Below are 114913 nucleotides of genomic sequence, written 5' to 3'. Positions count from 1 at the left end.
GTCGTCCAGTCGGCTGAGGCCATCGCAGCGTACAACTCGATCTGCGCAAGATGATTGCTGGTCATGCCAGGGATGGCGCGCCGCCACTCGGAAGCATTCCAGAGGCTCTTCTGCAGCTCGGCATCGAGATGGCCCAAGGTCGAGCCGGCAAGCACGCCGAGTTGCTCTCTCAGCGCAACGGGATCCAGAGGCAACACACCACGCCGGAAGGCCAGCAGCATGGTGACGGTTTCCGCCAGGCTTGAGTTGCGGCGGTAGAGCTCAGCTGTGCTTTGCCTGCCAAGCACGCCGTTTGCTGCGTCGATGGCATCGACATGCAGGCGCGCCAGCTGGCCAAAGGGATCGGCAGTCACCGTGGCTGTTGCCGGCAGCGGCTTGCGGCATTCCAGCACGTTGAGCACCGGCATGCCTTGCGCGACAAGTTGAGGCAGCAGGCCTGCTCTCTGGCGCTCGAACCGCTTTGCCGGTGCTGCAAGAGCGACTGTCGGATGGAAGTCCGTATAAGGCTTGGCACCGTGCTGTTGCACGAAGTTCTTCAGTGCACCCGGGCCGCCGATGCGCCGCACCTTCAGATCATCAGCACCGCTCAGGCCCACTCGGCGCAGCTCATTGGCAAGTTGGGCATGACGCCAAGGTTCAGCACTGATGTCACCCAGCTTGCCTTTCGCGCCGACCACGATCAGATCGGCGAAGTTCGTCAAGTAGACATCGCTGTTCGGGAACTCAACCAGCAAAGCGCCCACCATTTCGGCGAGAAGTGCATCGGACATCTCGTAGAGATGGATCCACTGGATCAGCAGGCCGTCTTCCTTGAGATGGCGCTTTGCGATGGCATAGAACTCCTTTGTGAACAGACTGGCAACGCCGCTGACCCAGGGATTGGAGGGTTCCGAGATCAACACGTCATACGGTTCCACACCGCCGCCCAGGAATCGCCGAGCGTCCTCGAAATGAACTTTCGAGCGTGGGTCTTCATAGGCTCGCCAGTTCCGCTCGTTGAACAGTTTGGCACCCTCCCACATCGCATGTTCGATCTCAATTGTGTCCACCTGCTTGGGCACCGGCGAGCCAAGAACCGTGTGGGTGCTCAGGCCAGATCCCCATCCGACCAGGGCGATGCGCTCCGGGTTCGGGTGTAGTGCCAGTGGCAAGGCACCGAGCATCAGCATCGTGACTTCATCGGTTGTCGGCTCATCACCCATGCGGGTCAGTCCAGCATCCGGCTTTCCATTGGTGGTGATGGAAAGTTGGCGCCCAGTTTGAGCCACAGAGATCGAAGCAGTAGCCCCATCCTTGTAATAGATCAGTTCCTTGGCGCTTGTATGCAGTTGTCCGTGCCTGAATACACCGGAAGCCTGGTCGGTGCGATCTGGCAAGCCGATGCGCACAACAACAGCCAGCAGCAGCGCCGCCAGCAGTGAAGCCGCCAAGACCGGGAGAGTCCAGCGCCTTGGACTGACACCGCGCAGCAGTACAACGCCGATCAACACATCGACGGTTGCTGCGGTCACAACGGTGAGGCTGACGCCCAGAACCGGCATGAGCACGTGGACGGACAGCAAGACTCCGACGATTGCGCCCAGCGTGTTGGCGGCGTAGATCTGGCCGATTGCTCGCTCGCCTGCACCCTTGCGGAGCAAAGCTGTCGTGAAGAGAGGCAGCGTCATTCCGGCGAAGAATGCCGCAGGCACCATCACCAGGATGGCGATGATGGCAGTGGCGATGCTGTACAGCAGATAACCCTGGGCGCTGGGTGCCAGCGCCCCCATGATCCAGGCGACCCAGCTGAAGCTGCTGGCCAGCACCGGCACCGAGATCAAGGCGGAGGCGCCCATCGCAATCTGCACATAGCCGGCGTAGCGCGCCACATCCGAAACAGCCGCTGCGCGTCGTCGAACCCAGAGCCCGCCCAGCGCTAGGCCAGTGATGAACGCGGCAAGCATCAACTCGAATCCATGCAGCGTGGTACCCAGGGCCTGGTTCAGCAGTCGCACCCAGCCGATCTCATAGGCAAAAGAGGCTGCGCTAGACATGAAGGTGGCGCTCAGCAGCAGCACGGCCAGACGACGAAGCTCGGCAGGGCTTGTGCTCACTCCGACTGCTTCTGCGGCAGCAGCCGGAGACGATGAATGAGATGCAGACGCCGACGAAGAGCGCCAGCCAGCCTCGCCGCTGATTGCGCTCAGCCAGGCGGTACTCAATGCAAGCACTGCATTGATTGCCGCGGCCACCCATAGGGCACCGGCCATTCCCCATAGCGGCAGCAAGACGAAGGTGGCCACCAGCACGCCGATCGCGGCGCCTATGCTGTTGGTGAAGTACAGCGTACCCAGTACCTCGCCGTCGCGTTCGGCGCCTGAGCGCAGGATGCCGGAGGCAATCAGCGGAAAGGTGGCACCGAGCAGAATGGTCTGAGGTGCGATCAAGGTCGCCGCACTGCCCCATTGCCAGGCTGTTGCCCAGCCTGTGTCCTTCAGTACGGGCAATACCAGCGACTGGCTGAACTCGGTGTAGGCCAGGAACAGTGGGTGAAAGCCAGCGCCAGCGATGGCGACCAACGCCTCGACCAGCGCATAGATGCCGATCAGCCGCGAGAAACGCAGACTGAATCGGCTCACAAGCCACGACCCCAGCGCCATGCCACCCATGAACATCATCAGCACTAGCGTCTGCGCATAGGCGGCGTGCCCTAGCACCAGGCCCAGGTACTGCGACCAGATCGATTGGTAGATCAGCGCAGAGAAGCCAGATAGCACAAACAGTGCGTTAAGCAGAGGCACAACTCTGTGCCTCTGCGGAGGCGAGGTGACCATGTGCGTTGCTGGAGAGGCCAGGGTATTCATACTTCGACCCGAAGTGGAACTAGCAGGTTAAGGAAGCAAAAAGGGCGGCCTTTCGGCCGCCCTTGCACTTGCCTGTGCTACCCAATGGCATTTAGGTCTTCGGGCGGAACTTTTCCGGCACAGTTCCACCAATCGTCGTGACGCAGGAAGCGCCCGTCGCACACTTAACCGTGTAAACGATGTTGCCTGCGTCGACATCCGCGTTACCGGTGTTGCCCATTTCAATCGTGATAGTGGCTTCTGTAGCGTCCTTCGTTGCCACAGTCACAGACTCAACGTACTTGCCCTTGATATCGGCGGCAGCTGCCATGCCGAACGTAGCATTGTCCTTGGCAACGGTGTGCAGTTCACCAGCGTTAAAGGCCAGTTGCACATTACGGATTGCGGTTGCCGACAGCGCAGCAGCCTCAGAAACCTTGGACTTCGTTGTGTAGTCCTGATAGGCCGGCAGAGCCACAGCGGCCAGGATGCCGATGATCGCAACGACAATCATCAGCTCGATCAGGGTGAAACCTTGTTGGATGCGCTTCATGGTGAAACTCCTTGCTGGTATCCAGCGGTATGAAGAAACAGGGGTTGAGGAACAGAGACAGTCCCCCTGAATGCAGGGGTCGTGCCAGGCCTGTTGGTACTGCTGGCGTGACGGAAATCACGGGCTCAGATGGGTGCGACTGGCCGAGGCGACACTTTTGGTCAGTTCTAGCGGCGCGATTTGTGCGCCGGTGCCTGGAATGACGTTTTTTGTCAGTCTGGATTGGCTGCCTGCTGGATGCGGCCGCCGGCATTCAGTCAGCCAGCAGCGACAGGGCCTTGTTGTTGCAACCGCTTACAGCGCCAGCGTCTGGCCGCTGTGCAGCGCCGAGATGCGGTGCGGCAGGCCCAGGGCGGCGATCTGGCTCATCACCGCGTCGCGTTCGCCGGGCTTGATGTGCGTGATGTGGATCTGCAGGCCCTGCTGGCCCGGCTGCAGCATGGCCAGCTCGTGGCCCAGTGCGGTGGGGCAGAGATGGCGGCTGATGCGTGCCAGCTGGCGTTCTTCATCGCTGAAGGCGGTCTCGATGATCAGATGGGCCAGCTTCAGCTCGGCCAAGCGATGCCAAAGCGCCGGGTTGGGCCCGGTGTCGCCCGTGTAGACCCAGTGGCCGGCGCTGCCGCCGTCGACGGCAAAGCCGACAGCGGGCACGGTGTGCTCGGCCTTCAATACCTCGATCTCGCGACCGGCCAACTGCAGGCGTTGGCCGATGGCAAAGGGCACCAGGACCAGCACCGGGTGTTCGGCATTGGGCAGACGAGTGAAATCGGGCCAGATCACGCCGTTGAAGAGATGGTCGCGCAGCGAGGCCAGGGTATCGGGCAGCGCATGCACCTGGATGGGCGCACGCTTCGCGCGCTCGCGCAGGCGCAGCACCGCGTCGGCCAGCAGCGGCAGCGACAGCACATGGTCCAGGTGCGAGTGGCTCAACAGCACATGGTCGATGCGCGCCAGCTCGTCCAGCGTGAGGTCACCCACGCCGGTACCGGCGTCGATGAGGATGTCGTCGTCGAGGAGAAAGGCTGTGGTCTTGTCGCCGGCGGCGATGGCACCCGAACAGCCCAGTACGCGTATTTGCATGTCGGTCGAGATGGCGGAGCCGGGGTGTCCGGTTCCGGGCGCGCCGCAGTGTGGCGGCGTTGAGCCGGCCATGAATTTACGTGCGCCAGCCGCGGACGCAAGCCGCTAAGTTCTCGATTCCGGGCAGATTGCCACGCGCGGCAGCAGATGGATGGCGCCCGCGTGAATTAGTTGCCGCGCGCCATGGGCCGCGCGGCCTTTCAGGTGCCCGCCTGGATGAACTGCATCTGCGTGCCGGCCAGTTCGATCACATCGCCGTTGCGCAGGGCCACCGATTCGCCGGTCAGCGGCACGCCGTTGACGGTGGGGCGCACCGTGCCTTCGACATGGGCGAAGACGTAGCCGCTGGGCCGTTTGGTGATCGAAGCCACCTGCACGCCCGGCTTGCCCACGGTGGTGACCACCTTGGTGAGGCTGACCTCGCGGCCGGCGGCCGAGCCGGTGAGTACCTTGATGGTGGCCGGCAGCGCAGCGCTGGCCGCACCCGGCAGCGAGCCGAAGGACGAGGGCATGCCGAAGCCCGAGGGCGTGGCGCCGCCGTGCTTGAGGATCATCGTCTTTTCGTAGTCGCCGCCTTCGTCGAGCAGGTACTTGATCTTGTACTTGCCGATCTCGACGATGTCGCCATTGGCGAGCAACTGCTTCTTGATCGCCTTGCCGTTGATGTAGGTGCCGTTTGTCGAGTTGAGGTCCTCGATGAACACATCGGCGCCCACCATCTGCAGCACGGCGTGCTCGCCGCTGACAGCGAGGTTGTCGATGACGATGTCGTTGTACGGGCGCCGACCGAGCGTGGTCTTGTCTTTGGTGATCTGCACGTCCTTGATCACCACCCCGTCGAGCGAAACCACCAGCTTGCCCATGCTTGACCTCGAGTCCCGTAGTCGGCTGTTCTTGTGCGCGGATCGGCCGGCGGATGCCCTGCTTGGCGCCGTCGGCGCCAGCCCTGCCCGTCCGTCGGGTGTTTGTTACTGCTACTGCTGCTGCATCTTGCGGCCGAATGGCCACCAGGCCCGGCCGGGGCTGCGCGTGCGGCCTTCGGCCCTGGCCAGAACGATCGCAATATTATCCTTGCCGCCCATGTCATTGGCGGCATCGATCAATGCCTGTGTCGCTTCCGCCAAGGACGGGTGGCCGCGCAGCAGTTGCGCCAGCGCATCATCGTCGAGCATGTCGGACAGGCCGTCGGAGCAGAGCAGATAGGTGTCGCCCGGCTGGATATCGTGCTGGTGCAGCTCCAGCATCACCGTGTCCTCCACACCCACCGCGCGGGTGACGAGGTTGCGGTTGCTGGAGTAGACCGCTTCTTCAGGCGTCAGCAGCCCGGCATCGAGCTGTTCCTGTAGCAAAGAGTGATCGCGTGTTACCTGCGTGAGCTGTCCGTTACGCAGCCGATACGCACGCGAGTCGCCGACATGGCCGAGCAGCAGCGTGTCCTCGCGGAACACGGCCAGCACCAGCGTCGTGCCCATGCCGGCATAGCGCGGGTTGGTGTTGGCGGCGTTGAAGATGGCGCGGTTGGCGTTGTCCACGCAGATGTCCATGGCGCGGCGCACGTCCTGGCCGGTGGCGCGGCCGCCAGCTTCGCGCAGCCAGCGGCCCAGCTCGGACTTGATGAAGCTGGTCAGCATCTGGCTGGCCACCTCGCCGGCGTTGTAGCCGCCCATGCCGTCAGCCAGCACGGCCAAGCCGACCGACTCGTCCACGGCCACCGAGTCTTCGTTGTTGTCGCGGGACCGACCGACGTCGGTGGCGCAGAAGATCTCCACGGTCATGTTCAGGCGCTGCGTGCTTGTGGTTCAGCTGGCGGAGCCGGGATTTTGCCCCCGATCTTCTGGCGACATGCGCAGTGTTTGCGCGAAGGGATCCACACTTGGTGCATCTGCGTGAGGGGGGACAAGCTCGTTCGGCGCATCCGGGCCGATCTGTGCAGCCACAGCCTCCAGGTCCTGGGCCATCTGCTCTCCGCCCGCATAGCGCAACTCCGGCCGCTTCTCCAGCGCCAGCGCGAGCACCATCGCCAGCGCCTCGGGCAAGGCCGGTCGGTAGTGACGCACGTCGGGCGCGGGCTGCTGGGCAATCATCTGCATCAGCTTGGCCATCGATTCGGACTGGTGCGGCAAGTGACCGGTGAGCAGCTGGAACAGCATCACGCCCAGCGAATAGAGGTCGCTGCGGCCGTCAACCTTGAGCCCGGCCAGCTGCTCGGGCGACATGAAGGAGGGCGTGCCCAGCACCAGGCCCGTGCGCGTGCGGCTGCCGTCGGCGATGCGCGCGATGCCGAAGTCCATGATCTTCAGCGTGCCGCTGGCGCGCTCATACATGACGTTGGAAGGCTTGATGTCACGGTGCACCACGCCCTGGGCATGCGCATAGGCCAGCGCGCGCGCCAGTCTGGCGGCGAGCGCCAGCACCTCGGGCACGGGCAGCAACTGGCCGGGACGGGTGAAGTGGCTGAGGTCCTGGCCGCGCACGTACTCCATCGCGATCCAGGCGTCCTGGCCGGCCTCGCCGGCATCCAGCACCTCGAGGATGTCCGGGTGGCGCAGGTGGCGTGCGGCGCGGGCCTCGCGCATGAAGCGCTGGCGCACGTCGGCCAGATCCTCTGCCGCGAACTCGCGCTGCAGCGCGAGCCGCTTGATCGCCACCTCGCGGCCGGAGGCGATCTCCCTGGCCAGATGCACCACCGCCATGGCACCGCGGCCGATTTCGGCGCCGATCTCGTAATGGTCCAGCGCCGCGCCGCGCGTAGGCTGGAAGACCTCGGGCTGGGTGCTGGGCGGCGAGCTGTCGGGCTCGACGGACTCGGCAGTCTTGCGGCCGAGCAGGCGATGCCAGAAAGACGCGCCGCCGGCCATCGCTGTTCAGGCCTGCTGAGCGCCGCCGCCGCCGCGGGCGGCGAACAGCTTGCCAAGGGCCAGCACCAACAGCGCACCGGCCACGCCGCTGCCGTAGTGGAGCGCCGGCAGCACCGTGGTGCTGCCCGGCTTGTCGCCCGGCACCATCGGTACCCAGCCGCTGATCGCCGGGTCGCCGACCATCATGGTGCCGGCGATCCAGCCCAGCAGCATCGCACCCAGCACGATGACAACGGGGAAGCGGTCCATCAGCTTGATGACCAGTTGGCTACCCCAGACGATGATGGGAATGGACACCAGCAGGCCGAAGATCACCAGCGGCATTTGGTGGTGGCTGCCCGCACCTTCGGCAGCGCCGGCGATGGCGATGACGTTGTCCAGGCTCATCACGAAGTCGGCGACGATCACCGTCTTCACCGCGGCCCAGAGCTTGTCGCTGGCCTGGATGTTGCCGTGCTCGTCCTCGTCTTCAGGCATCAGCAGCTTCATGCCGATCCACAGCAGCAGCAGACCGCCGACCAGCTTCAGGAAGGGCAGCTTGAGCAGCGTCAGCGCGAAGAAGATCAGGATCACGCGCAGGATGATGGCGCCGGCAGTGCCCCAGATGATGCCCTGGGTGCGCTGCTTGTCCGGCAGCTTGCGGCAGGCCAGCGCGATGACCACCGCGTTGTCGCCACCCAGCAGGATGTCGATCATGATGATCTGGCCGACGGCGAGCCAGAACTCGGGGCTGGTGAGCATGTCCATATGCGGTGATGTGTGCCAGGCGGCTGCGGCGAGGCAGTGCCCAGTCTAAAGCGTTGAAAGACGTGGCGGGGTGTGCCCGATGCTGCCGTGCCCCCGTCAGGAGGGACGGCAGACAGGGAACGGCCCCGCCTTCAGTAATACAAAAGGGCCCGAAGGCCCCTTTGTATGTTCGACCTGTGGTCAGGTCGATTTTCGTTTGCCGGCTGGGTGGCCGCCGATGCGTGAAATTACGCATCTAGCCTGCCCAACTGCGACTTACAGCAGCGATTTCAGCAGCTTGCCCATCTCCGACGGGTTGCGCGTGACCTTGAAGCCGCACTCTTCCATGATGGCCAGCTTTGCGTCGGCCGTATCGGCACCACCGGCGATCAGCGCACCAGCGTGGCCCATGCGCTTTCCGGGGGGCGCGGTCACGCCGGCGATGAAGCCGACCACCGGCTTCTTCATATTGGCCTTGCACCAGCGCGCGGCTTCCGCCTCGTCCGGGCCGCCGATCTCGCCGATCATGATCACCGCGTCGGTGTCCGGATCGTCGTTGAAGGCCTTCATCACGTCGATGTGCTTCAGACCGTTGATCGGGTCGCCGCCGATGCCGACAGCGCTGGACTGGCCCAGGCCGATCTCGGTCAGCTGCGCCACGGCTTCATAGGTCAGCGTGCCCGAACGGGACACGACGCCAATGCGGCCCTTGCGATGGATGTGGCCGGGCATGATGCCGATCTTGATCTCTTCGGGCGTGATCAGGCCGGGGCAGTTCGGGCCCAGCAGCAGCGTCTTCTTGCCGCCGGCGGCTTCCTTGGCCTTCATCTTGTTGCGCACCATCAGCATGTCGCGCACAGGGATGCCTTCGGTGATGCAGATCGCCAGGTCCAGGTCGGCCTCGACGGCTTCCCAGATCGCGTCGGCAGCGCCCGCGGGCGGCACGTAGATCACCGAGACGGTGGCGCCGGTCTGCGCCTTGGCTTCCTTCACCGAGGCGTAGATGGGGATCTCGGAGAACTTCTCGCCCGCCTTCTTGGGGTTCACGCCGGCGACGAAGGCGTTCTTGCCGTTCGCGTAGGCTTGGCAGCCCAGGGTGTGGAATTGACCGGTCTTGCCCGTGATGCCCTGGGTGATGACCTTGGTGTCCTTGTTGATGTAGATGCTCATGTTCGTATTCCTTGGCTGGGGCTCGTGGCTTACTTGACCGCGGCGACGATCTTGGTCGCGGCTTCGGCCATGGTGTCGGCAGAGATGATGGGCAGGCCGGACTCGGCCAGCATCTTCTTGCCCAGCTCTTCGTTGGTGCCCTTCATGCGCACCACCAGCGGCACTTGCAGGTTCACCGCCTTGCAGGCCGTGATCACGCCTTCGGCGATGGTGTCGCACTTCATGATGCCGCCGAAGATGTTCACCAGGATGCCCTTCACATCCGGGTTCTTCAGCATGATCTTGAAGGCCTCGGTCACCTTCTCGGCGGTGGCGCCGCCGCCGACGTCCAGGAAGTTGGCCGGCTCGCCGCCGAACAGCTTGATGGTGTCCATCGTCGACATCGCCAGACCGGCGCCGTTGACCAGGCAGCCGATGTTGCCGTCCAGGCTGATGTAGGCCAGATCGAACTTGGAGGCCTCGACTTCGGCCGGATCCTCTTCGTCCAGGTCACGCAGCGCGACGATTTCCGGGTGGCGGAACAGCGCGTTGGAATCGAAGTTGAACTTGGCGTCCAGCGCGATCAGGTTGCCCTTGCTGTCGCAGTTCAGCGGGTTGATCTCGACCAGCGACGCGTCGGTGTCCATGTAGCACTTGTAGAGCTTCTGGAACAGGTCGACGGCCTGGTCCACCGAGACACCGGTGAGGCCGATGGCCGTGGCGATCTTCTTGGCCTGCTCGGCACCCAGGCCGGTCAGCGGGTCGATCATCTCGGTGATGATCTTCTCAGGCGTGCTGTGCGCCACTTCCTCGATGTCCATGCCGCCTTCGCTGGAGGCGATGAAGGCCACCTTCTGCGTGCCGCGGTCGGTGACCAGCGAGACGTAGTACTCCTTCTTGATGTCGGCGCCGTCCTCGATGTAGAGGCGGCGGACCTTCTGGCCCTCGGGGCCGGTCTGGTGCGTCTTGAGCTGCATGCCCAGGATCTCGCCAGCCAGACGCTTGACGTCTTCGATCGTCTTGGCCACCTTCACGCCGCCGCCCTTGCCGCGGCCACCAGCGTGGATCTGCGCCTTCACCACCCACACCGGGCCACCCAGCTTCTGGGCCGCCTCGACGGCTTCCTGGACCGTGAACGCTGGGATGCCGCGCGGCACCGGCACGCCGAACTGGCGCAGGATTTCCTTGCCCTGGTACTCGTGAATCTTCATGGGGGGTCTCGCTTTGTGGGGGAAGTCAGGAAGGAATGCTTGGCACCTCGGCAGCCTGCGCAGCGGGGGCTGCGCCGGTCGCTCGGTACCAGCGAGGGAAATGGGTCTTCACCGACTCGCCGTCACGCCGAAGAGCGTGGCAGCGGTCGAGTTGAAAGGGGGGCGTCGTGTCCTCATGGCTGCCGCGCGGGTCGATCACGACGCCGACAAAGGCCTGAACCACTGCAGTGGGCAGCACCTGGCAGAGTTCGGTGATGTGGGTGCAGCCGCGAGTGCCGCCCAGGCGCTCCTTGACGCCCTGACGGAAGCCCTTGAAGAGGTTCAACCCGACCAAGCGGCCATAGGCCTCGCCGTGCTGGTCGCAGGCGCCTGGGTAGGGAATCCAGTGTGTTTCAGAGCGGGCCTCGATGATGTTCGCCTTGGCATCGATGCACAGCAGCAGGCGCATGGCGTGCAGCGGATCGCTGGCAGAGCGCATGCCGCCGGCCACCGGGAAGTCGCGTGGCTTGGTGTCCTGCAGCGAGGCTTCGACGTCGAAGCAGCCGTCCTGACGCGCAAACACCTGCACGTCGATGGCACGACGGTGCAGCAAACGGCGTTCGGCGGGCTGCTGGGACAAGGACATGGTCGGTATTCGCAGGCGAAACGCACCGCCGTCGACGCAGGGGCAAGCCGCGTGCGGGCGCTTTTGCACAGTCCGCCAATGTAGCATGCTGCGCTGCGGCAAAGGCTTACAGCAGGCTTCCAGTGGGCGGTCGGCGCGCTGTGCGGTCACCGTACAAAGGCGGCACCAGTCAGTCTTCGTCAGCCCGCAGCACGCGTCGGATGGTGTCTGAGGAAAAGCCGCGCGTGGCAAGAAAACGCATCTGCCGTGCGCGGTCGGCGGCTTCGACAGGCAGCTGCGCGCCGAACTTGCGCCGGCGCACCTCGGCGGCGCGCTGCACTTCGCTGTCGCGCAGCGCCGCCATGCTTGAATCGTCAGGACTCAGACCGTGCTGGGCCAGCTCCTGCCGTATCCGCGCGTTGCCCCATCGCTGGGCGCGGGCCTGGATGCGAGATTCGACAAAGCGCTGCTCGTCCAGAAAGCCCTCGGCCTGCAACCAGCCGAGCAGCTGCTCCACCTGCTCGGAGGCTGCCTGTCCATGGGCCTCATCGTCTTCAGCCGCTTCATCGCCCGCTGGGCCTTCGGCGCGATCACCCGCCTGCTGACGCGCGATGCGCAGCAGCTTGCGACGCATCTCGACGATGCTCTGATCGCGCTGCGCCAGCAGCGCGATGGCACGCATCTTCAGCGACAGGCCCGATCCGCCGGAGCGCGAGGCCATGCCGCAGGTATCACTCGCCGCTGTCGGCCGCTTGCGGCAGCGGCGCCACGCCCAGCGATTCGCGGATCTTGTTCTCGATCTCGTGGGCGAGATCGGGGTTCTCGCGCAGGAATTCGCGCGCGTTGTCCTTGCCCTGGCCGATCTTCTCGCCGTTGTAGGCATACCAGGCGCCGGACTTGTCCACCACCTTGGCCGTGACCCCCAGGTCGATGATCTCGCCCTCGCGGCTGATGCCTTCGCCATAGAGGATGTCGAATTCGGCGGTCTTGAACGGTGGCGAGACCTTGTTCTTCACCACCTTGACCTTGGTCTCGGAGCCGATGACGTCCTCACCCTTCTTGATCGAGCCGATGCGGCGGATGTCCAGGCGGACCGAGGCATAGAACTTCAGCGCATTGCCGCCAGTGGTGGTCTCCGGGCTGCCGAACATCACGCCGATCTTCATGCGGATCTGGTTGATGAAGATGACCGTGCAGTTGGTCTTCTTGATCGTGGCGGTCAGCTTGCGCAGTGCCTGGCTCATCAGGCGGGCTTGCAGGCCGGGCAGCGCATCGCCCATTTCGCCTTCCAGCTCGGCCTTGGGCGTCAGCGCAGCGACCGAGTCGACGACGATCAGGTCCACCGAGCCGGAGCGCACCAGCGCATCGACGATCTCGAGCGCCTGCTCACCGGTGTCGGGCTGGCTGATCAGCAGGTCCTGCAGATTGACGCCGAGCTTCTGCGCGTACTGGATGTCCAGCGCATGTTCGGCATCGATGAAGGCCGCAGTGCCGCCGAGCTTCTGCATTTCGGCGATGACCTGCAGCGTCAGCGTGGTCTTGCCCGAGGACTCGGGGCCGTAGATCTCTATCACCCGACCGCGAGGCAGGCCGCCGACGCCCAGCGCGATGTCCAGACCCAGTGAGCCGGTGGAAACCACTTGGATGTCTTCGATGACTTCGCCCTCGCCCAGGCGCATGATCGAGCCCTTGCCGAACTGCTTTTCGATCTGGGCCAGCGCGGCTTGCAGAGCCTTGGCTTTTTCGGCGGCGGCAGCGGTATTGGGTTTCACGGGGGCGTCCATATGTTCTCCTCGGTAGGCTGGGCGCATTATGGCGCAATCTGTATGTTTGTACAGTAGTTGCAGCAAGTGCTGCTGCCAAGTCCTGTCAGCAGGGCGAGGTCCATAAAATCGAGGACTGAACGCCAGAGGCGCCGCAACGACAGCGCGCCCGATAACCACGGAGACAGCTCATGCGAATTCTCATTGCCGAAGACGACCAGGTGCTGGCCGATGGTTTGTTGCGCTCGCTGCGCGCGTCCGGTTATGCGGTGGATCAGGTCAGCAGTGGCAGCGAGGCGGATGCGGCGCTGGCTTCGCATGAATTCGACCTGGTGATCCTCGATCTCGGTCTGCCGCGGCTGCATGGTCTGGAAGTGCTGCGCAAGCTGCGCACGCGTGGCTCGGCCACGCCGGTGCTGATCCTCACCGCGGCCGACAGCGTCGAGCAGCGCGTCAAGGGCCTGGACCTGGGGGCGGACGACTTCATGGCCAAGCCCTTCTCGCTGCAGGAACTCGAGGCGCGCGTGCGCGCGCTGACGCGCCGCGGTCTGGGCACGGCCTCCAGCGTGATCAAGCATGGCCCGCTGTCCTTCGACGCCACCGGCCGCGTGGCCTATATCAACGACCAGATGATCGAGCTGTCGGCGCGCGAGCTCTCGCTGCTCGAGGTGCTGCTGCAGCGCGCCGGTCGCCTGGTCAGCAAGGATCAGCTGGTCGAGCGCCTGTGCGAATGGGGCGAAGAGGTCAGCAACAATGCGATCGAGGTCTACATCCATCGCCTGCGCAAGAAGATCGAGCAGGGGCCCATCCGCATCGCCACCGTGCGCGGCCTGGGCTACTGCCTGGAGAAAGTGCCGGGCTGAGCGCCGGCCGGACAGTCCGATGGAGCGCGGCCCGGCTGTCCGATACGCCTCTCGCTAAATGGCCCAGAACCGCGAACAACGCTCCCTCTTCGGCGAGATTCTCGACTGGCTGCTGGCGCCCTTGCTGGTGATCTGGCCGGTCAGCGTGGCGCTGACCTGGCTGGTGGCGCAGGGCATCGCCGGGCGCCCGTACGACCGCGAGCTCGGCGAGATGGCGCGCAATCTCGGCCTGCAGGTCGCGGCCGTGCCGCTGGAGGGCGCCAAGCGCTCGCGCTACGCGCTGGCGCCGGAGGCTGCGGCGCTGCTGCGCGCCGATGGCAACGACACGGTCTATTACCAGGTGCTGGGGCTGCGCGGCGAACTGCTCAGTGGCGACGCGCAGCTGCCGGTGCCCGAGGCCGAGCCGGGCCAGACCATCGTTCCCTGGCGGCTGCTCTATCGCGACGACGAGGTCGCTGGCGAGCCGGTGCGCGTGGCCTATCTGTGGGTGGCGCCCGAGGGCATGGCTGGCAGCACGCAGATGATGTTCGTGCAGGTGGCCGAGACCCTGGGCAAGCGCGCGCGGCTGACCAACGACATCATCAAGGGCGTGATCCTGCCGCAGTTCGTCATCCTGCCGCTGGCGGTGCTGCTGGTGTGGATGGCGCTGGTGCGCGGCATCGCGCCGCTCAACGAGCTGCAGCGGCGCATCCGCTCGCGCGAGAGCTCGGACCTGAGCCCCATCGACGAGCGCCATGTGCCCGACGAGGTGGCGCCGCTGGTGCGCGCGATCAACGACCTGCTCGAGCGCCTGGACCAGTCGCTGAGCGCGCAGAAGCACTTCCTGGCCGACGCCGCGCATCAGCTGAAGACCCCGCTGGCCGGGCTGCGCACGCAGGCCGAATTCGCACAGCGCGAGATCGACGAGGGCCGCAGCTCGCCAGCTGAGCTCAAGCGCTCGCTGCAGCAGATCGCGCTGTCCAGCCAGCGCGCCGCGCACATGGTGAACCAGCTGCTCGCGATGGCGCGCGCCGAGGATCAGGAGCATGCGCTGCGCCGCAGCGAGGTCAATCTGGCCGAACTGGCCATCGAGACGGTGCGCGACTTCGTGCCGCGGGCGATGGACAAGCGCATCGACCTTGGCTACGAGGGACCGGACGAGGAGCACAGCATGCTGCGTATCCACGGCCAGCCCCTGCTGATCCGCGAGCTGATCCGCAACCTCGTCGACAACGCGCTGCTCTACACGCCGTCGGGCGGCACGGTCACGGTCCGGGTCGTCGAGGACCCCTTCGGCCAGGTGACGGTGCTCCAGGTGGAGGACTCTGGACCAGGCATTCCGGAGAGCGAGCGCGAGAAGGTCTTCCAGCCCTTCTACCGCGCGCTGGGCACCAATGTCGACGGCTCAGGCCTGGGCCTGGCCATCGTGCGCGAGATTGCCCAGCAGCACGGCGCCGAACTGACGCTGGACGACACGCGCAGCCGCCGCGCCGACGTGCCCGAGGGTCAGGGCCCCGGCGCCCGCTTCACGGTGCGCTTCACGACCGCCAGCGTCAGACCCGCCAGGGACGTCGCAGCCTGAGCCGTTGGCCGCTGCGCTGCTCACTTGCCGGCAAAGCTGCGCCGGCTCTTCGCGATGGCCATCAGGATGCCCAGCGCCAGGCCCTGCGTGACCATGGCCGTCCCGCCGTAGCTGATGAAGGGCAGCGGTATGCCCACCACCGGCAGGATGCCGCTGACCATGCCCATGTTGACGAACACATAGGTGAAGAAGGACAGCGTCACCGCACCAGCCATCAGCCGGCCGAACAGGCTGGGTGCCTGCGTCGCGATCCACAGCCCGCGCATGATCAGCGCGGTGAAGCCGGCCAGCAGCGCCAGCGCGCCGAACAGGCCGAATTCCTCGCCATAGGCGGCGAAGATGAAGTCGGTGGTGCGCTCCGGGATGAACTCCAGATGCGTCTGCGTGCCCTTCATGAAGCCCTTGCCGGTGAGACCGCCGGAGCCGATGGCGATCTCGCCCTGGATGATGTGGAAGCCCTTGCCCAGCGGGTCCTTGTGCGGGTCCAGCAGCGTGCAGACGCGGTTCTTCTGGTACTCGCGCAGCACCGGCCAGTCCAGTTCGGGCTGGCAGATCCGTTCCTCGCTCATCACCAGCGCGCCGATGCCGATCAGCACCACTGCGACTGCCGGCACGACCAGCCGCCAGCTCAGGCCGGCGAAGAAGATCACATACAGACCCGCGGCGAGGATCAGGATGGCGGTGCCCAGGTCGGGCTGCTTGGCCACCAGGCCGACGGGAATGGCCAGGATGAGCGCAGCGACGCCGAAGTCCAGACTGCGCAGCTGTCCCTCGCGGCGCTGGAACCACCAGGCCAGCATCAGCGGCACGGCGATCTTCAGGATCTCCGAAGGCTGGATCACGATGCCGACATTGAGCCAGCGCGTGGCGCCCTTCTTGGTGATGCCGAACAGCGCTGTGGCGATCAGCAGCGCCACGCCCACCGTGTACAGCGGCACGGCCAGGCTGGCCAGGCGCTGTGGCGGCAGCTGTGCGACGACGAACATGATGCCGGCCGCCAGCAGCATGTTGCGGCTGTGATCCACGAAGCGGGTGCCGTGGTCGAAGCCGGCCGAATACATGCTCAGCAGGCCCAGCGCGGCCAGCCAGAGCAGGATGGCCAGCATCGGGCCGTCGAAGCCGGACAGCCAGGGCTGCAGCCGCTTCCACAGCGGTGGCTTGCTCAACACGGTGCTCATGGGCGGGCTCCCGAAGCAGGTTTTGCCGCAGCCACGGTGACGCCGGCCGGCGCGCTGGCTGCCAGTGCGGCCGAGGCAGCGGTCCCGGGCGCACCGGGCTGGCCGGGCAGCGGCACGGCGCTGGCGCGCCGCGGCGCACCGACAGGCGCCGTGGTCTTGCCCTGCTGCGTCAGCGCGATGTCCTCCTCGCTGGGATACAGGCCCAGCAGCATGTAGTCGAACACGCGCCGCGCGATCGGCGCTGCCGAGGTCGAACCCCAGCCGGCGTTCTCGACGATGATGGCCAGCGCGATGCTGGGCTCCTCGACCGGCGCAAAGGCGATGTACAGCGAGTGGTCGCGCTTGCGCTCCTCGGTCTTGGCGGCGCTGTACTTCTCGCCGGCGCGCAGGCCGACCGCCTGCGCGGTGCCGGTCTTGCCGCCGCTCTTGTAGGGCGCGCCGGCGAAGGAGGCGCGCGATGTGCCTTCCACGGTCACGCCGTGCATCGCATTGCGGATCACTTCGGCATGCTCGGGCTTGAAGGGCAGCGGCGGCAAGGCGTCGCTGGAGATGCGGCGCTGCTCATGCTTGACCACGTCCTCGATCGCGCGCACCAGCCGCGGCCGGTAGCGCTGGCCGCCGGTGGCCAGCGTCGCCGTCGCGGTGGCCAGCTGCAGCATGGTGAAGTTGTTGTAGCCCTGGCCGATGCCCAGCGAGATGGTCTCGCCGGCGTACCAGCGCTGCTGTTCCGGGCGCTTGAACTTCTGGCGCTTCCAGCTCGTCGAGGGCAGATCGCCGGTGACCTCGCCCATCAGGTCGATCTGGGTCTTGCGACCCAGGCCGAAGGGCTCCATCTCGTCGTGGATCAGGTCCACGCCCATCTCGTTGGCCAGGCTGTAGAAGTAGACGTTGGACGAGCCGACGATGGCCAGGCGCATGTCCTTGGGGCCGGGGCGGTCGGTCTCGGGGCTGCCGAAGACGCGGCCGCCGAAGCTGTAGTTCAGGTTGTCCATGATGACCGTCTTGGCGTCGCGCTTGCCGCTGTTCAGCGCGGCCATGGCCATGAAGGGCTTGTAGGTCGAGCCGGGCGGGTAGGTGCCGCGCAGCGCGCGGTTGAGCAGCGGCTTGTCGATGTTCTCGTTGAGCTCACGCCAGCTCTCGGCATCGATGCCGTCGACGAACAGATTCGGGTCGAAGGTCGGCTTGGAGACGAAGGCCAGCACCTCGCCGCTGCGCGGATCGATCGCCACCAGCGCGCCGCGGCGGTCCTTGTAGAGCTCCTCGACCAGCGCCTGCAGGCGGATGTCTATCGACAGCACCAGCGTGTTGCCCGGCGTCGGCGGCTTGTGGGCGAGGCGGCGCACCGCGCGGCCGCCGGCGCTGGTCTCCACCTGCTCGAAGCCGGTGATGCCGTGCAGCTCGCGCTCGTAGGCCTGCTCCAGGCCTAGCTTGCCGATGTACTCGGTGCCGCGGTAGTTGGCGAAGTCCTCATCGCTCCACTCCTCCATGGCCTTCTTCTCGGCCTGGTTGATGCGGCCGATGTAGCCGATCAGGTGCGAGCCCACCTCGCCCAGCGGATAGCTGCGGAACAGCCGCGCCTTGATCTCCACGCCGGGGAAGCGGAAGCGCTGCGCGATGAAGCGTGCCACCTCGGCGTCGCTGAGCTTGGTGCGGATCGGCAGCGACTCGAAATGCTTGCTCTCCTCCATCAGACGCTTGAAGCGGCGACGGTCGCGCGGCTGGATCTCGACGACCTCGGCCAGCGCATTGATCGTGCGCTCCAGGTCCGGCACGCGGCTGGGCTGGATCTCCAGCGTGTAGGCCGAGTAGTTGCTCGCCAGCACGACGCCGTTGCGATCCTTGATCAGGCCGCGGTTGGGCACGATCGGCACCACGGCGACGCGGTTGTTCTCGGCCTGCTCGAGCAGATCGTCGTGCTTGATCACCTGCAGCCAGATCAGCCGCGCCAGCAACAGCCCGAAGCAGAACAGCACGAAGCCGCCGGCCACGATCGCGCGCTCGCGGAATTGCGAGGCCTCGCGTTCGACATTGCGGAACACCGTCATGGCCGTGCGCTCCCGAGACCGCTCAAAGCGGCCGGTGGGCGTCGGGGTCCGGCGCGCGGCGCTGCGGCGCCAGCAGCAGCCAGCTGGCCACCGGCCACAGCAGGGCCTCCAGCAACGGCGCCAGCACCAGCCACCAGCCGGGCCACATGCCCCCCACGCTCAGCCGCACCACCAGCTGCACCACGTGCGCGAGCACGAACAGCGGCAGCACCTGCAGGGCCTGCTCGAGCGGGCGGAACCATAGCAGGCGGCGGTGCAGACTGACCGCACCGAAGCTGAGGATGCTGTAGGACAGCGCATGCTGGCCCAGCAGCGCGCCGTGGTGCACGTCCACCAGCAGGCCGAACACGAAGGCATAGCCCACGCCGACGCGGCGCGGCTGGTGCACATTCCAGAACACCAGGATCAGCGCCAGCAGGTCGGGCATGCCTGCGGTGCGGCCGATCGGCACCATATCGGCCACCAGGCCCAGCAGCAGCGTGAAGGCGATGAACAGCGGGTTGGCCGGCAGCAGCAGCTGGTCGCCACGCGGCATGATCATTTCTTGCGTCCTCCCGGCTTCTCGCCCGCGGCCGGCACCGCGCTGGCAGCCACCTCGGCGCGCACCGGAGCCAGCTCGCTGCTGGGCAGCAGCACCAGCACATGGCGTGCGTCGTCGGAGCGCGCGATCGGCTCGAGCAGCACGCGCGCGAAACTGCTGTCGCCGCGGCGCTCCACCGCGCTGACCTTGGCCACGGGCAGACCCGGCGGATAGACGCCGTCCAGTCCGGATGTGGTGAGCAGGTCGCCCTTCTGCACATCGGCATTGGCGGCCATGTAGCGCAGTTCCATGCCGCTGCCATCGCCGGTGCCGAAGGCCACGCCGCGCTGCTGGCTGCGCATGTTCAGCACCGGAATGGCGGCGTCCTTGTCGGCCAGCAGCGTGACCTCGGCCGACAGCGTGTACACCCGCGTCACCTGGCCGAGCACGCCGGCATCGTTGATCACCGGCGCGCCAGGCGGCACGCCCTTGGCGCTGCCGCGGTCGATGACGACGCGGCGCGAGTAGGGGTCGGCCGCCTCGTAGAGCACCTCGGCCGTCTGCGACTGCACGCTCAGGGCCGGGCGCATGCCCAGCAGCGCGCGCAGGCGCTCGTTCTCCTTTTGCAGCTGCTCGACGCGGGCCAGCTTTTCGGCCTGCTTGACGAGCTGGCGGCGCGCCATGTCCTCGGCCGCCATCGCGCGCTCGGTGCCGCGCAGATAGCCCTGGAACTGCTCCCAGCCGTCAACCGGCGCGAGCAGCAGCCGCTGCACCGGGTGCAGCACCAGCGCCAGCCCGGAGCGCACCGGGTCGGCCAGCCGGAAGCGCGCATCGGCCACCATCAGAAAGATGGCCAATGCCGACAGCAGCGCCAGCTTTGTCAGCGCCGAGGGGCCCTGGCGGAAGAACGGGGGTGGGGAGCGATCCAGCGTGCCCAGTGGCATGGCTCAGGCGAGTCGCGACGGGGTCAAGAAGAGGAAAAGCCGGCCCCGCGTGCTGCGTGCCGGCTCGTTCCAGGACATGGCTTCGATTATTCCGACGTGAAGATCGAACCCAGGCGCTCCATCCGCTCCAGCGCCATGCCGCAACCGCGCACCACGCAGGTCAGCGGGTCTTCGGCCACCAGCACCGGCAGGCCGGTTTCTTCGGCCAGCAGGCGGTCCAGGTCGCGCAGCAGCGCGCCGCCGCCGGTCAGCATCATGCCGCGCTCGGCGATGTCGGCGCCCAGCTCGGGCGGCGTCTGCTCAAGCGCGTTCTTCACTGCAGAGACGATCTGGTTCAGCGGGTCGGTCAGGGCTTCGAGGATCTCGTTGCTGGAGATCGTGAAGCTGCGCGGCACGCCCTCGGAGAGGTTGCGGCCCTTGACTTCCATCTCGCGCACCTCGGAGCCCGGGAAGGCGCTGCCGATGTTCTTCTTGATCGCCTCGGCGGTGGGCTCGCCGATCAGCATGCCGTAGTTGCGGCGGATGTAGTTGATGATGGCCTCGTCGAACTTGTCGCCGCCGACGCGGACGCTGCCCTTGTAGACCATGCCGCCCAGCGAGATCACGCCGACCTCGGTGGTGCCGCCGCCGATGTCGACGACCATCGAGCCCGAAGCTTCCGACACCGGCAATCCGGCGCCGATCGCCGCGGCCATCGGCTCCTCGATCAGGTAGACCTCGGAAGCGCCGGCGCCCAGCGCCGATTCGCGGATCGCGCGGCGCTCGACCTGGGTGGAACCGCAGGGCACGCAGATGATGATCCTCGGGCTCGGCTTGAGCATCTTCGAGTCGTGGACCATCTTGATGAACTGCTTGAGCATCTGCTCGGTGACGGTGAAGTCGGCGATCACGCCGTCCTTCATCGGGCGGATCGCCTCGATATTGCCGGGCACCTTGCCGAGCATGGCCTTGGCCTCGTGGCCGACGGCCTGGATGGTCTTCTTGCCGTTGGGACCGCCTTCGTGGCGGATCGCCACCACCGAGGGCTCGTCCAGGACGATGCCCTTGCCGCGCACGTAGATCAGGGTGTTGGCAGTGCCGAGGTCGATGGCGAGATCGGTGGAGAAGTAGCGACGCAGGGAAGCGAACATGATGTGGATGAGGTCGCCAGGAGCCGGTTTGCTTGCAGGGTCTGCCGGGCTCGCGTTGGTCTGGGCTGAAGGCTGGCTGTCAGTCGAAAAAACAGTGCAGACTCGGCTGCACTGCGGATGTCTTGGCCCATGCTCCCCGGGCGCAGCGACAGCGGGTCTGCTCTCCCTACGCCTGAGCCATGGATATAAGCGGAGATAATACCCGAAGCCCCCATGCCTGAACCTGCGGCAAGCCCTTGCCGGGCACTCTTTTTGGCCGCCTTCGATGAACTACGAGGACTTGGTTTTCCCATGGCCCTGACCCCCCAGGACGTGAGCCGCATCGCCCATCTGGCGCGGCTCGAACTCTCGGACGCCGAACAAGGCGCCCTGCTTGGCCAGCTCAACGGCTTTTTCTCTATCGTCGAGCAGATGAGCGCGGTCGACACCACCGGTGTCGAGCCGCTGTACACGCCGCTGTCCGCCGTGCAGCAGGTGCAGCTGCGCCTGCGCGAGGACGCGGTCACCGAGACCAACCAGCGCGAGCTCAACCAGAAGAGCGCCCCTGCCGTCGAGGACGGCCTGTTCCTGGTGCCCAAGGTGATCGAATGACGACGATGAGCAACAAGCCCCTGCACCAGCTGGGCGTGACCGAGCTCGGCCGCGCCCTCCGCGCCAAGGAGGTCTCCGCCACCGAGCTGAGCCAGGCCCTGCTGGCCCGCGTCGAAGCCGATGCGGCGCTGGGCGCCTTCCTGCATGTGGACCGCGAGGCCGCGCTGGCCGCCGCCCAGGCTGCCGACGCCCGGCTGGCCGCAGGTGAAACCGGCGCGCTGCTCGGCGTGCCGCTGGCCCACAAGGACATCTTCGTCACCGCCGACATGCCCACCACGGCCGGCTCCAAGATGCTGGCCGGCTACCGCAGCCCCTTCGACGCCACCGTCGTCGCGCGGCTGAAGGCAGCGGGCACGGTCTCTCTGGGCAAGCTCAACTGCGACGAGTTCGCGATGGGCTCGGCCAACGAGAACAGCGCCTACGGCCCGGCCCACAACCCCTGGGACCGCGCGCGCGTGCCCGGCGGCTCCTCGGGCGGCAGTGCTGCCGCCGTCGCTGCGCGTCTGCTGCCCGCGGCGACCGGCACCGACACCGGCGGCTCGATCCGCCAGCCCGCCTCGTTCACCGGCATCACCGGCATCAAGCCGACCTACGGCGTCTGCAGTCGCTACGGCATGATCGCCTTCGCCTCCAGCCTGGACCAGGCCGGCCCGATGGCGCGCAGCGCCGAGGACTGCGCACTGCTACTGTCCGCAATGAGCGGCTTCGACGAGCGCGACGCCACCAGCGTGCAGCAGCCGGCGCAGGACTTCCATGCGCAGATGCTGCAGGCGCGCGAAGGCGCGACTGCGGCCCAGCCGCTCAAGGGCCTGCGCATCGGCCTGCCCAAGGAGTTCTTCCCTGCCGCGCTGGCCGCCGACGTCAACGGTGCGGTGCGCCAGGGCCTGGCCGAGCTGGAGAAGCTCGGCGCCACGCTGGTCGACGTGAGCCTGCCGCGCACCGAGCTGGCCATTCCTGTCTACTACATCATTGCCCCGGCCGAGGCGAGCTCAAACCTCTCCCGCTTCGACGGCGTCAAGTTCGGCCACCGCGCCGCGCAGTTCGACGACCTGCTGGACATGTACAAGAAGACCCGTGCCGAAGGTTTCGGCGCCGAGGTCAAGCGCCGCATCATGATCGGCACCTATGTGCTGAGCCACGGCTACTACGACGCCTACTACCTGCAGGCGCAGAAGCTGCGCCGCATGATCGCCGACGACTTCCAGCAGGCCTTTACACAGTGCGACCTCATCGCCGGCCCGGTGGCGCCCAGCGTCGCCTGGAAGGCGGGCGAAGGCGCGGACGATCCGGTCAAGGCCTACCTCGCCGACATCTTCACGCTGCCCGGCTCGCTGGCCGGCCTGCCGGGCATGAGCGTGCCGGTGGGCTTTGGCGAAGGCGGCATGCCCGTGGGCCTGCAGCTGATCGGCAACTACTTCAAGGAAGGCCAGCTGCTGCACGCCGCCCATGCGCTGCAGCAGGCCACCGACTGGCACAGCCAGGCGCCCGCCGGGATCTGAAGACGAACATGACGACGACGAAGAGCAACAAACTCATCCGCGGCTACGAGGTCGTGATCGGCCTGGAGAACCACGTCCAGCTGTCCACGCAGTCGAAGATCTTCAGCGGCTCCTCCACCGCCTTCGGCGCCGCGCCGAACACGCAGGCCTCGGCCGTGGACCTGGCGCTGCCCGGCACGCTGCCGGTGCTCAACCGTGGCGCGGTGGAGCGGGCCATCCGCTTCGGCCTGGCGGTGGGCGCCAAGGTGGCGCCGCTGTCCATCTTCGCGCGCAAGAACTACTTCTACCCCGACCTGCCCAAGGGCTATCAGATCAGCCAGTTCGAGATCCCGGTGGTGCAGGGCGGCACGGTGGAGTTCTTCGTCGGCGACGAGAAGAGATGCGTGCGCCTGACCCGCGCCCACCTCGAAGAGGATGCGGGCAAGAGCCTGCACGAGGACTACCACGGCCAGTCCGGCATCGACCTGAACCGCGCCGGCACGCCGCTGCTGGAGATCGTCAGCGAGCCCGACATCCGCTCCGGCGCCGAGGCGGCCGAGTACGCGAAGACCCTGCATGCGCTGGTCATGTGGCTGGGCATCTGCGACGGCAATATGCAGGAAGGCTCGTTCCGCTGCGACGTCAACGTCTCGGTGCGCAAGCCCGGCGAGCCCTTCGGCACGCGCCGCGAGATCAAGAACCTCAACAGCTTCCGCTACCTTGTCGACGCGGTGAACTACGAGGTCAACTGGCAGATCGACCAGATCGAGGACGGCCTGGCCATTCAGCAGGCCACGGTGCTCTACAACCCCGACACCGGCGAGACCCGCGCGATGCGCAGCAAGGAAGACTCGGCCGACTACCGCTACTTCCCCGACCCGGACCTGCCGCCGCTGGTGATCGCTCCCGAGTGGGTGGAGCGCGTCAAGGGCGAGATGCCCGAACTGCCCGGCGTGATGGCCAAGCGCTTCGTCGAGGTGGACGGCCTGCCCGAGTACGACGCGACGATGATGACGCAGAGCCTGGCCACCGCGCGCTACTACGAGGCCGCCAAGGCCGCAGGCGCTGCGCCCAAGCTGGTCGCGAACTGGATCATGGGCGAGATCAGCAAGCGGCTGAACGCCGAAGGCGGCGAGATCGATGCCGCGCCGGTGGGCCCGGCGCTGCTGGCCGCGCTGATCGCGCGCATCCAGGACGGCACCATCTCGAACAACGCCGCCAAGCAGGTGTTCGATGTGTTGTGGCTCGCTGGCTCCTTGGGTGGATCACTTTCGCCGTCCTATGCAGACCGGGCGATTTCGGACATGCAGGCCGAATTCGCGGAAGTCGACAAGGTGATCGAAGCCAAGGGTCTCAAGCAGATGAGCGACACCGGCGCCATCGAGGCCATCCTCGACGAAGTGCTGGCCGCCAACCAGAAGTCGGTGGACGAGTTCCGCGCCGGCAAGGACAAGGCCTTCAACGCACTGGTCGGCCAGGCCATGAAGGCCACCAAGGGCAAGGCCAACCCGGCGCTGGTCAACGAGCTGCTGAAGAAGAAGCTCGGCGCGGCCTGATCGCGGTCAAACCTGGCGCAGGGGCCGGGCGTGAGCCAAGCCCCTGTCACGGCAGCGTCGTCGAAGCTCTGCTAAGGTGCGGGTCCAAAAAACAAGAGGAGGCTTCGCATGAGCGACTCCAAGCACTGGACCGCCGCCGGCCTGCAGGGCATGCGTCGTGGTCTGGAAAAGGAAAGCCTGCGCGCACTGCCCAATGGCATGCTGGCGCTCACGCCGCACCCGCTGGCGCTGGGCTCGGCGCTTACCCATGAGCACATCACCACCGACTTCAGCGAAAGCCAGCTGGAGCTGATCACCGGCGTTCATGCCGGGGTCGAGTCCTGCCTGGCCGAGCTGCAGGAGATCCACCAGGCCGTCTACCAGGTGCTGCAGCGCGAAGGCGAGGAGCGCCTGTGGGTCAGCTCCATGCCCTGCGGCCTGCCCACCGACGAGACCATCCCGCTGGGCCGCTACGGCAACAGCAATGTGGGCCGCTCCAAGAGCGTCTACCGCATGGGCCTGGGCCAGCGCTATGGACGGCGCATGCAGACCATCTCGGGCATCCACTACAACTGGAGCCTGCCCGAGGTCAGCACCGAGCAGTACTTCGGCCTGATCCGCAATTTCCGCCGCCACTCCTTCCTGCTGCTCTATCTTTTCGGCGCGTCGCCGGCCTTGTGTTCCACCTTCGTGGCCGGCCGCCAGCACGAGCTGCAGCCGCTGGGCGGCCACACCTTCCACATGCCGCACGGCACCTCGCTGCGCATGGGGCGGCTGGGCTACCAGAGCGACGCGCAGGCCTCGCTGTGCGTCAGCTACAACTGCCTGGAGCGCTACGCCGCCTCGCTGCAAGATGCGCTGACGCGGCCCTACCCGGCCTATGAGGCGATTGGCGTACGCAACCCGGGCGGCGACTACAACCAGCTGGCCACCACGCTGCTGCAGATCGAGAACGAGTTCTACGGCACCATCCGCCCCAAGCGCGTGATCCGCCAGGGCGAGCGCCCGCTGCACGCGCTGCGCGAGCGCGGCGTCGAATACGTGGAAGTGCGCTGCATGGATCTCGATCCCTTCGAGCCGCTGGGCATCAATGCGCAGACCATGCGCTTCCTCGACGTCTTCCTGCTGCACTGCCTCACGCAGCCCAGCGCGCCGGACACGCCCGAAGAAATCGCTGCGCTGGGCGCCAACCAGCACCGCACTGCGGCGCGCGGCCGCGAGCCGGGCCTGCGCCTGCAGCGCGGCGGCGCCGAGGTGGACCTGCGCGAATGGGGCGCCGAGATTGTCGAGCAATGCGCGCCGCTGGCGGCACAGCTCGACGCGCTGCATGGCGGCACACCCCATGCCGAGGCGCTGGCGATGGCGCGCGCTCGGCTGGCCAATGCCGAGCTGACGCCGTCGGCTCGCGTGCTCGCCGCGATGAAGCAGGACTTCGGCGATTCGCACGTGGCCTTCATCCGCGCCCAGTCCGAGCAGACCCGCCAGCGCCTGCTGGCCCTGGCGTGGAGCGACGCGCAGGATGATCGTTATGCCCGGATGGCCGCCGAGTCCATCGCCGCGCAGCGCCGCATCGAGGCGGCCGACGCGCTGGACTTCGAGACCTACCGCCAGCAGTACCTGGCGCCGCAGAGCCTGGTGACGGGCTGAGGGCGCGGACCCAGCGGGTGGTGCCGGCTAGGGGCTTGGGATGGCTGGGGCGATCAGCGCCATGCTATGGTCGACGCGAGGTCATGAGCATGCACATCGAAGAGCGCATACAGATTGCCGTGCCCCCGGCCGTCATCGATCGAATCTGGAGTGAGGTCGATGGCTGGCACCTGTGGGACCCCGACACCAAGAAGGCGACGCTAGACGGGCCGTTCGCGGTCGGCAGCAAGGGCCGCATCGTGCCGAGCAAGGGCATGGGCGTGCCGATGGTGATCACCGAACGGACGGCAGGCCGCTCGTTCACCGTCGAGGGCTACATTCCGCTGTTCCGGATGCATTTCGAGCACCGCGTGGAAGCCGTCGCTGGCGGCGGCTCCGAAGTTGCCCATCGTGTCTGGTTCAGTGGTCCGCTGGCCTTTCTTTTCGGGCCTGGCGTCGCCAAGCAGGTCCGCGAGGGACTGCCGAGAACGATGCGCTCCCTCAAGGCTTATGCCGAGCAGCGGCACCAGCGGCACCAGCGGCAGGCGGCAGGTCCCGCCTGAGCGGGCTGCCGGTCGCCGACGGCCCCTGCGCGCGCCGAAGTCATCAGCCAGTGCAAGCCGGCGCTGCTCGCTCAGGCGACGAAGGTCACAGACCCAGCCTGCCCGCCACCTCGCTCCACGGTACCAGCTTGAAGTTCTGCGTGCCCAGCGGCAGCCGTTTGCGGCCGTCCTGCACCACCAGCAGGCCTTCGCGGTAAGGGCCCCCGAGATTGGCGGAGGTCACCTCCAGACCGTCGGTCTCCGAGGCGCCGTCGATGCCCAATGCGGCGTTGATGCCGATGCGGAAGGTACCGCGCAGCGCATGCGGCGCATCGGCGTCATAGACCGCATAGCTGTCATTGCCCTGCGAGGACACCACCAAGACGCGGCCCTTGGGCGAGTCGTGGATGGCGAGGCCTTCCACATCGGCGTGCAGCGCGGCGCTCACCGGAATGACCAGCACCGGCTCGGCCGAGGCCTGGCCCGCGCCCAGCGCCACGCGCCAGACGCCGCGCTTTTCCTCGCCGACGAAGAGCTGCTGCTTGGCCTCGTCCACCACGCAGCCCTCGGGCTGGCTGGGCAGGCGGAACTCGCGCACCAGGGTCGCGCTCCAGCCGCCCTTCTTGCCGGGCTCGCGCTGCAGGCGAAGCTGGCGCACGCGGCCGTCCTTGTCGTTGGGGAAGGCGTCCAGCCCGCCCTCGGCGTTGCGGCCAACGCAGATGCCATAGATGTCGTCCAGGCCGGTGGGCAGGCGGGCCAGCTCGCGCACGCGGCCGTCCTGCGGCGAGATGTCGAACAGCACCAGCGCGTGTTCGTCGCGCTGCGTGGCCACGGCCAGGTCCATCAGCTCGCGGCCATAGCGCAGGCGCTGGCGCAGATCCACATTGTTGATGCGGCCCACCGGCAGGAACTGGCGCTCGCGACCCTGCAGGTCGTAGACCGCCAGGCCCAGCTTCTTGTCGGTGCCCAGCACCAGGCTGCGCGAGCCCTGGCGCGGGTGCACCCAGATGGCCGGGTCATCGGCAGCATCGCCCTGGGCGCGCACCGGCTGCGTTTGCGCGCTGGGCAGCACGATGGCTGGCGCGGGCGCCGTGGCCGCTGTGGCCGCTGGGTCGGGGTGTGCCGCCAGCCACTCGTCCAGGCGCTGCAGCAGAGCCTTGTCGTCCGACTTGGCATCCGCCAGCAGCAGGCTACGGCCCTCGCGCTCGGCATCGGCGGCATAGCGCCATAGGCCCACGCCGGGTTCGGCGATATAGAGCGCGCCCTCCGTGTCGCGCACGCGGCAGGCCAGCGGTGCCTGCGGCGTGGCCAGGCGGCGCAGCTGGCGCGGTGCGCTGCGGCCGCTCTCATCCAGCAGCCATTGCTCGGACAAGCCATCCTCGCCCAGCAGGAAGAGCTGCAGCAGGCCTTGCGCATCGCGGTACAGGCACAGCTGCTCGGCCGCAAAGGCCGGGCCGGGCCAGCGCGCCAGCTGCTGCAGCTGGCTGCCATCCCGCTCGGCGCGCAGTAGCAGCAGGCGCCCGCTGTCGGCGTCCTGCACCACGGCGAGCGCCCGGCGTTGGGCATCGCTGCGCTGGTCCCAGCGCTTGATGCGCAGCTTGAGCTGATCGCTGACACGCCCGTCCGCCGTGCGCAGCTCCAGGCCCTGCTTGCCCAGGCTCATGGACTGGGCCCGGGTCCCGCCGGCGGCCAGCGCCAGGGCGGTGGCTGCCATAAGTGCAGCCAGGGGAAAAGCCTTCTTCATCGTCTGCCTCATGCTCGCCATCATCATCAGAACAGCGCTGCCTTCACGCCGATCTTGAAGCTGCGACCATACTGCTCGTACTGCGCATTGCGGGCCTTGTCGGCCTGGTAGACGTAGTACTTCGCATTGGCCAGGTTCAGCGCCTCGAAGCTCAGCTCCACGCGGCGGTTGAGCTGGTAGCGCAGCGCGAAGTCCAGCTGTTTCTGGCTGTCCACCTTGAGGTCCTTGTCGGCATCGAACACATCGCCCACCTCCAGCATATAGGGCGACTTGCGGTTCAGCGCCAGGCGCGTGCTCAGGCCATGGCCTTCCCAGCCGAGGCTGAGGTTGACGGTGTGGTCCGACTGGCTGGGCAGCGCGATCTCGCGCGACTTCCACACGCCGCCGTCGTAGCCGCCGATGCGCGCCTTCGAGTCGACGAAGGTGGCGTTGGCGCCGACGATCAGGCCGTTGAACGGCACGGGCAGCTGGCGCAGCAGCTGGCTGTAGGCCAGCTCCAGGCCGCGCACCGTGGCCTTGTCGCCGTTGGCGTAGCTGTGCACGGCGCTGAAGGCCTCCCAGCCCTTGCTGCCGGCCAGATCGGTCTGGAACACGAAGTCCTTGATGTTCTTCTGGAACAGATAGGCCGACACCGCGCCCTCGCGCCCGTCGCGGCCCAGCGCATGTTCGATGCCCAGATCGAAGTTGCGCGAGCGCAGCGGCTTCAGCAGCGGGTTGCCCAGCTCGGCCTCGTCGCCATCGACCACGCGGCCGGGCGAGAGCTGGCCGAAGGTGGGGCGCAGCACCGAATTCGTCAGCGCGGCGCGCAGCTGCGTGTTCTTGCCGGCCAGGTCCTGGCGCAGCAGCAGCGCGGGCAGCCAATGGCTGCTGCGGGTGTTGGCGCTGGTGGGGCTGAGCACATCATCCAGCGCGCCAAAGCCCTGGGCGCTGAAGCTGATGCGCTCGTAGCGCAGACCGCCCAGCAGCTGCGTGCCGCCCTGCTCCCAGCGCAGCTGGGCATAGCCGGCGTCCACGTCTTCCTGCATCGCGAAGTCGTTGGTGGCCGAGTCCACGGCGTCGCGGAACTTGGCGGGGTCAAGACCTGACACCAGGCGGCGCAGCGCGTCGGCATTCAGTGCCGGGCCGAAGCTGCCCCAGGCATAGTCAACCACCGCGCCGCCGGCGAGGAACTGGTCCATCGCCAGCGCTCCCTTGGCGATGCCGGCCTTGGTGAGGTTCTTGGCGCTGTAGGCGAGGGTTTCCTGCTCATTGCGCTTGTCGCGGCGTGTGGCCTTCAGGCCGGTTTTGAGCTCCAGCTCGGCGCCGCCCGCCAGTTCGAACTCGCGCTGCAGATCCAGCTTGGCATGCTGCACGCGGTCAGTGGCCTTGGAGTCTTCGATCTTGAACTTGTCCAGCGTGTAGCCGCTGCTCGCGGCCAGGCCGGCGGGGCCCACCAGCTGCGGTCGCTGCGTGCCGCTGAAGCCCACGGCGTCGAACGACGACTTGAACGACGAGGAGGCCAGCGCATCGGGCTTGCCCTCGCTGGCGCGTCCCTGGCCGGCTTCGGCATTGAGCTGCCAGTCGCTCAGCGCGAAGTTGCCACCCAGCACCAGCGAGTTGCTGCGGTTGTTCTCGTCGCGCGACTTCAGGCCGCGCAGCACGGTGGCCTTGCCCAAGGCGCCGCTGGCCTGCGCATCGTCGAACTCGACCGCCTGCGACTGGCGGGTCTCGCTGTCATCGAACTGGCTGGCGAAGCCGCGCAGGTAGTAATGCTGGCCTTGAACCGGCTTGTAGTCGAGGTTGATCGCGGCGCCGATGCGCTCGCGCAGGATCTCGTAGCGGCGCAGCTCGAACTCCTCCAGCTTGTCGCCGTCCCAGGCGCCGCCGGTCTCGACGTTGTCGCTGGCGAAGCGGCGCTGGTCGGCCGAGACCGACAGCGCCACGCCCAGCGTGTTGCCCAGGAAGCGGTCGGCGAAGGTCAGCGAGCCGCGGGGTCGGGTCTTGCCCGCGTTCGCGTCGTGGTTGCCGCCCAGCTCGACGCTGAACAGCCGGCCGGGCAGATCGAAGGCCGACAGCGTGTTCACGGCCACACTGCCGCCGATGGAGTTGGCATCGTCCGCCGGGGTCAGCGTCTTGGCCACCACCAGCGAGCGGATCAGCCCGGCCGGCACCGCGTCCAGCCCCGGCGCGCGGCGGTCGGCCTCGGAGGCCGGCACGGTGGCGCCGTTGATGGTGACGGCGTTGTAGTCGGGGCCCATGCCGCGCACGCGGATGAAGCGGCCCTCGCCCTGGTCGCGCTCGACCGAGACGCCCGGCAGCCGGGCCAGCGCCTCGGCGGCGTTGTTGTCGGGCAGCGCGCCGATCGCGTCGGCATGCACCACGCTGACCACACCCAGGGCAGCGCGCTGCTTGTCCAGCGCGCTGCGCAGGCTGGCGCCCTGGCCGACCACGACCACGGTCGCGAGCTTGTTCTCCTCGGTGTCAGCCTGCCTCTTCTTGTCGGCGTTGGCGGGCTGGGCCTGGGCGGTCCAGGCCAGAGCCAGGCAGAGGCTGAGCAGGCTCAGGCGGGGCAGCTGTGGGGCTTGAGTGCGTCGGAGGAATGCGGTTCTCATGATCTTGTCCGGGGTGGGTCCGTTCGTTGCGTCCCGGCCATGCTTGCGGGCGCAGATGGCGGCGCCGTGACAGTGCGGCTGCAGGAGTGGCGGCAGCGCAGTCGACCCGCCGAACTGAGCCCTTCGGACCCCCCCCACGCAGCATGCCCGCCACGTATGACGGTTTGTCATACAAGCGACCTAGCATCGGCGCGCATGAATCGCGACGACAAGACAAGCGCCGGCCTGGCCCTGCCCCGCTGGATGCGTGCCAAGGGCGATGGCAAGCCGCTGCATTTCGCGCCGGTGCTGGGCAGCGCGCACTTCGGCCATCTGCTGCTGCTCGCGATGGCGCTGCTGGCCTGGCCCTTCGCCGAGCTGGGCCTGCCCCGAGCGCTGGCGCAGTGGCGCTGGATGGACATCGTCGGCGAAGGCGGCGCCACGCTGATGGTGAGCCTGTGGCTGGGCTATGTGCGTGCCGCGCGGCCGGCCGGCGTGGTGACCAACTGGCTCAGCCTCGGTCTGGCCGGCATGGCGCTGGGCGTCTGGGTGGACCTGCTCGACGAATTCTGGCTGCTGCCCAAGGCCATCGTCTGGGACAACTGGCTCGAATCCGCGCTGATGCCGCTGGGCATGCTGCTGCTCACCGTGGGCCTGCACCTGTGGCGACAGGAGCAGCTGGCGCTGAACCGCCAGCTGCGCCAGCGCGAGCGCGTGTTCCGCGACCACCGGCGCATCGATGCGCTGACCCAGTTGGCCGATGCCGACTACATGGCGGCGCAGATCGTGCTGGAGCGCCGCGAAGGCCGGAGCGGCACGCTGCTGATGTTCGGCTGGCAGGCAGTAGACGCGCTGGCGCGCTGCCACGGCCTGGCTGCCGCCGACCGTCTGGTGCAGGCCGCGGCCCTGCTGTTGCAGCTGCACCTGCCGGCCGATGCGCTGCTGTGCCGCTATGCGGGCGACCGCCTGCTGGTGCTGCTGCCGGGGTGCAGCGACGAGGCCACCGCGTCGGTGCAGCACCAGCAGCTGCGCGCCGCGCTGGAACTTTGGCGCCACGAGCTGCCCGATGGCGAGCGCTTGGCGCTTCCGGTGCAGAGCGCGATGGCCACCACCGACGAACTCGACGGCCCGCCGCAGGCGCTGCTGCTGCGCTTGCTCGAGCGCCTGGCTTGAGCGACTGACGATGAGGGCCATGTCGAGCGAGACGCTCACCATTGCACGCTGGCTGGACGAGGCGGCCCTGCCGGTGTCGGCCGCTTCCACCGCTGCGCCGGACTGCTACGAGCTCGACAGCGCCTGCCTGTCCTGGGGCGATCAGGCGGTGCTGCTGGCCGAGTTCGCGCGCAGCCGCGAGCTGCCTTTCGCTGCGCTGTGCGCCGACGCGGGCCTGCGTCCCGGCCAGGCGCTGCTGAACCCGCGCCAGCTGCTCGCGCTGCTCGAAGGCCTGCGCCGCGACGGTGGCGCAGACACGGCTTTCGTGATCGGTCGCCAGCTCTTGCCCGGCCATTACGGCCTGGCCAGCCAGGCGCTGGCCCAGGCGGCCGATCTGCGTGATGCGCTGCAGCAGCTGTGCCGCTGGTCCGGCCGCCTGAGCCCGCTGCTGGCGCCGCGGCTGTTGATCGACGAGCAGGAGCTGATGCTGGTGTGGACCGACGCCTGCGGCCTGCCGCCCAGTCTGCGCGGCTTCGTCGTCGACCTGCACATGAGCGCCGTGGCGCAGGGCTGCGCCGCACTGGCCGGCCAGGCGCTGCCCTGGCGCTATTGCTTCAACCGCACCGCGCCGCGCGACATCGCACAGCATGCGGTGTTCCTTGGCCCGAGTCTGCAGTTCGACTGCCAGGTGGACGCGATGCGCATCGACATCGCCTGGGCCATGCAGCCCTGGCGCGGCGATGCCCGGCAGGCGGCGTTTGCGCGCCGCGCGCTGGCACAGGGCGCCGATGCCCAGGCAGCGCGCCGCGGGCTGATCGCCGCGCTGCACGACCGTCTGGTGCCTCGCCTGGCCGAGCCTCCGTCGCTGGAGCAGCTGGCGGCCGAGTTCGGTGTCAGCGCGGCGACGCTGAAGCGCCGCCTGGCCCAGCACGGCAGCCACTACCAGGCCGAGCTGGACCAGCTGCGCGCCTGGGTGGCGTTGTACCTGCTCGGTCCGCGTGGCCAGGGCAATGAGGCGGTGGCCAGCGCCTTGGGCTTCTTCGACAGCGCCAACTTCCGCCGCTTCTTTAAGCGCTGGACCGGCTTGCTGCCTAGCGCGGTGGCGCGTTGAGACGCGGCGGGCGGCTACAGGTTGCCGCTGCGCCTCAAACCCTCCAGCCGCAAGGCGATGCGCTGCTCCAGCTCGGCCAGCTGGCGCTGCAGAGCCTGCTGGCGGGCTGACGCGCGAAGCGTCCGTCGATTTCGACGAAGTCGGTTCCCGCAATTGACGCCAGCGGCGGCATGGGCATGAGCGCATCCCGGGTCCAGCCGGGCATCTCCTAGGTTCCGTGGGCGTCGTCGCGCGCTTGGCGCGACAAGCAGAGTTGCTGCTGCGCCGCCGCCCCACGGCGCCTTAGCAGGCCGAAGCCAGCCAAGGCGCTCAGCGCTAGCGGCAGTGTGGGCGGCGTCGGCACCCGGGTCGGGTCAACCGGCGTGACGGTGTATTGCTCGACGCGGATCTCTGAGTAGGCGAGCGACGTGACGCCTGGCTGTACCTCGAATGCATAGCCCAGCATCAAAGTGTCGTAGAGCAGCGTCAGCGCCGGTGTGATCGAGAACAGCAGGCCGTAGAAGTGTCCGCCGCTGATGTCCGGCCCCGTCCCGGTGAACAGGGGTGACACCCAGGTGACGAGTTGCGGCGCTTGAGAGTTGTAGCCGTAGGCGTTGGGCTTGAATCCGTTGAATGCAAAGCTGAGGCTTCCTGCTTGAGCGCTGCCGCTCACCGGCCCGAGGTTGTCGGCGGGGTCGTAGCTGCCATCGCTGAAGGTCTCGTTGAACGTCAATGACAGCGTTACCTGAGTACCAATGGGCAGGCCGGTGCTGAGGTCGCCGGACATGGGGCCGGCGACGGTACCGTGAAGATTCAGTGTTACCAGCGTTGCCGACGCGGTAGCGCACGTAGCGGCGAGCAGTGCGCCGGTGGCGGCGTGTATCCAGGGGATCCATTTCTTGGGCATCGCGTCCTCCTCGGCGGCCACCTCGGCCGCATGCCCACGGTTTTAGGGCGAGCCCCGTTATCCGAGCGTTAGAGAGCTGTCGGCCGGCAACGACACTGCCGAGCTTGGCAATTTGCAGGCGTACGGGCGGTGGCCGGCGCTAACGCCCGGCTACAGACTTCCGCTTCGCCTCAAACCCTCCAGCCGCAACGCGATGCGCTGCTCCAGCTCGGCCAGCTGGCGCTGCAGCGCCAGCGCTGCTTCGCCGTCGCCGGCCGCATCGAGCGCGGCGCGCAGCTGCGCGCGTTCGTGGAACAGTGCCAGCTCCGGAGGCGCATAGCCGGCGTTCTTGAGGATCTTGAAGGGCAGGCGCAGCTCGGCGGGCGTGGCGGCTAAGCCCGCGTCCTCGGCCAGCGGCTTGCCCCAGCTCTCGGCTGCGGCCAGCTCGCCGGACGCGCGCGCGTCTTCCAGCGCGCGGGCGATCTGTTCGTCGAGTGTGGCCATGCTGCCCTCCCGCTTGTGTTTCGTCGTTCAGCGCTCCGCCAGCGCCAGCTTGAGGCCGAAGGAAACGAACAGCGCACCGATGGCGCGGTTCAGCCACTGCGCCAGCGCGCCGCCCAGGCGCAGGCGCCGGCTGGCCAGCGCGGTGAACAGTGCCAGCGCCTGGCACCACAGCATGCCGTTGAGGTTGAAGATGCTGCCCAGCACGATGAAGGCCAGCGCCTTGTGCGGCGCATCCGGCGCGATGAACTGCGGCACGAAGGCCAGGAAAAACAGCGCCACCTTGGGGTTCAGCACATTGGTGAGAAAGCCCTGCACGAAGATCTGCCGGTAGCTCGGTGCGGCCGCAGCCGGCGCGCTGCCTGACAGGTCCGCCACCGCTTCGCCGCGCTGGCGTGCCAGCAGCATCTGCAGGCCCATGTAGACCAGATAGGCCGCGCCCACCCACTTCACCAGCGTGAAGCCCCAGCTGCTGGCGGCCAGCAGCGCCGACAGGCCCAGCGCCGCGGCCAGCACATGCACGCAGATGCCGGCGCCTATGCCCAGCGTGGCCGCGCTGCCGGCCCGCCAGCCCTGGCTGGCGCTGCGCGTCATCACCAGCACGGAATCCGGCCCCGGCGCGATGTTCAGCAGCAGGCCGGAGACGATGAACAGCGGCAGATCGTGGATGCCCAGCATGAGGGACTCGCGGGTGTTGTGGGGCTGATGGGTAGGCTGATTGTTGACTATGGCGTCGGTGCGGCCGAGCGCCCCTGTGCGCCGACCCGGTTTGCGGCCTTGCCGCACGCCGCGTTCCGGCTTTGGGCATGATGCGGCCCTCGCCAATCCAAGCTCCCACACCCATGCGCCGACTGACCTTCGCCCTTCTCGCCCTGGCCGCCGCGTCCGCCGTGCAGGCCCAGGCACCCAAGACCGTGGACACCGTGGCCTCGGGCCTGGACCGTCCCTGGGCCCTGGCCTTCCTGCCCGGTGGCGATTTCCTCGTCACCGAGAAGCCCGGCGCGCTGCGCCTGGTCAGCGCCGCCGGGCAGATCAGCGCGCCGCTGAGCGGCCTGCCCGCCGTGGACTTCGCCGGCCAGGGCGGGCTGCTGGACCTGGTGCTGGACCGCGATTTCGAGCGCAGCCGCGCGCTGTCCTTCTGCTTCACCGAGCCGGGCACCGGCGCGGAAAAGGGCAGCAACGGCACCGCGCTGGCCCGCGCCACGCTGAAGGCCGACCGCTCGGGTCTGGAGAATGTGCAGGTCATCTTCCGCCAGGCGCCGAAGATGGAGGGCCGCCACCACTTCGGCTGCCGCATCGTCGAGGCCGCCGACGGCCAGAGCCTGTTCATGACCCTGGGCGAGCGCTACAAGGGCATGCAGCAGGCGCAGACGCTGGACAACCACATGGGCAAGGTGGTGCGTGTGCTCAAGGACGGCCGGCCCCACCCCGACAACCCCTTCGTCAAGACGGCCGGCGCGCGCCCCGAGATCTACAGCCTGGGCCACCGCAATCCGCAGGGTGCGCTGCTCGATGCCAAGGGGCAGCTGTGGCTGCACGAGCACGGCCCGCAGGGCGGCGACGAGATCAACCGCGTGCAGGCCGGGCGCAACTATGGCTGGCCGGTGATCACCTACGGCGAGAACTACGGCGGCGGCAAGATCGGCGAGGGCCTGACGAAAAAGGACGGCCTGGAGCAGCCGGTGTGGCAGTGGACGCCATCGATCGCGCCTTCGGGCTTCACGCAGATCACCAGCACCGCCTACGGTGCGGCCTGGCAGGGCAGCTATGTGGTGGGTGCGCTGAAGTTCCGCCAGCTGCAGCGCCTCACGCTGGATACCGACGGCCGCATCGTCGGCAAGCCCGAGGTCTTCCAGGCCGACATCGGCCGCGTACGCGATGTGCGCCAGGGCCCGGACGGCCTGCTTTACGTGCTCACCGAAGACCAGCCTGGTCGCCTTCTGCGCCTGAAGCCCTGAGAACCTGTGAAAGAACCACTCACGCCCGCTCGACGCGCCCTGACGGCCCCGCTCGTCGTTGCAAATGCTCGCCATAGCCCGAGCTATGGCTGCGCTTTGCGCCTAGATCGGCCCCGCCCTGTCGCGCCGCTCGGACGCGACCGGCTCATTCACAGGTTCTGAGATGTCCGCGATCGCCGCCAGCCTGCTGCTGGCTACGGCCGAGTTGCCCCTGGTCGTCGTCAGCGGCGGCCTGCGCAATGCGCCGCTGCTGGACGCGCCGGCGGCGGTGGGCGTGCTCGATGCCGAGGCCATCGCGCGCAGCGGCCCCGGCGTGCAGCTCAGCGAATCGCTGGGTCGCCTGCCCGGCGTCTGGGCAGCCGACCGCGGCAATGCGGCGCAGGACCTGCAGCTCAGCGTGCGCGGCTTCGGCGCGCGGGCCAGCTTCGGCGTGCGCGGCCTGCGCCTGTTCGTCGACGGCCTGCCGGCCACCGCGCCCGATGGCAGCGGCGCGGTGGGCCACTATCCGCTTGACGCCGCGGCGCGGCTGGAGCTGCTGCGCGGCCCGTTCAGCGCGCTGCACGGCGTGCACAGCGGCGGCGCACTCAGCCTGATCACGCGCGCGCCGCAGGGCGGCGAGCTGCGCTGGGGCGGCGACATCTGGGCCAGCAGCGACGAGCAGCAGCAGCTGCGCCTGCAGGCCGAGGGCGGCGCGCAGGCCTCGCCCTGGCGCCTGGGCCTGGCGCACTGGCGCAGCGCGGGCCAGCGGCCGCAGTCGGGCGCCGAGCGCAGCCTGCTCGATGCGCGCTGGGACTTCCAGCCCGGCTGGAGCGCGCGCGTCAATCTGCAGAGCCAGCCGGCCGAAGACCCGCTGGGCCTGACGCGCGCGCAGTGGCAGGCCGACCCCGACAGCACCGCGCCTGCGGCGCTGAGCTTCGACAGCCGCAAGAGCCTGCAGCAGCAGCAGCTGGGTCTGGCCGGTGGCTGGGGCCAGGGCTGGCAGCTGCGCGTCTGGGCGCAGGGCCGCCAGGTGCGGCAGTGGCAGGCCATTCCGGTGGCCAGCCAGGTGCCGGCCGCCCACCCCGGCGGCGTGATCGATCTGGACCGCCGCCTGCTGGGCCTAGATCTGCGCCGCGAGGGCGAGGGCTGGACGGCGGGCTTACAGCTCGAAGGGCAGGTCGAGCAGCGCCGCGGTTATGAGAACTTCGTCGCTTCGCAGCTGGGGGTCACCGGCGCGCTGCGCCGCGACGAGCGCAATACTGCCCTCAGCACCGAACTCTATGTGCAGGGCGAGCAGGCGCTCGGCGATGCACTGACGCTGCACGCCGGCCTGCGCCTGGGCCGTCTGGCGCTGCGCAGCCGCGATCAGTTCCTGGCCAATGGCGACGACGGCGGTAGCCTGACCCGCCCAACCGCGCTGCCCGCGCTGGGCCTGGTGGGCAAGCTGGGGCCGCGCAGCCGCTGGTTCGCCAGCCTGGGCCAGGCCAGCGAGACGCCCACACTGGCCGAGCAGGCCTACAAGCCGGACGGCAGCGCCGGCCTGAACACCGCGCTGCGCCCGCAGCGCAGCCGCCAGGGCGAGATCGGCATCAAGCACTTGCAAGGCAGCGGCGCCCAGGCCTGGGCGCTGGAGGCGGTGGCCTTCGCCGCCGACACCCGCGACGAGATCGTCAGCGCGCGCAACAGCGGCGGCCGTGCCGCCTTCGTCAATGCCGGGCGCACGCGGCGCCAGGGCCTGGAGCTGCAGGCGCAGGGCGCGCTGCCCGGTGACAGCGGCGCGCGCTGGGCGCTGGCCGCTACCGCGCTGAGTGCCCGCGTCAGCCAGGCCTATGCGGTGTGCGGCGCGCCGCCCTGCGCCACGGCCAGCCTGAGCGTGCCGGCCGGTGCGCGCCTGCCCGGCGTGCCCTCGCGCACGCTGCGGCTGGACCTGTCCACCGCGGAAGGCGCGCCCTGGCAGGGCGGATTCACGCTCAGCGCCCGCAGCCGCATCTGGGTGGACGAGCGCAACAGCGACGCCGCGCCCGGCACCGCACTGCTGGCCGTCTGGTGGCGCTGGCAGCTGGATGCGCGCAGCACGCTGACGCTGCGCGCCGACAACATCGCCGACCGCCGGCACATCGCCAGCGTGATCGTCAACGAGGCCAACAGCCGCTTCTTCGAGCCCGGCCCGGGCCGTCGCCTGAGCCTGCAGCTGCAGCGCACGCTGGGACGCTGAGGTCAGCAAGCATGCATGCATGCTTGCAGGCAGGCGGGCCTGCACCACGCCCTGCCCCGGGTTGATTCGATGATTCCGCCGGGCTCAGCCCAGCTCGAAGCGCATGATGCAGAAGCTCTCGCTGACCTGTTCGTGCAGCTGCGCGCCTAGCCGGCTGTAGAAGCCCGGCCCGTCGGTGCCGAAGTACAGGCGCGGCAGACCCAGGCGGCGCGCTTCGGCGAGCAGCGCGCGCACCAGCGCGCTGCCGATGCCACGGCCCCGCTCTACCGGGCTGACCACCATCGCGGCCAGCCAGGGCCGCAGGTGGGGACGCTTGGCGTCGTCGTTCTCGATCAGGTTGATGGTGCCGAGCAGCCGTCCGTCCTCGACGGCGATGAGGCAGAGCGGAATGCGATCGGGGTCGGTGGCGGTGCGCAGATGGGCGAGCAGATCGGCCTCGCTATAGCCGCCCTCGACGCCTCGCCAGAACTCCTCGTAGATCAGCCGCGCCACCGCCTCGGTGTGCTGCGGCTGCTGGTACAGGTGCAGGATTTGCGCTTGCATCGTCGGCCTGGGGGTCGCCAATCGCTCAGGGACGCTGCGGTGCCACCACGGCCGGCGTGGCGGCCGGCATGGGCCCGAAGGCCACCGGACTTTGCGCCGCCAGCCAGGCCATCACCGCCCAGGCGGCCACGTTCTGGCGCAGCTTGGCCGGATCGATCTTGTCCAGCGTGTCGTTGGGCGTGTGGTGCCAGTCGAAATAGTCGCTGCCGTCCTGGCTGAGCTCCAGCGCCGGCCAGGCATTGCGGCGCATCAGCAGCGCGGCGTCGGGCCCGGGCGTGGCTTCATTGCTGCCCGGCGCGATGCCCAGCGGCGCCAGCGCCTCGCCGATGCGCTGGATCACCGGCAGCGCTTCGGCGCGCACCCGGCTCTGGAAGCGATAGACCAGGCCGGCGCCCAGATCGCTCTCGCCGACGAACTGGTGCACCTGGCCCTTGTACTTCTCGGCATAGGCGAGCGCGCCGTCGAAGCCGTTCTCCTCGTTGGCGAACAGCACGACGCGCACCGTGCGGCGCGGCTTGAGCCCGGCCTCCAGCATCAACCGGGCCGCAGCAGTGACGATGCCCACGCCGGCGCCGTCGTCCAGCGCGCCGGGGCCCAGGTCCCAGCTGTCCAGATGTGCACCGATCAGCACGATCTCTTCGGGCCGCTCGCTGCCGGGGATCTCGCCGATCACGTTGTGCGACACCGCGGCGATGCCACCCTCGGCTTGCAGCGCCAGGTGCATCTTGATCGGCTGGCCGTAGCGCGTCATGCGCGCGATCAGATCAGCGTCGGGCACCGACACCGCCACGGCCGGAATGCGCGTCACGCCCTCGGCATAGCGCGTCGCACCGGTGTGGGCGAGGCGGTCGCGGTCGGTGCCGATCGAGCGTATCGCCACCGCCAGCGCGCCGCGCTTGGCGGCCTCCAGCGGGGCCTGGATGCGCGCGGCGACCGCGCGGCCGTAGCCGCGCGCATCGCGCGTGCGCTCGGTCTTCTGGTCGATGAAGACGATGCGGCCCTGGGCGCGATCGCTGGTGTCGGCCTTCAGCGCATCCAGGTCGGCGTAGTAGGCGATCTCGGCATGGAGGCCCTCCTTGGGCGTGGCGATGCTGTTGCCCAGCGCCGTCATCACCAGCGGCTGCGGAAAGGGCGCGGTGATGTGCGCATGCGCATCGCCGCGCTTCCAGGCGCGCAGCGGCACGGCTTCCGCGCGCACGTTCGCAAGGCCCAGGCGCTGCAGCTGGCTCACGGCCCAGTCCACCGCGCGCTGGTCGTTCAGAGAGCCCGCGGGGCGCGGACCGATCTCGGTCACCAGGCTGTCGACCAGTTCGTAGGCGAGCGCGCTCTTCAGCCCGGCTTCGCGCAGCGCCTCGGCGGCGGTCAGGTCTTTGGCCTCGAAGCTCTGCGCCGACAGCGGCAGGCTGGCGAGCAGGCCCAGCATCAGGCCGGCAGCTGCCAGCGCGATGCGGCGGCAGGAAGGAGTGGTGTGCATGATGGTGAATGGCCCGGCTTGATCGTCGTTGCGCAGCGGCGCTCACGGAGCGGCTAGCTTAGCCTGCAGGCCGGCGCGCCATCGCTGGGGAAGTCACCGGCCTGTCGTTGCGCCGGGCCAGCATCACCCACAGGAAGCCGCGGCCGAACAGCGGCAGCTGCTCAACGGCCGCTGGCTGTTCGCGCATGCGGCGAAGCTCGATCACATCGAGGCCGCCCCCGGGCCCGCACCAGATCTCGCGCAACTGGGCATCGCTGTAGCCCAGGCCGCCGCCCAGCGAGCCGCGCTGGTACACCTCGGCTTCGCTGAGGCCGCTGCCGCCTTCGGGCGCAAAGCACACGAGGCCGAAGCTGCCGCCGGGCCGCAGCGCCGCAGCGACCAGGCGCACATAGTCGCTGCGCTGATGCGGTGCCATGTGATGGAAGCAGCCCGAGTCGTAGACCAGGTCCAGGCTGGCCGGGGCGAGCGGCAGCTCGAAGATCGAGCCCTGATGCAGCGCCACCGGCAGCCCGGCACGCGCGACCTCCTCGCGCGCCCAGGCCATCGCGCTGGCCGAGTAGTCCACCCCCAGCACCGGCGCGAAGCCTGGCTGGCGCGCCAGATGCAGCGCATTGCGTGCATTGCCACAGCCGATGTCCAGCGCTGCGCCCGGCGAGATCAGGCCTCGCTGCAGCCAGTCGTGCAGGTTCTCGTCAGGCGCCAGCCCGAAGAAGGGCACCGGCCGGCTGCGATCGGCGTAGAAGCGCTGCCACTTGGCCTGGGCTTCGGCGTCGAGGCGGGAGATGGCGTCGAGGGGCAGGGGCATGGAGGCGGGAGGCAAGCGCCGGGTGGCTGAGCTTCGCAATGCCGAACAGACCGCGTGAAGTCAAACATGGCACGTCGCGAGCAACGACATGTTGGACCTCAGGCGGCCCATCGATGCTATTCCGGCACCTTGAGACTCTCAAGGAAGTTTGCGAAGTGCGGCCGATTCTGCTGATACGTCCCGTCGAGACCGCTGTAGAGGATGGCGAAGGCACCGTTCCGCGATGAAATGAAGACCACCTCTTTGTGCAGTCGAGTGCGATCGTCGTATGCCTTGAGCGAACGATACTTGGTCCGGCCCACTGCAGCTCGGTCGGCATCCAGAGAAACCTGAAGCCGGTTGGCCCACTCCGATTCGAACGACTTGATCTCAGCACCCGAGACAAAGAAGACGGCCAAGGTTGCTTGCGAGTAGCCCGGCGGTGCCGCGTCAGCGGCGGAGCCTGTCGAGACGATTGCTGCTTCAGACCACTTGGAATTGAGGCCGGTCCCGCTGCTGAGCGCGAATATGATGAAGTGATAGGGCACTGAGACCTGCCAAGCGCCTGCAGAGGACGAGACTACCAAGGCGTCTCCTTGCAGACCGACCGTGAGGCCTTCTGGTGGTCGCGGTCCGGGAGGCGGCTGCACAACATAGGTGCCTCGAACAGCTGAGTACACGGCGTCAGCGCCGTACACGCCGAGTCGTCCTGCCCAGGCGTACAGCATCGCGAGTACTGGGTCTGGCTCCTTGGGCATCAGAACACCAGTCTTGGCGTAAAGCTCCTTCACCCGCGAGTCGATCAACGCGTGGAGGTGCTCTCGTGCACCCTGGATCTGGCCGGGACTCATGCGACTGTGATTGGCGCTTAGCCAGTTACTGATGCCGACAGCCTCGACGAGGACTCGAGCGGGCTCCATCGCTGCCGTCCTAAAGGGCTCCTCCGCGTACGAAGATCCGAGCGCGGGGACCGAGACGACGATGCCGAACGCGGCGACGAGTGTGCGGCAGATGCTCATATGGGGGCTAACGAGGCTGTCCAAAAGTCCCTCTCGTAGCCGCAAGCTAGGCGCATGCGGCTGATGCGAGGTTGTTCGGGCGATCCGATTTCTAGCGCGCATTGTGCGCGTCTTCGCAAGGCCTTGAGCCCGGCTGAACCCGCATTGGGCGCGCCAGGGGAGCATGGGCCAAGCCCAAGCCCCGGCTTCATCCAGCCCACGCGCTCCGTGCCCACTTATCGTTGCAGTGCGCCAGGCAGCACAGCCGCTCAGGCCAGAGGGGCGGGGCGGAGCTGGTGCCACATGTGAACCTTGGACTTGAAGCCCGATGGTGTGGCGATGGCCAGGGGCTCTATGCCAAACGACTTGAAGCCGCAAGACTCGTACAGCTTGATGGCAGGTAGATTGCCATCAGTGACCGTGAGCGTCACGACGAGTACCTCGGGTCTGGCCTCTGCATGCTGCAGTGCAGCCTGGACCAACTCACGTCCCAGACCAGTTCCTCTCGCCTGTGCTTGTACGAACATGCCGATGAGCAGGGCTTTGTGCCTGGTCTTTGGCTTTGACGAGTACTCGATCGTTGCGGTGCCGACCAGTTGGCTGTCAGCAAAGCCGCCAAAGGCCAGGCTGAGGCCCTTCGGGTGGTGGATTCGCTTTGCCCACCATTCCTCTGGTTCCGCAGCCCGTTCCTCGGCCGTTGAGACGAATGCGTCGGGAACCGACTCATAGGCCTCCAGCATGAGCTTTCGATACTCAAGCGCATCGGAAGCGCTGAGTGGGCGCACTCTCATGGTGTGGGGGCATAGCAATCTCGCAACCGTCTGCTCACTCACTCAGTGAACACGATCTTGCTGCGCTGGCTCACCCATTGCTCGAAGTGGGCGCCGTAGGCCTCTTCGACCTTGTTGCGCTTGACCTTGAAGGTGGGCGTGATGAAGCCGTTGTCCACGGTCCAGGCGGTTTTCACCGCCACCAGGCAGTCGAGCTGCTCGTGCGGGTCGAGGCGGGCGTTGATGTCGTCCAGGTGCTGGCTGAGTTCCTTCATCAGCAGCTCGCGCTCGGCCTCGGTGCTGACGCGCTGCACCGCATCCGGCGACAGCATCACGATGCCCAGCGGCTGGCCGAGGTTGGCGCCGGCCACCATGCAGGCCTCGACGTCGGGGTGCATCACCAGGCGGTCCTCGATCGGCGCCGGAGCGACGTACTTGCCCTTGCTGGTCTTGAACAGATCCTTCACGCGGCCGGTGATGCGCACGCTGCCGCTGGGCAGGATCTCGGCCTTGTCGCCGGTGCGCAGCCAGCCGTCGGGGGTGAAGGTCTCCTCGGTGAGCTTGGGCTCCTTGTAGTAGCCCAGCATCAGCGCGGCGCTGCGCATCTGCAGCTCGCCGCTGACCGGGTCGACGCGAGTCTCCACCTCCTCGTAGGCCGGCCCCACGGTGCCGAACTCGGCGCGGCCGGGCACGTTGAGGTGCGAGATCGCCAGGTTCTCGGTCATGCCATAGCCTTCGTGGATGTCCAGGCCCAGCTTGCGGTACCAGTCCAGCAGCGCCGGCGGCATGGGCGCGGCGCCGCCCGCGGCGAAGCGGCATTGATCCAGGCCCAGGGCCTTGAGGATCTTCTTGCGCACGATGCCGCCCAGCAGCGGGATCTTCAGCAGACGGTCCAGCTTGTGCGGCGGCATCTTGGCGAATACGCCCTGCTGGAATTTCACCCACAGCCGCGGCACCGAGAAGAACACCGTCGGCCGCGCGCGCTGCAGGTCGGCGGCGAAGGTGTCCAGGCTCTCGGCGAAGAACACATGCATGCCGGTGCGCAGCCAGCCGTGCTCGACCAGCACGCGCTCGACCACGTGGGCCAGCGGCAGGTAGGACAGCATGCGGTCGGATTCGGTGATCGGGATGCGGCGCAGGCCCTTGTCCAGGCCCCAGGCGAAGGCGCCGAAGGTGTGCATCACGCCCTTGGGCTTGCCGGTGGTGCCCGAGGTGTAGATCAGCGTGGCCAGCTCGTCGGCACCGCGCAGCGGTTCGCCAAACATCGGCTCCTGCCGCGCGCAGATCTCGTCCCAGCCGGGATAGTTCTTCAGCGCGTCCTCGGGCGACAGCGGGTAGCCGATGCAGGGCAGATCGGCCGGCACGCCGGGCTTCATGTGCTCCCAGCCGTCGAGCTTGCCGACGAACAGCGCCTTGGCCTCGCTGTGCTCGAGGATCTGGCGGATGGTGTCGGGCGCCAGTGTCGGGTACAGCGGCACGGAGACATAGCCCGCCATCCAGATGGCCAGGTCGCTCATCATCCACCAGGCGCAGTTCTTCGAGATGATCGCCACGCGGGCGCCCGGCTCCCAGCCCTGGCTCTTCAGGTAGCTGGCCATGCGGCGCACCTGGTCGCCCACCTGGGCCCAGGTGAAATCCTTGACGACACCGTTGCCCATGGGCTGGGTGAGCGTCACGCGGTTCGGCGCTTCGCGTTCCCAGTGGTAGAAGCGCTGCAGTGCCAGGCTGTCGGCGGGAATGGTGGCCATGATGCTTGTCTCCACGTTGTCAATGCTTTGAGATGGCATCGTAGGCTAGCGGCGCTACTGCTTGCGCGCCAAGGGGGTTTGTGCGGGGCCGAAGTCGAGCGCCGAGTCTAGATTCGGCCGGATGTGCCCGGCGTCAAGGCGATGGCAGGCTTTGGCTGGCCGACGCTGTGGCCGGCTGCGCGATCTCAGTCCGCCGCGGCGGCCACCAGCGCGGCCAGGGCTTCGGCCAGCGCGGCCTCGTCCAGCCCCGCGGCGCGCTGCACCGGCGCGCCGGCCAGCGCGGCAGCGCCTTCCGTCTTCAGCCGCGCCACCCACTGGCCGGCCTCGCGGCCTTGCTCGAAGGCCTGGCTCTGCAGCAGCAGGCTGCCGTCGGCGGCGTTGAGCTTGAAGTAGAACTTGCCGTCGGCCTCGCGGTACTGCTTGAACACTGGCAGCGCCGACTTGGGGCGGGCCACCGGCGCGGCCTTGGCCTGCAGCGCCTGGAAGGGGCGCAGGCCCACCGCATGGCGCAGCTCGGCCAGCAGCGGCGCGGCGATGGCGCGCGCCTTGGCGGCACCGCGCTGCAGGATCTCCTCGATGCGCTCGGGATGCGCCATCAGTTCGTCGTAGCGCGCGCGCATCGGGCCGATCTGGCCCTCGATCTGGTCGAACAGGCGCTGCTTGGCCTCGCCCCAGGCCAGGCCGGCGCGCAGCTCGGCGCGGAAGGCGGCGCGCTGCTCGGGCGTGGCGAAGGCGTCGAAGATGGTGACCAGGTGCGAGCTGTCCGGGTCCTTGGGCTCGCCGGGCAGCCTGGAGTCGGTGACGATGCGCGCGATCGCCTCGCGCAGCGCCTTCGCGCCGCCTTCGAACAGCGGGATCACGTTGTCGTAGCTCTTGCTCATCTTGCGGCCGTCCAGCCCGGGCAGCAGCTCCATCTCGGCCTCGACCTCGGCTTCGGGCAGCACGAAGAAGTCCTTGCCCTGACCGAACAGGTGGTTGAAGCGCTGCGCGACGTCGCGCGCCATCTCGATGTGCTGAACCTGATCCTTGCCGACCGGCACGCGGTGGGCGTTGAACATCAGGATGTCGGCGGCCATCAGGATGGGATAGCAGTACAGGCCCATCGTGACGCCGGCATCGGGCTCCTCGCCGGCGGCGAGGTTGGCGTCCACCGAGGCCTTGTAGGCATGGGCGCGGTTCATCTGGCCCTTGCTGGTGACGCAGGTCAGCAGCCAGGTCAGCTCGGGGATCTCGGGGATGTCGCTCTGGCGGTAGAACACCGCGCGATCGGTGTCCAGGCCGGCCGCGATCCAGGTGGCGGCGATCTGCAGGCGCGAGGCCTCGATGCGGTCGGGCTCGTCGCACTTGATCAGCGCGTGGTAGTCGGCCATGAAGAAGAAGCTCTCCACGCCTGGCGCTCGGCTGGCTGCGATCGCCGGGCGGATCGCGCCGACATAGTTGCCGAGATGCAGGGTGCCGGTGGTGGTGATGCCGGTGAGAACGCGCTGGGTCATGGTGGGCTGGAATCCGGGGGCGATCCGCGACGGGCGGCCGCGCTGTTGCGGCGCGTATTCTCGCCCACCACCGCGCCCACCCCGGCCGTGCGGGCATGGGCTAGCATGCCCACAGCGGAATCTTCCGGGATTGGCGATGACCCCCTTGCTGTTGGTCAGTGCGATTCAGCTGGCGCTGTCTGGGCTGGCCATGCTCCTGCTGTGGCGCCAGGAACTGCGCTATCGCTATGTGCGCCACTGGGGCTGGAGCTGGGTGCTGCTCGCCCTGGGTCTGGCCGGCGGTCCGCTGATGCAGGACCAGTTTGCCGACGCGCATCCGCTGCGTGCGCTGCAGGCGCTGCTGGCGTCGGCGGCGGTGATCGGCTCGTTGCTGCTGCAGCTGGCCGGCACACTGGACTTCTGCGGCCGACGGCTGCGTGTGCAGCTGTGGCTGCCTGCGCTGCTGGTGGTGATGGCTGCTCTGGCGGTGCTGGGGACCTGGCACATGCCCGCAGCGGTCCTCTTCGGCGCCCTGGTGCTGGGCGCGGGCGCGCTGGCCAGCGCGGGCCTGCTGTGGCGTCAGGCTTCGCCCTACGCCAGCCGCGTCGGCCTGTGCTTTCTGGGCGTCGCGGCGGTGCACCTCAGCGGCCCGCTGCTCGACCCGATGGGCCGCTCGATGCTGACCTATGGCGCCGGCGCGGTGATGCACACCGCGCTGAGCCTGGCCTTGATCCTGCTGTCGGTGGAGCGCGCCCATGCCGAGGCGCGCCGGCAGGCCGAACGCTTCTCGCGTCTGGCCGAGCATTCGCTGCAGGGCCTGGTGGTGTTTCGCGGCCGGGAGCTGCTCTATGCCAATCCGGCTGCCCTGGCCATGTTCGGCCATGAGGATCTGCACAGCGCCCGTCGCAGCGATGTGCTCGATGTGCTGGTCGGTGCCGAGCAGTACGAGCAGGCCCGGCAGCGCCACCAGCAGGTGCTGGGCAATGCCGATGCGCGTTTCGAGTGGGAGGACACCCGCCGCTCGCGCGATGGACGGCTGCTGCATCTGCACGGCCTGTCCAGTCAGATCGTCTGGGACGGTGCGCCTGCCGAGCTGCTCGCGCTGATCGACGACAGTGGCCGGCATGCGGCGCTGCAGGCGCTGCGTCGTCAGGCCCTGCACGACGAGCTGACCGATCTGCCCAACCGCAACTTCGTCGTCGAGCGCCTGGGCTACCTGGCGCGGCTGGGCGCGCCGCCCTTCGCTCTCGTCTCGGCCGACATCGACCGCTTCCAGCTCGTCAATGAGACGCTGGGCCCGGCGCTGGGTGACGCGCTGCTGCAGGCCGTGGGCGCGCGGCTGAAAAGCGAGCTGGCCGATGTGGCCACGGTGGCGCGTCTGGGCGAGGACCAGTTCGTGCTCTTGCTGGAGGGCGCGCATGCGGGCGAACGGCGCGAAGCGCAGCGCTTCGTCGAGCGATTGCTGGCGCTGATGCAGCCTTCCTTCCTGGTTGAAGGGGCGGAGCTCTATGTGCATCTCTCGGTCGGCATCGCGCTGTTCCCGGCCGACGCCAGCGACGGGCCGGGGCTGCTACGCGCCGCCGATGCCGCCGTGCATCGCGCCAAGGCCGAGCCCGGGCCCAGCTATGCCTTCTTCGAGGCGGCGCTGAACCAGGTGGCGCAGAAGCGCCTGCTCGCCGAACAGGCGCTGGCCAAGGCGCTTGAGTCCGGCGAGTTCGAGCTGCTCTACCAGCCCAAGTTCCGTGCCGGCACGCGCGCGCTGCTGGGCTTCGAGGCGCTGGTGCGCTGGCAGCGGCCAGGCCATGGCCAGGTCAGTCCGGCGGATTTCGTGCCGGCGGCCGAGCGCACCGGCCAAATCCAGGCGCTGGGCGCGCTGATCGTCGAGCTGGCGACGCGCCAGCTGCGCGAATGGCTGGACCGCTTCGGCAGCGTGCTGCCGGTGGCGATCAATGTCTCGCCGCTGCAGTTCGAGGATGCGCGCTTCGTGCCGCGCCTGCTGGCGGCGCTGGAGGCGCTGCACCTGCCGCGCGGCAGTCTGCAGATCGAAATCACCGAATCCGCGGCGATCGGCCATGTCGAGCAGGTGCGGCCGCAGCTGGAACGGCTGCGCCAGGCCGGTGTGCTGTGCGCGCTGGACGACTTCGGCACCGGCCAGTCCTCGCTGACCATGCTGCGCCAGCTGCCCATCCATGCGATGAAGCTGGACCGCAGCATGATCGCGCCGTTGCCGCAGCGCGAGGCGGGGGCGGTGGTGCATGCCACCTGCGCTTTAGGCCAGTCGCTGGGGCTGGAGGTGGTGGCCGAGGGCATAGAGACCGAAGCCCAGGCCCAGGCGGCCGAGGCGCTGGGCTGCACGCAGCTGCAGGGTTACCACCTGGGGCGGCCGCTGCTGGCTGCACTGGCCGCCGAGCTGCTGGCCCAGGCGCTGGACGCCGTCAGCGCGCCATCGCCTCGCCCAGCCGGATCGCCCGGCCCGGCTGCCAGTCCGGATTGAAGGCCTCAAGGCCGCCGCGCGGGAACAGCATCACCACGGTGGAGCCGAGCAGGAAGCGGCCCATCTCCTGGCCCTGGGCCAGGCGGATGTCGGCGTCGTCGTAGCGCCACTGGCGCAGCTGCCCGGGGCGCGGCGGGTTGACCACGCCATGCCAGGTCGTGGCCATCGAGCCGACGATGGTGGCGCCGACCAGCACCAGCACGAAGGGGCCCAGGCCGTCGTCGCGCTCGAACACGCAGACCACGCGCTCGTTGCGCGCGAACAGGCCTGGCACGCCGCGCGCGGTGGTCGGGTTCACCGAGAACAGCGCGCCCGGCACATGGATCATGCGCAGCAGGCGGCCGGCGCAGGGCATGTGGATGCGGTGGTAGTCGCGCGGGCTCAGGTACAGCGTGGCGAAATGGCCGTTCTCGAACTGCGCGGCCAGCGCGGCGTCGCCGCCGACCAGCGCGGTGGCCGTGTAGCGGTGGCCCTTGGCCTGGAAGATCTGCTCGCCCTCGATGGCGCCGAACTGGCTGATCGCGCCGTCCACCGGGCAGATCAGCGGCGCGTTGGCCAGCGGCCGGGCACCGTCCTTGAGCGCTCGGGTGAAGAACTCGTTGAAGCTCTCGTAGGCGCCCGGATTGGGGTCGGCCGCCTCCAGCATGTCCACGCGATAGCGGCGGATGAAGCGCTGGATCGCCCAGGTGGTCAGCCCGCCCAGCTTGGCCGATGCGAAGGCGCCGGCCAGCGCGGTGAGGGCCTGCTTGGGCAGCAGGTATTGCGGCAGCACGGCAAGGCGATCGGACACGGTACTTCGGGGTTTGGACGAGGGGCGGGCTGGGGATTGTAGCCAGCGGGATAATGCGCACCTGCGTGCCATCCGGCCGCTGCGACCCCCGGCAGACCAGCCCCATCCATGTCCAATCTGATCGTCCATGGCGGCACGCCCCTGAGCGGCCGCATCGTCCCCTCGGCCAACAAGAACGCGGTGCTGCCCATCCTGTGCGCCACGCTGCTCACGCGCGAGCCGGTGCGGCTGCGCGGCGTGCCCGAGATCACCGACGTGCGCAAGATCCTCGAGGTGTTCCGCAAGCTGGGCAGCCATGTCGAGGTGGACTATCAGAGCGGCGTGCTCGACCTGCACCACCGCGACACCCGCTTCGATCCGGCGGTGGACCGCCTGCCCGAGGAGATGCGCAGCTCCATCATGCTGGTGCCGGGCCTGCTGGCGCGCTTCGGCGCGGCGCGCATCGAGGACGATGTCAAGGGCTGCACGCTGGGCGCACGCGAGATCGACCCGCATGTGGAGGTGTTCGAGCGCTTCGGCGCCGAGGTGCAGCGCCAGAGCGACGGCCTGACGCTCGCGGTGCGCGGCCAGCTCCAGGGCAACGACCACTGGACCGACTACGCCTCGGTGACGACGACCGAGAACTTCGTGCTCTGCGCCGCGCTGGCCGAAGGGCGCTCCACGCTGATGAACGCCGCCTCCGAGCCCCATGTGCAGGAGTTCTGCCAGTTCATGCAGATGCTGGGCGCCAGGATCGAGGGCCTGGGCACCTCGCGGCTGACCATCACCGGCGTCGACAAGCTCAGCGGCGGCGAGTTCACCTTCGCCGAGGACTTCCACGAGATCGTCACCTTCCTCGCACTGGGCGCAATCACCGGCGGCCGCGTCGAGGTGAAGAACTCCACGCCCGAGCAGTTCCCGCTGATCGACCGCACCTTCGCCAAGTTCGGCGTGCTGATCAAACATGAGAACGGCTGGTCCAGGGCAGAGACCGACGGCCCGCTGAAGGTCAAGGAGCCGTTCACGCGCAACATCCTGCAGAAGGTCGAGGCCGCGCCCTGGCCCTATCTGCCGGTGGACCTGCTGCCGATCTTCATCGCTTTGGGCGTCAAGGCCGAGGGCAGCGTGATGTTCTGGAACAAGATCTACGACGGCGCGATGGGCTGGACCGCCGAGCTGTCCAAGTTCGGCGCGCATGCCTTCCTGTCGGACCCGCACCGCATGGTGACCTTCGGCGGCAAGACCCTGCATCCGGCCGAGGTGGAGAGCCCCTACATCATCCGCGTGGCGATCGCGCTGCTGATGGTGGCGGCAAGCATCCCCGGCAAGTCGGTGATCCGCCACGCCACGCCGATCCGCCGCGCGCACCCGCATTTCGTCGAGAACATCTGCTCGCTGGGCGCGCAGATCGAGTGGGTCGAGGGCGACTGAGCCTGCAGCGCGGCGATGAGCCGTCCGCCCAAGCTGGAACTGCCCTTGCGCGACGGCGTCAGCGCCAGCGCGCTGGCCTGTCCTGCCGGGCCTTGGCTGCGGCTTGTCGATTTCCTCGCCGAGCGATTGCCGTTGGTCGGGCGCGAGGACTGGCTCGCCCGTCTGGCGCGCGGCGAGGTGCTGGACGCCCAGGGCCTGCCGCTGCGGCCCGACGCGCCCTATCGCGGCGACGGGCGGCGTCTCTACTACTACCGCATGCTGGCCGAGGAGCCGGTGATTCCCTTCGAGGAGCAGATCGTCTTCCAGGACGATTTCCTGCTCGTCGCCGACAAGCCGCATTTCCTGCCGGTGACGCCCAAGGGCCGCTATGTGCAGCAGACGCTGCTGACGCGGCTGAAGCGCCGCACCGGCATCGCCACGCTGACGCCCATCCATCGGCTGGACCGCGAGACCGCGGGGCTGACGGTCTTCGCGATCCAGCCACAGACGCGCGACGCCTACCAGCGCCTGTTCCGCGAGCGCGCGGTCGAGAAGGTCTACGAGGCGGTGGCGCCGGCGCCGGAAGCTGCCGGGTGCGCGCTGCACTTCCCGCTGCGCTATGAGAGCCGCCTCGAGGAGCGCCGCGAGGCCTTCATGCAAATGCAGGAGCTGCCGGGCGAGGCCAATGCGCGCACAGAGATCCGCCTGCTCGCGCGCCTGGACCGCGGCCGCGCGCACTACGAACTGCGGCCCGAGACCGGTCGCAAGCACCAGCTGCGCGCACAGATGAGCGCCTTGGGTCTGCCGATCGCCGGCGATCGCATCTACCCGGTGCTGCAGCCGGCCGAGACCGGAGCCGACTTCAGCGAGCCCTTGCAGCTGCTGGCACGGCGTCTGGCCTTCGACGACCCGTGCCTGGGCCGGCGCCGGGAGTTTCATTCGGGGCTAACCCTCAAAGCGCTGGTCGGCTAGGCGTCTCAGACGATATGCTGGCAGCGGCCGCCCGCCTGGGCGTGCTTGGCACTGCACAGGAGTTATCGCTTTGGCCGAACACGAGCGGGTCATGACCGGGCCGCAGCATCTGGAGCTGGGTGCTGGCGTGCTGCAGCGCGCCGGTGGCCGTGGGCCGCTGATGCTGGTGGCAGCGCTCAGTGCCTTGCTCCTGCTGGCCGTGCTGCTGCCGGACGAATGGATGCCTGCGGGCCGGCATGTCTTCCCGGTCTGGTTGCACACGCTCAGCGAGCTGGCCGCGGTGATGGTGGCGCTGATGGTGTTCATCTCGGCGTGGACGGCCCAGGGTCGGGAGCGCACATTCAGTGCCAGCCTGCTCGGCGCGGGCTTTCTCGCCGTGGGGCTGCTCGATGTGGCGCACCTGATGTCCTACAAGGGCATGCCGGACATGATCACCGCGTCCAGCCCGCAGAAGGCCATCGTCTTCTGGCTGTGCGCCCGCTATGTCAGCGCCGCGGTACTGCTTGCGGTGGCGCTGCTGCCGCTGGTGCAGCCGATCAGCACGGTGCAGCGGCAGCTGCTCTTGGTTGCCATGCTGGCGTTGGCCTTTGCCTGCATCCTGCTCGGCCTGTTGCTTCCCGAAGCCTGGCCGCTGTTCTTCGTCGAAGGTCAGGGACTGACGCCGGTGAAGGTGGCGGCGGAGTATGGCGTGGTCGCGTTGCTGCTGGCCGCCGCCTGGCTGCTGGTGCGGCAGACCGCGCAGGCCCGTTTCAGCAGCGCCGATCTTGCGCTGGCGGCGGTGATCTCGGTGCTCAGCGAGCTGTGCTTCACGCTCTATGCCAACGTCAACGACAGCTACCAGCTGCTCGGCCATGCCTACAAGGTGCTGGCCTACGCCTTCCTGTTTCGCGCCATCTATCTGCATGCGGTGCGCCAGCCCTATCTGCGCCTGAGCGAGGAGATCGCCGAGCGTCGCCAGGCGGAGCGCAATCTCGAACACCTGGCCTATCACGACCCGCTCACCGGCCTGCCCAACCGTGCCTTGCTGCGCGACCGCGTGGAGCAGGCCGTCGCCGAGCTGCGGCGCAGCGGCAAGAGCACGGCGGTGGTGCTGCTGGACCTCGACCAGTTCAAGAACATCAACGACTCCCTGGGGCATGGCGCCGGCGACGACTTGTTGCGCCAGGTGGCAGCGCGCCTGTCGGCGGCGCTGCGGGCGACCGACACCGTGGGCCGACTGGGCGGCGACGAGTTCGTCATCGTGCTGCGCGAGGTGGACGGCCAGGGCGGCGCGCTGCGCAGCCTGGCCGCGGTGCAGCAGGCCCTGGGCGAGCCCTTCGTGCTGGGCGGCACCAGCATGCACGTGTCGGCGTCTTTCGGCGTGGCGCTGGCGCCCGAGCACGGGTCGGACATGGAAAGCCTGCTCGGCCGCGCCGATGCGGCGATGTATCGCGCCAAGGGCGCTGGGCGCAACACCTATCGCTTCTTCGACCGCGGCATGCAGGACGATGTGGTGCACCGCATGGACCTGCAGAGCGGGCTGGCCGGTGCGCTGCAGCGTGGCGAGTTCGAGCTGCACTTTCAGCCGGTGATCGAGCTGCGCAGCGGCCTGATGGTCGGTGCCGAGGCGCTGCTGCGCTGGCGCCGTGCGGACGGCAGCCTGGTGCCGCCGGCGCTGTTCATCCCGGTGGCGGAGGAAAGCGGTCTGATCGTGCCGATCAGCGAATGGGTGATCCACGAGGCCTGCGCGCAGGCGGCGCGCTGGCCGGCGATCGCTGGGCGACTGCCGCTGGTGGGCGTGAACCTGTCGGCGCTGCAGTTCCGCCAGGGACATGTCGAATCGGTGGTGCAGTCGGCACTGACCCGCAGCGGCCTGGCGCCGCAACGGCTCAACCTGGAATTGACCGAGTCCATCCTGATCAGCGATCCGTCCAGTGTGCTGGAGACGGTGACGCGCCTGAAGGCGCAGGGCTTGAGCCTGTCGCTGGACGACTTTGGCACCGGCTTTTCCAGCCTGTCCTATCTGACCCAGTTCCCGGTGGACCGGCTGAAGATCGACAAGAGCTTCCTCATCTCCTTCGACAAGGACCGCAATGCGACGCTGATCGTCGAGGCCATCATCGCGCTGGCCGCCAGCCTGGACCTGCAGGTGGTGGCCGAGGGCGTGGAGACGCAGGCGGTGGCCGAGCGGCTCGGTGCGCTGGGTTGCGGCTATGCGCAGGGTTATCACTACGCCCGTCCGATGGCGGCCGGCGCCATCCTCGACTACGCCAGGGCTCAGGCCGACACTGGGAAAGCCCCAGCCTGAGGCTGAGTCGCTGCTGGGCACAATGGCAGCGATCCGGCAGTTGCCCTTCCGCAGTCGATGAACTCCCGCCCGCTTGCTCACCTCCAGGCCTCGGTGAAGTCGCGCACCAGCCTGGCGCTGTTGGCGCTGGGGCTGGCCTTCGCGGCTGCCTCCAGCCTGTGGCGTGTCGGGCTCGAGCTGGACGAGCGCGCCGAGCGGCAGGCGGGCGAGCTGCAGCTGCTGCCGCTGCTCTATGCCGAGACGCTGGCGCGCAGCGTGGTGGAGCGCCGCGACGATCAGACGCAGCAGCTGCTCGCTGCCATGGCCAGGCGTCATGGCGCCGCCAGCATCGAGCTGCGCACGGCGGACGGCCGGCTTCTGGCGGTGGGCGATGCCCCCGTTTCAGAACCGCTGACGCGCAGCGAGTTCACGCTGAACGATCCGCGCCAGGCGGGTGCGCCACTGGGCTCGGTGCAGGTGGCCCTGCCAGCGGCGACGCTGTCGCTGGCCTTGCTGCTGCAGGATCGGCCGCTGCTGCTGCAGCTGACGCAGAACCTGTTGCTTGTGCTGGTGCTGGGCCTGGCGGCCGCATGGCTGCTGGAGCGCATGCTGCTGCGTCATCTGCGCCGCGTCACCGCGGAAATGCAGCGCTTCGATGCCAGCCAGCCGCCCAGCCAGCTGGACTGGCCCACAGCGGCCTCGCGGCATGCGCCGCTGGAGCTGCGGCAGATCAATGCAGCTTTGGCCCATGTGCAGCAGAGCGTCGATTCGCAGCTGCAGCGCGAGCAGTCGCGTGCCCTGGCGCTGCAGCAGGAAGTCGAGCGGCAGACCGTGGCGCTGCGCCATGTCGAGCGTGAGCTGCAGGCCAAGCAGCGCGAGCTGGCCGCCTTGTCGCGGGTGGATGCGCTCACCGGTCTGGCCAACCGCGGCGAGTTCGACGAGGCGCTGCGGCGCGAGTTCAAGCGCGCCCAGCGCCAGCACGGCAAGCTGGCCCTGGCGGTGATGGACCTGGACGCCTTCAAGTCCTACAACCAGCAGCACGGCCATGGCGCCGGCGATGCAGCGCTGCAGCGCTTTGCGCATCTGCTCAACGAGCGCTTCAAGCGCGACACCGATCTCGTGGCACGCTTCGGCGGCGAGGAGTTCGTGGCCTTGCTGCCCGGGCTGGACCAGGCGGGTGCGCAGGCCCTGCTGGAGCAGCTGCGCGAAGACTTGCGCGCTCTGGGGCTGCCCAATGCCGACGCACCAGGCGGCGTGCTGACCGTGAGCATCGGGCTGGCAGCCTACAGCGCGCAGCAGCCTTACTTGAGCTCGCAGGCGTTGCTGCAGGCGGCCGACGAGGCGCTGGCGGTAGCCAAGCACGCCGGCCGCGACCGGCTCAGCCTGGCGGCGTAGCCGGATCTCGGTTCGGGCTCAGCCTGCAGGCCGCGCCGGTCTTGGGATGAGGGTCCGGGCTCAGCCTTGCAGGCCGCGCCGGTCATGCAGGACATGACCGGCCCTTCGCCCGGCATCGGTCCCTGCGCAGGCAGGGCCCTCGGTCCGGGCTCAGCGACCGCGTTCCTGGGCTTCGAGCAGTTGTTCGTGGACGCGGCGCGCGGCACGCAGCACCAGCGTATCGTCCAGCTGCGCCTGCGGCGCGATGTCGCGAGCAATGTCTTCGATGTCGTCCGGGCGGTTCAGCAACGCCCAGGCCATCACCGAGATCGCCAGCACGCTGCGGCGCTGGACCACGTCCGGCATCAGCAGCGTGTCCTGCACCTGCACATGGTGGCGCACGCTGGCCACCGCAGCGGGTGCCAGCCCCCAGCTTTCACACAGCGCGGCGCCCAGCGCATCGTGGCTGACGCCGAAGGCGGTGTGCTCCAACTGGGCCAGCTCGACGTCCGTCTGCGCTGCGCGCAGCATGGCCGGGTAGTGCGCCGGTGCATGGCGGTAGAGCACCGCCTTGCCGCACTCCTCGAACAGGCCGGCCGAGTGCGCCGCCCAGGGATCGACACCCAGCAGCTGCCCCATGCGGCCCATCAGCAGGCCGCGTTGCGAGGCGCGATGCCAGATCGGCTCGAGCTCGACTGCCGGCGGAAAGGCAGCGCGCAGGCCCATCTCGAAGGTGATCGCCGCGACCTCGCGCATGCCCAGATAGGTCAGCGCCTGATGCACCGTCTGCACCCGGCCCTGCAGGCCGTAGAGAGAGGAGTTGACCGCCTTCATCACCGCGGCGGCCAGCGCCATGTCGGATTCGACCAGGGCCGAAATCGCCTGCAGATCGACGTCCTCGTCGGCCATCAGCAACGACAGCTTGACCAGCACCTCGGGTTGGGTGGGGATCTCGATGTCGAGCGTGCGCAGTTGTGGATCGACGGGCATGGTGTTCGCGTTGTAGTCGTGCCGGGTTGCCAATAGTAGCGGCTGGCGCCTCTCAGTGAGCAAAGGCGTCCCAGGCCGTCTTGACGATCAGCGCCGAGACCACGACGACGAAGACGCCGCGCACGAAACCGGCGCCGTGCTTGAGGGCGAGTCGCGTACCCAGCAGGCTGCCCAGCACATTGGTCACCGCCATCACTGCCGCGACATGCCACCAGACATGACCCTTCATGGCGAAGAGCAGCAGGGCTGCGCCATTGGTCGTGGTGTTGAGCAGCTTGGCGCTGGCCGAGGCGTGCAGGAAGTCGAAACCCATCAGGCGCACGAAGAGGAAGACCAGGAAGCTCCCCGTGCCAGGCCCGAAGAAGCCGTCGTAGAAGCCGATCACCAGGCCGATGGTGCTGGCGAGCAGGGCCTGCTTGCGCCCTTCGTGCAGCGGCGCGTGGTGCCGGCCCAGGTCCTTGCGCATCAGCGTGTAGAGCAGCACCGCACCGAGGATGAAAGGCAGCGCCTTGCGCAGGCCCTCCGCGCTCACCAGGGTCACGGCCCAGGCGCCGGCAAAGCCACCCAGCAGGGCCGCGCCGCACGCGGGCAGCAGGGCTGACCAAGGCAGGTCGACCCGGCGCCCGTACTGCAGGCTGGCCCAGGCCGTCCCCCAGATCGATGCGCCCTTGTTGGTGCCGAACAGCGTCGCCGGAGCGGCCTGCGGGAAGGCACTGAACAGTGCCGGGATCAGTACCAGCCCACCGCCGCCGACGATGGCATCGACGAGTCCGGCAAGCAACGATGCGAGGGCGACGGTCAGCAGTTCAACAGGCATCGGCGCGCGGGCGGGCAGGAAAACAAAGAGGGCACCTCGCGGTGCCCTCGAATTGTGACGGTGTCACAGCAATCGTTCGTGTTCGTTCTCGGAAAGCTCTTGTTTGTCTCCTCAGCCCCGCCAAGCAGTCCCCGCCAGGGACGACGACTGCGTCGAGTGCTTCGCAATGTAGGGAGTCGCTCGGATGCACGCACTTGGGGTTTCTACCCGCTGCGATGCACCAATCTGAAAACGTAAGTGTGCGCAAACATGCGATGAATCCAAGGCTGGCCATGGGCTTAAGTGAGGTGGGCAATGCACCGAAAACGTTGTGTCAAGGGTTGATGACCGCCTTGACTACGGCAGGGTGGATTTGATTTCTGTCGTATTTGCGCAAACAGGCCGCGGGGCCCTGCGCATGTGCTTGGCCGGCGCCGGAGCGATGGGCTGAGCTGCCCGATCCAAGGCTGAGGCCGGCTTGAGGCCAATCAAGGGCGTGAAGGCTGGCGGCGCATAGGCTGCAGTCAGCAGTGCGCGGCCCGCCACGCTGTTTGTTTTTTGGAGGTGCCATCCATGTCGAATGAACAACCCAGCCTCACGCGCGGCATCGGCCGGCACAGTGTGGCCTTCCGACTGTGGTTCGCTGTGGCGACCGTGGTCCTATCGCTGGTCGCCGTGATCGGCTTCGCCGGTTGGCGAAGCAACGCCGTGCAGCAGCAGGCCAATGAGCGCATCGCGGCGATGGACGCCAAGCTGGATGCGTCCAAGCGATGGGCGACATTGACCACCACGGCGGTCATCAAGATTCAGGCGGGCGCGGTGAGCAGCGATCCAGCGGTCGACGCCATGTTCAAGGACGACATCGCCGCCACGATCCGCGACGTCAATGAGGTGCAGAAGTCCATCGAGGGCATGGACCTGAGCGCCAAGGACAAGGAACTGATGGCCGCGGTGGCTGCAGCGCGCAAGAACGTGCTGGACTCGCTGGCCAAGGTCCGCGCGCTCAAGGCCAGCGACCCGGCCGCCCTGGCGGCGGAGATGTCGCAACGCTTCAACCCTGGCTCGGCGGCCTATCTGAAGACATTGGCGGAATTTGCCGCCGAGCAAGAGCGTGCGCGTCAGGATCTGCTGGCCGATTTGGCCAAGCGCAGGCAGGCAACGGTGGGCTATTCGGCCATCTTTATCGCAGTGATCGTGCTGGGATTGATCGCGGGAGCGGTGCTGCTAGTGCGTTCGATTCAGCGCCCCTTGAAGCAGGCCATCGCCGCTGCGGAACAGGTGGCGTCCGGTGACTTGAGCACCCGCGTCGAGAGTGCGCAGAAAGACGAGTTCGGCCAGTTGCTGAAGGCCATCGACCGCATGGTGCTGCAACTGCGCCAGGTCGTCGGCGAGGTTCGCCAGGGCGTCGACTCCGTGGCCACCGCGTCCAGCCAGATCGCCACCGGCAACCAGGACCTGAGTGCACGCACCGAGCAGACCGCCTCCAGCCTGCAGCAGACCGCCAGTTCGATGGAGGAACTGACCTCCACCGTGGGTCAGTCGGCGGACACGGCACGCCAGGCAAACCAGCTGGCGGCTTCGGCCGCTGAAGCGGCCACGCGAGGCGGTCAGGTGGTCGAGCAGGTGATTGGCAATATGGCGCAGATCACCGAGAGCTCGCGCCGCATTGCCGACATCATCGGCGTGATCGACGGCATCGCCTTCCAGACCAACATCCTGGCCTTGAACGCGGCGGTGGAGGCTGCGCGCGCCGGGGAGCAGGGGCGCGGCTTTGCGGTCGTCGCCGGCGAGGTCCGCTCGCTGGCGCAGCGCTCGGCTGATGCCGCCAAGGAGATCAAGGGGCTGATCGGCGCCTCGGTGGACCGCGTTGAGTCTGGCGCGCAACTGGTCGAGCAGACGGGCGCGGCGATGAGCGACATCGTCGCCAGCGTCAGGCGCGTCACCGACCTGATCGGCGAGATCGCCTCGGCCGCCGGGGAACAGCGCGACGGCATCGCGCAGGTGAACGTGGCGGTGTCCAACCTGGACCAGATGACGCAGCAGAATGCCGCGCTCGTCGAGGAGTCGGCTGCTGCGGCGCAGTCGCTGCGTGAGCAGGCACGGCGCCTCACCGAGGTGGTGTCGGTCTTCAGGCTGGACCCGGCAGCAGCCGGGTCCGTGCCCTCGGCCGCGCCATCGGCGGTGCCGCGAAGTACTGCATCCGCGGTGACCCGGCCTGTGGCCAAGCCGGTCGCCCCTGCCAAGCCAGGGGCCGTGCGCAGGCCGGCGGCAGCCGCGCCCAGCCCTGTGGCGCCGCCGGCCAGCCGCAGCGCTCCGCCGGCTCCGTCGGCGCCGCCGGCCCCCAAGCCGTCCGACGATGAGTGGGAAACCTTCTAGGCCTCTGGGTCCGGCAACTGCGGTGGCGGTCGGCGCGACACCAGCAGGTCCATCAGCGCATCCATCGCCGCCCACAGCGGCGCATAGGGGCTGACCCGGCCCTCGACCTGCTCCAGCGCCAACAGCGTGGCTTCCAGCGTCGAGCGCTGCGTGGCCGACTCCGCGCGTCGGATCGAGTAACGCGAAGGCGGCGCGTCCTCGAGCGCCATGCGCGGCAAGGCCTGCAGCGCCGGGTTGAGGGCGAGCATCTTGCGGCTCTTGCGCCAGGTCGCGTCGATCACCACCAGGCGCAGCTGCTGAGCTGCGTGGCTGCCGGGCAGGAACAGCGGGTCCTGGGCGGCGGCTGGGTAGAGCAGCACTGGCTGGGCGGCCGCGCCGTCTGCGGTCGGGGCGTGCAGCGCCGCCAGCAGCTGTCCTGGTTCGAAGCTCTCGCCGACCATCAGATGGCAATGCCGCAGCGACAGCGCGAGCAGCCGGGCAGTGCCCTTGGCCTGCGCCTGTTCCAGCGGATGCTGCAGCAGCAGCACCTCGGCGCGGTTGTCGACATCGGCGACAAGCGCGCACAGGCAGCGTGCCAGCGGACTGCCGCAGCGCGCGCACAGCGGCCGGCGCTTGGCGTCGGCCGGCGTGGCGTTGCTGTGCGTTATGCCCTTCAACGCAGCAGCGGCAGCTGGTCCAGCCGCGCCTCGATGGCACCCATCATCTGCCGGTAGCCCGGCGCATCGACAGCGCCGTAGCGCTGGCGGAACTCGGCCTCGGTCAGGTACTCGGGCAGGTCGGAGAGGTCGGGCAGCAGGTCCTGCTCGCTCAGCCCGGCGGCGATGCGCTGCTGCAGCTGTTCGGGAGCGCGCATCACCGCCAGGCCGAAGCGCGTGCCGGCGCGATCGGCAGCGATGTCGTTGAAACTGAAGCCGCTGCCGTAACGGCTGTCGAACTGCTCCTTGTAGACACCCAGTGCATCGGCCAGCGGCCCGCCGCCGGTGGCTGCCAGCGCCGCCGAGACGATGAAATGCATGGGGAAGTCAGGCCGTCCCTGCAGGCTCATCGGCAGCCATTGCGGCGGTGGCCAGTCGGCGGCTGCCTTGAGCAGACTGGCCGGGCTGCGCCCGGTGGCGTAGAGCGCCAGGCTGAGCAGCGCGGCGCGGTTCTCGGCGGCGGCGTCGCCGTCGTGGGCACTGCGCTCGCGCGCCAGTGCGAAGGCCGCGGGCAGCGCTTCGACCAGCGGCACAGCGCCGTGGCGGACCCGCGCGGCTGCCCAGCTGTGCAGGGACTCGGCGTGGGCCAGCAGGCGCTGCTGGTCGGCCGGGCTGATCAGCCCCGCCACCAGCCGCCGGTAGCTGTCGGTATGCCATTCGTAGACGAGCTCGAGCTGCCCCGCTTGCAGCGCCACCCGGCGCAGCAGTCCGCGTGCCACCGCGATCTCTTCGCGCTGGCTCAGGCGCTCCAGCCAGGCCCGGGCCAGCGCTTCACCTAGCCAGGCCGGCAGGGGCAGATGTCCCAGGCGCAGCGAATCGATGCGCAGCTGCCCGTCGGCAGCGCGCAGGCGCAAGTCCAGGTTGAGCCACAGCGCCGGTCGCAAGGCCTGGCTGAGCTGCAGCTGCGCCTGGCCAGCGTCGATGCGCAAGCGCAGTGCCGGGGCTCGCTCGGCCAGGGCGTGGCGAGCCAGATGCAACAGCATCAGCTCCAGCTCGGCCTGGGGCACGAGCAGACGGCGCTCGCTGCCCGCAGGCATGCGCCGCGGGTCGTTGCTGCGCAGGAACTGCTTGGCGCGCGCCACTTGATCGGGCGTGAGCATGGGCGCCGGCGGGACGCTGGCCGCGCTTTGCAGCGCCAGCGCCAGGGCAATCAGCAGCGCCAGCAGCACGGCTATCGGCAGCGCCAGCCAGGGACGGCGCAGGAGGAGCTTCTTCATTGCCGCGCAGTCTGCCAGCTTTGCCAAGTGCTTCGCGAGCGCACCGACAATGCCGCCATGAGCGATGACGCAGACCTGGGCCGAATGCGCATCTGGCCACCCGACGCGCTGGCGCTGCAGGCGCTCTTCTCGCGACCGCGCCTGCAGCGCGGTCGCCAGCTGCAGGCGGCGATCGCCGAGCTGCACCTGCGGGAGCTGGGGGTCAGCGCCAGCGTGCTCGGTGCCGACGGCAGTGAGCGCCACGAGCTGGCGGTGCAGGCGGATCGCGACAGCGGGGGCGCGCCTCGCTACCGCATGCTGTGCAGCTGCCGCACCCGCCATCTCTGCGAGCATGCCGCAGCGGTGCTGCTGAAGCTGCAGGCCGAGGCCGACGCGCCGCAGCGCGAGCAGAACCTGCAGCACTGGGCTCAGGCCCTGCGCCGCCGCGCCTCGCGCGCCGAGCTGCAGGCCCTGCCCAGCCTGGCTGACGCCGATGCCGCCCGGTTGCTGGACATGCTGCAGCGACAGCCCGACGAGGAAAAAGAGATCGCGCAGCCGGTGCCAAGCCTGCCCGCAAAGGATGCCGCTGCGTCGGCCGTCGACGGCGCCGCGAGCTGTGCCGCGCAGTTCCGTCCGCGCCTGCGCCTGCTTAGTCTGGGCCGAGGCGAGGGCCTGCTGGGCATGGCGCCGCACGGTCGTTTCGGCCCGCGTGGCGGCACGGTCAGCCTGGCACTGGTGGACTGGACCTACCGGCTTGCCGAGGGACCGGCTTGGCAGACGCCGGCGCCACGTTCGCTGCTCAACAGCCGGCCCGCGGTGATGCAGCGGCTGGAAGACGGACGCAGCCTGCGGCGCGATCTGGCCGCCGAGATCGACGCCCTGGACAGGCTGTGGTCCAGTGGCCTGCTGCCGATGGAGTCTTCGGCCCTGCAATGGCGTGACCCGGCCGCGGCTGGGCAGATCGGCGAGGCGTGGACCCTGCTGCGCGAGGAGGACTTCGGCGCCTTCTGGCTGGAGCAGGTGCCGCAGCTCGGCGCGCAGGGTTGGCAGATCGAGGTGCTGCCCGGCTTCGCGCACCGGCCCGTCCAGGCCGAGAGCTTGCGACTGGACATCCAGCCGCTGTCCCTACCGCGGCGCGAAGGCCACTGGCTGGCCAGTCTGGGCGTCGAGGTCGACGGCGAGCTTGTGGATCTGGCGCCGATGATCGCCGAACTGCTCAGGCGCGATGCGCGCTGGCTCGATGCGCGGGAGATCGCCGCCATCGACGGCGGGGCCCTGATCGGTCTGCGTGCCCCGGGTGGGCGGCGCATCGAGGTGGCGGCGGCGCTGCTCAAGCCCATCGTCGGCGCGATGGTCGACCTGCTGCGGGAGCGCGGCGCGGCCAGTCCGCTGGTGCTGAGCGACTGGGATGCCCTGCGGCTGGACGGTCTGCACGAGGCCGCGGGCTGGCAGTGCAGCGGCGACGCCGGTCTGCGGCGCATTGCGGAGCGCTTGCGTGCTGCCGGAGCGCCGCCGGCGGTCGAGCCGCCGACAGGCCTGGGGCTGCAGTTGCGGCCCTATCAGCTGGCCGGCCTGGCCTGGCTGCAGCATCTGCGCGCCCAGGGGCTGGCCGGCATCCTGGCCGACGATATGGGCCTGGGCAAGACCGCACAGACGCTGGCGCATCTGCTGCTGGAGAAGCAGGCCGGTCGCCTGGATCGCCCAGCCCTGGCGGTGCTGCCGACCTCGCTGCTGTTCAACTGGGCGGACGAGGCGCGGCGCATCACGCCGGCCTTGCGCGTGCTGGTGCTGCATGGGCCGGCGCGTCACCCGCACTTCGATGCGCTGGCGCACTACGACCTGGTGCTGACCAGCTATCCGCTGCTCTGGCGCGACCAGGCCAAGCTGGAGCGCCAGTCCTGGCATCTGCTCATCGCCGACGAGGCGCAGACGGTCAAGAACGCCGGCAGCCGCGCGGCGCGTGCGTTGCGCCGGCTCGATGCCCGGCATCGCCTGTGCCTCACCGGCACGCCGCTGGAGAACCATCTGGGCGAGCTCTGGGCGCTGTTCGACTGGCTGATGCCCGGTTTGCTGGGGGGTGCGCGCAGCTTTGCGCGGCGCTGGCGCAAGCCGATCGAAGAGTCAGCCAGCAGCATGCATGCCGAGGCGCTGGCGCGGCGGATCCGGCCCTTCGTGCTGCGCCGGCGCAAGGACGAGGTGGCCCGCGAACTGCCGCCGCTGACGGTGGTGACGCGACGAGTCGTGCTGGAAGGCCGGCAGAAGGAGCTCTACGAGAGCGTGCGGGTGGCGGCCGACCATCTGGTGCGTCGCGCGCTGGCCCGCCAGGGTTTCGCTGGTGCGCAGATCAGCGTGCTGGACGCCCTGCTGAAGCTGCGCCAGGTCTGCTGCGATCCGCTGTTGCTGCCCGGCGTCGAGCTGGTGCCCGGCATGGAGCGGGCCAAGCTGGAGCTGCTGGCGCAGATGCTGCCGGAGTTGCTGGACGAGGGGCGGCGGGTGCTGGTCTTCTCGCAGTTCACCCGCATGCTCGACCTCATCGCAGAGCGGCTGCGCGGTCTTGGGCTGCCCTTCGACAGCTTGACCGGCGACACGCCGGCGGCGGCGCGCGCCAGTCTGGTGCAGCGCTTTCAGAGGCAGGAGATGCCGCTATTGCTGGTCAGTCTGAAGGCGGGGGGCGTGGGCCTGAACCTGACCGCGGCCGACACGGTGATCCAGGTGGATCCCTGGTGGAATCCGGCGGTGATGGCCCAGGCGCAGGCGCGGGCACATCGCATCGGCCAGGACCGGCCGGTATTCGTCTATCAGCTGGTGGTGGCCGGCAGCATCGAGGAGCGGATGCTGGAACTGCAGTCGCGCAAGGAGCGCTTGGCCGAGGCGATGGTGGGCAGCGATGCGGCCGATGCCGTCAAGTTCAGCCCCGAGGATCTGGAGCTGCTGCTGGCACCACTTGCGGTCACCGATGGTTCCGCAAGTTAGTACCGGCTTTCATAGAAGTACTTGTCAGCGCTTGCGGTCGAAGCGCATTGCGCGGGCGAGACTGCGACGGTCACCACCCACCGGAGCATTCTCGAAGGCCTCATGCTTGCGGCCCTTGTCGACTTGCAGTTCCGGCACCGGCATGCGGCGCGGCTGGGTTTCGGTATGCTGCTGAGACTTCATGGTTGAACCCTTGTCGGTCTTTCGTCGCTCACTTCCGGCGACGTTTTGAGCTCTCAACGCCGGCTGTGCGGAGCCGGTTGACAGCCGCGACAAGGATTTTTCGACGCGCCCGCGCCCGGGCTCAGAAGCTCAGCTTGAAGCCCAGACTCAGCAGGTTCAGGCGCGGGGTTTCGCGCTGCCGGGCCACCGAGGCATTGAAGCTCCAGCTCGTGCTGGGCGACCAGCGCACACCCAGGCCCAGCCAGGGCTTGCTGCGCTCGGTGCCATAGACCTCGCCCATCCAGTCCAGCCCGCCGCCTTGCGCCCACTCGAGCGCCAGGTTCCAGGTTCTGCTGCTTTGGTGGGCGGTGCGGCTGTGCGTGAGCCCGGCATTGGCATGGCCGGTGAACCCGGCACCCAGCTCGGCGCTGGCGACCAGATTCAGGAAGCTCAGGTCGTGCCGCAGACCGACGTTCGGCGCTCGATGAGCGACCAGGCCCCAGGCCAGCGTCAGCGCCGTTCCCCCCTGCTCGGCGGTGACCAAACCGGTCTTGCCCAGCAGCGCCAGGTTCTGCTCGCTGCTGCCGCCTGTCCGCACCTGTCCCGCCGCCAGCGCCGCCTGCGAGTTCATGCCGATGCCGCAGCCCAGCTGTGTGAGCCATTCCGTCGCTCGGGGCGCGCCGGACTGGCGCGTCGACAGGGCGGCACTCTCCCATTCGCAATCTCGAGCCGTCAGCACGCCAGCGTCCTCGGTGACCAGGGGCCGGCCTGCCTGCGCGCCGGGCGACAGTAGCAAGAAGCTGGACATGCTCAGCGCGAGCAGGGCGGGATGGGAGCGGGAACGATGAACGAGCATGTCAGGGGTCGGTGGCGATGGCCGAAGCGACTCTTTATAGCGCAGGCGACAATGTGCAGACCGATTGATCAACGCCCCCATCTGCCATGTCCGTGCAACTCAAGAAGTCCGTCACGTCCGGCAGCAGCGTCGCCATCACCGTGGTCGACCGTGCTGCCTTCAAGACCCTGTCCGCCCAGCTGCCCGAGGCGACCCTGCGCTGGCTGGAGGCCACCGGCTTCAGCGCAGCGCCCGACAGCTTTGCCCTCGTTCCGGCCGCTGACGGCCGGCTGGGCCAGGTCTTCGCCGGCGTCGCCCATGCCAGCCACCCCTTCGCGCTGGCCGCGCTGCCGCAGGCCTTGCCCGAGAGCGACTATCACCTGGCCGAGGGCGGCCTGGCGCTGGACGCGGAAGCCGCAGCGCTGAGCTGGGAGCTGGGCTGCTACCAGTTCGACCTCTACAAGCCGCGCAAGCGCGCACCGGCGCGCTTGCAGCTGCCGACCAGCCCGGCAGCACAGCGTGGCGTCGCCCTGGCCACTGCGATGGCAGCCACCCGCGACCTGGTCAACACGCCGGCCGAGCACATGGGCCCGGAGGAGTTGGCCAAAGCCGCGCAGCTGCTGGCCAAGCAGCATGGCGCGAAGTTCAGCCAAATCGTCGGCGACGCGCTGCTGAAGAAGGGCTTTCCGGCGGTGCACGCCGTCGGCCGCGCCAGCACGCGCGCGCCGCGCCTGATCGAGCTGAACTGGGGCAAGGCCAAGGATCCGCTGATCGCCATCGTCGGCAAGGGCGTGTGCTTCGACACCGGCGGCCTGGACATCAAGCCCGCTGACGGCATGCGCCAGATGAAGAAGGACATGGGCGGCGCCGCCAACGCGCTGGGTCTGGCCACGCTGATCATGGCGCTGAAGCTGCCGGTGCGCCTGCAGCTGCTGATCCCGGCGGTGGAAAACGCGATCGCCGGCAACGCCTACCGCCCTGGTGACGTGATCAAGACCCGCAAGGGTCTGCACATCGAGATCGGCAATACCGACGCCGAAGGCCGCGTGGTGCTCAGCGACGCGCTGGCCTACGCCAGCGAATCCAAGCCCGAGCTGATCATCGACCTGGCCACGCTGACCGGCGCGGCCCGCGTGGCGCTGGGCGCACAGCTGCCGGCGTTGTTCAGCAAGCATCACGACACCGCGCGCGATCTGGTCGATCTGGGCATGAAGCTGGACGACCCGCTGTGGCACATGCCGCTGTGGGCACCCTACAAGAGCGGCATCGAGAGCACGATCGGCGACATCGTCAACACGGGCAAGAGCGCGCTGGCCGGCGCGATCAACGCGGCGCTGTTCCTCGAGTACTTCGTGCCCGAGAACCAGGACTGGCTGCACATCGACCTGTTCGCCTGGAACGACACGGCGCGTCCTGGCCGCCCGATCGGCGGCGAGGCGCAGACCATCCGCACGCTGCTGGCCTATCTGGAAGAGCGCTTCGCTGCTGCCTGATACTCAGCGGCCGGCCTGGATCCAGGCGGCCGCCCGTTCGGCGATCATCAGTGTCGGCGAGTTGGTGTTGCCGCTGGTGATGGTCGGCATCACGCTGGCGTCGACCACGCGCAAGCCGGCCACGCCGCGCACGCGCAGCTGCGGATCGAGCACCGCCATCGGGTCCTCGTCGCGACCCATCTTGCAGGTGCCCACCGGGTGGAAGATGGTCGTCGCGATGTCGCCGGCCAGGCGGGCGAGCTCCTCGTCGCTCTGGTACTGCGGGCCGGGCCTGAATTCCTCGGGCTGGTAGCGCGCCAGTGCGGGCTGCGCGACGATGCGCCGCGTCAGCCGCAGGCTGTCGGCGGCAATCTGGCGGTCCTCGTCGGTGCTCAGGTAGTTCGGCGCGATGGCCGGCGCCATGCCGGGGTCGGCCGAGCGGATCTGCACCGTGCCGCGGCTCGTCGGGTTCAGGTTGCAGACGCTGGCGGTGAAGGCATCGAAGCCGTGCAGCGGCTCGCCGAAGGCGTCCAGCGATAGCGGCTGCACGTGGTACTCCAGATCGGGCCAGGGCTTGGCCGAGCTGCTGCGCGTGAAGGCGCCCAATTGAGAGGGCGCCATGCTCATCGGGCCGCTGCGCGTCAGCGCATATTGCAGGCCGATCCTGGCCTTGCCGATCAGGCTGTTGGCCAGCGTGTTCAGCGTGCGCGTGCCCTTGACCTTGAAGACCGCGCGGATCTGCAGATGGTCCTGCAGATTGGCGCCGACACCGGGCATGTCGGCCTGCACCGCGATGCCATGCTGCTGCAGCAAGGCTGCCGGACCCAGCCCCGAGAGCTGCAGGATCTTCGGCGAGCCGATCGCACCGGCGGCCAGGATCACCTGGCCGCCCGGGTTGAGCAGCGCGGGTTGCGCGCCATGTGGCGTCTGCACCATCGCGCCGCCGCAGTGCAGCTGGCCGTCGATGCGCGTCAGTACCAGGCGCTGCACCTGGGCGCCGGTCCAGAGCTCGAAGTTGGGCCGGCCGAAACAGGTCGGGCGCAGGAAGGCCTTGGCGGTGTTCCAGCGCCAGCCCTTGCGCTGATTGACCTCGAAATAGCCGACGCCCTCGTTCGTGCCGCGGTTGAAGTCCTCGGTGGCGGGAATGCCGGCCTGCTGCGCTGCTTCGGCGAAGGCGTCGAGGATCTGCCAGGACAGGCGCTGGCGCTCGACGCGCCACTCGCCGCCATGGCCGTGCAGCGCGCGGAAGTCCTCGTTGGCCTGGCCGCCTTCATCCAGGCGCCAGTGGTTCTCATGCTGCTTGAACAGCGGCAGCACCTGCTCCCAGCGCCAGGCGTCCTCGTCGGTGGCATCGGCCCAGGCCTCGTAGTCGCGCGACTGGCCGCGCATATAGATCATGCCGTTGATGCTGGAACAGCCGCCCAGGACCTTGCCGCGTGGATAGCGCAGGCTGCGACCGTTCAGCCCGGCATCGGCCTCGGTCTGGTAAAGCCAGTCGGTGCGCGGGTTGCCGATGCAGTGCAGATAGCCGACTGGGATGTGAATCCAGTGGTAGTCGTCCTTGCCGCCGGCCTCCAGCAGCAGTACGCGCTTGGCGGGATCGGAACTCAGTCGGTTGGCGAGCAGGCAGCCGGCGGTGCCGGCGCCGACGATGATGTAGTCGAACATGGAGGGGGACGGCTTTGTCTCGTGTCGGTCTTGGGCGGCAGTTGGCCTCAGCGTGCGATGTGCGAGGCGAGCACCGGGAACAGCTTGGTCAGCCCGTCCGCCAGCAGCTCGACCGCCAGTGCCGCCAGGATCAGGCCCATCAGCCGGGTCATGATGTTGATGCCGGTCTGGCCCAGCGCGCGCGCAATGCGCCCTGCCATCGAGAACACGCCGAAGGTCGCCAGGGCCACGACCACGCCATAGCCAACCAGCACGCCCAGCTCCCACCAGTGGCGGGTCTTCTCGGCGTAGATCACCATTGTGGAGATCGTTGCCGGTCCGGTGAGCAGCGGGATGGTCAGGGGCACCACCGCGATGCTGGCTCCCGCGTCGGCCTTGGTCTCGCCCTCCGAGACGTCCTCCTTGCGCGCCTCGGCCGGCTGCGCATTGAGCATCTGCAGCGAGCTGATCAGCAGCAGCGTACCGCCGCCGACCTGGAAGCTGGCCAGCGAGATGCCGAAGAACTCGATCACCTTCAGGCCGGCCAGTGCGCTGACGGCAATGACGACGAAGGCGGTGAAAGCGCTCACCCGTATCGTGCGGCGGCGTTGCTCGCTGGTGAAGCTCTGCGTGAAGTGGATGAAGAAGGGCACGACGCCGATCGGATTGACGATGGCCAGCAGTGCGACCAGGGGCTTGTAGAGATCCATTGTCGAGATAGTGCCTCAGGCGTGCCGGGCTGGGTAGCGGGGAAGCCGGGTCAGGCGCTGGCGAGCTCGCGCAGATAGGCCAGACCCTGGCCGGCGCGCGGGCCGTACCAGCTGATCAGCTCGCCATCGACCAGCTGCACTCGCGCCCGCGGGCATAGCGCCTGCGCGGCGGCGAAGTGCCGCTCGGTGAAGCGGTAGGGCTCGGAACTCAGCAGCACGCGGTCGACCTGGTCCAGCCAGGGCTCGTCGCCTGCCAGCACCGGGTAACGTGCCACACCAGTCGCGCCGCCGGCGACTGCCGGCAGGCTCTGCCAGCCGACCTGCGCCAGCATGCGCGCGATATAGGTATCGCGCGCCACCGTCATCCAGGGCTCGCGCCAGATCAGGTAGAGCACGCGCTGCGCTGGCCAGGGCCGGCTGGCGCAGGCCGACAGCTCGTCGCGCAGGGCCAGGGCCAGTGTGCTCGCGCGCTCGCGCACACCGGGCAGATCGCCGAAGCTGCTGACGAGCTGTTCGAGCAGGTCCAGATTGTCCTCAGGCCCGAGCGGGTGGGTGACCAGGATGTGCGGCACGAACTCGCGCAGCGCCTCGACCGTGTCGCGGCGGTTCTCGTCCACATTGACCAGCACGTGGCTGGGTGCCAGCCGGCGCAGCGTGGCCAGGTCCACGTCCTTGGTGCCTCCGACCTTGGGCACGTCCAGCAACTCGGCACGCGGGTGAATGCAGAAACCGGTGCGCGCCACCAGCCAGGGCTTCAAGCCGAGAGCGACCAGCAGTTCGGTCAGGGAGGGCACGAGGCTGGCGATGCGCGGAGCGGCGTCGATCATGGGCACGGGCGGGGAGATGGCCGGGCATGTTAGCGGCTGCCTCACACCCCGAGCCGCGTGATGCCACTGCTAGGTGCACGCCCTGACCGGGTTTCCTCTCGGCACCGAAAAACAACAGTGAGGGCTGCACAGACGTGACGTGCTGGACGCATCACCCATAATCGGTGTACCTGTGTCTGGACGCCGCGCCTTCGCTTGAATGGTTCACGATGGGTTGGAGCTCCACATGGTTTTATTGGTATTGAAAGGGCTTCCCCATGGGAAACAAGCTATACGTGGGCAATCTGGCCTACAGCGTGCGTGACGAGTCTCTGCAAGAGGCGTTCTCGCAGTTCGGCACGGTGACTTCTGCGAAGGTCATGATGGACCGCGAAACCGGCCGCTCGAAGGGCTTCGGCTTTGTCGAGATGGGTTCGGACGCCGAGGCGCAAGCCGCCATCAACGGCATGAACGGCCAGGCTCTGGAAGGCCGTGCCATCGTCGTCAACGAGGCACGTCCTCGTGAAGAGCGTCCGGGCGGCTTCGGCGGCGGTCGTTCGGGTGGCGGCGGCTACGGCGGCGGTGGCCGCTCGGGTGGCGGCGGCTACGGCGGTGGCGGTGGCGGCTACGGCGGCGGTGGCCGTTCGGGCGGCGGCGGCTACGGCGGCGGCGGCGGTCGTTCGGGCGGCGGCGGCTACGGCGGCGGCGGCCGTTCTGGCGGCTACTGATCGCTGCACGGCAGGCCGCCAAGGTCAGCCGCAACGATGTGAACAAAGGCGCCTTCGGGCGCCTTTTGCATTGGTGGGCGACGCGCCGTCGCGACGCCGGCCCCCTTGCCTGACTTGACGCGCACAGCGGCCTGCGCTCAAGTCGGGGGCGGGTCGCTTGCAACGGAGATGGGCTGCCGATGGATGCACAGCGCAAGGAATGGCTCTGGGCACTGGCTTGGCTGGCGGCCGCTGTGCTGGCGGGCCTGCTGGTCGGGCTGGTGATGAAGTCCAGCGCCGAGCGTCAGCTGCGCGCGGATGCCGAGCACATCGCGCTGCAATACGCCAACTACCTGGCCGATACCACGCCGGGCCTGGATGCTCTTCTGGCCGGCAAGCCGGTGCAGGCCGAAACGCTGACCCAGCTGCGCCGGTTGCGGCGCGTCGGCGATGTGTTCCGCTTCAAGCTGTTCAACCGCGACGGCATACAGCTGCTGGTCAGCGACGATCTGGATCGCCGCGATGCCGAGGTCGTGCATCGTGGCATCAGCCTGGCAGAACACCAGGGCGCGGCGAACCGCGCGGTGCAGGACCTGGTGCTTTCCGGTCAGCGCCATATCGAGCTCAAGAGCGGCGCCGGCCAGGCGGACCGTCCGGCCGCCTATAGCGAAGCCTACGTGCCCGTACTGGCCGACGGCAAGTTGCTCGGCGTGGTCGAGGTCTATGTGGACCAGACCTCGCGGCAGGCGCACATCCGCAGCGCGACCTGGCAGAACGCATTGGCGCTGGTCGCCGCATTGCTCGCCCTGGGTCTGCTGGGTGCCTGGCGCCTGCTGATCCGCCAGCGCCGGCAGCGCGAGGATGCGGAGCGCATGCGCTACCTCACCGAGCATGATGCGCTCAGTGGGGCACTGAACCGCAGCAGCTTTCACGAGGCGCTGGTCGCAGCGCGGCTGCGCGCCGAGTCCGGTCAAGGCGGCTTCGCGGTGCTGAGCCTGGACCTGGACCACTTCAGGGACATCAACAGCAGCCTGGGCCATGCGGCTGGCGACGCGCTGCTGCGTGGCACCAGCGAACGGCTGCGCGAGGTGGTGCGCAGCGGCGACCTGGTGGCGCGGCTGGGCGGCGACGAGTTCGCCATCCTGCAGCACGAGGTGGACAGTCCGCTGGCGGTGCGTCGCCTGGCAGACCGTGTCGCCACGGCGCTGCAGCCGCCGTTTGAGCTGGAAGGGCGCACGCTGCGCTGCAGCGTCAGCATCGGTGCGGCGCTCTACGGGCTGGACGCCACCGATGTGGACGACCTGCAGCACAAGTCCGAGCTGGCACTGGAGCGTGTCAAGACCGGCGGCCATGGCGGCGGCTTTGGCTTCTACGACGCCATGCTGGACCAGCAGCTGCAGCAGCGGCGTACGCTGGCCGTGGATCTGCGTCAGGCGCTTGAGGGGGGCAACGGCGGCCTGACGCTGAACTACCAGCCGCTCTATGCCAGCGACGGGTGGACGCTGCTCGGCTACGAGACCCTGCTGCGCTGGCAGCATCCGCAGCGCGGGCCGATAGGCCCGGCGGAGTTCGTGCCGCTGGCCGAAGACCATGGCTTGATCGCAGCGCTGGGTCAGTGGGTGCTGGAGCAGGCCTGCCGCGAGGCGATGCGCTGGCCGGAAACCCTGTCGGTGGCGGTCAATCTCTCTCCGGCTCAGTTCAGCCAGGGCGACCTGGTGGCTGCGGTGCGCGCCGTGCTCGACGACACAGGGCTGGAACCGTGGCGGCTGGAGCTGGAAATCACCGAGCGCCTGCTGATGAACGACACCGAGCATGCGGTGCAGACCCTGAATCTGCTCTCGCTGTTGGGCGTGCGCATTGCGATGGACGACTTCGGCACTGGCTACTCGAGCCTGTCCTATCTGTGGCGCTTCCCTTTCGACAAGCTGAAGATCGACCGCGCCTTCACGCAGGCGCTTGCCGACGAGGTGAAGGCCAATCTGGTCGTGCGCTCCATCGTCTCGCTGGCGCACTCGCTGGAGATCCGCGTCAATGTCGAGGGCGTCGAGACCGAGCAGCAGCTGCGCGTGCTGCGCAAGCATGGTTGCGACGAGTTCCAGGGCTTCCTGCTCGGTCGGCCCATGCCGGCTGAAGCCTTGACGCACGCGAATGCGACCACGCAGCGCCCGGCGCCGCCGCGCAGCGCGGCCGACATCCGCGCCGAGCTGCCGACGATGCCGGCGCCGCTCTGATCCACCGGGCGTCCGCGCTCAGTACCAGAAGTCCTGGCTGTACTTGGCAAAGCACTCCCAGCCGCGCGAGAGCGCCGGCTCCTCGCGCGAGCGCGAACAGCCCAGGCTGAGCAGACGCCCCAGACCCTGACGGTGCTGGTAGAGCAGCGATTGCGCACGCTGCTGCGAGCCCTGCGCCGGCAAGACGCCTTCGGCCGCGCGCCGCAGCCCACCGGCCTGGACGATGGCGCGCAGCGAGTCGTGCGCGCTGAAGTGCCAGATGACGGCGGACTGGCTGGCCCATTCGCGCAGTCCGGCCGAGCCATCGGGCTTGGCGATGGTCGACCAGGCCAGATGCTGGTCCCACTCCAGGCCCATGCCGGCCGGCAGCGGCAGGCGCAGCATCGCCTTGGCGTTCAGCGCGCTGCCCCGGCCCAGGCGGTCGGCCTCGACATCGAGCCGCTGGCCGTGGACCAGCTCGGTCTCCAGATAGCCGAACCAGGGCGCCGGGTTCATCGCGAAACCCAGCGTCAGCGTGCGCGGCGCATGCAGCCGCCCGCCGCTGCGGGCGCGCTGCCGGTCCAGCCCCAGGTGGGTCCAGAGCTCGAACTGGCGGCTGCCGGTGAAGAAGAAACCCGGCTGGATCAGCGTGTCCACGCCCTCACCGGCGGGCACGCCGCGCGCCGGGTCGGCCAGGGTCTGCGTGCGCTGCAGCGTCAGGTCCCAGCTGAAGTCGTGCGGCTGCCAGCGCAGCTCGGTGCCCGGCACCGCGAAGTCCAGCGCGCCGGTGCGGCGCTGCAGCTGCCAGTGCAGGCGACGGATGCCGCTCTGGCTGACGAAGCCGTTGTCGTTGGCGAAGCGCGGGCTCAGCTCCTCCAGGTGCAGCTCGTGGTTCCAGGCCTCGACGCGGCGCCGGCCCTGCAGCCAGAGGTAGTGCCCTTGCTCGGGGCTCTGGCGCTGCAACCGGCCGTGCTCGTCGAAGCCGGCGCTGGTGTTCGAAAGCAGCAGGTGTCCGCGCAGGCTGGTCGCGTCATCGAGCTGCCGGCTGAAGTCGCTGCCCAGCATGCGATTCCAGCGGCCCTCGCCGTAGTCGCGCTGCGAGGCGAGCAGCGCCAGGCCCGTATGGCCCAGCTGATGGTGGGCGCGCACGAAGCTCGCCTGCGAGCCGGCGGGCTGCTCGAGCTGACGGGTCGCGAAGGCCGCCGGGCGCAGCACCTGCCCACCGCCACGGTCGTGCAGCGAGAGCATCGTCGCCTCGGCGTCGGCGCCGCGCCAGGTGGCGCGCAGGCCCCACAGCGGATCGGTGATCGCGCGCGAATAGAAGCCGGCGAGACCGCGCGGCGGCCCGCCGGGCGGCACCAGCGCCTGGCCGGTGACATCGCGGCTTTCCAGGAAGAACGACCGCTTCTCCTGCATGAACAGCGCATAGCGCGTGTTGCCGCCGAGCTGCGGCTCGTCGAGCTCCACCTGCGAGAAGTCGGGGCGCAGCGTCGCGTCCAGCACCCAGTCGGCGCGCGGGCGCCACTTCAGCGCCAGGCCCAGGTCGGCGGCGCTGCTGCTGGGGCCATCGGCGCGCTCGCGGCGCAGCGTCAGCTCCGGACGCAGCTGCAGAAAGCTGCGCTGGCGCGCGGCATCGATCAGGCCGTCGATGCCTGCCAGCGGCTGCAGCTCGGCGATCAGATGCAGCGAGTCCTGCGTCAAGGGCACGTTGACCCACAGCGCGTTGTCCTCGCGCGGCACATTGCGCGCCACCATCACGCGCCAGGCGGCGCCACCGACATACGGATAGCGCAGCTGCGCGAGCGGCCAGCGCAGCTCGACGCTGTAGCCATCAGGCAGGCGCTGCACGGCGGCCTGCACGTCGAAGTCGGTCGAGAAATCCTCGCTGTCGTCATGCGCGCTGTAGCTGCCGTCGGCGACGACGCCGTTGGCGCCGACGCGCACGAACTGCGCATGCTGCCGGCGTCCGATCGGATCGAGGAAAACGGCGACGAAATCCTGGTCGCGCTTGACCTGGTCGCGGCGCACCAGCGGCGCGCGGATGCGCGCGGCGTCGGGATCGTAGGCGCGGATGCCGAAGACCAGCGCCTGCTCGTCGGCGATCACCTGCACCGTGGTGCGCCAGCGCGCGGGCTGCTTGTCCTGCGGTTGGAGCTGCACGAAATTCTCCTGCAGCGGCGCGTCCCGCCAGGCGGCTTCATCGAGCCGACCGTCGATGCGCAGTCCGGCGTCGGGCCTATGTAGGGCACGCAGGGCCGCTTCCTCGGCAGCGGGGCGCCGGGCATCCGGTGGAGTTGCGGGTGCGGCCGATGCGGCCGCCAAAGCCAGGAGCAGGCTGATACCTGCCGGCAGGGTCTTGTAGGGGTTCATGATGAAGGTTCTGATCGACGCATTGCGCGTCTGGCTCACGGCATGCGCGTCCGCCAGGCCACAGGGGCGGGCATGGACGCGGCGGCAGGTGGCGCGGTGAGAGCGCCCCTAGCAGGGGTGCAGAACCTTCATCTCTTGTCTCCTCGATGCCGCACGGGCGTCTGGCCGGCGCGGCGGCGGCAAGTGTATGCGGGCCGCCGGTCCGGGCCCAAGCCCCCACGGACCGACTGTGGCATCAGTCGGACGCCGACTCTCGATGCTTGCGCGGCCTGCCGACGAGCAGGCGGTCGAACAGCGCGTTGGGCAGCAGGCGCAGCACGCCGCCGACCAGGCCCATCTGCCAGGGGATGGTGCGCTGGCTGGTGCCGGCTGCGATGGCGCGCGCCGCGCGTGTGGCAAAGGCTTCCGGCGTCATCAGGAAGGGCATCGCGTAGCGGTTGCGCCGCGTCAGCGGCGTGTCCACATAGCCGGGCAGCAGCGTGACGACCTTGACGCCATCGGGCCGGCACTCGCCGCGCAGGCTCTCGCAGTAACTGATCACCGCGGCCTTGCTGGAGCAGTAGGCCGCGTGGCCAGGCAGGCCGCGGATGCCGGCGACGCTGGCGATGCCGACCAGCGTGCCGCTGCCGCGCTCGCGCATCGGCGTGATGAAGGGCTGGAAGGTCGCCGCCAGGCCCAGATTGTTGGTCTCGTAGATGCGGCGCATCACCGCAAGGTCCTCGCGGATCGCGCTGTCGATGCCGATGCTGATGCCGGCATTGGCGATCACCACATCCGGCAGCCCCTGGGCCTGGATGCAGGCGGCACCTGCGGCGGCGGTGGCATCGAGGTCGCGCACGTCGACCGGGTAGATGGCATAACGGGCCGGGTCCATGCCTTGCTGACGCGCCCAGTCCTGCAGCGCTTCACCCCGGCGTGCCAGCAGCGCGAGGCGCCAGCCGGCGCGGTAGTAATGCTGGGCCAGCGCCTGGCCGATGCCGCTGGACGCACCGGTGATGTAGACGAGGCGCATGATGGGCTTTGCGCTTGGCGGGCCGTTCAGCGCCGCTGCGGCGGATTCTGGAAGCGTGCGCTGGTGTGTCCGCCGAGGCGCAGCTGGCCATTGAGATGGTTGTACTCGACGCTCTGCGCCTGCAGTTCGCCGCCGCCGGCCGAGCGCACGCGCATCGGCAGGTGCGAGCGCAGCAGCTCGCGGTTGAGAAAGGCGTGCACGAACTCGCCTTCGATCTCCAGCTGCGGTCGGCTGGCCAGCGTGCCACCCGGACCGGGCTCGAAGCGGCGCACGCGCACCTCGCCGAGCAGTTGCAGCTCGCTGCCATCGGCATTGCTGAGCGCGCGCAGCGCGGTGGCCTCGGTCAGCGCACCGTCGCTGCCCAGGCCGCGCAGGCGCACGGCGTCGATTTCCACCGTGTCGGTGTCCGGATAGTGACGAAGCTCGCGCCCTTCGATGCGAAAGCGCAGCGCGCCCTCCTTGTCGAAGCGCTGCAGCTCGAAGTCGTTCATGCGGTAGTCGGGCACGTGGCGCGGCGGCACCGCCTCGGTGGGGCTCTCGGGCGTCGGCGTGTTCTTCACCAGCCACCAGCTGCCCGCCGCGAGAAAGCCCATCAGCAGCACCGGCAGATAGGCCGACAGCACCGATTGAAGCTGCCACAGCCAGGCGCCGCGCGGCGGCGCGGCGCGGGCAGGCACGGGTGCGAGCGCCTTGGCCATCTCAGGGGCTGCTGCCGTCGAGGGTGTCCAGATGGCCGGCCAGCAGCGCGGCATAGCGGCCGGCGGCGATCAGCAGCAGGTCGCAGAACTCGCGGGCCGCGCCGTGGCCCGCCGGTGCGCTGGTGATGTGGTGGGCGATCGCCTTCACCTCGGCATGTGCCTGCTCCGGTGCGCAGGCGAAGCCGGCGCGGGCGAGCAGCGGCAGGTCGGGCCAGTCGTCGCCCATCGCCGCCACCTCACCCCAGCTCAGCCCCAGCTGCGCGAGCAAGGGCTGCGCGGCGGCGAGCTTGTCCTTGACGCCGTAGAGCGCATGCGTCAGCCCGAGATCGGCGATGCGGCGGCGCACCGCCGGCGAGTCGCGGCCGGTGATGACGATGGGCAGGATGCCGGCCTGCGCCAGCAGCTTCATGCCGTGGCCGTCCAGCGTCGCGAAGGCCTTGAACACCTCGCCCTGCTCGCCGATGTAGATGCGCCCGTCGGTCAGCACGCCATCGACGTCGAAGATCGCGGCCTTGATGCCCAGGCCCGGGCCCTGGGCCTTGAGCAGCAGCTCGGGCGGAAATGTCAGTGTGGCTCTCATCTTGTTTGCGCGGTCCGCACCCGCCCGGCCGCCCGAAGGGTGCGGCGGCCCCCGTGGGGGGTGGCGACCGAAGGGAGACCTGGGGGCCTCATATGACTTTCGCGCGCATCAGGTCGTTGATGCTGATCGCGCCCTGCAGCCGGCGCTCGGCGTCGGTGACCAGCACCAGCGTGATGCGCGCCTCTTCCATCAGGTCGGCGGCATCGACGGCCAGCGCCTCGGCGCCGACGGTGCGCGGCTGCTTGGTGGCCACGTCGCCGGCGCGCAGCGCGCGCAGGTCCTCGCCGCGCTCGATCAGGCGGCGCAGATCGCCGTCGGTGAAGATGCCTTGCACCTGGTCTTCGCCATCGACGATCACGGCGGCACCCAGGCCCTTGGCGGCCATCACGCGCAGCATGTCGGCGAAGGCGGTGTCCGGCGCGACGCGCGGCAGTGCGTCGCCGCTGCGCATCAGGTCGCGGACATGGGTCAGCAGCTTGCGGCCCAAAGCGCCGCCGGGATGCGAGCGTGCGAAGTCCTCGGGCTTGAAGCCGCGCGCATCGAGCAGCGCCACCGCCAGCGCATCGCCCAGCGCCATCTGCGCGGTGGTGCTGGCGGTCGGTGCCAGGTTCAGCGGGCAGGCTTCTTCGGCCACGCCGGAGTCCAGCACCAGCGTGGCATGGCGGGCCAGACTGGATTCGGCCCGGCCGGTCATTGCGATGATGGGCACGCCCAGGCGCTTGAGCACCGGCAGCACCGCGTTGAGCTCGTCGCTTTCGCCGGAATTGGACAGTGCCAGCACCACGTCGGACGCGGTGACCATGCCGAGGTCGCCATGGCTGGCTTCGGCGGGATGGACGAACAGCGCCGGCGTGCCGGTGGAGGCCAGCGTGGCAGCGATCTTGCGGCCCACATGGCCGCTCTTGCCCATGCCCATCACCGCGACGCGGCCGCGGCAATGCAGCACGGTGTGCACCGCCTGGGCGAAGGCATCGCCCAGACGCGGCGACAGCGATGTCAGCGCATCGGCCTCGATCTGCAGGGCGCGGCGCGCCATCTGCACGGCGCGGGCGGCATCGAAGGTAGTGGCTTGGCTCATGTCGGCCAGTGTAGCAACGGCCCCTCGTCGGCCCTGCCTAGAATGCCCCGCGCGGCGACAGTGCCGCCGTGAAGAACAAAGGCGTGAGGCGCAGATGCATGTTGCGGTGGTGGGGAGCGGATTCAGCGGTGTGGCCGTGGCCTGCCAGCTGCTGGCGAGGCTGCCCGCCGGCAGCCGGCTGAGCCTGTTCAACGCGTCCGGTGCGATGGCGCGCGGCCTGGCCTATGGCACGCAGTCGGACGAGCATGTGCTCAATGTGCCGGCGGCGCGCATGAGCCTCTATCCGGAGCGGCCCGCCCACTTCCTGCACTGGCTGCAGGCGCAGCAGGGGCTGGAGCTGCAGGGATCGGATTTCGTCTCGCGCCGGCTCTATGGACGCTATCTGCAGCACTGCCTGGAGCAGGCCGTGCGGGAGCATCCCGGCGTGAGCCTGCAGCAGCGCGTGGCGCGCATCGACCGTTTGCAGCGCCGGCCCGACGGGCGCGACGAGCTGAGCTGGCGTCCGGCCGCCGACCCCCGCGGGCTGGCCCGGGAGTGTTTCGATGCGGTGGTGCTGGCCCTCGGGCATTTCCCGCCGCGGCCGGCCCTGCCCGAGCTGGCCAGCCTGGGCGCAGCGCTCTATGCCAACGACCCCTGGGACGCCCAGGCGCTGGCGGGACTGCCGGCCGAGGCGCCGTTGCTGCTGGTCGGCACCGGCCTGACGATGCTGGACGTGCTGCTGTCGCTGCAGCGTCGCGGCCACCGGGGGCCGGTGCTGGCGCTATCGCGGCGCGGCCTGCTGCCGCTGGGCCACCGCGACAACGAGCTGCCACCGCCGGACTGGGTGTTGAGCGCGGCGCTGCTCGAACCTGGCTTGGGCCTGCGCGAGCGGCTCCATCGCCTGCGTGCCGAGGTGCGCGCAGCGGTGGCGGCAGGCCACGACTGGCGCGATGTGTTCGGTGCACTGCGCGCGCACACGCCGGCGCTGTGGCAGCAGCTCTCGCTGGCCGACCGGGCTCGCTTCCTGCGCCATCTGCAGGTGTATTGGGATGTGCATCGCCACCGCGCCGCGCCGGCGGCGATCGCGCAGCTGCAGGTGCTGCGCGCGAGCGGCCAGCTGCAGCTGCATGCGGGTCGCCTGCGTGCGGTCGAGCCGACCCCGGACGGTCGGCTGCGCGTGCGCTGGACGGCGCGCGGCGATACCGGCCCGCGGGTCTTCACCGCGGCGCGTATCGTCAACTGCTCGGGGCCGGGCAGCCGCGTCGATGCGCGCAGCTCGCCGCTGCTGTGGCAGCTGCAGCAGCAGGGCGAGTTGCTGCCCTGCCCGCTGGGCCTGGGCCTGCGCGTCGATGCGCAGTGGCATCTGCTCGACGCGCAGGGCCGGTCGCAGCCGCGGCGCTTCTATCTCGGCCCGCTGCTCAGGGCCGACTACTGGGAAGCCACGGCCGTGCCCGAGCTGCGCGTGCATGCGCAGCAGCTGGCCGAGACGATCGTGCAGTCGCTCGCACTGACCTGAGGCTGCGAGCCCGGCCGGCGCAGTGTCCGCTTGAAGGTCGACGAGACTGACGCTACGGAGGCCCGATAGGGCCGACTCGTCCAGCGGAGCCCCGAGATCCGGCTTTGCCGGTCTCTGGGGCTCGCCCCCTTGAGGGGGCCGGCGCAGCCGGTAGGGGGTGGGTCAGGGATACAGCCCGCGCTGCACGCGCGCTTCCAGCACGCGGGTGCAGGCCACCGTGAACGCGGCGGTGCGCAGCGGGATGCGATGCTGCTCCGAGGTTTCCCAGATGCCCTTGAAGGCTCCGATCATGATCTTGTCCAGGCGGACATTGATCTCGTCTTCGGTCCAGAAGAAGCTGGAGAAGTCCTGCACCCATTCGAAATAGGACACCGTCACGCCGCCGGCATTGGCGATCACGTCGGGCACGACGATGATGCCGCGCTCGGCCAGCACGGCATCGCCGTCGGGCGTGGTCGGGCCGTTGGCGCCCTCGAGCACCAGGCGGGTGTGGATGCGCTGGGCGCGCTCGGCGCTGATCTGACCTTCCAGTGCCGCGGGGATCAGCACATCGGTCTTCACGTCCCAGAAGTTCTCGTTGGCGATGCTGTCGGCCCCCTTGAAGCCGGCCACGCCATGGGTCTTGGCCACATGGTCGAGCAGATCGCTCATGTCCAGGCCGTTCTCGTTGAGGATGGTGCCGGTGTGGTCCTGCACCGCGACGATCTTGGCGCCGTTGGCAGCGAACATCTTCGCCGCCACCGAGCCCACATTGCCGAAGCCCTGCACCGCGACGCGTGCGCCTTCCATCGGGATGTTGAGTCGGCGCATCGCCTCGCGGCCGACGACGAACACGCCGCGGCCGGTCGCGGCCACGCGGCCCAGCGAGCCGCCCAGCGGGATGGGCTTGCCGGTGACGACGCCGGTCGCGGTGGCGCCGGTGTTCATCGAGTAGGTGTCCATCATCCAGGCCATGATCTGGCTGTTGGTGTTCATGTCCGGGGCCGGGATGTCCTGCGTGGGGCCGATGATGATGCCGATCTCGCTGGTGTAGCGGCGGGTGATCTTCTCCAGCTCCTTCATCGACAGCTGCGAGGGGTCGACGCGGATGCCGCCCTTGGCGCCGCCGTAGGGCAGGTTCACCGCGGCGTTCTTGATCGTCATCCACGCCGATAGCGCCATCACCTCTTCGAGCGTGACATCCGGGTGGTAGCGCACGCCGCCCTTGCCGGGGCCGCGCGTCAGGCTGTGCTGGACGCGATAGCCCTCGAAGTGCGCGATGGTGCCGTTGTCCAGCTCGATGGGGATGTCGACGATCAGGCAGCGCTTGGGGCGCCTCAGGGTTTCCACCCAGCGGGCCAGGTTGCCGAGGTAGGGCTCGACGGCGTCGATCTGGGACAGATAGGTCCCCCAGGGGCTGTTCCGCGTTGGCGAAACGAAGGACAGATTGGGCATTGTGTGCTCCGTTGTTTTCGGTGGCGCGAACGGTATCGCGAAGCGGCCATCGCGCGCCAGAGCCTGGCCAAGCCTTGTGCTCATGCTTCCATGCGCCTTGCGCATAGCTGCGCCGGGGCGGCCCTTAACATCGGGGGCATGACCTCGCTGGACCTGGCCCTGCTCTATCTCGTTGCCGCTGTCGCCGGCGTGGTGATCTGCCGTTCGCTGAAGCTGCCGCCGATGCTGGGCTATCTGGTGGTCGGCGTGCTGATCGGGCCCAATGCGCTCGCGCTGGCCAAGGACACCGCCAGCATCCGCTATCTGGCCGAGTTCGGCGTGGTCTTCCTGATGTTCGTCATCGGGCTGGAATTCAACCTGCCCAAGCTGCGCAGCATGCGCTCGCTGGTCTTCGGCCTGGGGCTGCTGCAGGTGCTGATCACGGTGGTGGGCACCATGCTGGGCAACGTCATGCTCGACCACCTGGCGGCATGGATGGGTGTGCAGTGGGAGCTGTCCTGGCAGGGCTCACTGGTGCTGGGCGCAGCCATGGCGATGAGCTCCACCGCCATCGTCGTCAAGCTGATGGCCGAGCGGCTGGAGCTGGAGAGCGAGCACGGCCGGCGCGTCATCGCAGTGCTGATCTTCCAGGACCTGGCGGTGGTGCCGTTGTTGGTGCTGATCCCGGCGCTGGATGGCAGCGGCAGCGAGATGCTGACATCGCTCGGACTGGCCACGCTGAAGGCGGCCGTGCTGCTGGGCCTGCTGTTCTGGGGCGGGCAGAAGGTGATGCGCTGGTGGCTGACGCTGGTGGCGCGGCGCAAGAGCGACGAGCTCTTCATGCTCAACCTGCTGCTGGTCACACTGGGCCTGGCCTGGCTGACCGAGCACGCCGGGCTCTCGCTGGCGCTGGGCGCCTTCGTCGCCGGCATGCTGATCGCCGAGACCGAATACAAGCACCAGGTGGAGACCGACATCCGGCCCTTCCACGACGTGCTGCTGGGCCTGTTCTTCATCACCATCGGCATGAAGCTCGACTGGCGCCCGGTGCTGGAGCAGTGGCCGCTGGTGCTGGTGCTGACCCTGGTGCCGGTGCTGGTCAAGTTCGTGCTGATCGCCGGGCTGACGTGGCTGTTCAAGGCACCCACTGGCGTGTCCTTGCGCACCGGCCTGTACCTCGCGCAGGCGGGCGAGTTCGGCTTCGTGCTGCTGACGCTGGGCATGCAGCAGCAGCTGATCGCGCCGCAATGGGTGAGCCCGGTGCTGGCGAGCATGGTGCTGTCGATGCTGGCCACGCCCTTGCTCTTCATGTATGCCAACGCCATCGTGATGAAGCTCTCGGCCAACGACTGGCTGATGCAGTCGGTGGCGCTGACCTCGATCGCGAAGAAGTCCATCAAGACCCAGGCGCACGTGATCATCTGCGGCTACGGCCGCAGCGGCCAGAACCTGGCGCGCATGCTCGACAAGGAGCAGATCCCCTACATGGCGCTGGACCTGGACCCGGACCGCGTGCGCCAGGCGGCGGCCGCCGGGCAGAGCGTGGTCTTTGGCGACGCCGCCCGGCTGCAGAGCCTGATGGCGGCCGGTCTGGCTCGCGCCAGCGCGGTGGTGGTGTCCTATCACGACACCCCCTCGGCCTTGAAGATCCTGCAGCTGGTGCGCTCGCATGCGCCGCAGGTGCCGGTGGTGGTGCGCACCATCGACGACACCGATCTGGAAAAGCTGCGCGCCGCCGGCGCCACCGAGGTGGTGCCCGAGGCGATCGAAGGCTCGCTGATGCTGGCCAGCCATGCGCTGGTGCTGGTGGGGGTGCCGATGCGCCGGGTGATCCGCCTGACGCAGGACGCGCGCGATGCGCGCTACGGCCTGCTGCGCGGCTATTTCCACGGCGCCGACGACGACACCATCGAGGAGCGTCAGCAGGAGCGACTTACTTCGGTGACGTTGCCGCAGGCCAGCCCCTTTGCGGGCAGGCGCCTGGATGAGCTGGCCCTGCACGCCACCGGCGTGGGCGTGGTCTCGGTGCGCCGCGCCAGTGGCGCGGTGGTGGCTGCCGGGGACGATCAGCTGCTGGCCGGCGGCGACACCCTGGTGCTCTCGGGCCTGCCCGAGGCGCTGGCGCTGGCCGAAGAGAAGCTGCTGCGCGCCTGAGCGCTCGACTGGCCGGCCGGGCTGTCGCGCAGGCGGCAGGCAGGCCGGCGGGCTTGCCGCACACTGCATGCATGGCGGCGCTGCGGTCGCATGCCGCGTCAGACGCAAAGAAGGAAGTCTTCCACCATGCACTTCGACTACAGCCCCAAGGTCCAGGAAATGCGCGAGCGCCTGCTCGCCTTCTTCGACGAACACATCTACCCCAACGAGCGCCGCTTCGCCGAAGAGGTGGAGGCCAACCGCCGCGCCGGCAATGCCTGGATCCCGACCCAGCTGATCGAGGAGCTCAAGCCCAAGGCGCGCGCCGCCGGGCTGTGGAACCTGTTCCTGCCGCGCTCGCCGCGTGCGCCCGAAGGCCTGTCCAATCTGGAATACGCACCGCTGTGCGAGATCATGGGCCGCGTGTTCTGGGCCGCCGAGGTGTTCAACTGCTCGGCGCCCGACACCGGCAATATGGAGACCATCGAGCGCTACGGCACCGAGGCGCAGAAGGACCAGTGGCTGGAGCCGCTGCTCAAGGGCGAGATCCGCTCGGCCTTCCTGATGACCGAGCCGGCCGTGGCCTCCAGCGACGCGACGAATATCGAGTGCTCGATCGTGCGCGACGGTGACGAATACGTGATCAACGGCCGCAAGTGGTGGTCCTCCGGTGCCGGCGACCCGCGCTGCAAGATCTTCATCGTGATGGGCAAGACCGACCCCGAGGCCGGCCGCCACGAGCAGCAGTCGATGATCCTCGTGCCTGCCGACACCCCGGGCGTGCGCGTGATCCGTCCGCTGACGGTGTTCGGCTACGACGACGCGCCGCACGGCCATATGGAGATCGAGCTGAAGGACGTGCGCGTGCCGGCCAGCAGCATCCTGCTCGGCGAAGGCCGCGGCTTCGAGATCGCCCAGGGCCGCCTCGGCCCGGGCCGCATCCACCACTGCATGCGCTCGATCGGCGCCGCCGAGCGCGCGCTGGAGCTGCTGTGCCAGCGCGCCATCTCGCGCACTGCCTTCGGCAAGACCATCGCCCAGCAGACCGTCACGCAGGAGCGCATCGCCGAGGCGCGCTGCAGCATCGAGCAGGCTCGCCTGCTGACGCTGAAGGCCGCCTACATGATGGACACGGTGGGCAACAAGGTCGCCAAGGCCGAGATCGCGATGATCAAGATCGTCGCGCCGAACATGGCGCTCAAGGTCATCGACTGGGCGATGCAGGTCTACGGCGGCGCGGGCGTTTCCGACGACACGCCGCTGGCCTATATGTGGGCGCTGCAGCGCACGCTGCGCTTCGCCGACGGCCCGGACGAGGTGCACCGCAATATGCTGGCCAAGCTGGAGCTGGCGCGGCACATGAAGCTGCCGACCGACAAGGTGCAGGTGCCGATCACGCGCGGCGCCTGAGCACGGCTTCGCGTTTGAACGCATAGCGTCGTTGCTTTGCCTCGCCGTGCCAGAGCACTGTCTTCGGCTTTGCGCCTAGTGTCCTGAGTTCGAAGTTCATCGAACAAATTTGCTGTGCACAGAGCGCAGGAGGGTGGGCAGGCCCGCTGCTCCGTGTCATTCCGGCCCTTGCACGGCCTCCCTTCTTTACCTGCGCAGCGCGCCTGCCCACCCTCCTGCTTGCCGCGATTTCGGTGCCTTGCGTCCCTGCGCAGGCTCGCCTGGTGCTGGAGCCGGGATGCGGGTGTGCGCTCTTGCGCAGGTAAAGAAGGGAGGCCGCACCGCGGCCGGAATGACACGGAGCAAGGGCGCGCACCCGCTTCCCGGCGGACGCCTTCCCCGATGCAGGCATTCTTCGACGCAACTCACAACACGAGCTATGCCTTCGAACGCGAAGCCGTTTCGGGGCGTCGGCGGCCGATAATCGGGCCACCATGCCCGAATTCGCTGCCGACTACATCAAGCGTCACATCCGTACCGTGCCGGACTGGCCGGCACCCGGGGTGCAGTTCCGCGACATCACGCCGCTGCTGAACAACCCGCGGGTGTTCCGTGTGCTGATCGACCAGTTCGTGCACCGCTATTTCGACGTGCGACCGGCCGCGATCGCGGGCCTGGACGCGCGCGGCTTCATCATCGGCTCGGTGCTGGCCTACGAGCTGAATATCGGCTTCGTGCCGATCCGCAAGAAGGGCAAGCTGCCCTTCCGCACGGTCGAGGAGACCTACGAGCTGGAGTACGGCAGCGCCACGGTGGAGATGCACACCGACGCGGTGAAGGCCGGTGATCGCGTCGTGCTGGTGGACGACCTCGTCGCCACCGGCGGCACCATGCTGGCCGGCGCGCGCCTGCTGCAGCGCCTGGGCGCCGAGATCATCGAATGCGCCGCCATCGTCGACTTGCCCGAGCTCGGCGGCTCGAAGAAGCTGCGCGACGCGGGCCTGAAGCTGTTCACGCTGGTCGACTTCGAGGGGCATTGATGGCCAAGCCGATTCCCCGCTTCAGCCCGGAAGAGATCCAGCGCATCGTGCAGACCGCGTTCGCGGACCGTCCGCCCTACCAGCGCGTGCTGATGGAGCATGGCCTGGGCGAAGGCCAGCTGGTGCAGCTGATGAAGCGCGAGCTCAGCGCCAGCGCCTACAAGGCCTGGGTCGCCCAGGGCAAGGGTGTGAAGGCGCCGACCACCAAGGCCAAGTGGCCGCACGGCCGCTAGTGTCCTGAGTTCGAAGCTCATCGAACAAACGGCTGTGCACAGAGCGCAGGCGGGTGGGCAGGCCCGCTGCTCCGTGTCATTCCGGCCCTTGCACGGCCTCCCTTCTTTACCTGCGCAGCGCGCCTGCCCACCCTCCTGCTTGCCGCGATTGCGCTGCCTTGCGTCTGTGCGCAGGCTCGCGTGGAGCCGGGAGGCGGGTGTGCGCTCTTGCGCAGGTAAAGAAGGGAGGCCGCAAGGCGGCCGGAATGACACGGAGCAAGGGCGCGCACCCGCGTCCCGGCGGACGCCTTCCCCGATGCAGGCATTCTTCGACGGACTTTCGACACTAGCTGGCCGCGCGCCGCAGGAAGCGGCCGAAACCGCTCTCGCGCCCGAGTGTCGGGACCGGCTCGTCGTTCTCGAACGCCAGCCGCCCGTTGATCCACACCGCCTTCACCACTCCGTCGCTGCGGTTCACCACACGCGGCAGGCCGCCGAGCTCCTCGAACGGCGCCTCGGCATAGGTGTCCAGCTTGGCCGCGCGCAGCGCCTGCGGATCGATCAGCACCAGGTCGGCCTGCGCGCCCTCGCGCAGCCGGCCGGCGTCGACGCCGAACCAGTCGGCGATCTCGCCGGTGAGCCGCCACACCGCCTTCTCCGGCGCCATCACCGCGTTGTCGCGCGCGGCCAGCTGCAGCAGGCACAGGCCGTAGTTGTAGAAGGCCATATTGCGCAGATGCGCGCCGGCGTCGGAGAAGCCGACGATGGCCGAGGGGTCGTTGAGATTGGCCGCCACGCGCAGCGGGTTGTGGTTGCCGATCACCGTGGACCAGCGCAGCTGGCGGCCGTGCTCGACGACCAGGTCGAGAAAGGTCAGCGCCTCGTGCTCGCCGCGCTGCTGGGCCACCTGCTGCACGGTCTTGCCGACCAGGCTGCGGTCCGGGCAGTCCAGGATGTGCGCATCGCCGAAATCGCGGTGCCAGACGCGGCCGCCCCAGCGGCGCTGGTACTCCTTGCGGAAGGTCTCGCGGTAGGCGGCATCGTTGAACAGACGGTTGCGATCCAGGTCGCGCGTCAGGTGCAGCGCGGCCTCGCCGGCGGGGAATTCCTCGAAGACCACGAAGTCGATGCCGTCGGCATAGACCTTGAACGGCTGCGGCAGCGCCTGCAGCCGGAAGGCTGCACCCAGCACCTGGTTGAAGAAGCGCGCGCCGGCCGCGGTGAGGCGGTCCAGCCCCGGCCTTGCCTTGATGTCCATCAGCGTGATCAGCGTGGTCTTGAGCCGCCGGCGCAGCCCCAGGCCTGCCGAGGTGATCATGTAGAACACCGCGTTGATCGGGTTGTTCAGATTGGGTGCCGACTGCAGGATCGCGCCGCGCCGGCGCAGCAGCTTGTGCAGGCGGCGGTACTCGCGCCAGCTCGCATAACTCGAGGGCAGCGCGGCCGAGCGGAAGCGGTCGCCGTCGACCTTGTCCCAGGGGTTGGTCATCGCCGACAGGCCCAGCAGTCCTTCGTCGATGGCCAGGTTCAGCTGCTGCTCCATCTGCTGCATCTCGGCTTCGGTCGGCCGCACCTTGGGGTCCACCGAACGCCCCAGGCCCATCACCGCGGCGCGCAGGTCCGAATGGCCGAGGAAGCTGGCCACATTGGGGCCCAGCGGCAGGCTCTGCAGGTGCCGCACATAGCCGGCGGCATCGCGCCAGGTCTTGATCCGCTGCAGCACCGGCAGCACATGCTCGCGCGGAATGGACTCCACGCGGGTGAAGATGTCCGAGGCGTCCTCGGGCTCGCAACAGACCATGCTGATCGAGCAGCTGCCGACGAAGCAGGTGGTCACGCCGTGGCGCACCGATTCCTGCAGGCTGGGCGCGATCAGCAGCTCGGCGTCGTAATGGGTGTGGATGTCGATGAAGCCGGGCGTGAGCCACAGGCCCTGGGCCTCGACGACACGCTGTGCGAGCTGGGGGTCCAACGGCGTCGGGCTGATCGCGACGATGCGGCCGCCGCTGACGGCGACGTCGGCCAGCACCGGCGGCGCGCCGCTGCCGTCGAAGACGCGGGCGCGCCGGATCAGCAGCTCGCAGGGGCTGTCGTGCATGGGGTGTCTCCTCGCTTTTTGAGTGTGGCGGCCGCTCCATGGCGGCGTCAGCGATGCTAGAGGCGGCGCGGCACGAATGGCAATCGGTCCGCGCCCGGGGGCGCCGCGGGCTGCACCCAAGGGGCCCAGGCGTTGCTACCATCAGCCACAGCGCAGCGGCCGGCGCGCCCGGCGGCGGCCCCATGGCTCATCAGCAAGGAGTTCGGCATGAGAGTCTGGTTTGCAGGCAGGACACTGGCCCTGGCGCTGGGCAGCGTCGCGATCGCGCCGCACGCGCTGGCGCAGGCTGGCTCGTCGCTGACCGTCTACGGTCTGGCTGATGTGGCGGTGGAACTCAGCGAGGCGGGCCGCGGCTCGTTCTGGCGCGTGGTCAGCGGTGGCAACCTGGGCAGCCGGCTGGGCTTTCGCGGCAGTGAGGATCTGGGCGGCGGTCTCTCGGCGGTGTTCCGCATCGAGGCCGGCATCAACCTCGACGACGGCACGGCGGCGCAGGGCGGTCGCGCCTGGGGCCGGGAGGCCTCGGTGGGCATTGCCTCGCGCGAGGCTGGCACACTGGTGGCGGGGCGCATTCCGATGCCCTACAACATCGCGCTGGTCGCGGTCGATGCCTTCGGCTGGGGCGGCTCGGGCGGGCAGATCGCCATCGGCCGCAATGATCCGGCGCTGCGCCCCATGCTTGCGCTCGGCCTGGCAGCGCGCGTGGACAACGCGCTGCGCTACAGCAGCCCGAACTGGCAAGGCCTGAACCTGCAAGCGATGGCCTCGCTGGGCGAGGGCTCGACCAGCATCGGCCGCGGCACGGGCTTTGCGGCGCGCTACACGCAGGGCGCCGTCGATGCGGTGGTGTCGACCCAGCGCCTCAACGGCGCGGGCAATCTGGGGGCCAGCGGCAGCGTGCAGGGCCTGGTCGTCGGCGGCAGCCTGAAGCTGGGCGCCAGCCGCGTATTCGCCGGCCTCACCGACGAGCGCAACAGCTGCAGCACCGGTTGCGGCGGGCTGCAGCGAGTGTCCGGCGCGACGACGGCGCGCTTTCGCCTGCTCAATCTGGGCCTGCGCCAGCCGCTGGGCGCGGCCTTCACCGGGCTTGCGCAATACACGCGCGTGCAGGATCGCTCCACCTATGCCGTCGCCACCGGCGACCGCGATGCCCACTGGTGGGCCCTGGGCGGCGAGTACGTGCTCTCCAAGCGCAGCATGGTTTATGGCTCGATCGGCACGGTGGGCAACCGCAACGGTTCGAACTATGTGCTCGGCAGCGGCAGCGCGCTGCAGGCTGCCGGCGTGATCGGCGCCGGCAATCCGCGCGCCAGCACCGCGCAGCTGGGTGTGCGGCACAGCTTCTGAGCGCCAACGCGAGCCTGTGATGCTGGACGACTGGCGTGGCCCACGGGAAATGGCAGCCTCGGCTGGCCGATATCGGCCGATCTGGGCGTGCGGGTCGGTGCAGCATACGCCGGCATGGGCTTGGCACAGGGGCCAATCGCGGTGATCGGCTTGTGGCCCCCATGCATTGCGCGCCGTGCCGCTTGAGTCGCAGGGCTTGCCACAGCACCCCGCTCCAGCCATGTTGAAGTCTCGACTCGCGCCCCTCCTCACACCGGCGATCGCCATCGTTGGCTTTCTGCTGAGCCTGGCCCTTGGCGCCTGGCTGCAGGCGATCCACAACACCGATGCCAGGGAGCTGTTCGAGCGCCATGCCGACCGGGTCGAGGATGAGATCAAGCGGCGCCTGGGCATGCCTCTCTACGGTCTGAATGGTCTGCGCGGCATGCACCAGGCCATGGAACCGGTGTCGCGCGCCGAGTTCCGAGCCTGGGTGCTTGCGCGCGAGATGGATCTGGAGTTCCCCGGTGTGCGCGGCTTCGGGCGCATCGAGCGTGTGCTGCCCGCCGAGCGCGAGACTTGGCTGGAGAAGGTTCGCGCCGACGGTGCGCCAGGCTTCGCAGTCCGGCAGCTGAGTGAGGGCATCGATGGTCCGTCCTATGTGATCCGCCTCATCGAGCCGGTGGAGCGCAATGGTCCGGCAGTCGGGCTGGACGTGGGAAGCGAGCCCAGGCGCCGCGCGGCGATCGAGCGTGCGATCGAGACCGGCGCACCGACTTTGACCCGACCGGTCCCCTTGGTCCAGGACGGCAGGCAGACACCCGGATTCCTGCTCTATGTGCCGCTCTACAAGGGTGAGCAGGCCCCCAAGGACGGCGTGGAGCGCCGTCGGATGCTGCGAGCCGTGCTGTACTCGCCGATCGTGGCGCGTGAGATCCTCGCCGGAGCCACGCGTGTTGCCGACGATCGGGTCGACTTCGTGCTGCAGACCCAGGTCGGCAAAGGTGCGCCGGAGCAGGTCTTCGAAAGCCGGCCTGCCGAGTTGCTGGCGCAGGCCTCGGCCAGCCCGCCGAGCCGCACAGCGCGGGCGCAGCCCTTGTTCCGCTTGGAACGCCGCTTCGAGATTCACGCCTTGCCTTTCGTGCTGCAGGTGAGCAGCACGCCGCAGCTTGAGCAGTCGATCGACAGGACCACGCCCGGCTTGGTGACCCTGGGCGGGCTGTTGCTGACCTTTGCCCTGGCGTGGCTGGCGAGCCTGAGCGCCAGGGAGCGTCAGCGTGCTGAACGGCAGGTGGCGTCGATGACGCAGGAGCTGGACAGGCTCGCTGCGGTCGCGCGCTATACGCAGAATGCTGTCGTGATCACCGGCCTGGACCGCCGCACGGTCTGGGTCAACGAGGGCTTCGTGAGGCTGACCGGCTACTCGGCTGCGGAAGCGCTCGGCCGCTCGCCCGGCCAGCTGCTGCAGTGTCCGGCGACCGATCTGCGCGAGGTCGCGCGCTTGAGGGCGGCGCTGGAGGCTGGGGAACCGTTCCGCGGTGAACTGGTCAATCGCAGCAAGAGCGGACGCGACTACTGGGTCGAGATCGAGATCGAGGCGCTGCGCGACGCGGCAGGAGCCGTCACCGGCTTCATGGCCATCGAGTCCGACGTGACCGAGCGCAAGGCCATGCTGCAGCAGCTCACACAAACCCGTGCCGAGGCGGCTCGTTTGGCCATGGTGGCGCGCCGCACGTCCAACGCGGTGGCGATCACGGACACGCAGCTGCGCATCGAGTGGGTCAACGAGGCCTTCACCGCGCTGTACGGCCATGGGCTGGAGCAGGCGGCGGGCCGCAGCTTGCACGAGCTGCTCGCGGGGCCGAACACCGAGGCGGAGCCGCTGGCTGCGCTGCGGGCGGCGGTCGAGTCTGGCGCTGCCTGCCGGGTGGAGCTGATCAACCGCGCCGTCGATGGCCGGGATGTGTGGGTCGATGTCGAGATGCAGCCGCGCTTCGACGCCTCGGGGCAGGTCGACGGCTTCATCGAGGTGCACAGCGACATCTCGGCGCGGCGCCTGGCCGAGGCCGAGGCCAGGCGCGCGGCCGAACTGCTGCGCAATGCCGTCGAGGCCCTCGACGAGGGCTTTGTGCTGTTCGACGCCGACGACAGGATGGTGATGTGCAACGCGCGCCACCGCGAGCTGTATCCGCATGTCGCGGATCTGCTGGTGCCGGGCGCGCGTTTCGAGGACATCGCTCGTCGCAGCGCCGAACGAGGCGCCCATCCCGATGCCATCGGGCGTGTGGATGCCTGGCTGCGCGAGCGCATGGCCATGCGCCATCAGGGCAACACGGTGAGCATCCAGCGGCTGACCAGCGGGCGCACGCTGCGCATCGTCGAGCGGCGACTGGCCGATGGTCACACCGTCGGCGTGCGCATCGACATCACCGAGCTGGAGCGCGCCCGTCAGCAGGCCGAGGCCGCCAGGAAGGAGGCCAGTGAGGCGCTGGCGCGCCTGCAGGCCATCTACGACATATTGCCGGTCGGCATCTCGATCACCGATCCGCAGGGTCACATCATCGACTGCAACCCCGCTTCCGAGCGGCTGCTGGGCATCACCAAGTCCGAGCATCTGGCCCGCAGCTACGACAGCCGGAACTGGCAGATCCTGCGCGAGGACGGCTCGCCGATGCCGCCCGAGGAGTTTGCCAGCGTGCGTGCGCTGACCGAGCAGCGTCCTGTGCATGACGCGCTGATGCAGGTCGTGACGCCGACCCGCACGGTCTGGCTGTCGGTCAGTGCGATGCCCGCCGAGCATCCCGGCCTGGGTGTCGTGATCGGCTACGTGGATGTCAGCGAGCAGCGCGCACAGCAGGCGGCGCTGATCGAGGCAAAGGCAGCGGCGGAGCAGGCCAGCGTCGCGAAGAGCCAGTTCCTGGCCAATATGAGCCACGAGATCCGCACGCCGATGAACGCGATTCTGGGCATGCTGACCCTGCTGCAGCGAACCCAGTTGAACGGGCGTCAGGCCGACTATGCAGCGAAGACCGAGAGCGCCGCGCGCTCGCTGCTGGGTCTGCTCAACGACATTCTCGATTTCTCGAAGATCGAGGCCGGCAAGATGGCCTTGGATCCGCACCCCTTCCGGCTCGAGAGGCTGATGGGTGATCTGGGGGTGATCCTCTCGGCCAGCGTCGGCAGCAAGCCGATTGACCTCTTGTTCGACCTCGATCCGCGTTTGCCCAGTTCGCTGCTGGGCGACGCGCTTCGTTTGCAGCAGGTGCTCATCAATCTTGGCGGCAACGCGCTCAAGTTCACCGAACAGGGCGAGGTGGTGGTGTCGGTCCGCCGCCTTGAAGACGACGCCAGCGGCGTGCGGCTGCGCTTCGCGGTCCGCGACACCGGCATCGGCATCGCGCCGCAGGACCAGGCGCGCATCTTTGCAGGCTTCATCCAGGCGCAGGCGTCGACGACGCGGCGCTTCGGCGGCACGGGCCTGGGCCTGGCAATCAGCAAGTGGTTGGTGGAGATGATGGGCGGGCGGCTCGGGCTCGAGAGCGAGCTGGGCCGCGGCACCTGTTTCTTCTTCGAGCTGTTCCTGCCTTACGCCGAGAGCCCGCAAGAAGCGCCCATGCCTGCTGCTGCGGGGGCGCTGAGGGTGCTGGTCGTGGACGACAACGCCACGGCTTGTGCCTTGCTGCAGCAGCAATGCGAGGCGCTGGGGTGGGCTGCCGATGTGGTGCAGGACGGTACGCAGGCTGTCCACCGGGTCGCGGATGCGCAGCGTGAGGGGCGAGCCTATGACGTGCTGCTGGTGGACTGGCAGATGCCGGGCCAGGACGGCTTCGAGACGATCGCGGGCATCGATGCTGCGGGTCAACGCGGTGCAGCCACGACGGTGCTGATGGTCACGGCGCAGGGGCGCGAGCAGCTCGAACAGCGCAGGCAAGCCGATCAGGCGCTTCTGGATGCCTACCTCGTCAAGCCTCTGACGCCGTCGATGCTGTTCGATGCGGTGATCAACGCGCGCTCGGGCCGTGGACAGCTGCCACTGTCCGGACATTCGGCGCTGCAGGGTCGCCGCAGGCTCGAAGGGCTGCGGCTGCTGCTGGTCGAGGACAACCTCAACAACCAGCAGGTGGCCTGCGAGTTGCTGGGTGACGAGGGCGCTCAGGTGCGGGTGGCTGGAAACGGCGCGGAAGCGGTGGACGCTCTCGCTGGATCGGCGGCGGCGTTCGATCTGGTGCTGATGGATCTGCAGATGCCGGTGATGGATGGCTTCACCGCCACCAGCCGCATCCGCCAGGATCTGGATCTGCCGACGCTGCCCATCGTGGCGATGACCGCCAATGCGATGGCAAGCGACCGCGAAGCCTGCCTGGCGGCGGGCATGAATGACCATGTCGGCAAGCCCTTCGATATCGATCAGCTTGTCGGCGTGATCCGGCGCCATTGCGGACTCGAGGCGATGGCGGATGGGTCGGCTGTGGCTGTCGACGCTGCAGCCTTGCTACCTGCCAGCGTGAGCGCGCTGGCCGCCGACGCGGGCATCGATCTGGAGTCCGCGCTGCGGCGCATGGGTGGCAAGGCTGCTGTGCTGCAGCGACTGCTGGCAGGCTTTCTGGACGACGTTGAGCGCTTGATCGCGACGGCGACCTCTGCCATCAGCGAGCGGCGCCATGGCGAAGCGGCCACGGCACTGCATACGCTGAAGGGACTTGCAGCCACGGTGGGCATGGCACCTTTCGCTGCCACGGCCGCCGCGGCGGAAATGGCGGCGCGCCAGCACCAAGGCGAGCGCGGGCTTGAAGAGTCGCTGCCGCTGGACGCCCAGCTCAATGCCCTGGCCGATGCGTGGGCGCACAACCGGGAAGCGATGCACGAGCTGTTGCGCGTGTGGAGCGCCGAGACGGCGGCGTCCGCGCCGACAGCGACGGCGGCACTGGATGCCCCAGCGCTGAGACGGGATCTGGAGGCCATGCTGCCGCTGCTTGCAAACGCAGACATGGAGGCGCTGGATGCGCTGCAGGCGCTCGTCGAGCAGCATCCAGGCGCGGCGGGCCTACAGCTGGACGCATTGGATGCTGCCGTCAACCAGCTCGACTTCGACGCGGCGCAAGCGGTCGTCGAGCGGTGGTTGAAGGAGCTGCCGTGATCACGGCCGTGCCCCAGGCTTTCCTGATGGCGCGAGGGGGGCCTGCAGGCACAGCCTCTCGGGCGAGGCACTGAGGCCGGCCACCGAATGCGCGGCGCTTACTTGCCGATGCAGAAGCTGCTGAAGATGACGCCCAGCAGGTCGTCGGCGCTGAAGGCGCCGGTGATCTCGCCCAGCGCATCGTGCGCCAGGCGCAGCTCCTCGGCCAGCAGATCCAGCGCCGGCGGTTGCTGCGTGGCCTGGGCATGGGCGAGCTCGAGATGCTCGCGCGTGCGCCTAAGCGCCTGCACATGGCGCTCGCGGGCGATGAACTGCCCTTCCGGCACCGCGTGCCAGCCGACCTGCTCGAGCAGGCGGCGGCGCAGCGCGTCCAGACCTTCGCCGGTCTTGGCGGAGAGCGTCAGCGCGCCGGCTGGCAAGACCTGACCCTGCGCGGCATCGGCCTTGTTGTAGAGCTGCAGAATGCGCGCCGGATCCACCTCGGCCAGGCGGCTGCGGATTTCGGCATCCTCGGCCTCGTAGTCGAGCTGGCCGACGCGTGTGAGATCGTGCAGGAAGAGCACGACATCGGCCTCGCGGATCGCGTCCCAGCTGCGCGCCACGCCGATGCGCTCGACGAGGTCCTCGGTCTCGCGCAGGCCCGCGGTGTCGCTGATGTGCAGCGGCACGCCTTCGATCTGTATGGTCTGGCTGACCTTGTCGCGCGTGGTGCCGGGGATGGGCGTGACGATGGCCAGCTCGGCGCCGGCCAGCGCGTTGAGCAGTGAGCTCTTGCCCACATTGGGCTGGCCGGCCAGCACGACCTTGATGCCTTCGCGCAGCAGCGCGCCCTGGCGGGTTCGGTCCAGCACCGCATCGAGCTGCGCGGTGATGCGTTGCAGCTGGCCCAGCGCGTCGGCCTGCTGCAGGAAGTCGATCTCTTCCTCCGGGAAGTCCAGCGTCGCCTCGACCAGCATGCGCAGCTGGATCAGCGCGTCACGCAGCTTGCTGACTTCGCCGGAGAGCGCACCGGAGAGCGCGCGGCTGGCGCTGCGTGCCGCGGCTTCGGTACTGGCGTCGATCAGGTCCGCGACGGCTTCGGCCTGCGCCAGGTCCAGCTTGCCGTTGAGGAAGGCGCGCTGCGTGAACTCGCCCGGCTCGGCCAGACGGATGTGCTTGAGCGTCGGCGCGGTCGCGCCGGCCTCGAGGCAGCGCGCCAGCAGCAGCTGCAGCACCACCGGGCCGCCATGGGCCTGAAGCTCCAGCACATGCTCGCCGGTGTAGCTGTGCGGCGCCGGGAAGAGCAGCGCCAGGCCGTGGTCGATGGCGTCGCCGTTGGCAGCGCGAAACGGCAGATAGCTGGCTTCGCGGGCCTTCAGCGCGCGGCCGCAAATGGCCTCGACCAGGGGGCTCAGGTCCTGCGGGGAAGAGACGCGCACGATGCCGACGGCCCCGCGTCCGGGAGCGGTGGCGATGGCGGCGATGGGGTCCTGGTGGCGCGCGAGGAGCATCGGCGCGATTGTCGCCGATGCCTTGGCGGGTGTATGGCGCGGGGGAGGCCGGGTGCGGCGCTCTCGTGAGCTCGAACCTCGTGCCGGTGTCCCGCCCTGCCCTACTACTGCTGCAGCCGGGAGCTCTCTGCCCCGCATGGCGCGATTTGACGGCGCCGGGTGGGCAATGAAAAAGCCCCCAGGCAGGGGGACTGCCGTGGGGGCTGTGAACTATTGCAGCGAATTCGCGAGGCTCAGTGCATCACGCCCAGCTGCTTGTTGATCATCCACTGCTGGGCGATCGACAGGATGTTGTTGACCAGCCAGTACAACACCAGGCCTGCCGGGAAGAAGAAGAACATCACGCCGAAGGCCAGAGGCATGATCCACATAAGCTTGGCCTGCATGGGGTCCGGCGGCGTGGGGTTCAGCCAGACCTGCAGCAGGCTGGACAGCGTCATCAGCACCGGCAGCACGTAGTAGGGGTCCTTGGCCGACAGGTCGGTGATCCACCAGATCCACGGCGCGTGACGCATCTCGACGCTGGACAGCAGCACCCAGTACAGCGCGATGAAGAAGGGCATCTGCAGCAGGATGGGCAGGCAGCTGCCCAGCGGGTTGATCTTCTCCTCGCGGTAGATGCGCATCATCTCCTGCTGCATCTGCTGCGGCTTGTCCTTCAGGCGCTCGCGCATTTCCATGATGCGCGGGTTCACCGCCTTCATCTTGGCCATGCTGCGGTAGGCGCTGGCGTTGAGCCAGTAGAAGGCGACCTTCAGCAGCACCACCAGCGCGATGATGGCCCAGCCCCAGTTGCCGAGCAGCTTGTGCAACTGGTCGAGCAACCAGAACAGCGGCTTGGACAGCATGGTGAACCAGCCATAGTCCTTCACCAGTTCCAGGCCCGGGGCCAGCTCGGCGAGCTTCTTCTCTTCCTGCGGGCCGACGAAAAGCACATCGTCGGCGGTCAGGCTGCTGCCGGGGGCGATCTGCGCCAGCGGGAACAGCATGCCGATCGAGTACAGGTTGTTGTCGACCTTCTTGGCGTAGAACTCGCGCGGAGCCGCCGCGTTGCGCAGCCAGGCGCTGGCGAAGTAGTGCTGCACCATCGCGACCCAGCCGTCCTGCGCGCTCTTCTCGTGCTCGGCCTTGGCCTTCTCGATGTCCGAGAAGTCGATCTTCTGGAACTTGGCCTTGTCGGTGTAGATCGCCGGGCCGGTGAAGGTCGAGTAGAAGCTCGACTCCCCGGGGCCGGCCGTGCCGTCTCGCAGCAGCTGCGTGTAGAGCTGCGGCGCCAGCGGCGCGGCGGAGACGTTGTGGATCTCGTGCTTGACGTCGATGGCGTAGTCGCCGCGCTTGAAGGTGAAGCTCTTCACCAGCTTCAGGCCGCCAGCCTCGGGCGACTCGAAGCGCACGGTGAGGCTCTGCTCGCCGTCCTTGAGGCTGCGCTCGCCGGGCAGCAGCTTCATCACCGTGAGGTGCGTCGGCGCGCCAGGCACGCCGATCAGGCCGGTCTGGGCGAGGTAGGTGCGATTGGCGCTGCGGTCGAGCACGACGACATGGCCGCTCGGGTCGGTCTCGTCCTTGTGCTTGAGCAGTTCGATGCGCACCACGCTGCCGCCGACGCTATCCAGCGTGGCCTTGACCACGTCGGTGCTGACGGTCACCAGCTCGCCTGCTGGTGCGGTCGGTGCCGCAGCAGTCGGGGCAGCGCCGGCGCTGCCAGCAGCGGCCGGCAGCGTGCTTGCTGCGGGCACACCGGAGGGTGTCGGGCCGGAAGCCGCCACGGGCTTCGGTGCGGCCGGACTGAACATCGACGGTTGACCGTTGTGCTTTTGCCAGGCGTCCCACAGCAGGACGAGCGACATGGTGAACACCAACCACAGCACGGTGCGGCGTATATCAGTCATTGCGAGGCTTCAGGATTTGAGGACGAAGAGGGGCGCGCCAGTCCACAGCCGAGGCGGGTGAACAGGCGGGGCGGATTGTCGGGCACCGGGTCGTGCCCACCCAGACAGAAGGGGTTGCAGCGCAGAATGCGTGCCGCAGCCATATAGGTGCCGGCGCAGGCGCCATGCTTGCCCAGCGCCTGCATGGCATAGGCCGAGCAGCTGGGCGAGTAGCGGCAGCCGGCGTTGATCCAGGGACTCAGCAGCAGCTGATAGCCGCGCACCAGGCCCATCAACACCCGCTGCGGCAGACTGCGTCTTGGCGGGGGAGTGCTGCCGGGATCGGTCATGTCGATGCTCCGGCTACGCCTTGCGCGTCCTGGCGACGCAGCAGCTTGGCGACCAATTCCTGCAGCTCAAGTCGAACCGTTGCACGCAGTGCGTCGGACGCTGCGCTGGGGAATTGGCGGGGATCGAAAGGCGCGCGCAGGCGCACCACCCACAGGCCCGGAGCGAGTCCGGCCGCGGCTGTGGTGGTGAACGCAGCCCTGATCTGGCGCTTGATCAAGGCGCGCGTGACCGAGCGACGCGCGTTGCGCTTGGGCACCACGCAACCCAGCCACAGCCGCTCCAGTGCAACAGCGGGCATGGGTGCAGCCGGGCCAGTTGCGGCCGAAGGGCGCAGTCCGTCGTCCACAAGCATGTGAATTCCCGGTGGAGCCGCTGTTGATAACTTTGCTTCGCCTGTGGGTAACCTGTGGCCGGCCCGGCTGGGCCTGTCGGCAAGGTGGTGCACGGCGAAATGCGCGCTGAGTGCGCGGCTCGGGCTGCCGAGCACGCGCTCAAAGTCGGCCGATCGCTGGATGCGGCCGATCATCGGTGCTGCGCTGGCTTAGACAGCCAGACGCTTGCGGCCCTTGGCGCGGCGTGCGGCGATCACGGCGCGGCCGCCACGGGTCTTCATGCGCACCAGGAAACCGTGGGTGCGGGCGCGGCGGGTCTTGGAACCTTGGTAAGTACGCTTCATACAGAACCTCTTCTAGGCAAATTGGATCGAGGGCACCATCGCTGGTGATCTCGACTGATATGGGCACGTCGGTCGGGAGCGGTACATCCCTGAGCCGGAGTCATGGATGTGCGTCGCGCTGACACGGCACACCAATCAAGTCTGCCTTGCCCTCATGTCGTGCCGACGGAGCTCTGTCCGCCAAGCGCGCGCATGGGCAAGCCGTCCAGCGCCCGGAAAACCCGCGATTACACCAAAGATCTCCACCGGGGTCAACGACGCCCAAGTGCCCGCTGGGGGATTCCCTGGGCTTGACCGAGGCTGAGATTCTGTGGATAACCTCGGTTTCGGCGGCGCCAACGACGTACAATTCAGCCGCTCAAGAACTAGTTTTCCACAATGAGCCAGCAATTCTCAGGGGGCGATCTTTGGCAGCGCGGCTGTGAGCGCTTGGCTGCCGAACTCCCCGAGCAGCAATTCAATACCTGGATCCGGCCCTTGCCGCCGGCGGAGGTCAGCGAGGGGGCGGGTGCTGGGCAGCCGGGCAAGCTGGTGGTGTCGCTGCGCGTGCCGAACCGCTTCAAGCTCGACTGGATCCGCAATCAGTATGCCGGCCGCATCGAGGCCATCCTGAGTGAACTGGCCGGCCGACCGGCCCAGCTCGAGCTGGCGCTGGCGCCGCGTGAGGTTGTGGCGCGTGCATCCTCGCCGCTGCCGAGTCAGCAACCGATCTCAGTGGGCCAGGTGCTGCACAACGGGCTGCGCCCGACGTCGGTGCCGGCAGCCGCCACGCCGCCGGCAGGGTCTGCCGAAGCGCCGGTGTCCGCTCCTGTCGCGCCTGCGGCGAGCCGGCATCGCATCAATCCGGCCCTGACCTTCGATTCGCTGGTGCCTGGCCGCGCCAACCAGATGGCGCGCACCGCGGCACTTCACGTGGCCGGTGCGCCGGGCCAGATGTACAACCCGCTGTTCATCTACGGCGGCGTGGGCCTGGGCAAGACCCACCTGATCCACGCCGTCGGCAACGCGCTGCTCAAGGACAAACCTGATGCGCGCGTGCTCTACCTGCATGCCGAGCAGTTCATCTCCGACGTGGTGAAGAACTACCAGCGCAAGACCTTCGACGAGTTGAAGGCCAAGTACCACTCGCTGGACCTGCTGCTGATCGACGATGTGCAGTTCTTCGCTGGCAAGGACCGCACGCAGGAAGAGTTCTTCAACGCCTTCGAGGCGCTGCTGGCCAAGCGCGCGCACATCATCATGACCTCGGACACCTATCCGAAGGGCCTGGTGGACATCGACGAGCGCCTGACCAGCCGCTTCGACGCCGGCCTGACGGTGGCCATCGAGCCGCCCGAGCTGGAGATGCGCGTGGCCATCCTGATCAAGAAGGCCGAGGCCGAGGGTGCGCCCATGCCCGAGGACGTGGCCTTCTTCATCGCCAAGAACGTGCGCGCCAATGTGCGCGAACTCGAAGGCGCGCTGCGCAAGGTGCTGGCCTACAGCCGGTTCAGCCACAAGGAAATCAACATCCAGCTGGCGCGCGAGGCGCTGAAGGACCTGCTGTCCATCCAGAACCGCCAGATCTCGGTGGAGAACATCCAGAAGACGGTGGCCGACTTCTACAAGATCAAGGTCGCCGACATGTACAGCAAGAAGCGTCCGGCCAGCATCGCCCGGCCGCGCCAGATCGCGATGTACCTGGCCAAGGAGCTGACGCAGAAGAGCCTGCCCGAGATCGGCGAGCTGTTCGGCGGGCGCGACCACACGACCGTGCTGCACGCGGTGCGCAAGATGGGCGGCGAGCGCCAGAAGAACACCGAGCTGAACCAGCAGCTGCACGTGCTGGAACAGACGCTGAAGGGCTGAGGCCGCGCACGGGGCCCGAAAGGGGTCTGTGGCTACCGAAGGCATCGGCCACGATGCCGGTGGGCGAGCAGAGCCCCCAGGTTTCCACCCTCGGGAAACACCCCATTCCTGGGCGACAATGCGCGCTGTTCACGCGCGCGCGATCTTTAGGGGCTGCAGGGTGAGTCCGGAAGCGCGCGCCACCCGCTCAGAACCCCTTGGAGAGAGGTAGAAGACATGATTGTGTTGAAAGCCAGCCAGGACAAGCTGCTTGCCGCACTGCAGGCGGTGTCCGGCATCGTGGAGCGGCGCCACACCCTGCCGATCCTGGCCAATGTGCTGATACGCAAGCAAGGCTCGCAGGTGGAGTTCACCACCAGCGATCTCGAGATCCAGGTGCGCACCACCGTCGAGTTCGACGGCGACGCCGGCGCGCTGTCCACCACCGTGGGTGCGCGCAAGCTGATCGACATCCTGCGCTCGATGCCGGCCGACCAGACCGTCAGCCTGACGAGCAACCAGAACAAGATGACGCTGCAGGGCGGCAAGAGCCGCTTCACGCTGCAGACCCTGCCGGCCGACGACTTCCCGCTGGTGCAGGAAGCGGCCGACTTCGGCCCCGCCTTCAGCGTGCCGCAGAAGACGCTGAAGGGCCTGATCAACCAGGTGCACTTCGCGATGGCGGTGCACGACATCCGCTACTACCTGAACGGCATCCTCTTCGTCGCCGAGGGCAAGAACCTGACGCTGGTCGCCACCGACGGCCACCGCCTGGCCCTGGCCCAGGCGCAGCTGGAAACCGACATCCCCAAGCAGGAGGTGATCCTGCCGCGCAAGACCGTGCTGGAGCTGATGCGCCTGCTCAAGGACGGCGGCAAGGGTGGCGAGGACGAGAACCAGCCCATCGAGATGCGCTTCGCCGGCAACCAGGCCAAGTTCAGCTTCTCGGGCATGGAGTTCGTCACCAAGCTGGTCGAGGGCAAGTTCCCCGACTACAACCGCGTGATCCCGAAGAACCACAAGTTCCGCGTCACGCTGGGCCGTGCGCCGCTGCTGGCCAGCCTGCAGCGCGCCGCCATCCTGACCAGCGAGAAGTTCAAGGCCGTGCGGCTGAGCTTCACGCCGGGCCTGCTGTCCATCGCCTCCAGCAATGCCGAGCAGGAAGAGGCCAAGGAAGAGATCGAGATCGACTACGACGGCGACACCATCGAGACCGGTTTCAACGTGACCTACCTGATGGACGTGCTGCAGAACATGCCGCAGGACATGGTCTGCATCGACCTCAACGACAGTGCCTCCAGCGCACTGATCACCATCCCCGAGACCAGCGGCTTCAAGTACGTCGTGATGCCGATGAGGATCTGACGATCCTCATCGGCTGCGCCACGAATGTGGCGCACCCCCTGCCCCCGCCGCGCGGGGGTTCTAGACAGTCAGTTGTAGCGGCCGCTTCGCGGCCTTGAGTACCTTGCCATGAGCGATTCGACCACCCCCGAGAACACCCCCGCCCCGACCCCGGCAGCCAGCAGCGGCTACGGCGCGGACTCGATCCAGATCCTCGAGGGCCTGGAGGCGGTGCGCAAGCGCCCCGGCATGTACATCGGCGACACCTCCGACGGCACCGGCCTGCACCACCTGGTGTTCGAGGTGGTCGACAACTCCATAGACGAGGCCCTGGCCGGCCATTGCGACGACATCGTCGTCACCATCCACACCGACAACAGCATCAGCGTCATCGACAACGGCCGTGGCATCCCCACCGGCGTGAAGATGGACGACAAGCACGAGCCCAAGCGCAGCGCTGCCGAAATCGCGCTGACCGAGCTGCACGCCGGCGGCAAGTTCAACCAGAACAGCTACAAGGTCTCGGGCGGCCTGCACGGCGTGGGCGTCTCATGCGTGAACGCGCTGTCCAAGTGGCTGCGCCTGACCGTGCGCCGCGACGGCAAGGTTCACCACATCGAGTTCCGCAAGGGCGTGCCGCAGGACCGCGTGCTGGAGATGCGCGACGGCTTCGAGGTCAGCCCGATGAAGATCATCGGCGACACCGACAAGCGCGGTACCGAGGTGCACTTCCTGCCGGACACCGAGATCTTCCAGCAGAACAACGACTTCCACTACGACATCCTCGCCAAGCGCCTGCGCGAGCTCTCCTTCCTGAACAACGGCGTCAAGATCCGCCTGGTCGACGAGCGCAACAACAAGGAAGACAACTTCGCCTACGCTGGCGGCGTGAAGGGCTTCGTCGAGTTCATCAACAAGGGCAAGACCACGCTGCACCCCAACATCTTCCACGCCATGGGCGACAAGGTGTCCGAGCAGGGCACCAACATCGGTGTGGAAGTGGCGATGCAGTGGAACGACGGCTTCAACGAGAACGTCCTCTGCTTCACCAACAACATCCCGCAGCGCGATGGTGGCACCCACCTCACCGGCCTGCGCGCCGCGATGACTCGCGTCATCAACAAGTACATCGAGGACAACGAGCTGGCCAAGAAGGCCAAGGTCGAAGTGGCCGGCGACGACATGCGCGAAGGCCTGGCCTGCGTGGTCTCGGTGAAGGTGCCCGAGCCCAAGTTCAGCAGCCAGACCAAGGACAAGCTGGTCTCCAGCGAGGTGCGCGCGCCGGTGGAAGACATCGTCTCGCGCCTGCTCACCGACTATCTGCTCGAGAACCCCGCCGACGCCAAGATCATCTGCGGCAAGATCGTCGAGGCCGCCCGCGCCCGCGAAGCCGCGCGCAAGGCCCGCGAGATGACGCGCCGCAAGGGCGTGCTCGACGGCCTGGGCCTGCCCGGCAAGCTGGCCGACTGCCAGGAGAAAGACCCCTCGCTGTGCGAGATCTACATCGTCGAGGGCGACTCCGCCGGCGGCTCCGCCAAGCAGGGCCGCGATCGTAAGTTCCAGGCCATCCTGCCGCTGCGCGGCAAGATCCTGAATGTGGAGAAGGCGCGCTACGAGAAGCTGCTCACCTCTAACGAGATTCTTACGCTCATCACCGCTTTGGGCACCGGCATCGGCCGCGGCGCCGGCAGCGACGACTTCAACCCCGACAAGCTGCGCTACCACCGCATAATCATCATGACCGACGCGGACGTGGACGGCGCCCACATCCGCACCCTGCTGCTGACCTTCTTCTACCGCCAGACGCCCGAGCTGGTGGAGCGCGGCCACATCTACATCGCGCAGCCGCCGCTGTACAAGGTCAAGGTCGGCAAGCACGAGCAGTACCTGAAGGACGCCCACGAGTTCGACGCCTTCCTGCTGAAGGTGGCGCTGCAGGACGCCAGCCTGGAAACCGGTGACGGCGCCACCAAGCTCAGCGGCGAAGCGCTGGACGCGCTGGCGCGCAAGTACGTGGCCGCGCAGAGCGTGATCGAGCGCCTGTCCAGCTGGATGGACGGCGAGGCGCTGCACGCCCTCGCCGGCGGCCTGGCGCTGAAGATCGACAGCCGCGACGACGCCGAAGCCAGCGCCGCTGCGCTGAAGGCCGCGCTGCACGACGCCGAAGTCACGGTGGAAACCGACCCGCGCACCGACAAGCTCTTCCTGAAGATCGCGCGCATGCACCACGGCAATGTGCGCGCCAGCGTCATCCACGCCGACTTCGTGCACGGCGCGGACTACGAAGTGCTGGCCGACGCCGGCCAGAGCTTCCTCGGCCTGATCAAGGAAGGCGCCGTGGTCCGCAAGGGCGAAGGCGAGAAGGCCAAGGAAGCCAAGATCGGCGACTTCCGCGCCGCCATGGCCTGGCTGATGGCCCAGGCCGAAGGCAGCATCGGCCGCCAGCGCTACAAGGGCCTGGGCGAGATGAACCCCGAGCAGCTCTGGGAAACCACCATGGACCCCAATGTGCGCCGCCTGCTGCGCGTGCAGATCGACGACGCCATCGAAGCCGACCGCGTGTTCACGATGCTGATGGGCGACGAGGTGGAGCCGCGCCGCGACTTCATCGAGAGCAATGCCTTGAGGGCGGGGAACATCGACGTGTGAGCCCGGGTGTAAAGCGTCGCATATATCGAGAATCAGAGCCACATAACCTGAGAACGGCGATGATTGTTCGTCTCAGGCGTCTGGACCTGTGCCAATCGCGGAGTACTGGTCGCAGGTCAATTGCTGCTTGCGAGGCCGTGCTGCGGATGGTGAGAGTTTGCTAAAACTGGCCCAAGATGGGTAAATCTTGGTACTGAACCACCAATTGGCGTGTCCAACGCGAGAGGGTTGAATGCCCGACCAAGCTCTTGCTAAGCCGCATCGGTGGCCCAATGCCTCGCTGCAAGTAAGCGCTCGCATGGCAAGGGTGCGGTTGAAAGGTACGGAACCGGAGCAACGTCTCTGCCGATTCCTTGTTGGTCACGGTTTTGAATTCACCGTAAACGATTCATCCCTTCCCGGAAGTCCGGATATCGTGTTTGCGGACCATAAAGTTGCCGTCTTCGTACATGGGTGCTTCTGGCATGGTCATGTAGGATGTGGACGAGCGAAGGTTCCGCAAAATAACCATGATTTATGGGTGGCAAAAATTAAAGCCACCGTCAGGCGGGACCGCCGGGTGTGCAGGGCACTTCGCAATGCCGGATGGAGCGTGCTGACGTTTTGGGAATGCCAACGGGCCGAGAAGGACATGCGCCGCCTTCTTCAAAGACTTCTCCAAAGGATGAAATCATAGGCACGGTTCGGACATATTGATAAACACCTGCATTTGTAGCGCGCACAAGTTACTCGAGGGAGCAACAAATGTTCATAGCTCAGCCGGGGCATAGCTTCAATATCCTCATTTGTCAGGAGCTGCTCGCTAAGCAACTGGGTCACAGAAAATGGAACATCGCTGAGTTTGCTGTTGCTTGGGCAAACTATTCTGGCGTGAGCAAAATGTTTGACCAGATGCGAGATTTTCTCTCCGACGGTGGTCATATACGAGTGACGGTGGGCCTGGATTTTGGGAGTACGACCTACGAAGGTTTAGGTCGCCTCCTGGACCTTGAGCATGGAGCAGACATGACTTCACATGTCTTCTTTGACGAAAACCCGGCCTGCACATTTCATCCAAAAGTATTCCTGTTCAGTAGTGATGATGAGGCCCGTTTGTTGGTTGGCTCTAGCAACATGACGGGTGCGGGATTGGAAACTAACATCGAGGCGGCATTGTGCTTCTCCGGGGATTTGCGCGACGATACGATTCGTGGCGCTCGTCATGCATTGGCGGCTTGGCGCGACGAAGCGAGCGATTCGAGGACTCGACGTTTGACCCGGGAGTTTCTTGAGCAACTCCGAGAGCGTCGATATGTCCTAACTGAAGAAGAAATGCGCACTCGTCGCAGCTCTGGCGATAGCCATAGGGCTTCGCCAGAGTCGCCGCTCTTCGGAAGGAGTTCGACGCGCCCACACAGACCCGGCCGTCTGACAGCAGGGGAAAGCACGAAAGTTGGGCGTACAACCGGTTCGGCTCTTGGTGAAGTGCTACTTATGCGCGTCAGGCCTCGCCGAGATGGAGGCCAAGTCCAAATTTCGATGAGGATTCTAGAGGCCTCATTTTTGCATGGCGTCGAGAAAGTCGTTTCGGTCGATGGGACTATTCGGGAAATCGGCTACAACATCGCGAGAGGAGTTCGCAATACAGCGCGATTCGAAGCTCCGGAGATGCGTGGCATGAAGAATCCGGTCGCCAGATTCCAATGGGTGAATATCGGGCATGGTAATCGCCGGCCCGATAGAGTTCTACAGTACGAGATTTTCGATGCGCACAATCACCCTGAAGGCCGCACCATTTTAAGGAAACTCGTGGAGGGAATTACTTCTCCGCCCTTAACCAAACTTGGAGAATTGAGTCAAGAGGAGACCGTCCTTTCCACTGGAAATCAGGCCAATGCGCAGTGGTATAGGCTGGATTCTGTTTGAAGGACGAGTGCCTGGTCAGGCGGTCTCCAGTTGTGACTTAAGTCGGCGCCGTTTTTTGGGCGCCTCGCTCGTCATGGAAGATGCTCTTATCATCATTCGACAAATTTTCTCAATCAGATATGGCGGCACAGATTCTCCGATAACTTCGGCTATTTGAGCCGTGCTGATGTCTTTTCCGTTTACTTTGAACGTGTACTCGTAACGACTGATGGTTTGGAGTACCATTGCTTCATACACTGATAGAACTCGGTTCTGGCTAGGGTGAACCTTGTTGTCCGAGGCTTCGTAGATGAAATTCTGCGTAAGGGTGCGCGCCGTCTCGTCCCAGCTCATTCTTCGGTAAGCTGAATGAAAACCGCGTAGCAGCCGTGGCCTCCCCTCTTCCAATACATGAGGTCGCGGCAGAAGGTGTCCGCATGCGTGGCAGTAAATCGGAATCTCCTTGGAAGAAACCCATTTCCCATCAACTTTGACATCCTTGTGCCCGGGATTGGTCTGGCTCTTACAGGCGCGGTTGATGCACTGATTGTTGAAGGCTGTGTCACCCTCCTTGGTGTGCTTGACCCAGTGAAACTTCAAGTCAGTCATCACGGGTACGTAGTGGTAAGAGTGAAACCAACGGGCTTCGTTCTTCCCCAACTTGGCCTCAAGTGGGGGAACGGAACCAATTGCGTCTCTTAGTGTTGTCCGAGGCTCCCTCATCTCTGAAGAGAAGAAGCTCCCATCATTACGCTCGTAGAGCGCCTTGCCGGCTGGGTCGCGAGTGAAGATTGTGAGCAACCTTTTTCGACGTTGTGGAACGCCGAAGTCTTCGCACGCAATGACCTCTGCACCACCAACGTAGTCTGGTCCGAGGCGTCGTCTGACGTACGCGATGATGTTCTCGGACCGGTGCTCAGTGGTTCGAATTTCCGTCTTCTCCATTCCTGGCACGTTCTCGAGGAGAAGCCATCTTGGTCTTAGGGCGACCGCGACATCCATTGCTGGAATCACAAGTCGGTTACGTTGGTCCTCTTGATTGCGTCGACCCAAAGCTACTTCGGAATTGAGCTTGCCCATCCCATTGCTCGACATGCCCTGGCAGGGTGGCGTTGCGTACAAGAGGAAAAGCTCTTCTGTGCCCAGCAGGGAGCGAGCCCGCTCGACGAAGTCTGTTTTCTTGTCAGAGATGTCGCCCTCTAGCATCTCGTGGGCGAAGTTGGCTCTGTACAGCGCAGCGCGTGCAGGCAGGAGTTCATTGGCGAGAACTATGTCTAAGCCTGCCGCTTGGATACCGAGCTCGCCGATGCCGGCAGAAGAAAAGAGGCTGGCAGCCTTCAGCCGTGATACACGGCGCGTATATGACATTTCAGTATTCCCCAATTCCTTGAGCATCTAGCAGCTGTTCAATGATTGGCGCAAATGCCTCACCAAATAATGGTGGAACCGCATTGCCAATCTGGGAGGCGATATCCGTCTTGCTCCCGGCGAAGACAAAGGAATCGTCGAAAGACTGAAGCCGTGCAGCCTCCCTAGGCGTAATTGCTCTATCGTCGATTGGGTGAATGCACTTGCTTGATGCCGGCGAAGTGAACTTCACAGTGATAGTGGTCGCTGGCTCATCAAAGGCTAGGCGCGAATAGCAGGAGCTGTAGCCGCTGCTGACCAAACCTTTTGGCAGCGCGTGAATGCTCGCGCCGGCGTGCCTGATGACTTCGAGCATCTTGGCGTTGTGTGAAGCAGCTTGATGGAGTGTGAGCCGTGAATTGGCGCCTCGCCTTCGGGCTGCCTGATAGGGTGTGACACTAGCAACCGGAGTTCGATATGAGGTCAGCGCTTCGCCTGACTTCAGACTCGGTAAGTCTGAAATTGCGTCGCGGACGGTAACGGGCGGAAGCCCAGAAGCCAGATTGACGAGGTACCTGTCTTTCAGTCTTGTACCGATGACCTTCCCGGCAAACCAATGGCTCGGGACAGGGAATGTCGGCACGATTCGAGAGCCAACATTCTTTCGGACTCCGACAAGGAAGAAGCGTTCGCGCTTTTGCGGGACGCCAAAGTTGGCCGCATTGAGAACTCTCCAGTCGACTTCGTAGCCGGCACGCTGAAAGGCTGCAAGCATTTCGGACACGAGCTTTCCGTCGCCTGCTGTCAGCATCCCGACCACGTTCTCCAGGAGAAAGACTCTCGGCCGCAACGTGCGCACGTACTTCACGAACTGCTTGTAAAGAGAGTTCCTAGGGTCATCCAGACCAGCACCGCGACTAGGGCGCAACGAAGAAAAGCCCTGACAAGGAGGGCCACCAACGATGACGTCGATGTTGCTTGCTCCTGTCAGAGTGAGCATTTCTTCCGGCGGGAGAGATTCGATTCTTTCGCATCGAATCTTTGCATTTGGATGGTTGAGTGCTGCCGTTCGCGCAGCTGCTTGGTCGGCGTCTACTCCGCCGACCGTTCTCAATCTCCGAGAAGCAGTCTCGATTCCATACGAAAGAGCTCCTGTGCCGCAGAACAGGTCCAACATGTTCAACGAGCCGGCCACCGATGATGTCGACTCATTTGTTGACGACTGGGTCCCATCGTGGAGGTCGGGACCGTCCGGCGCAAGGTCAGAGGTACTTGCCGCGCATTCTTCGAAGTTTGTCATCTGGTTCATCAGGAGCTTTTTTCAGGGGCGCCGACGCCATTCATGTCATAGACAGCGGCAAGTCCATGCTGTTCGCAATAGCCAAGAACCAGGTGCTCGACCATGTTCGCCATGCTTCGATGCTCTCGGCGCGCCGCAGCCTGTAAGGCGGCCTTGAGCGCCGGCGATACCCGAAGGTTCAGTGTTTCTGTCTTCTGCTCTGCTCCACTCATGTGCGGAAATATACCGCGTATGCGCTGTCTTTGTGCGCATTTAAGCGTCTCATGCGCGTTACAAACGATGCACAATCGCTGGGTTGCTGACCCATGAACTCAACAGCTACGCTGAGCATCAAACGATGCATAACGAGGCTTTCTCGCAGAGATGCAACTGTACGCGCATACAGTGCTGCTTGTGGGTGATTGATTTCGGGATAGTGCTGCGCGACTGGCCAGTTGACTCTAGACGCGCCGTCATTCGAGCATGGGAAGGGAGTGCATGCATCTTCCGCTGCAGTGCTTTTCACTGCCATCTATTGGGGGGGGGAAGTCTCGGGCGGCTTTGGGAAAGCGCCGCTGGTGGTGCCTCGGAGCAGAATTTCGGCGGCTTCGCAGACCGAATACATCGGCGGCTTGCAAATGGCAAAGTGGCGCGCGCATTTGCCAAATTACGTGAAAAAGTACTGAAAAGCTCGCTTCTCATTGGTTTTCTCGGGCCTGTGCCTACTTAGAATCTGCGCCGGTAGACCCTTGTGGCTACTGGTGAGCAAGGCTGGTAGTGGCCCACCGTGGAACGGACAGGTGTCCGTTGGTAGAGCACTGCGTTGAAATTTCGCTTGCCACAATCTGAGGCGGTCCTCGTTGGCCGCCAACGCTTCGGAAACTTCCACGCCGTATGCGTCCTGAGCTGTCCGACTCCCGGACAGGAGGATGCTTATGTCCGGAAATCGTGGAAGGGCTCAACCGCCCAACAATAGGTCAGGAGAGGCGACAAAGCCTCGGGGGCGCAATCGCCCAAATCCAAAGCCCTACGGTCGCCGCACTGGCAATAAGGGCGCCGATGTTGGCATTCGTCGAGTCGCGTCGACGTATGGAAAGGTGCTGCACCTCACCAGCAGCCCAAAAGCTTCAGACCGATTCGTCGTCGAGTCCGACTCCGAGCGGGTCATGTGTCAGCTCTTGACCTTGGACCCCCGCGTGCAGCGCTTTGCACCCCAGCCCTTCACAGTTGACCTTGTGGAGGGGCGCATTCTGCGGACGACGGAAGAAGTCGAAGCCGCACGGAAGCGTCACAAAGGCCGCGACGGCCGCAAGTTCTACACGCCCGACTTCGAGGTGTTCTGGTCGGACCGCCCACAGGGCGCGCTCGAAACAAAGCTTGAGGGTTTCGAAGGCGATGCAGAGTACGACGCAGCCCTTGAGTTGGCGGCAGCGATTCTTCGCACCGGAGGTTATGACTTGGCCAAGGTGGTCATTCCCTCGGGCGCCGGCAATCCCCTCAGATTCAATTTGCCCCTGCTGCGCAAGGCGATGGGGCGCGATGACCTACTGCCGAGTCAGGACCGAATCGCCGATATCGAATCGCTTCTCGACTCAGGGCCACGCACATTGCGTTGGCTATGCGCGGAGCTGCGCCTTTCTCCGAACTGCATTCCTGCTCTGCTCATCGCCGGGTTGCTGAGTGCAGACCTAGTACGTCAAACCATCTCCGGCGAAATGTTGCTCAGCGCAGCGTACGGGGACTGCACCCACCTATTTCTCTTTGAAGAGGTGGTGCGATGACTCTTGCCCTGCTGCTTCACGACGAGCTCGCACGACCTGGCGAGCAAAAGCCGCAATGGCGCGTCCTCAGCCCGACATCGATGTATGGCCGAGTCAAGCTGTACAACTGCGCTTCCAACCAAGAGGAATGGAAAGAGCTCTCGGAAATCAATGACGAGCTCGTCAACGACAACCTCAAGATTCGCCGCAAGGGTGTTCCGCGCGTTAGTCCGGCGCAGCAACCCGATGAAGGGCTGGAGGTCGCGCTGCAAAAGGTTGGCGAAGCCCTGCGCGAAATCAAGGCCCTTCAGGCAAAGCACGACCTCAGCTTCAAGAAGGCCTATGACATGGCCCGAGCGCAACGCGAGGCCGCAAACTACGACTGGTTTCCATCCCGCGCGAGCGCATACCGATATGCGGCCAAGAAACGCAATGGCACGCCACTGCTTGCGGGCGATGCCAACAAGGGAAACCGGAATCCTCGGTACGCCCCCGAGGTCGTGGAGCTCATCTGCGAGTATGCGAATGGCTTGTACTTGCAGCAGGACTCCAGTTGGACCCTGAGGACATTGTCGAATGCCATCAATCTGGCGTGTCGAGCTGCAAAACTCATTGCGGAGCGCGCCACTATCGGCCGCAGCTTCATCAGCAAGACCATCTTCGAGAACCTCTCCGTCGACCCCGAGTACGACCGGATGGACCCGAAGCTTGCCAAATCGGCAAGGGCCGTCGCCGCCTGCCGAATCAAAGTGACGTTTCCGTTCGAGCGTGTAGAGCAGGATGCCGTCCACCTTCCGATGGTCATCTCCACACCGCATGGCAATAGCAGTGACGTCTGGCTTGTTCATGCCATCGATTGCGGCACCGGTATGCCGCTGGGTCATCATCTGTGCATCGGCGCACCCTCCTCCTCGGAGGGCCTCCTGTGCGCCGAAAGCGTCTTCTATTCGAAGAGGCCCTTGTTCGAAAAGCTGGGGCTCGACATCGACGTTGACCCGCACGGAACCCCTCACCTCTATGTGTTCGACAACGGCCCGGAAGCTAAGAACGAACGCATGCATAGGCTCGTTCGGCTCGGCATTGACGTCATGCATTGCCGCTCGCACGAGGCCAACGGAAAGCCGTTCATTGAGCGGCTGAACAGGTCATTGAAAGAGGCGCTTGAGGTATTGGGTGGCTCAACCCGGAAGGACGGCAAGGACGGCGCACGAGACCCTGTCGCGCTTGAAGACGAGCTGATGACGATGGAAGAGCTCGAGCGCTGGATTGTGAGATGGAAGTACGAGCACTGGGCCAACGGTTCCCTCAAGCGCCACCTGCGCAGCCAGTTCATGGATACGGAGCGTCTCGGTGTTACGCCCAAGAGTCGCTGGCAAAGCATGTGCGGCGAGCTGGCCTTCGCCATGCCCATATCGCCGTCCCTGTCTGATTGGCGCCGAGTTCGGTTTGACCATGAGTCTCGGGTGCTGAGCCGGAAAACCGGCATCAGCTATGAAGGCTTCAACTACAAGGGGCCGACGTTGCCAGAGCTCGTTAACGCGCTCGGCGAGCAAGCGGTCGAAATCCTGGTGGACCCTGACGACTACCGGCAAATCTTCGTAGAAGTCGGCGGTGAGCATCCACCGGTGCCCTTGACCGAGGAATATGTCGACGACTCCAGTCCGGCATATTCGTTTGCCAGGGCCAAGGAACTGCTCAAGCAAGCGGAAGGCGCCATTGACCCATCTGCACTGAAGGCCAGGCAGAAGTTTGAACAGGACGTCGCCAGCTCCGGAGCAGCCTCACAAGCTGCTTCGAAAGCGAAGCGCAAGAGTAAAGCGGAGCAGAACCGCGAAGTAAAGACCAAGGCGAAGGACAGCATGGCTGTCCAGCGTGCCGTGACCCAACGCCTTGCGACCAGTTCGGGCTTCGAAGGCACCAACGGGGAGTCAACGGCCACCACTGGCTTTGACGCCGTGGCGGCATTGCCGGTTCACAGCCGTCGCAATGGAGCAGTGCAGCCATGAAATCTCCCGCCAACCTCCGCACCGCTGTCGAGGACATCGAACTGCACCATGCCGCTTTCGAGCCGCACTTTCGGTATCTCGAGAGGCGCATCGAAGATGCCATTGCCGGATACGGCTATCGCATTGAACGACTGATTGGCCCGTCACGGGTAGGCAAGTCCATGCTCTTCAAGGCCCTTGCGCGCATTTACCCGGCGCAGATGATTAATGGGCGGCGTGTGGTCACCGTTCTGCATGTTCCGCTGAAGAACTTTGTGTCGCCGCTCGCGCTGCCGACCACGGTCTTGAAGGCGCTGGGGGTGGCGGTCCCGCGAGGCAGATACAACGGGGAGGAGTTGCTGACCTTGATGCTGGACCAGCTCCGCCTTGCTGGTACTCGTGTCTTGCTCGTCGAGGAGGCCAGCCACGCTGTCGAACGGGGGTCAAGGGTTGACCCCCATGATGCAGCCGATTGGTTCAAGGGCGTCGCCGAGAGCCTCAACATGACGCTGTTGATGGAAGGGGTTCCCAGGCTCGAATTGCTGTTCGAATGCAACGAGCAGTTGCGGCTTCGCGCATCGCGACGCCTCGAATTCTGGCCGTACGACATCCGAGAGCCATCGGACAGAAGCGCATTTGCTGCTTGCGTCAAAACATATGCGGACCAGTTCGCCACTCACGGTTGGCGCATCGATGTACCTCTGAATACGCTGGTTCCGCACTGCTATCTGCTCAGTGGCGGTCGTGTCGGGGTGCTGGCCAAGTTCATGCAGGAGCTTGCCGCAATAGTGGATGGCCCCGAAGCCCGCACTCTGACGTGGAAGGACCTCAATGAGGCAGCCGAAATCATCGAGGGTGAATCGCCCCGGGTTTCCTAGACACCCGTGAGCCGGTGGGAATGGCGTCGTTCGAACTCTACCGGCGAAGTGTCGCCGGCAGTGCCGTGGCGCCG

90 protein-coding genes (1 of these 90 cut by a window edge) are annotated in these 114913 nt (G+C 67.5%); 36 read left to right on the top strand and 54 right to left on the bottom strand.

The window, feature by feature from the left end:
• The 12 genes from AC2EBS_RS17500 to recA form a co-directional block, all read right to left on the bottom strand.
• Window positions 1–2843, bottom strand: partial view of a fused MFS/spermidine synthase gene (locus AC2EBS_RS17500; RefSeq protein WP_484729739.1) — the 5' portion only. The gene continues 241 nt to the left of window position 1, outside the view; the window shows 2843 of its 3084 coding nt (coding positions 1–2843); its start codon is at window positions 2841–2843; its stop codon lies off the left edge, out of view.
• Between the two features lie 91 nt (window positions 2844–2934).
• Window positions 2935–3375, bottom strand: coding sequence for a pilin (locus AC2EBS_RS17495; protein ID WP_484729738.1), 441 nt, complete (start codon window positions 3373–3375; stop codon window positions 2935–2937).
• A 294-nt stretch (window positions 3376–3669) separates the two neighbouring features.
• Window positions 3670–4455: an MBL fold metallo-hydrolase gene (locus tag AC2EBS_RS17490; protein WP_484729737.1), complete on the bottom strand. Its 786-nt coding sequence runs from the start codon at window positions 4453–4455 to the stop codon at window positions 3670–3672.
• A gap of 200 nt (window positions 4456–4655) precedes the next feature.
• Entirely contained in the window at window positions 4656–5318 is a 663-nt protein-coding gene (locus AC2EBS_RS17485; RefSeq protein ID WP_484729736.1) for an FHA domain-containing protein, read from the bottom strand.
• Between the two features lie 111 nt (window positions 5319–5429).
• A complete protein-coding gene (locus AC2EBS_RS17480; protein WP_484729735.1) occupies window positions 5430–6230 on the bottom strand; it encodes a Stp1/IreP family PP2C-type Ser/Thr phosphatase in 801 nt (266 codons plus the stop codon).
• A gap of 24 nt (window positions 6231–6254) precedes the next feature.
• Complete coding sequence (locus AC2EBS_RS17475; protein WP_484729734.1) at window positions 6255–7313, bottom strand: serine/threonine-protein kinase; 1059 nt, start codon at window positions 7311–7313, stop codon at window positions 6255–6257.
• Between the two features lie 6 nt (window positions 7314–7319).
• Complete coding sequence (locus AC2EBS_RS17470) at window positions 7320–8060, bottom strand: TerC family protein (protein ID WP_484729733.1); 741 nt, start codon at window positions 8058–8060, stop codon at window positions 7320–7322.
• A gap of 255 nt (window positions 8061–8315) precedes the next feature.
• Complete coding sequence (gene sucD / locus AC2EBS_RS17465) at window positions 8316–9209, bottom strand: succinate--CoA ligase subunit alpha (RefSeq protein WP_484729732.1); 894 nt, start codon at window positions 9207–9209, stop codon at window positions 8316–8318.
• A 29-nt stretch (window positions 9210–9238) separates the two neighbouring features.
• The gene (gene sucC, locus AC2EBS_RS17460) at window positions 9239–10399 is read right to left on the bottom strand and encodes an ADP-forming succinate--CoA ligase subunit beta (protein WP_484729731.1); all 1161 of its coding nucleotides are present in this window, start codon (window positions 10397–10399) and stop codon (window positions 9239–9241) included.
• Between the two features lie 25 nt (window positions 10400–10424).
• Entirely contained in the window at window positions 10425–11024 is a 600-nt protein-coding gene (locus AC2EBS_RS17455; protein ID WP_484729730.1) for a DUF2889 domain-containing protein, read from the bottom strand.
• Between the two features lie 169 nt (window positions 11025–11193).
• Window positions 11194–11724: a regulatory protein RecX gene (locus AC2EBS_RS17450; RefSeq protein WP_484729729.1), complete on the bottom strand. Its 531-nt coding sequence runs from the start codon at window positions 11722–11724 to the stop codon at window positions 11194–11196.
• A 10-nt stretch (window positions 11725–11734) separates the two neighbouring features.
• Window positions 11735–12787: a recombinase RecA gene (recA, locus tag AC2EBS_RS17445; RefSeq protein WP_484729728.1), complete on the bottom strand. Its 1053-nt coding sequence runs from the start codon at window positions 12785–12787 to the stop codon at window positions 11735–11737.
• Window positions 12788–12957: 170 nt separating this feature from the next.
• On the opposite strand from recA, the gene AC2EBS_RS17440 reads away from it, so the two are divergent.
• Window positions 12958–13629 (top strand): response regulator, encoded by a 672-nt coding sequence (locus AC2EBS_RS17440; protein ID WP_484729727.1) that lies wholly within the window; start codon window positions 12958–12960, stop codon window positions 13627–13629.
• Between the two features lie 58 nt (window positions 13630–13687).
• Window positions 13688–15190 (top strand): sensor histidine kinase, encoded by a 1503-nt coding sequence (locus AC2EBS_RS17435; protein ID WP_484729726.1) that lies wholly within the window; start codon window positions 13688–13690, stop codon window positions 15188–15190.
• 20 nt (window positions 15191–15210) lie between these two features.
• On the opposite strand, the gene rodA is transcribed toward AC2EBS_RS17435, so the two are convergent.
• The 5 genes from rodA to AC2EBS_RS17410 form a co-directional block, all read right to left on the bottom strand.
• Window positions 15211–16368, bottom strand: coding sequence for a rod shape-determining protein RodA (gene rodA, locus AC2EBS_RS17430; protein ID WP_484729725.1), 1158 nt, complete (start codon window positions 16366–16368; stop codon window positions 15211–15213).
• Window positions 16365–18413 (bottom strand): penicillin-binding protein 2, encoded by a 2049-nt coding sequence (mrdA, locus tag AC2EBS_RS17425; RefSeq protein WP_484729724.1) that lies wholly within the window; start codon window positions 18411–18413, stop codon window positions 16365–16367. The genes rodA and mrdA overlap by 4 nt, the downstream gene beginning before the upstream one ends.
• Before the next feature lie 22 nt (window positions 18414–18435).
• The gene (gene mreD / locus AC2EBS_RS17420) at window positions 18436–18954 is read right to left on the bottom strand and encodes a rod shape-determining protein MreD (RefSeq protein ID WP_484729723.1); all 519 of its coding nucleotides are present in this window, start codon (window positions 18952–18954) and stop codon (window positions 18436–18438) included.
• A complete protein-coding gene (gene mreC, locus AC2EBS_RS17415) occupies window positions 18951–19877 on the bottom strand; it encodes a rod shape-determining protein MreC (protein WP_484729722.1) in 927 nt (308 codons plus the stop codon). The genes mreD and mreC overlap by 4 nt, the downstream gene beginning before the upstream one ends.
• An 86-nt stretch (window positions 19878–19963) precedes the next feature.
• Window positions 19964–21007 (bottom strand): rod shape-determining protein, encoded by a 1044-nt coding sequence (locus AC2EBS_RS17410; RefSeq protein WP_484729721.1) that lies wholly within the window; start codon window positions 21005–21007, stop codon window positions 19964–19966.
• A gap of 291 nt (window positions 21008–21298) precedes the next feature.
• On the opposite strand from AC2EBS_RS17410, the gene gatC reads away from it, so the two are divergent.
• The 5 genes from gatC to AC2EBS_RS17385 all read left to right on the top strand — a co-directional run bounded on the left by gatC (window position 21299) and on the right by AC2EBS_RS17385 (window position 26800).
• Window positions 21299–21598, top strand: a complete 300-nt coding sequence (gene gatC / locus AC2EBS_RS17405) for an Asp-tRNA(Asn)/Glu-tRNA(Gln) amidotransferase subunit GatC (RefSeq protein ID WP_484729720.1) — start codon at window positions 21299–21301, stop codon at window positions 21596–21598.
• Between the two features lie 5 nt (window positions 21599–21603).
• Window positions 21604–23097 carry an Asp-tRNA(Asn)/Glu-tRNA(Gln) amidotransferase subunit GatA gene (gene gatA / locus AC2EBS_RS17400; RefSeq protein ID WP_484729719.1) on the top strand — a complete coding sequence of 498 codons (1494 nt, stop codon included), beginning with the start codon at window positions 21604–21606 and terminating at the stop codon, window positions 23095–23097.
• An 8-nt stretch (window positions 23098–23105) separates the two neighbouring features.
• Window positions 23106–24632, top strand: a complete 1527-nt coding sequence (gatB, locus tag AC2EBS_RS17395) for an Asp-tRNA(Asn)/Glu-tRNA(Gln) amidotransferase subunit GatB (RefSeq protein WP_484729718.1) — start codon at window positions 23106–23108, stop codon at window positions 24630–24632.
• Window positions 24633–24740: 108 nt separating this feature from the next.
• A complete protein-coding gene (gshA, locus tag AC2EBS_RS17390) occupies window positions 24741–26258 on the top strand; it encodes a glutamate--cysteine ligase (RefSeq protein WP_484729717.1) in 1518 nt (505 codons plus the stop codon).
• Window positions 26259–26341: 83 nt separating this feature from the next.
• Window positions 26342–26800 carry an SRPBCC family protein gene (locus tag AC2EBS_RS17385; RefSeq protein ID WP_484729716.1) on the top strand — a complete coding sequence of 153 codons (459 nt, stop codon included), beginning with the start codon at window positions 26342–26344 and terminating at the stop codon, window positions 26798–26800.
• 85 nt (window positions 26801–26885) lie between these two features.
• Here the strand turns inward: AC2EBS_RS17385 and AC2EBS_RS17380 are convergent, their stop codons facing one another.
• On the bottom strand, window positions 26886–28493 hold the full coding sequence (locus AC2EBS_RS17380; RefSeq protein ID WP_484729715.1) for a phytase: 1608 nt from the start codon (window positions 28491–28493) through the stop codon (window positions 26886–26888).
• A 56-nt stretch (window positions 28494–28549) separates the two neighbouring features.
• On the bottom strand, window positions 28550–31114 hold the full coding sequence (locus tag AC2EBS_RS17375; RefSeq protein WP_484729714.1) for a TonB-dependent receptor: 2565 nt from the start codon (window positions 31112–31114) through the stop codon (window positions 28550–28552).
• Between the two features lie 195 nt (window positions 31115–31309).
• Here AC2EBS_RS17375 and AC2EBS_RS17370 point away from each other — a divergent pair, with 195 nt between their 5' ends.
• Both AC2EBS_RS17370 and AC2EBS_RS17365 read left to right on the top strand, forming a co-directional pair.
• A complete protein-coding gene (locus AC2EBS_RS17370) occupies window positions 31310–32266 on the top strand; it encodes a GGDEF domain-containing protein (RefSeq protein ID WP_484729713.1) in 957 nt (318 codons plus the stop codon).
• A gap of 19 nt (window positions 32267–32285) precedes the next feature.
• The gene (locus tag AC2EBS_RS17365) at window positions 32286–33356 is read left to right on the top strand and encodes a helix-turn-helix domain-containing protein (RefSeq protein WP_484729712.1); all 1071 of its coding nucleotides are present in this window, start codon (window positions 32286–32288) and stop codon (window positions 33354–33356) included.
• 208 nt (window positions 33357–33564) lie between these two features.
• Here the strand turns inward: AC2EBS_RS17365 and AC2EBS_RS17360 are convergent, their stop codons facing one another.
• The 3 genes from AC2EBS_RS17360 to AC2EBS_RS17350 form a co-directional block, all read right to left on the bottom strand.
• Window positions 33565–34242, bottom strand: coding sequence for a hypothetical protein (locus AC2EBS_RS17360; RefSeq protein ID WP_484729711.1), 678 nt, complete (start codon window positions 34240–34242; stop codon window positions 33565–33567).
• A 150-nt stretch (window positions 34243–34392) separates the two neighbouring features.
• Entirely contained in the window at window positions 34393–34725 is a 333-nt protein-coding gene (locus tag AC2EBS_RS17355; RefSeq protein WP_484729710.1) for a DnaJ family domain-containing protein, read from the bottom strand.
• Between the two features lie 27 nt (window positions 34726–34752).
• Window positions 34753–35400: a LysE family translocator gene (locus tag AC2EBS_RS17350; protein WP_484729709.1), complete on the bottom strand. Its 648-nt coding sequence runs from the start codon at window positions 35398–35400 to the stop codon at window positions 34753–34755.
• Between the two features lie 164 nt (window positions 35401–35564).
• Between AC2EBS_RS17350 and AC2EBS_RS17345 the strand changes: the two genes are divergently transcribed.
• Together AC2EBS_RS17345 and AC2EBS_RS17340 are read left to right on the top strand one after the other, a co-directional pair.
• Window positions 35565–36680, top strand: a complete 1116-nt coding sequence (locus tag AC2EBS_RS17345) for a PQQ-dependent sugar dehydrogenase (RefSeq protein WP_484729708.1) — start codon at window positions 35565–35567, stop codon at window positions 36678–36680.
• A gap of 163 nt (window positions 36681–36843) precedes the next feature.
• Window positions 36844–38874 carry a TonB-dependent receptor family protein gene (locus AC2EBS_RS17340; RefSeq protein WP_484729707.1) on the top strand — a complete coding sequence of 677 codons (2031 nt, stop codon included), beginning with the start codon at window positions 36844–36846 and terminating at the stop codon, window positions 38872–38874.
• Window positions 38875–38958: 84 nt separating this feature from the next.
• On the opposite strand, the gene AC2EBS_RS17335 is transcribed toward AC2EBS_RS17340, so the two are convergent.
• From AC2EBS_RS17335 to AC2EBS_RS17305, 7 genes are all read right to left on the bottom strand, one after another.
• On the bottom strand, window positions 38959–39417 hold the full coding sequence (locus AC2EBS_RS17335) for a GNAT family N-acetyltransferase (protein ID WP_484729706.1): 459 nt from the start codon (window positions 39415–39417) through the stop codon (window positions 38959–38961).
• Window positions 39418–39442: 25 nt separating this feature from the next.
• Window positions 39443–40891 carry a M20/M25/M40 family metallo-hydrolase gene (locus AC2EBS_RS17330; RefSeq protein WP_484729705.1) on the bottom strand — a complete coding sequence of 483 codons (1449 nt, stop codon included), beginning with the start codon at window positions 40889–40891 and terminating at the stop codon, window positions 39443–39445.
• 58 nt (window positions 40892–40949) lie between these two features.
• Window positions 40950–41696 (bottom strand): class I SAM-dependent methyltransferase, encoded by a 747-nt coding sequence (locus AC2EBS_RS17325; protein WP_484729704.1) that lies wholly within the window; start codon window positions 41694–41696, stop codon window positions 40950–40952.
• Window positions 41697–41812: 116 nt separating this feature from the next.
• A complete protein-coding gene (locus tag AC2EBS_RS17320) occupies window positions 41813–42694 on the bottom strand; it encodes a hypothetical protein (RefSeq protein ID WP_484729703.1) in 882 nt (293 codons plus the stop codon).
• A gap of 248 nt (window positions 42695–42942) precedes the next feature.
• Window positions 42943–43464, bottom strand: a complete 522-nt coding sequence (locus AC2EBS_RS17315; RefSeq protein WP_484729702.1) for a GNAT family N-acetyltransferase — start codon at window positions 43462–43464, stop codon at window positions 42943–42945.
• Between the two features lie 38 nt (window positions 43465–43502).
• Complete coding sequence (locus AC2EBS_RS17310; RefSeq protein WP_484729701.1) at window positions 43503–45191, bottom strand: AMP-binding protein; 1689 nt, start codon at window positions 45189–45191, stop codon at window positions 43503–43505.
• Between the two features lie 185 nt (window positions 45192–45376).
• The gene (locus tag AC2EBS_RS17305) at window positions 45377–46684 is read right to left on the bottom strand and encodes a tryptophan--tRNA ligase (RefSeq protein ID WP_484729700.1); all 1308 of its coding nucleotides are present in this window, start codon (window positions 46682–46684) and stop codon (window positions 45377–45379) included.
• A gap of 136 nt (window positions 46685–46820) precedes the next feature.
• On the opposite strand from AC2EBS_RS17305, the gene AC2EBS_RS17300 reads away from it, so the two are divergent.
• Window positions 46821–49157, top strand: a complete 2337-nt coding sequence (locus AC2EBS_RS17300; protein WP_484729699.1) for a putative bifunctional diguanylate cyclase/phosphodiesterase — start codon at window positions 46821–46823, stop codon at window positions 49155–49157.
• On the opposite strand, the gene asd is transcribed toward AC2EBS_RS17300, so the two are convergent.
• Window positions 49099–49947, bottom strand: coding sequence for an archaetidylserine decarboxylase (gene asd / locus AC2EBS_RS17295; RefSeq protein WP_484729698.1), 849 nt, complete (start codon window positions 49945–49947; stop codon window positions 49099–49101). The two genes, AC2EBS_RS17300 and asd, sit on opposite strands and share 59 nt — an antisense overlap.
• 108 nt (window positions 49948–50055) lie before the next feature.
• Here asd and AC2EBS_RS17290 point away from each other — a divergent pair, with 108 nt between their 5' ends.
• The 4 genes from AC2EBS_RS17290 to AC2EBS_RS17275 all read left to right on the top strand — a co-directional run bounded on the left by AC2EBS_RS17290 (window position 50056) and on the right by AC2EBS_RS17275 (window position 55969).
• The gene (locus tag AC2EBS_RS17290) at window positions 50056–51357 is read left to right on the top strand and encodes a UDP-N-acetylglucosamine 1-carboxyvinyltransferase (RefSeq protein WP_484729697.1); all 1302 of its coding nucleotides are present in this window, start codon (window positions 50056–50058) and stop codon (window positions 51355–51357) included.
• Window positions 51358–51372: 15 nt separating this feature from the next.
• A complete protein-coding gene (locus tag AC2EBS_RS17285) occupies window positions 51373–52308 on the top strand; it encodes a pseudouridine synthase (protein WP_484729696.1) in 936 nt (311 codons plus the stop codon).
• Between the two features lie 91 nt (window positions 52309–52399).
• Window positions 52400–54595 carry a bifunctional diguanylate cyclase/phosphodiesterase gene (locus AC2EBS_RS17280; protein WP_484729695.1) on the top strand — a complete coding sequence of 732 codons (2196 nt, stop codon included), beginning with the start codon at window positions 52400–52402 and terminating at the stop codon, window positions 54593–54595.
• Window positions 54596–54652: 57 nt separating this feature from the next.
• A complete protein-coding gene (locus AC2EBS_RS17275; RefSeq protein WP_484729694.1) occupies window positions 54653–55969 on the top strand; it encodes a GGDEF domain-containing protein in 1317 nt (438 codons plus the stop codon).
• Between the two features lie 150 nt (window positions 55970–56119).
• Here the strand turns inward: AC2EBS_RS17275 and AC2EBS_RS17270 are convergent, their stop codons facing one another.
• Together AC2EBS_RS17270 and AC2EBS_RS17265 are read right to left on the bottom strand one after the other, a co-directional pair.
• Window positions 56120–56938, bottom strand: a complete 819-nt coding sequence (locus tag AC2EBS_RS17270; protein ID WP_484729693.1) for an HDOD domain-containing protein — start codon at window positions 56936–56938, stop codon at window positions 56120–56122.
• A 52-nt stretch (window positions 56939–56990) separates the two neighbouring features.
• Window positions 56991–57755 (bottom strand): sulfite exporter TauE/SafE family protein, encoded by a 765-nt coding sequence (locus AC2EBS_RS17265; protein ID WP_484729692.1) that lies wholly within the window; start codon window positions 57753–57755, stop codon window positions 56991–56993.
• A gap of 552 nt (window positions 57756–58307) precedes the next feature.
• Here AC2EBS_RS17265 and AC2EBS_RS17260 point away from each other — a divergent pair.
• The gene (locus AC2EBS_RS17260; RefSeq protein ID WP_484729691.1) at window positions 58308–60110 is read left to right on the top strand and encodes a methyl-accepting chemotaxis protein; all 1803 of its coding nucleotides are present in this window, start codon (window positions 58308–58310) and stop codon (window positions 60108–60110) included.
• Here AC2EBS_RS17260 and AC2EBS_RS17255 read toward each other — a convergent pair.
• Window positions 60107–60766: a tRNA-uridine aminocarboxypropyltransferase gene (locus tag AC2EBS_RS17255; RefSeq protein ID WP_484729690.1), complete on the bottom strand. Its 660-nt coding sequence runs from the start codon at window positions 60764–60766 to the stop codon at window positions 60107–60109. The genes AC2EBS_RS17260 and AC2EBS_RS17255 overlap by 4 nt on opposite strands.
• Window positions 60763–62022: a hypothetical protein gene (locus AC2EBS_RS17250; RefSeq protein WP_484729689.1), complete on the bottom strand. Its 1260-nt coding sequence runs from the start codon at window positions 62020–62022 to the stop codon at window positions 60763–60765. The genes AC2EBS_RS17255 and AC2EBS_RS17250 overlap by 4 nt, the downstream gene beginning before the upstream one ends.
• 57 nt (window positions 62023–62079) lie before the next feature.
• On the opposite strand from AC2EBS_RS17250, the gene AC2EBS_RS17245 reads away from it, so the two are divergent.
• On the top strand, window positions 62080–64974 hold the full coding sequence (locus AC2EBS_RS17245; protein ID WP_484729688.1) for a DEAD/DEAH box helicase: 2895 nt from the start codon (window positions 62080–62082) through the stop codon (window positions 64972–64974).
• 24 nt (window positions 64975–64998) lie between these two features.
• Here AC2EBS_RS17245 and AC2EBS_RS17240 read toward each other — a convergent pair whose 3' ends face one another.
• On the bottom strand, window positions 64999–65157 hold the full coding sequence (locus AC2EBS_RS17240; RefSeq protein WP_484729687.1) for a hypothetical protein: 159 nt from the start codon (window positions 65155–65157) through the stop codon (window positions 64999–65001).
• A 121-nt stretch (window positions 65158–65278) separates the two neighbouring features.
• Window positions 65279–65944 carry a hypothetical protein gene (locus tag AC2EBS_RS17235; RefSeq protein WP_484729686.1) on the bottom strand — a complete coding sequence of 222 codons (666 nt, stop codon included), beginning with the start codon at window positions 65942–65944 and terminating at the stop codon, window positions 65279–65281.
• A 134-nt stretch (window positions 65945–66078) separates the two neighbouring features.
• Between AC2EBS_RS17235 and AC2EBS_RS17230 the strand changes: the two genes are divergently transcribed.
• A complete protein-coding gene (locus AC2EBS_RS17230; protein WP_484729685.1) occupies window positions 66079–67464 on the top strand; it encodes a leucyl aminopeptidase family protein in 1386 nt (461 codons plus the stop codon).
• A 3-nt stretch (window positions 67465–67467) separates the two neighbouring features.
• Here the strand turns inward: AC2EBS_RS17230 and AC2EBS_RS17225 are convergent, their stop codons facing one another.
• The 3 genes from AC2EBS_RS17225 to AC2EBS_RS17215 are packed head-to-tail and all read right to left on the bottom strand — an operon-like array spanning window position 67468 to window position 70627.
• Window positions 67468–69111: a GMC family oxidoreductase gene (locus tag AC2EBS_RS17225; protein ID WP_484729684.1), complete on the bottom strand. Its 1644-nt coding sequence runs from the start codon at window positions 69109–69111 to the stop codon at window positions 67468–67470.
• Window positions 69112–69158: 47 nt separating this feature from the next.
• Window positions 69159–69800, bottom strand: a complete 642-nt coding sequence (locus tag AC2EBS_RS17220) for a MarC family protein (protein WP_484729683.1) — start codon at window positions 69798–69800, stop codon at window positions 69159–69161.
• Between the two features lie 50 nt (window positions 69801–69850).
• Entirely contained in the window at window positions 69851–70627 is a 777-nt protein-coding gene (locus AC2EBS_RS17215) for a helical backbone metal receptor (protein ID WP_484729682.1), read from the bottom strand.
• A gap of 257 nt (window positions 70628–70884) precedes the next feature.
• Between AC2EBS_RS17215 and AC2EBS_RS17210 the strand changes: the two genes are divergently transcribed.
• Together AC2EBS_RS17210 and AC2EBS_RS17205 are read left to right on the top strand one after the other, a co-directional pair.
• Window positions 70885–71334: an RNA recognition motif domain-containing protein gene (locus AC2EBS_RS17210; RefSeq protein ID WP_484729681.1), complete on the top strand. Its 450-nt coding sequence runs from the start codon at window positions 70885–70887 to the stop codon at window positions 71332–71334.
• Window positions 71335–71513: 179 nt separating this feature from the next.
• Entirely contained in the window at window positions 71514–73544 is a 2031-nt protein-coding gene (locus AC2EBS_RS17205) for a putative bifunctional diguanylate cyclase/phosphodiesterase (protein ID WP_484729680.1), read from the top strand.
• A gap of 18 nt (window positions 73545–73562) precedes the next feature.
• On the opposite strand, the gene AC2EBS_RS17200 is transcribed toward AC2EBS_RS17205, so the two are convergent.
• The 5 genes from AC2EBS_RS17200 to AC2EBS_RS17180 all read right to left on the bottom strand — a co-directional run bounded on the left by AC2EBS_RS17200 (window position 73563) and on the right by AC2EBS_RS17180 (window position 79261).
• On the bottom strand, window positions 73563–75932 hold the full coding sequence (locus AC2EBS_RS17200; RefSeq protein ID WP_484729679.1) for a carbohydrate binding family 9 domain-containing protein: 2370 nt from the start codon (window positions 75930–75932) through the stop codon (window positions 73563–73565).
• 196 nt (window positions 75933–76128) lie between these two features.
• Entirely contained in the window at window positions 76129–76905 is a 777-nt protein-coding gene (locus AC2EBS_RS17195) for an SDR family oxidoreductase (protein WP_484729678.1), read from the bottom strand.
• A gap of 26 nt (window positions 76906–76931) precedes the next feature.
• Window positions 76932–77603 (bottom strand): LPS export ABC transporter periplasmic protein LptC, encoded by a 672-nt coding sequence (lptC, locus tag AC2EBS_RS17190; RefSeq protein WP_484729677.1) that lies wholly within the window; start codon window positions 77601–77603, stop codon window positions 76932–76934.
• Between the two features lies 1 nt (window position 77604).
• Window positions 77605–78183 carry a KdsC family phosphatase gene (locus tag AC2EBS_RS17185; protein ID WP_484729676.1) on the bottom strand — a complete coding sequence of 193 codons (579 nt, stop codon included), beginning with the start codon at window positions 78181–78183 and terminating at the stop codon, window positions 77605–77607.
• Window positions 78184–78271: 88 nt separating this feature from the next.
• Window positions 78272–79261, bottom strand: coding sequence for a KpsF/GutQ family sugar-phosphate isomerase (locus tag AC2EBS_RS17180; RefSeq protein WP_484729675.1), 990 nt, complete (start codon window positions 79259–79261; stop codon window positions 78272–78274).
• 94 nt (window positions 79262–79355) lie between these two features.
• Here AC2EBS_RS17180 and AC2EBS_RS17175 point away from each other — a divergent pair, with 94 nt between their 5' ends.
• Entirely contained in the window at window positions 79356–80756 is a 1401-nt protein-coding gene (locus AC2EBS_RS17175; protein WP_484729674.1) for an FAD/NAD(P)-binding protein, read from the top strand.
• Between the two features lie 162 nt (window positions 80757–80918).
• Here the strand turns inward: AC2EBS_RS17175 and AC2EBS_RS17170 are convergent, their stop codons facing one another.
• Complete coding sequence (locus AC2EBS_RS17170) at window positions 80919–82190, bottom strand: Glu/Leu/Phe/Val family dehydrogenase (protein WP_484729673.1); 1272 nt, start codon at window positions 82188–82190, stop codon at window positions 80919–80921.
• A gap of 138 nt (window positions 82191–82328) precedes the next feature.
• Here AC2EBS_RS17170 and AC2EBS_RS17165 point away from each other — a divergent pair, with 138 nt between their 5' ends.
• From AC2EBS_RS17165 to AC2EBS_RS17150, 4 genes are all read left to right on the top strand, one after another.
• Window positions 82329–84323 carry a monovalent cation:proton antiporter family protein gene (locus AC2EBS_RS17165; RefSeq protein ID WP_484729672.1) on the top strand — a complete coding sequence of 665 codons (1995 nt, stop codon included), beginning with the start codon at window positions 82329–82331 and terminating at the stop codon, window positions 84321–84323.
• A 126-nt stretch (window positions 84324–84449) separates the two neighbouring features.
• On the top strand, window positions 84450–85712 hold the full coding sequence (locus tag AC2EBS_RS17160; RefSeq protein WP_484729671.1) for an acyl-CoA dehydrogenase family protein: 1263 nt from the start codon (window positions 84450–84452) through the stop codon (window positions 85710–85712).
• 473 nt (window positions 85713–86185) lie between these two features.
• Complete coding sequence (locus AC2EBS_RS17155; protein WP_484729670.1) at window positions 86186–86731, top strand: adenine phosphoribosyltransferase; 546 nt, start codon at window positions 86186–86188, stop codon at window positions 86729–86731.
• Complete coding sequence (locus tag AC2EBS_RS17150; protein ID WP_484729669.1) at window positions 86731–86964, top strand: DUF2805 domain-containing protein; 234 nt, start codon at window positions 86731–86733, stop codon at window positions 86962–86964. Before AC2EBS_RS17155 ends, AC2EBS_RS17150 begins: the two co-directional genes overlap by 1 nt.
• 325 nt (window positions 86965–87289) lie before the next feature.
• On the opposite strand, the gene AC2EBS_RS17145 is transcribed toward AC2EBS_RS17150, so the two are convergent.
• The gene (locus tag AC2EBS_RS17145) at window positions 87290–89041 is read right to left on the bottom strand and encodes an N-acyl-D-amino-acid deacylase family protein (RefSeq protein WP_484729668.1); all 1752 of its coding nucleotides are present in this window, start codon (window positions 89039–89041) and stop codon (window positions 87290–87292) included.
• A 207-nt stretch (window positions 89042–89248) separates the two neighbouring features.
• Between AC2EBS_RS17145 and AC2EBS_RS17140 the strand changes: the two genes are divergently transcribed.
• The gene (locus tag AC2EBS_RS17140; protein ID WP_484729667.1) at window positions 89249–90385 is read left to right on the top strand and encodes a porin; all 1137 of its coding nucleotides are present in this window, start codon (window positions 89249–89251) and stop codon (window positions 90383–90385) included.
• 220 nt (window positions 90386–90605) lie between these two features.
• Complete coding sequence (locus AC2EBS_RS17135) at window positions 90606–95501, top strand: CHASE domain-containing protein (protein WP_484729666.1); 4896 nt, start codon at window positions 90606–90608, stop codon at window positions 95499–95501.
• A gap of 98 nt (window positions 95502–95599) precedes the next feature.
• Here the strand turns inward: AC2EBS_RS17135 and mnmE are convergent, their stop codons facing one another.
• From mnmE to rpmH, 5 genes are all read right to left on the bottom strand, one after another.
• Window positions 95600–96991 carry a tRNA uridine-5-carboxymethylaminomethyl(34) synthesis GTPase MnmE gene (mnmE, locus tag AC2EBS_RS17130; RefSeq protein ID WP_484729665.1) on the bottom strand — a complete coding sequence of 464 codons (1392 nt, stop codon included), beginning with the start codon at window positions 96989–96991 and terminating at the stop codon, window positions 95600–95602.
• 233 nt (window positions 96992–97224) lie between these two features.
• A complete protein-coding gene (yidC, locus tag AC2EBS_RS17125; protein WP_484729664.1) occupies window positions 97225–98880 on the bottom strand; it encodes a membrane protein insertase YidC in 1656 nt (551 codons plus the stop codon).
• The gene (gene yidD / locus AC2EBS_RS17120; protein ID WP_484729663.1) at window positions 98877–99209 is read right to left on the bottom strand and encodes a membrane protein insertion efficiency factor YidD; all 333 of its coding nucleotides are present in this window, start codon (window positions 99207–99209) and stop codon (window positions 98877–98879) included. The genes yidC and yidD overlap by 4 nt, the downstream gene beginning before the upstream one ends.
• On the bottom strand, window positions 99206–99508 hold the full coding sequence (locus AC2EBS_RS17115; RefSeq protein WP_484729662.1) for a ribonuclease P protein component: 303 nt from the start codon (window positions 99506–99508) through the stop codon (window positions 99206–99208). Before AC2EBS_RS17115 ends, yidD begins: the two co-directional genes overlap by 4 nt.
• A gap of 243 nt (window positions 99509–99751) precedes the next feature.
• Window positions 99752–99886, bottom strand: coding sequence for a 50S ribosomal protein L34 (gene rpmH / locus AC2EBS_RS17110; RefSeq protein ID WP_058937081.1), 135 nt, complete (start codon window positions 99884–99886; stop codon window positions 99752–99754).
• Window positions 99887–100264: 378 nt separating this feature from the next.
• Between rpmH and dnaA the strand changes: the two genes are divergently transcribed.
• The 5 genes from dnaA (at window position 100265) to AC2EBS_RS17085 (ending at window position 107611) form a co-directional block, all read left to right on the top strand.
• Window positions 100265–101734, top strand: coding sequence for a chromosomal replication initiator protein DnaA (gene dnaA / locus AC2EBS_RS17105; protein WP_484729661.1), 1470 nt, complete (start codon window positions 100265–100267; stop codon window positions 101732–101734).
• 216 nt (window positions 101735–101950) lie between these two features.
• Window positions 101951–103078 (top strand): DNA polymerase III subunit beta, encoded by a 1128-nt coding sequence (gene dnaN, locus AC2EBS_RS17100; protein ID WP_484729660.1) that lies wholly within the window; start codon window positions 101951–101953, stop codon window positions 103076–103078.
• A 108-nt stretch (window positions 103079–103186) separates the two neighbouring features.
• Window positions 103187–105706: a DNA topoisomerase (ATP-hydrolyzing) subunit B gene (gene gyrB / locus AC2EBS_RS17095; protein WP_484729659.1), complete on the top strand. Its 2520-nt coding sequence runs from the start codon at window positions 103187–103189 to the stop codon at window positions 105704–105706.
• A gap of 232 nt (window positions 105707–105938) precedes the next feature.
• Window positions 105939–106382 (top strand): very short patch repair endonuclease, encoded by a 444-nt coding sequence (locus AC2EBS_RS17090; RefSeq protein WP_484729658.1) that lies wholly within the window; start codon window positions 105939–105941, stop codon window positions 106380–106382.
• Window positions 106383–106450: 68 nt separating this feature from the next.
• Entirely contained in the window at window positions 106451–107611 is a 1161-nt protein-coding gene (locus AC2EBS_RS17085) for a hypothetical protein (protein WP_484729657.1), read from the top strand.
• A gap of 15 nt (window positions 107612–107626) precedes the next feature.
• On the opposite strand, the gene AC2EBS_RS17080 is transcribed toward AC2EBS_RS17085, so the two are convergent.
• Genes AC2EBS_RS17080 through AC2EBS_RS17070 form a run of 3 tightly spaced genes read right to left on the bottom strand, consistent with a single transcriptional unit; the run spans window position 107627 to window position 110449 of the window.
• A complete protein-coding gene (locus AC2EBS_RS17080) occupies window positions 107627–108985 on the bottom strand; it encodes a DNA cytosine methyltransferase (RefSeq protein ID WP_484729656.1) in 1359 nt (452 codons plus the stop codon).
• On the bottom strand, window positions 108960–110246 hold the full coding sequence (locus AC2EBS_RS17075) for a DNA cytosine methyltransferase (RefSeq protein WP_484729655.1): 1287 nt from the start codon (window positions 110244–110246) through the stop codon (window positions 108960–108962). The genes AC2EBS_RS17080 and AC2EBS_RS17075 overlap by 26 nt, the downstream gene beginning before the upstream one ends.
• Window positions 110246–110449 (bottom strand): hypothetical protein, encoded by a 204-nt coding sequence (locus AC2EBS_RS17070; protein WP_484729654.1) that lies wholly within the window; start codon window positions 110447–110449, stop codon window positions 110246–110248. Before AC2EBS_RS17070 ends, AC2EBS_RS17075 begins: the two co-directional genes overlap by 1 nt.
• 864 nt (window positions 110450–111313) lie before the next feature.
• Between AC2EBS_RS17070 and AC2EBS_RS17065 the strand changes: the two genes are divergently transcribed.
• From AC2EBS_RS17065 to AC2EBS_RS17055, 3 genes are read left to right on the top strand one after another with little or no spacing between them, the layout of a single operon-like run.
• Entirely contained in the window at window positions 111314–111997 is a 684-nt protein-coding gene (locus AC2EBS_RS17065; protein WP_484729653.1) for a hypothetical protein, read from the top strand.
• On the top strand, window positions 111994–113982 hold the full coding sequence (locus tag AC2EBS_RS17060; protein ID WP_484729652.1) for a hypothetical protein: 1989 nt from the start codon (window positions 111994–111996) through the stop codon (window positions 113980–113982). The genes AC2EBS_RS17065 and AC2EBS_RS17060 overlap by 4 nt, the downstream gene beginning before the upstream one ends.
• Window positions 113979–114839, top strand: a complete 861-nt coding sequence (locus AC2EBS_RS17055; RefSeq protein ID WP_484729651.1) for a TniB family NTP-binding protein — start codon at window positions 113979–113981, stop codon at window positions 114837–114839. The genes AC2EBS_RS17060 and AC2EBS_RS17055 overlap by 4 nt, the downstream gene beginning before the upstream one ends.
• Window positions 114840–114913: the final 74 nt, after the last annotated feature.

It is taken from the genome of Roseateles sp. T103, assembly GCF_057219915.1.
Note: the sequence above shows the minus strand (reverse complement) of the source record. Positions and strands in the feature narration are given on the sequence as shown.

Coding starts and splice junctions, on each gene's coding strand:
- mreC (WP_484729722.1), bottom strand. CDS start 19,877: ATGCCACTGGGCACGCTGGATCGCTCCCCACCCCCGTTCTTCCGCCAG.
- AC2EBS_RS17270 (WP_484729693.1), bottom strand. CDS start 56,938: ATGCCCGTCGATCCACAACTGCGCACGCTCGACATCGAGATCCCCACC.
- AC2EBS_RS17435 (WP_484729726.1), top strand. CDS start 13,688: ATGGCCCAGAACCGCGAACAACGCTCCCTCTTCGGCGAGATTCTCGAC.
- AC2EBS_RS17440 (WP_484729727.1), top strand. CDS start 12,958: ATGCGAATTCTCATTGCCGAAGACGACCAGGTGCTGGCCGATGGTTTG.
- AC2EBS_RS17320 (WP_484729703.1), bottom strand. CDS start 42,694: ATGAGCATCTGCCGCACACTCGTCGCCGCGTTCGGCATCGTCGTCTCG.
- AC2EBS_RS17235 (WP_484729686.1), bottom strand. CDS start 65,944: ATGTCCAGCTTCTTGCTACTGTCGCCCGGCGCGCAGGCAGGCCGGCCC.
- AC2EBS_RS17165 (WP_484729672.1), top strand. CDS start 82,329: ATGACCTCGCTGGACCTGGCCCTGCTCTATCTCGTTGCCGCTGTCGCC.
- dnaA (WP_484729661.1), top strand. CDS start 100,265: ATGAGCCAGCAATTCTCAGGGGGCGATCTTTGGCAGCGCGGCTGTGAG.
- AC2EBS_RS17210 (WP_484729681.1), top strand. CDS start 70,885: ATGGGAAACAAGCTATACGTGGGCAATCTGGCCTACAGCGTGCGTGAC.
- AC2EBS_RS17285 (WP_484729696.1), top strand. CDS start 51,373: ATGAGCCGTCCGCCCAAGCTGGAACTGCCCTTGCGCGACGGCGTCAGC.
- AC2EBS_RS17290 (WP_484729697.1), top strand. CDS start 50,056: ATGTCCAATCTGATCGTCCATGGCGGCACGCCCCTGAGCGGCCGCATC.
- AC2EBS_RS17135 (WP_484729666.1), top strand. CDS start 90,606: ATGTTGAAGTCTCGACTCGCGCCCCTCCTCACACCGGCGATCGCCATC.
- yidD (WP_484729663.1), bottom strand. CDS start 99,209: ATGACCGATCCCGGCAGCACTCCCCCGCCAAGACGCAGTCTGCCGCAG.
- AC2EBS_RS17145 (WP_484729668.1), bottom strand. CDS start 89,041: ATGCACGACAGCCCCTGCGAGCTGCTGATCCGGCGCGCCCGCGTCTTC.
- AC2EBS_RS17345 (WP_484729708.1), top strand. CDS start 35,565: ATGCGCCGACTGACCTTCGCCCTTCTCGCCCTGGCCGCCGCGTCCGCC.
- AC2EBS_RS17370 (WP_484729713.1), top strand. CDS start 31,310: ATGAATCGCGACGACAAGACAAGCGCCGGCCTGGCCCTGCCCCGCTGG.
- AC2EBS_RS17340 (WP_484729707.1), top strand. CDS start 36,844: ATGTCCGCGATCGCCGCCAGCCTGCTGCTGGCTACGGCCGAGTTGCCC.
- AC2EBS_RS17225 (WP_484729684.1), bottom strand. CDS start 69,111: ATGTTCGACTACATCATCGTCGGCGCCGGCACCGCCGGCTGCCTGCTC.
- lptC (WP_484729677.1), bottom strand. CDS start 77,603: ATGGCCAAGGCGCTCGCACCCGTGCCTGCCCGCGCCGCGCCGCCGCGC.
- AC2EBS_RS17315 (WP_484729702.1), bottom strand. CDS start 43,464: ATGAGAGTGCGCCCACTCAGCGCTTCCGATGCGCTTGAGTATCGAAAG.
- AC2EBS_RS17195 (WP_484729678.1), bottom strand. CDS start 76,905: ATGCGCCTCGTCTACATCACCGGTGCGTCCAGCGGCATCGGCCAGGCG.
- AC2EBS_RS17055 (WP_484729651.1), top strand. CDS start 113,979: ATGAAATCTCCCGCCAACCTCCGCACCGCTGTCGAGGACATCGAACTG.
- rodA (WP_484729725.1), bottom strand. CDS start 16,368: ATGAGCACCGTGTTGAGCAAGCCACCGCTGTGGAAGCGGCTGCAGCCC.
- gshA (WP_484729717.1), top strand. CDS start 24,741: ATGAGCGACTCCAAGCACTGGACCGCCGCCGGCCTGCAGGGCATGCGT.
- mnmE (WP_484729665.1), bottom strand. CDS start 96,991: ATGCTCCTCGCGCGCCACCAGGACCCCATCGCCGCCATCGCCACCGCT.
- AC2EBS_RS17185 (WP_484729676.1), bottom strand. CDS start 78,183: ATGAGAGCCACACTGACATTTCCGCCCGAGCTGCTGCTCAAGGCCCAG.
- AC2EBS_RS17115 (WP_484729662.1), bottom strand. CDS start 99,508: ATGCCCGCTGTTGCACTGGAGCGGCTGTGGCTGGGTTGCGTGGTGCCC.
- AC2EBS_RS17140 (WP_484729667.1), top strand. CDS start 89,249: ATGAGAGTCTGGTTTGCAGGCAGGACACTGGCCCTGGCGCTGGGCAGC.
- AC2EBS_RS17265 (WP_484729692.1), bottom strand. CDS start 57,755: ATGCCTGTTGAACTGCTGACCGTCGCCCTCGCATCGTTGCTTGCCGGA.
- rpmH (WP_058937081.1), bottom strand. CDS start 99,886: ATGAAGCGTACTTACCAAGGTTCCAAGACCCGCCGCGCCCGCACCCAC.
- AC2EBS_RS17310 (WP_484729701.1), bottom strand. CDS start 45,191: ATGGCCACCATTCCCGCCGACAGCCTGGCACTGCAGCGCTTCTACCAC.
- AC2EBS_RS17240 (WP_484729687.1), bottom strand. CDS start 65,157: ATGAAGTCTCAGCAGCATACCGAAACCCAGCCGCGCCGCATGCCGGTG.
- AC2EBS_RS17160 (WP_484729671.1), top strand. CDS start 84,450: ATGCACTTCGACTACAGCCCCAAGGTCCAGGAAATGCGCGAGCGCCTG.
- AC2EBS_RS17085 (WP_484729657.1), top strand. CDS start 106,451: ATGTTCATAGCTCAGCCGGGGCATAGCTTCAATATCCTCATTTGTCAG.
- mreD (WP_484729723.1), bottom strand. CDS start 18,954: ATGATCATGCCGCGTGGCGACCAGCTGCTGCTGCCGGCCAACCCGCTG.
- AC2EBS_RS17410 (WP_484729721.1), bottom strand. CDS start 21,007: ATGTTCGCTTCCCTGCGTCGCTACTTCTCCACCGATCTCGCCATCGAC.
- AC2EBS_RS17280 (WP_484729695.1), top strand. CDS start 52,400: ATGACCGGGCCGCAGCATCTGGAGCTGGGTGCTGGCGTGCTGCAGCGC.
- AC2EBS_RS17245 (WP_484729688.1), top strand. CDS start 62,080: ATGAGCGATGACGCAGACCTGGGCCGAATGCGCATCTGGCCACCCGAC.
- gatB (WP_484729718.1), top strand. CDS start 23,106: ATGACGACGACGAAGAGCAACAAACTCATCCGCGGCTACGAGGTCGTG.
- sucD (WP_484729732.1), bottom strand. CDS start 9,209: ATGAGCATCTACATCAACAAGGACACCAAGGTCATCACCCAGGGCATC.
- AC2EBS_RS17485 (WP_484729736.1), bottom strand. CDS start 5,318: ATGGGCAAGCTGGTGGTTTCGCTCGACGGGGTGGTGATCAAGGACGTG.
- AC2EBS_RS17205 (WP_484729680.1), top strand. CDS start 71,514: ATGGATGCACAGCGCAAGGAATGGCTCTGGGCACTGGCTTGGCTGGCG.
- recA (WP_484729728.1), bottom strand. CDS start 12,787: ATGGACGCCCCCGTGAAACCCAATACCGCTGCCGCCGCCGAAAAAGCC.
- AC2EBS_RS17360 (WP_484729711.1), bottom strand. CDS start 34,242: ATGCCCAAGAAATGGATCCCCTGGATACACGCCGCCACCGGCGCACTG.
- AC2EBS_RS17375 (WP_484729714.1), bottom strand. CDS start 31,114: ATGAGAACCGCATTCCTCCGACGCACTCAAGCCCCACAGCTGCCCCGC.
- AC2EBS_RS17220 (WP_484729683.1), bottom strand. CDS start 69,800: ATGGATCTCTACAAGCCCCTGGTCGCACTGCTGGCCATCGTCAATCCG.
- sucC (WP_484729731.1), bottom strand. CDS start 10,399: ATGAAGATTCACGAGTACCAGGGCAAGGAAATCCTGCGCCAGTTCGGC.
- dnaN (WP_484729660.1), top strand. CDS start 101,951: ATGATTGTGTTGAAAGCCAGCCAGGACAAGCTGCTTGCCGCACTGCAG.
- AC2EBS_RS17385 (WP_484729716.1), top strand. CDS start 26,342: ATGAGCATGCACATCGAAGAGCGCATACAGATTGCCGTGCCCCCGGCC.
- AC2EBS_RS17175 (WP_484729674.1), top strand. CDS start 79,356: ATGCATGTTGCGGTGGTGGGGAGCGGATTCAGCGGTGTGGCCGTGGCC.
- mrdA (WP_484729724.1), bottom strand. CDS start 18,413: ATGACGGTGTTCCGCAATGTCGAACGCGAGGCCTCGCAATTCCGCGAG.
- gyrB (WP_484729659.1), top strand. CDS start 103,187: ATGAGCGATTCGACCACCCCCGAGAACACCCCCGCCCCGACCCCGGCA.
- AC2EBS_RS17350 (WP_484729709.1), bottom strand. CDS start 35,400: ATGCTGGGCATCCACGATCTGCCGCTGTTCATCGTCTCCGGCCTGCTG.
- AC2EBS_RS17330 (WP_484729705.1), bottom strand. CDS start 40,891: ATGCACACCACTCCTTCCTGCCGCCGCATCGCGCTGGCAGCTGCCGGC.
- AC2EBS_RS17495 (WP_484729738.1), bottom strand. CDS start 3,375: ATGAAGCGCATCCAACAAGGTTTCACCCTGATCGAGCTGATGATTGTC.
- AC2EBS_RS17450 (WP_484729729.1), bottom strand. CDS start 11,724: ATGGCCTCGCGCTCCGGCGGATCGGGCCTGTCGCTGAAGATGCGTGCC.
- AC2EBS_RS17070 (WP_484729654.1), bottom strand. CDS start 110,449: ATGAGTGGAGCAGAGCAGAAGACAGAAACACTGAACCTTCGGGTATCG.
- AC2EBS_RS17215 (WP_484729682.1), bottom strand. CDS start 70,627: ATGATCGACGCCGCTCCGCGCATCGCCAGCCTCGTGCCCTCCCTGACC.
- AC2EBS_RS17305 (WP_484729700.1), bottom strand. CDS start 46,684: ATGACCCAGCGCGTTCTCACCGGCATCACCACCACCGGCACCCTGCAT.
- AC2EBS_RS17455 (WP_484729730.1), bottom strand. CDS start 11,024: ATGTCCTTGTCCCAGCAGCCCGCCGAACGCCGTTTGCTGCACCGTCGT.
- AC2EBS_RS17335 (WP_484729706.1), bottom strand. CDS start 39,417: ATGCAAGCGCAAATCCTGCACCTGTACCAGCAGCCGCAGCACACCGAG.
- AC2EBS_RS17470 (WP_484729733.1), bottom strand. CDS start 8,060: ATGGACATGCTCACCAGCCCCGAGTTCTGGCTCGCCGTCGGCCAGATC.
- AC2EBS_RS17155 (WP_484729670.1), top strand. CDS start 86,186: ATGCCCGAATTCGCTGCCGACTACATCAAGCGTCACATCCGTACCGTG.
- AC2EBS_RS17260 (WP_484729691.1), top strand. CDS start 58,308: ATGTCGAATGAACAACCCAGCCTCACGCGCGGCATCGGCCGGCACAGT.
- gatC (WP_484729720.1), top strand. CDS start 21,299: ATGGCCCTGACCCCCCAGGACGTGAGCCGCATCGCCCATCTGGCGCGG.
- AC2EBS_RS17355 (WP_484729710.1), bottom strand. CDS start 34,725: ATGGCCACACTCGACGAACAGATCGCCCGCGCGCTGGAAGACGCGCGC.
- AC2EBS_RS17325 (WP_484729704.1), bottom strand. CDS start 41,696: ATGCCCCTGCCCCTCGACGCCATCTCCCGCCTCGACGCCGAAGCCCAG.
- AC2EBS_RS17250 (WP_484729689.1), bottom strand. CDS start 62,022: ATGAAGAAGCTCCTCCTGCGCCGTCCCTGGCTGGCGCTGCCGATAGCC.
- AC2EBS_RS17090 (WP_484729658.1), top strand. CDS start 105,939: ATGCCCGACCAAGCTCTTGCTAAGCCGCATCGGTGGCCCAATGCCTCG.
- AC2EBS_RS17180 (WP_484729675.1), bottom strand. CDS start 79,261: ATGAGCCAAGCCACTACCTTCGATGCCGCCCGCGCCGTGCAGATGGCG.
- AC2EBS_RS17170 (WP_484729673.1), bottom strand. CDS start 82,190: ATGCCCAATCTGTCCTTCGTTTCGCCAACGCGGAACAGCCCCTGGGGG.
- AC2EBS_RS17480 (WP_484729735.1), bottom strand. CDS start 6,230: ATGACCGTGGAGATCTTCTGCGCCACCGACGTCGGTCGGTCCCGCGAC.
- AC2EBS_RS17230 (WP_484729685.1), top strand. CDS start 66,079: ATGTCCGTGCAACTCAAGAAGTCCGTCACGTCCGGCAGCAGCGTCGCC.
- AC2EBS_RS17080 (WP_484729656.1), bottom strand. CDS start 108,985: ATGCTCAAGGAATTGGGGAATACTGAAATGTCATATACGCGCCGTGTA.
- AC2EBS_RS17490 (WP_484729737.1), bottom strand. CDS start 4,455: ATGCAAATACGCGTACTGGGCTGTTCGGGTGCCATCGCCGCCGGCGAC.
- AC2EBS_RS17475 (WP_484729734.1), bottom strand. CDS start 7,313: ATGGCCGGCGGCGCGTCTTTCTGGCATCGCCTGCTCGGCCGCAAGACT.
- AC2EBS_RS17300 (WP_484729699.1), top strand. CDS start 46,821: ATGACCCCCTTGCTGTTGGTCAGTGCGATTCAGCTGGCGCTGTCTGGG.
- yidC (WP_484729664.1), bottom strand. CDS start 98,880: ATGACTGATATACGCCGCACCGTGCTGTGGTTGGTGTTCACCATGTCG.
- AC2EBS_RS17275 (WP_484729694.1), top strand. CDS start 54,653: ATGAACTCCCGCCCGCTTGCTCACCTCCAGGCCTCGGTGAAGTCGCGC.
- AC2EBS_RS17060 (WP_484729652.1), top strand. CDS start 111,994: ATGACTCTTGCCCTGCTGCTTCACGACGAGCTCGCACGACCTGGCGAG.
- AC2EBS_RS17150 (WP_484729669.1), top strand. CDS start 86,731: ATGGCCAAGCCGATTCCCCGCTTCAGCCCGGAAGAGATCCAGCGCATC.
- AC2EBS_RS17365 (WP_484729712.1), top strand. CDS start 32,286: ATGTCGAGCGAGACGCTCACCATTGCACGCTGGCTGGACGAGGCGGCC.
- gatA (WP_484729719.1), top strand. CDS start 21,604: ATGAGCAACAAGCCCCTGCACCAGCTGGGCGTGACCGAGCTCGGCCGC.
- AC2EBS_RS17075 (WP_484729655.1), bottom strand. CDS start 110,246: ATGAACCAGATGACAAACTTCGAAGAATGCGCGGCAAGTACCTCTGAC.
- AC2EBS_RS17380 (WP_484729715.1), bottom strand. CDS start 28,493: ATGGCAGCCACCGCCCTGGCGCTGGCCGCCGGCGGGACCCGGGCCCAG.